A 115,343-nucleotide genomic window follows, 5' to 3' on the forward strand; every position below is an offset into this window, starting at 1 on the left:
GCCACCAATGCCTCGATAGGCGTACATACCGCGTATCAGGATTCGACCCCGATGATCCTGTTCATCGGCCAGGTCGGCAATGATTTTGTGGAGCGCGAAGCCTTTCAGGAAATCGATTACCGCCGCATGTTTGGTCCTATGGCGAAATGGGTGGCACAGATAGACCGCGCCGACCGCGTCCCCGAATACATCGCGCGCGCCTTCCAGGTCGCCACCAGCGGCCGCCCTGGCCCGGTGGTGCTGGCACTGCCGGAAGACATGCTGGCCCAGACCGTGGAAGTAGCAGATACCCGGCATTACACGCCGGTACAGGCTTACCCTTCGCCAGCACAATTGAGCCAGCTGCGCAGCATGCTGGAAGCGGCTGAGCGTCCTGTGCTGATCCTGGGCGGCAGCGGCTGGGATCAAACCGCCTGCACCCAGCTGCGTGAATTCGCAGAACTGAATCATTTGCCGGTCGCCTGCGCTTTCCGTTTTCAGGACTTGCTGGACAATGCGCATCCTAACTACATCGGTGATGTCGGCATCGGCATTAATCCTCAGCTGGCAAAACGCATACAGCAAGCCGATCTGGTGATTGCGATTGGCCCGCGCCTGGGTGAAATGACGACAGGTGGCTACACTCTGCTGGAAGCCCCGCTGCCAAAACAAACGCTGGTACACGTACACAGCGATGCGCTGGAACTGGGGCGCGTCTATCAGGCGCCACTCATGATCAATAGCGGCATGAAGGAATTCGCACATGCGCTGTCGGAACTCGGCAAGCAAGGCAAGTTAGCAAGCGCCACCCGCTGGCAGCACAGCGTGGCTGAAGCCAAAGCAGAGCTGCACGCCTGGCAGCAGGAACCCGCCATTTTTGCCAAAGAAAATGCGCCGCTCAATCTGTGGCAAGTGGTGCAGAACATCATGCACCTGGCTCCGGCTGACAGCATCATCACCAATGGCGCTGGCAATTACGCGACCTGGGCCCATCGTTACTTCCGTTATGCCGGACTGCGCACCCAGCTGGCACCGACTTCAGGTGCGATGGGTTACAGCGTGCCATCTGGCGTGGCCGCCAAGCTCACTGCACCTGAGCGTTGCGTGATCACATTTGCGGGTGATGGGGAATACATGATGAATGGTCAGGAGCTGGCCACCGCGGTGCAATACCGTGCTGGCATCGTCATCATCGTGTTTAACAATGGCATGTACGGCACCATACGCATGCATCAGGAAAGAGAATTCCCTGAACGTGTGTCCGGCACCGAATTACATAATCCTGATTTTGCCGCACTGGCCCGTGCTTATGGTGCGAGTGGTGAAACCGTATTGAGCACGGAAGAATTCGGACCGGCATTGGAGCGCGCGCTGCAGCATACCCGAGATCACCAGTTGCCAGCCCTGATCGAATTGCGCTACGACGGCAATCTGATCACACCAGGCGCGAGTCTGATGCAATTGCGGGCGCAGGCCAAAGCTAGCGGGAAATAACCTACAAAACATCGTGCAATGATCGCGCAAAGACAAACGCCGCACCAGCTCAGCCAGTGCGGCGTTTTCTTTTGCGGCAAAATCAGGAAGCACGAAAAGTCTTCAGCGCTGAATTCCAGGCAAACTGATTTGCATACGGTGCTTTTTTTCTGAGCACAGCCAGGCAGTCCTGGGTCTCCATCACCTTATCTTCTATCGTATCCAATTCTTCAAACTGACTCAGCAACTCCTGATGCACGTTGGCATAATACACATCGTCCAGAATCAGGCGCAGTGTCATTTGACGTGTTAATTGCAGTTTTCTGTGCAAATACAAGACACTGATCGCCAGAATCAGAATGACTGCTCCAGTTAAGAGATGTAACTGCATGCTGTTCTCCTGTGTGTTCGGTCAAAATAAGTTCAAATTGCGATCAATATCAGTTCACAATAAAGGCATGCAAATTGCATGTTCATGACGACGACTGTGAAAGTGCTGATCAAGCTGTCGGTTCTGACAGCAAGACTAATGCCAGCATGGAAGACAGGCCAATGGATACGCTTCACACTGCGCAACGCTGCCATCACAAGGACGCAAATAGCCAGAATAGCGCCATCAGAGAGCCGGACTAAGCCAGTTCATGGTCTGCTATTTTTATATGTAAATTGACATGACGCACAATGAAATTTACATTCACTGCTTTACATGCAATTCACGATAAGGTCACTATGAGTTTCAGCGATCACACCATGACCTCTCCTTCTCTGCTGGTGGCAGGCAATAGCTGCCCGATGCTGGGTTTGACTATCGCCTGGCATCCGGACAGTAATCGCGTCGGCGAGCAGTTTATCGTTGCTGATCCGCAGGCAGAACTGGAGCTGAGCCGCTTCAGTCCCGCCTTCCGGCTGGCTGGCAAAGAAGCGCTGCCACTCGGTCATGGCGGTATATCGCGCGAGGCACTGCGCATACAACGCAATGGCGATCAGGGCGTGCTGATTACACCACCTGCCAGCCGTATGGTGGTCGAGGTCAATGGTGTGCCTGTCCATGCTGCGGTTCACATCACGCGGGAGCAACTGAGCAAGGGGCTGATACTCGGACTCGGGCGCGCCGTGCTGATTTGCCTGCACTGGATGCAATGCCTGCCGAAAATGAATGAGATGGAAGGCGTCATCGGTGTCGGCAGCAGCGCGATACTGTTGCGCGATCAGATCCGTCAGGTGGCCAATACCGATTTTCCTGTGCTGCTGCTGGGCGAAACCGGTACCGGTAAAGAAATTGCGGCGCGTGGCATACACCAGCACAGCCAGCGTCGTCACAGCCAGATGGTGACCGTCAATATGGCGGCCTTGAACGAATCACTGGCCGCCGCCGATTTGTTTGGCGCAGCCCGTGGTGCTTACACCGGCGCGCAACAGGCACGTAAGGGCTTATTTGCGGAAGCGGAAAACGCCACCCTGTTTTTAGATGAAATCGGCAATACCCCGGCCAGCATACAACCCATGCTGCTGCGGGTATTGGAAACCGGCGATTACCGGCCACTCGGCGCGCCCCAGGATTTGCATGCCAGTGCACGCCTGATCGCAGCAACCGATCAGGATTTATACGGTGAGAATTTCAATCAGGCCTTGTTACGCCGCCTGGAAAGTTTTGTGATTCACTTGCCGCCACTACGTGAACGCCGCGAAGACATCGGTATCCTGATCCAACATCTGCTCAGGCAAAGTAAACTCGAGTATCCGGTGACCTTACCCACTTCACTGATCAGCGACTTATTGATTTACGACTGGCCAGGCAATATCCGTCAGCTCAGTCATGTGCTGCGCCGCATACTGCTTGCGCTGCAAGCCGGACAGCCAGCCGACTTCCATCAGCTGGTCGGCGCCAGCAAAGAGCGCAGCAGCGTCGCGTCAGCCACGCCCTCGACGAGCCTTGCAACGAAAAGCAGCGAGACAGCACCTGCAGTACGCAAGAAATTGACCGACCTGAGTGAAGACGATGTACTGCAGGCGATGATACAACATGACTGGTATATCCAGGGGGCAGCGCAGGAGCTGGGCATATCACGGCCCTCCATGTATAAATTGCTGGAGCAGCATAGCCAGATACGCAAGGCAGAGCAGATACCGGTCGCAGAATTACGCGCTGTGCTGGATGCGACCCAGGGCGTGATCGAGCAAGCCGCCCACAAACTCAAAACCCCAGCCGAAAGCCTGCGCCGTTACGCACGCATCATCGCCATTAGCGCACTCAGCGGATAAGCTGCTGCTGGCCTGATCGCCTTGTTCGTCGCAGTAAGGATGAAAACAAAAAAACCGGCCTCGGCCGGTTTTTTTATCCATACAGCGCAGATCTGTATTACTCCTGACCTACGCCACCTGTACCCACATCTGCTTCAGGATCAATCAGGAAAGGAATGCTGATCGCTTCATGGCCAAAAGTCAGGGTCGCCTGATAGGTACCTGTGATCACAAAGCTCCAGTTACCAGACTTTTTATCGACGGTAAATACATCGCCTTCTTTAACCGGAAATTTAAATCCCTCTTGCCCGGCAAATGGATTCAGTGGCAAATCATTTGCCAATGGGCGCCAGTACATCACGCCATCCAGGACTTCACGTCCTTTAAACGAAAACCTCAGAGTGTCGCCATAAGCCAGCGGGGGCATGGTATTCAAAGGCAGGATATCCTTGTCATCCAAGAAGATCAGAAAGGATGGTGTGGTACCGCCGTATCTCAAATCCACTGTAAACACATAGTTCTTTGCCATTCAGACTCCGCAATATTAAGTTCTACTTCAGATAAGCCGGATCACGGCGCAAGGCCATTAAATCCGGTTCCGCTTCTATTGACTTGACCGGAAAGCCAAGTTGTACAGCTTTTGCAATTTCTGCTAAAGCCAACTGCCTGTCACCAAGCAATTCATATGCCATACCAGCACGGAAATGTACATTCGCATTCGCCGGTGCCAGTTCCAGTGCATGCCTGATATGGCGTACAGCTTCTTCTTTTTCACCCAGCCTGGCGCTATATAAGCCCATACGGTACACCAGCACCACATCGTCGGGTGCTCGTAACAAATGTGGTGCCAATAATTCCTTGGCTTTCAGATAGGCGGCGCGCGCTTCCGGCTTGCGACCAGGTATCCACAGCAGAGTATCCGCCAGATTGGCCCAATAGCTATAATTGGCAGGATTCCCCTTATCAGGTGCCACAGCCTGCTCAAACGCACTGGCAGCCCCCAGATAATCGGCCTTTTGAAATAAAGCCACGCCCAATGCGGTATTGAGCCTGCCGCTGGAGCGTATCTGTAAGCCTTGTTGCAAGACATGCAGCGCGTCTTCCGTGCGTCCCTGACGGCTCATCGTCGCACTCAGATTGGCATAGGCATTCACCGCATCCGGTTGCAATTGAATACTGTCGCGAAAAGCTTGTTCAGCGGATGCCAGGTCTCCGGCAATGTAATGCGCGGTGCCCAGACCATCGGCAAAATATCGGTCATCTGGAAAGCGCTTGCGTGCATCCAGCGCGAAATCGCGCGCCTCATCCAATCGCCCCAGCTTCACGAGGGTTTCGAATTTTCCATACCATGCGAAGCGATTCAATGCATCCAAAGCGAGCGCTCTATTGAAAATCTCCAGCGCCTCTTTTCTGTTCCCTTTATTCAATTGCAGAAGGCCATTCGCCGCATGTGCAATAGCCAACTGTGCATTCAATTTCAACGCATGCTGGACACTGGCATCGGCCTTACTTAACCAGAGCTCATCTCTCTCATCACTTGCATAACGATAACAGTACACCAGCGCCATGCCCGCCACGGCAGCTGCATTTTCGGGATTATGTCTAAGTATGGTCTCAAAGCTCTTAGTTGCTTTATCCAGGCTGCCCGGGCGATCAAATAACTGCAAAGCCTGTATGCCCTGCTGCATGCTCAGTGCTTCTGAATAGGGTTTGAGCAGGCTGAGCTTGTCCTCCAGATAGGGATAGGTCTTCCATGCGCCTAAGCCCAGCACAACTACGGCAGCGAAGATACTGGCGTAACGTCGCCAGGTGGTAGTGGGTATCTGGCTTTGTCCGGCCATCAGCTGGGCGGGCGCGGCGACTGGCAGCGTATCGGATACCGTCGTGCCGGAAAGCATGCCGCTGGCATCTGCATGCGCCAGCAAATCCTGCATGCGTTCCGCCACTGCCGCCATGCCGGGAATACGGCGCTCAGGCTGGCGCGCAGTCATGCTAAGTATCAGTTGCACCACCGTGGTTTCTAACTGCGGCGGGAAACTCCAGGTTTCTGAATTGGATTGCATATGTGCTGCTGCCAGTGCCAGACCCTGTAATTCCGGAAAGGGCCGGTGGCCGGCTACAGCTTCATACAACATCACGCCCAATGCATACACATCAGCCTGTGCATCGGCAGCGCGTCCTAATAAACGCTCTGGCGCCATGTAAGCAATCGTTCCTTGCGGATCCGCATAACTGACCGAACCGGTGGCCTGGGCGTCGTCTTGCGAAGCCAGACCAAAGTCCAGAATACGTACACGGCCTGAGGCTTCCACCATCAAGTTCGAAGGTTTGAGATCGCCATGCACCAGGCCAGCCTGATGCGCGACCTGCATCGCCGCAGCCACTTGTACCAGCCATTCGATTGCGCGTGAAGCAGACACCGGACCTTGCTGCATGAGTTGCTTCAGGGTTTTTCCCTGTATCAGCTCCATCACAATGGCGGCTGGGGACACATCATCTTCGATCGCAAATATCTGCACAAAGGCAGCATGTTTGAGCGAGGCGGCCAGGCGCGCTTCCTTCAGTAACTTAGCCGTCGCCGGTGCGGATTCCTGACTGTCTATTTTCAGCTGTTTGATCGCGACATGGCGGCACAGCTTAGGATCCCAGGCCTGAAAGACATGACCGAAGCCTCCTTCACCCAGCTGTCCCTCGATCTGATAGTGCTTGTAATAGCTCCCTGACGGTAACTCCACCGCGTCTGCGGCATCGTCCCCATTGCTGTTCGTAACTGTAGGCTGGTTTTGCATGTGGTTTCAGATTTAGTCCGTTGTCTGCCTGATCGCTGCCTGCGTCAGCGGCACGCAAACTATGTCAACAATTGCCATATGATAAGCATTTTATATGTAAATAACATGTCAATGAGCAATATGACGTGAAGTCGCTCCGGTTTTGCTCCGTTTTATTCAGCTTTACTGCGTTTTGCTCAGGTTTTCCCGGATTTATTCAGAAGTTGCGCGACATCCCCGTGCTTACTCCTCGCCCAGACCATTACGCGACCTCGCCAGCGCAGAGCGCAATTGCTGTTTTTGCTTACGCCTGTCCTCGCGCAAAGGATGTGGCCCGCTATGCGCACCGGCATTGCGTAAGCGTGCCGCCAGCGCATGCGGATTGCGCGGTTTGGCTAAGGCCGGCTGTAATTTTTTACGTTTCATGCGGACAAATTCCCTCTTTCAATTTCTTCAGTTACGGCAGCGACAGGGATTTCTTTTGGCTGTTCCGAGATATTGAAGCATCAACAGATGATCAATATTTAATGTAATTAACATTCTCTTTCACGAAATTCAATTTTTCTCTTCTTGCATTGCTGAATTTCAATAAATTTCTCTGTAGAATCTTTCATTGACGCCATCATGGTGTCTCGCATCCAACCCCGTCTGCTGTTTTCAATTTGCTGCCGGGAAGCGTATGCAGCTAACCAATTTTTCCTCTGAATTGCTCCGATATGCTCAAGAAGTTTGCTTTAGGACTGGTCCTGGCTGCCGCAGCCAGTATGACCAGCATTGCCAATGCCACTACCCCGTTTTCAGATTGCCCTCAGTTTTTTGCCAAAGAAACCGCGCCAGTGATTCCGAATGAGCGTCAGCTCAATACCCGGCCTTTGTGCTTTTCCGCATTTGCCGTCATGCATTCCGGTAAAAGCCGTACCCCGCTGTATGTCGCAGAAAAGCTGAACCGGCGCAGTGTGCTGGATGCACAGGATAAAGAAAGAACCAATCGCTTCTTTGCCGATGCGCGTTTACCGCGCGCAGAACGGGCCGAGCTGGAGGATTACAAGGGTTCCGGTTATGACCGTGGCCACATGGCACCGGCGGGTGATATGGCGAGTGACGAAGGCATGGCACAGAGCTTTTCGCTGGCAAATATGGTGCCGCAAGCACCGGAAAATAATCGCAAGACCTGGGCCAATATCGAAAAAGCCGCACGCAAATATGCGATGCGCGCCACCGGCGATGTCTATATCGTGACTGGTCCGGTATTCGACACCCAGCCACCAACCATAGGCAGGAACCAGGTCTGGGTGCCTAAGTATCTGTTTAAACTGATGTACGACCCGGCTGAAAAACGGGCCTGGGCGTATTGGGTGGAAAACGCTGACGATGCCAAACCGGGCAAGCCTATCAGCTATGAAGAGCTGGTAAAACGCACCGGCATCCAGTTCCTGCCTGGCATACTGTAAATTGTATAGTCAGGTGCAGATATGCATCAGGCCAGCATGATGCGGGCCTGATGTATTGATTCACAGATGCTGCGACTGCAAGCCCGCGTTGCGGGCTGCTGGCAACTTAGTTGAACTGACTGAAATCCGGTTTGCGTTTTTGAAAGAATGCCATGAAGGCTTCACGCGCTTCCGGTGCTGCCAGCATCGCAGCAAAATGCTGGTTTTCTTCCACCATCTTGGCTTGAATCGCGGCTGGCTGATTCGCCTTCATCAGACGTTTAGTGACGCGGATGGAAGCAGCTGGCAGCGCGACCAGTTTCGCCGCGACCTGCTGCGCGTAAGGCAGTAATTCGGCCAAAGGCAATACCTTGTTCACGAAGCCCATCTCCATCGCTTCCTGCGCGCTGAAGGCCTCGCCCAGCATCAGTTTTTCTGCTGCACGCTGATAGCCGACAATTTGCTGGAACACCATGCTGGACGCGAATTCCGGGCACAGACCCAGTTGCGTGAAAGGCATGGACAGCTTCGCATTCTCAGCCAGATAAATCAGGTCGCAATGCATGAGTAAGGTGGTACCGATCCCCACTGCCGCACCGGACACGGCTGCGATCACTGGCTTGCTGGATTCATTCAGCGCCTGCATGAACTGATACACCGGCGGTACTGCAGTGCTGGTGGCAAAGCTGCTGGCGTTTTTCATGAAGTCTTCCAGATCATTCCCTGCCGTGAAAATCTCTGGCTGGCCGGTGATCAGGATGGCGCGCACTGCGCTATCGGTTTCCGCTGCACGCAAGGCATCGGCCATGGTCTGGTACATGCTTTGTGTGATCGCGTTCTTTTTTTCCGGACGATTGAACTGTATGGTCAATACGCCTTGTTCGGTCTGAGTCTGGATATCCATATTGTGTCCCGTTAGTTGTTGTGTATTCTGTCATGTAAGGTGTTGACATGCCTGGCATTGTAGCGTCAGCAGCCAGCGGCTGCCGGGCTTCCGGTTTGAAAAAAAACCGCACAAATCGCTCTGTGCGGTTTTTCTCAGAACCCAATGCGGACTATCAGCAACGTTCGAAAATACCTGCTGCACCCATACCGGTACCGACGCACATCGTGACCATGCCGTATTTGAGCTTGTTACGATGCAGCGCATGGATAGTGGTTGCGGAACGGATTGCACCGGTTGCGCCGAGTGGGTGACCCAGAGCGATCGCGCCACCCATAGGATTGACCTTGGCTGGATCCAGACCCAGATCCTGCACCACGGCCAGCGATTGTGCGGCAAACGCTTCATTCAGTTCAAACCAGTCGATCTGATCCTGCGTAATGCCAGCAGCACGGCAAGCAGCCGGGATCGCTTCTTTCGGACCGATACCCATAATTTCCGGTGGTACGCCACGTACTGCGAAAGACGCGAAACGTGCCAGCGGTGTCAGATTGAACTGCTTGAGGATTTTTTCGCTGACGATCAGCAAAGCACCTGCACCGTCGGAAGTCTGGGAGCTGTTACCGGCAGTGACAGAACCTTTAGCAGCGAAGACTGGCTTCAGACGTGCCAGACCTTCGATGGTGGTGTCAGGACGTGCGCCTTCATCACGGCTCACAGTGCGGGTTTTCAGTTCGATTTCGCCAGTCACCAGATTCGGTACGCGGTCGATGATGTCCACGGAAGTGGTTTCTGCATCGAAGTAACCCGCATTCTGTGCCGCGATGGCGCGCTGGTGCGATTGCAGCGCAAATGCATCCTGCGCTTCACGCGAGATTTTCCATTGCTGCGCTACTTTTTCAGCAGTCAGACCCATGCCGTAAGCCATGCCGACGTTTTCGTCGTTCAGGATCGCCATGTTCATGGATGGATTGCTACCCATCATAGGCACCATAGACATCGATTCCACGCCAGCTGCGATCATCACATCAGCCTGACCAACACGGATGCGGTCAGCTGCCATCGCCACGGCAGTGATACCGGATGCGCAGTAACGGTTGATAGTGACACCACCGATAGTGTTCGGCAAGCCAGCCAGCAATACGCCCATACGTGCCAGATTCAGACCCTGTGCGCCTTCCGGGAAGGAGCAGCCAACAATCGCGTCTTCAACCAGCTTAGGATCCAGATTCGGGACCTGTGCCATAGCCGATTGCAATACGCGCACCAGCAGGTCATCCGGACGGGTGTTACGGAACATACCGCGACCGGATTTACCGATAGGGGTACGGGTAGCAGAGACGATATACGCGTCTTGGAGTTGTTTAGTCATTTTTGATTACCTCAATTCGTTAAGGTCAGCTCAGGCTTAATCTTCAAAAACCCCTCACCACAGAGGCACAGAGACACAGAGGAAAAACAGAGCAAGTCAACAGGACAGGGTGCTCTCTGTGCCATCTCTGTGTCTCCTTGTCTCTGTGTCCAAGGGTTTTTGGTCTTTAAGCTTTTAATTAGTTACGTACTGGTTTGCCGGTTTGCATCATGCCCATGATGCGCTCTTGCGTTTTCGGATGATTCAGCAATTCCATAAACGCTTTACGCTCCATATCGAGCAACCATTGTTCGCTGACCAGACTGCCATTGTCGATATCGCCACCGCAAACTACTTCTGCAATCATCTTGCCGAGTTTGAAGTCATGCGCAGAGATGAAGCCACCGTCACGCATATTGATCAACTGTGCGCCTATGGTCGCGATGCCATGACGGCCAGTCACAGGCACCAGTTTTTTCATCGGTGCGCGGTAGCCCGCATCGAACATCGCACGTGCTTCTACTTTCGCTACATGCAGCAATTCATACGGGTTGAACACGATGACGTCGCTGTCGGACAGGTAACCCATTTTCTTCGCTTCCAGCGCAGATTTGGAGACCGCTGCAGTCGCTGCATTGGTGAAGTAGTTCTTCAGGAATTGCAGCAAGTCTGTGCCTTTGGCATCCGCTGCAGCACGTACTGCGGCTTCTTTCAGACCACCACCGCCTGGAACCAGACCAACGCCGACTTCGACCAGACCGATGTAGGATTCGATCGATGCCACACGCTTCGCAGCGTGCATCATCAATTCACAGCCGCCACCCAGTGCCAGACCGGACACAGCAGCCACGACCGGGATGTTCGCGTATTTCAGCGCCTGGTGGGCATTTTGCAGACGGGAGATCGCAGGCTCAATCGCCTTGATACCACCGGACATGAACAGCGGCAGCATCGCTTGCAGGTCGGCACCAGCAGAGAACGCGCCACCATCAGCTGCATCCGCACTCCAGATCACCAGGCCTTTGAAATTCTTCTCGGCTTCAGCGATCGCTTTTTCCATACCTTCGATCACGCCTGGGCCTATCACGTGCATCTTGGTTTTCATGGACAGAATCAGCACGTCATCGTTCTGATGCCAGATGCGGACCGATTCATCTTCGAAGAAAGTCGTGCCGGCATTGGCACCGCTTTCTGCGCCTGCACCCAGTACCGGTGCACGGAATACCTGACGGTCATACACTTTGAGTGCAGAGCGTGGTACGTAGCTGCTGCTGACTGGCGACCAGGAACCTTCGGCGCTGTGTACACCGGTGCGGCCATCAAATACCCAGGCTGGCAATGGTGTATTGCACAGAGCCTTACCTGCTTCGATATCTTCTTTGACCCAGCCTGCCACTTCCTGCCAGCCCGATGCCTGCCAGGTTTCAAACGGACCTACGTTCCAGCCAAAGCCCCAGCGCATTGCGAAGTCGATATCGCGTACATTGTCAGCGATCGTCGCGCCATGCACGGCGATATAGTGGAAAGCATCGCGGAAAATCGCCCACAGGAACTGTGCCTGTACATGGCTGGATTCACGCAAGGTTTTCATTTTCTTGACCGGATCTTTTTCCTTGAGCATACGCGCAACTACGTCGTCTGCCTTGGCGCCACCCACTACATATTCGCCGGATGCGAAATCCAGACGCAAGATGTCTTTACCGACTTTTTTGTAGAAACCGGCACCGGTCTTGGAACCCAACGCACCTGCCGCTACCAGCTTAGCCAATACGTCCGGTGTTTTGTAGACAGCGAAGAAAGGATCATCCGCCAGGTTGTCCTGCATGGTTTTGATTACATGACCCATGGTGTCCAGACCAACAACGTCCGCAGTACGGAAGGTACCGGAAGAAGCACGGCCCAGTTTTTTACCGGTCAGGTCATCCACCACGTCTACGGTCAGACCAAATTTTTCTGCTTCATAGATGGTGGCCAGCATACCGAAAATACCAACGCGGTTAGCGATGAAGTTCGGTGTATCTTTAGCGCGTACCACGCCTTTGCCCAGCGTGGTGGTCAGGAAGCCTTCGAGCTGGTCGATGATTTCAGCACGGGTAGAGACGGTAGGGATCAGTTCCACCAGGTGCATATAACGTGGTGGGTTGAAGAAGTGCACGCCGCAGAAGCGGGCTTTCAGTTCTGCTTCAAAGCCTTCAGACAAGGCGGTGATGGACAGACCGGAAGTATTCGAGGCGAAGATCGCATTTGGTGCAATATGTGGAGCAACCTTTTTGTACAGGTCATGTTTCCAGTCCATGCGCTCAGCAATGGCTTCGATGATCAGATCGCAGCCAGCCAGCACGTCGAGGTTATCTTCGTAATTGGCGACTTCGATCAGGGCTGCATCATCTTTGTTACCCAAAGGAGCAGGATTGAGTTTTTTCAGGTTTTCTATCGCGCGCAGAACGATGCCGTTTTTTGGACCTTCTTTAGCTGGCAGATCGAACAGGACTACAGGTACTTTTGCATTGACGCAGTGAGCGGCGATTTGCGCACCCATCACGCCAGCGCCCAGAACAGCGACTTTTTTAACGATGAAATTGGTCATTTTTAACCTCGGTTGAAATTCGTAAAACAACGAAAAGCAAATTATCTGCAAATGATCTTTACCCTCAACAGCGGGCTGAACCGACAGGCCGCGCATTGCGCAGCCTGCTTATTCCAAAGATCACGTGGTGTATCAATACACCCGACTACAAACACAGGGAGTACATCGCACTCCCCGTGAGTCATACCATCAGAACAAATCTGCTTCGAGCGACAACAGGTTCGCGGAACCGGAACGTGCCTGACGGATCAGCATCGCTGTTTCAGGATACAGGCGGGCGAAGTAGAAACGTACGGTAGCCAGTTTCGCTTTGTAGAATGTATCGCCGGAATCCTGTTTTTCCAGAGCGATTTTCGCCATTTGTGCAAAGAAATAGCTGTATACCAGGTGACCGACTACGCGCAGGTAAGGCACGGCAGCAGCACCGACTTCATCTGGATTCTGGAAGGCTTTCATGCCGATTTCCATGGTCAGCTTAGTGACTTTGTCACCCAGCTCAGCCAGCGGTGTCACGAATTCAGCCAGTGCTTCATTGGTACCGTTCGCTTCAACGAAAGCTTGTACTTTTGCGCCGAATTTACGCAGTTTTGCGCCGTTATCCATCAGAATTTTACGACCCAGCAAATCGAGCGACTGGACAGTATTGGTGCCTTCGTAAATCATGTTGATACGCGCGTCACGGACATACTGTTCCATGCCCCATTCTGCGATGAAGCCGTGACCACCGTACACTTGCAGACATTCAGAGGTCGACGTCCATGCATTGTCGGTGATGAAGGCTTTCACAACAGGTGTCAGCAACGCGACTTCATCAGCGCAATCTTTACGGACTGCTTCGTCTGGATGGTTCAGTTCTTTGTCGAGTTGCAGTGCGACGTAAGAGCAGAACGCGCGTGCGCCTTCTGCATAGGCTTTAGCGGTCAGCAGCATGCGGCGTACGTCTGCATGCACGATGATAGGATCGGCAGGCTTGTCCAGTGCTTTCGGGCCAGACAGGCTACGCATCTGGATACGGTCTTTTGCGTAGACCAATGCATTTTGATACGCGACTTCAGTCAGACCCAGACCTTGCATACCAACGCCAAGACGCGCTGCGTTCATGAACACGAACATCGCGTTCAGACCTTTGTGCGGGCCGCCGATCAGCCAGCCAGTTGCACCGTCCAGATTCATCTGGCAGGTAGAGTTACCGTGGATACCCATTTTTTCTTCGATCGCGCCGCAGAAAATCGGGTTACGTGCACCGTTAGAACCATCTGCATTCGGCAGGAACTTAGGCACGATGAACAGGGAAATACCTTTCGAACCTTCCGGTGCGCCTGGCAGACGTGCCAGCACCAGATGGACGATGTTGTGTGACATGTCGTGTTCACCAGCCGAGATAAAAATCTTAGCGCCGGTGATTTTGTAAGTGCCGTCTTCCTGTGGCTCTGCTTTAGAACGCAGCAGTCCCAGATCGGTACCGCAGTGTGGCTCGGTCAGACACATGGTGCCTGTCCATTCGCCAGAAATCAGTTTAGGCAGGTACAACGCTTTTTGCTCTTCTGTACCATGCTCATGAATGCACTCGTAAGCGCCGTGGGACAGGCCTGGATACATAGTCCATGCCTGGTTGGCCGAGTTCAGCATTTCATAGAATGAATTGTTGACCACCAGCGGCAAACCCTGACCACCAAATTCAGGATCGCAGGACAATGCAGGCCAGCCTGCAGCGATGTACTGTTCGTAAGCTTCTTTAAAGCCTTTTGGTGTCGTCACCGTTTTTGTTTCTTTATCGTGGTGGCAGCCTTCGCGATCACCGGAATGGTTCAGCGGGAACAACACTTCAGACGTGAATTTGCCGCCTTCTTCCAGAATCTGGTTGATGATATCGGCATCGACTTCCGCGTGCGCTGGCAATTGCTTGAGCTCGGATTCGACATTCAGTAATTCATGCAACACAAACTGCATATCACGCAATGGAGCGATATATTGACCCATGATTATCTCCTGACGGCAAAATTAAATAGTTGAGTTTAGAAACTGCAGAAACCAGTGACAGGCAGGTGTGACATACGGCTACCGTCTCTGTCTCTTCTGAAAAAAACCAGTACGCTTATCCGCTTAAGCAGCTTCAACGACTGGTGCATAGCATTCGATCATACGTTCAAAACCTGCCTGAGCCCGGTCGACACTGCCAGGTTTGCGCAAGAAGCGCGCATCATGGTGTAACGCCAGTATCAGGCCATACATTTCATACACGATCTGTTCCGGATCCACCCCGGCGCGTAAATGCCCAAGCTGAATCGCCTGGGTAGCTGCACGGTGTAAAGCACCTTGCCAGGCTCTGACCATGCCGACCAGTTCATCCCTGATCGGACCAGGCCGGTCATCGTATTCCGCCGCACCACTGATATAGATGCAACCGGAGGCGATTTCCACCGTCACGCGTTTAATCCACAATGCAAACATCGACTGCAGACGCGGTAAGCCGCGCTCTTCTTTCATACTCGGGTAGAACACTTCCTGCTCAAAGTGATGGTGATACAGCTTCAGCACTTCGATTTGTAAATCCTCGCGTGAGCCAAAATGCGCAAATACGCCAGACTTACTCATGTTCATTTTGTCAGCCAGCAAACCGATAGTCAGACCTTCTATACCGTCACGACTGGCTGCATCCAGGGCTACATCCAGGATAGCCGCGCGGGTCAGTTCCCCTTTGCGCATGAATTTCGATGTCATATTCATATTACATTGCTTATTTTGAAATGCTTTACGTTTAGCAAAAATATGCAAACGAGTGAATTAATCGAACGCTCGTACTATTAGTCAGAGCGCATGAAAAGTCAAACTGCTTTCCGCCTTTAGAGGAGAGTATCTATTTGTTTTGCGACAGCGGTATTTCATCTCGATGTCCTCAGACTGTTTTTATGAATTGGCCTGCTGTTACCTGCGACTCAACCGCCTAGTGACGATCGAAATCGAGCTGACGTCGATCCCGTTTGGTCGGTCTTCCCTGTATGGCAGCGGCCGGTTCGCGATAATACTTGCGGTTCTCAGCCTGCGTGAGGCGGCGTGCCTGGCTGTCCGGCGTTTCCTGATACATGGTTTGCGCCACCGCAGCAGAACCGCGCATTTCGAGGATGCGCACTACCTGGACTTCCCAGGTTTGTTCACCATGCGTGACCTGGATCAGATCACCGGGTTTTACGCTGTGCGCGGGTTTAACTCTCTGTTCATTCTGTAACACGCGGCCCAACTCGACGGCGTGAGTGGCCAGGCTGCGGGTTTTAAAAAAACGCGCAGCCCACAGCCATTTATCAATACGTGTAGTGTCTGTCATGGGATAGGTTAAGCGAAGGTGTTGCCGTCCGCGCTGACTGACAGCCAGACGCAAAATTTCGTACGTTCATTCTATTTTGAAGCAATGTATTGCAGCCTCAGTTGAATTACAAGCCATTTCTGTGCTGCAGCAGCACGACTCATTTGCAGTTCATGATCGCGTGACTCAGCGGCTGGCCAACTCGCAAGCGACGATCCAGCCTTCTAATGCATCAAAGGCGGGCAAGCCAAACTGCTGTTCGCGGCGCTGCCAGGCCCAGCCTGCCAGCAGCAGGCACAGCACCGCATCGAGCAAATCGGCACTGCTATCGGCCAGAATCGCATCGCGCCACGGCCCTAATTGCAACGGAGTTTGCCAGGGCGTTGCCCCGGCTTCGATGGCCGCGATAATACGGCCACGCTGCTCAGTACGGGATGCATCCTGCTTCGCTTTATCATCGCTTTTATACGACAATCGCGTCACACTGCGCGCAACCATGCCGGGATAAGCTTCCAGCGCAATTTTGCGCGGCTGCGCCAGATGCATGCCAGGTACAGAAAATCCGGCCTGTAGTATCAGCTGCATGCCGGCATGCAGCATGTAAGCGACCGGCGGATTCACCCATTTCATCGAAGGAGACGACCCAGCGGGCAGGTCGGTGGCGCGGTGGGCAAATTTATTACCGACCGGTCTGGCATCGCAAAAGGCTTTGCAGACTTCGCGCAAACCGGCACGGCTGAGTGTGCTCAGCTCAGCGATCAGCGCAGGCCAGTGCTGCGGCCAGCCCTGCTGCCCGATCAATTCACGTGGCAGTGAAAAAGGCAGGTCAAACGCAGCCACACAGTCTTCCTGTTGCTGTAACCACGCAGAGAATTCAGTCAGGCTATGCAGTGTCGTGAGCCCGCTCAATGTCAGCCCACCGTCTTGTGCGAGCGCAGTCGCAATCGTAATACCCTTACGACGACTGGGTGCGGAGGTGAAGTCGATGCCGTGTAACAGCGTCATCAGCCGTAATGCCCGGAGGTCATGATGCGCATCAGATTGCGGTACACCAGAAAAGCGAAGCCATTCCACAGTTTGCGCGTCCATGGCAGGCTGGAAAAATCCGCTTCCTGCACTACGCTACCGTCTTCTATTCCCTGACTGAGCTCGGCTTCTAATTCAGCGGTAAATTCAGCATCCTGAATCACGATATTGGCTTCATGATTCAGAAACAAACTGAGTGCATCGAAATTACTCGAACCCACTGTCGCCCAGTCATCATCGACAATCGCGACTTTCGCATGCAATTGGGTTTTGTGATATTCGACAATCCGCACGCCCTGCCGTAACAGGCGCGGGTAATACGACTGCGCGACCGCATCCTGCAAGGCAAATTGTCCAACCCCAACCAGCAGCGTTACCTGTACACCCCGGCTAGCTGCAGCAGTCAGTGCGCGCCGAAATTTGCGGCCCGGTGCGAAATACGGTGTGACCAGAATCGCACGCCGCTTTGCCTGACCCAGCGCCTGCAGATAGGCTTTCTGGATCGTACTGCGGTTGCGCAGATTATCCCGGACCAGCAAGGCGGCCAGACTCAAACGTGTGCGTGCGACTTTCGCTTCCTGATGCAAATCGCGCATCAATGCAAAGCGCGCACGTAAATTGAGCTTACCGGTTCGCCGCCATTGCGCATCCACTTCGTGAAACACATGATGCACCAAGGGTCCACGCAGGCTGACAGCAAAATCCCAGCGTGGAAAAGGGAGAGGCAAATCCCAGCCATCATCCGACACCAGATCATCGATAATATTGAGGCCGCCAAGCAGCGCGACGGCACGGTCGGCCACCAGAATTTTGCGGTGGGTACGCGCCAGGCCACGGCGGAACCAGGGATTGAAACAACGTGCAGCCACACCGGCCGCGCATAAGTCAGCCACCAGGGTTTCTGCTGCTGCCCTGCCACTGCCCAGCCAGTCAATCACGACCCGGACGGTGACGCCACGACAGGCTGCGGCCTTCAGCGCATCCCTGACCTGATTGGCGGTCGGATCGGCAGTGAAGATATAGGTTTCAAGATAAATTTCCTGCTGCGCGCTGTGTATCGCAGCCAGCAGTTCCGGAAAAAATTCCTTGCCCGAACGTAGCAGGCGCACATCGTTGCCATCGATGAACGTGAGCTTACTCATCGCTCAGACTGCCCTGGCTGCAGTAACTGCAATTCAGCGCTGATCGGTACATGATCCGATAAACTGGTCCAGGGCTTACCGCTGAGTACCTGCGCCTGACTGACCTCAAAGCCGCGCAGATACACACGGTCCAGGCAGAGCCAGGGTAAGCCAGCCGGAAAAGTTCTGGCATGACTGGGGCGCGATGGCTTCCACAAACGATGCAGACTGGCCGGCAAAAAAGCCGGATGCCGGTGCGTGGCATCCATATCAAAGGCTTCACGTACGCCCAGCGCATGATATAAATCCTGACTCAGACGCTGATTCCAGTCATTGAAATCGCCTGCAATGATCAGTGGTGCATCACTCGGCGTATCGCGTTCTATGGTTGCAATCAGCGCCGCAATCTGACGCTTTCTGCTGGCAGCAAACAAACCCAGATGAATTACAAAGCAATGGATGGGCGCAGCCGGATGATCGACCACAGCATGCAAAATGCCACGCTGTTCATACGCATGATCAGACACATCATGGTTAGCCTGAGAGTGAATCGGGAAGCGGCTCAGCAGCGCATTGCCATGATGCCCGTGATCATAAACGGCATTCATGCCATAAGCAGCGTGATGTGAGTCCCCGGCCAGGAATTCATGCTGGGCTTGCTGTGGCCAATGTGGGTGACGGCGTGCATGCAAATCATGCTGTCCCTGAACTTCCTGTAAAAACACCAGATCCGCATCCAGCGTAACAATCGCATCTTTTAAATGATGAATACGGGCCTGACGGCCAAATGCGCTGACGCCTTTATGAATATTGTAGCTGGCGATTTTCAGTGTCATACGCTGGCGACCTGCTCAACAGCACCAGGATGAAACTTCGCATGCAGGTGCGGCAGCTGCAAAATCGCTTCCGCGTTCGATGGCGAAAAACAGGCATCGGCGGCCGCATGCCAGGGCAGCCAGCGATACTGCAAGTGTTCTCGTGGCGCCAGCGTAACCGCCTGAATCGCATCCACACACAGTCCAAATACATGTTCGGTATTCTGTGTCACACCCGGCGCATAGCGGTGGCGCCAGACCGGGTAAATGTCGTAGATATTGCTTAGTTCCCAGTCATTCAGTTGGTGCAGCGTCGCGTCTATCCCGGTTTCTTCTGCCACTTCACGGACGGCGGTGTACGCCAGCGGCTCATCGGGCGTGTCTTTGGAGCCGGTCACCGATTGCCAGAAGCCTGGCTTGTCAGCGCGCTCCAGCAAGAGCACATCCAGTGCAGGGGTATAAATCACGACCAGTACAGACTCAGGAATCTTATAGGGCATAGCAACAAGTCAGAAGAAAAACCGTCATCAACACTGACCGGAAGTCAAAACCGACACAGCCTTCGTAACAAAGGCAGAGGCATCGTGGATCTTCGTTCCCTAGTCAGCAACAGCGCTATTCTAACTGGTTTCGCTCACAGTGCTGTGAGCGGTGCTGAGTAGCAACCTTACTATGATTGCTGCAGGTAGCTGAGCACAGCAAATCGACAAAAAAAGCATGGCGCTGATGAGACGCCATGCCAACTCTCATTTTGATTGCTATTGAGGAATTACGAAAAATTGTCCCGGCAAGGCTTGGCGACGCAGGCAGTACGCTAAGTACGACAAGGAGCCAAAACGCAGCTGGAGCAGATTTACGTCAGTCCTTTTATTTAGATGCGTAGACGCCCACGCATAGCATGCTGTCTCCTGCACCACGCTCACAATAGGATTTTTTCAGCTCATAAGACTGGGTGGCCGGGTTATTGAATTTATAGGGCCCATACCAGCCTTTACCCGAAGCTTTAACCATGTCTATCATGCCCTTGATGAAGGCATTGCCATCCACATCTCTCATGCCTAATAAATTCTTCCCGACCATCTTCGCATTCGCTCCCTGGGCCAGACAATTACCCTCAAAATCATAGGCAAACACATACAGGTCATGGTCTTTAAAAGCCCCGTCAGGATGTTCGGTAAAGGTTTTATAGGCTTTGTCAGCACCGGCAGATTTCACCAGTGCGACGCCGTCTTTGACCATTTTCTGCGCGTCGGCTTCACTGCCATGTTCGGCTGCGCAGGCCAATCCGGAAAAGAAAACAGCGATAAAAGTACTGGCGACGAGAGAGGCGGAACGTAATTTCATAGGGGCTCCTAACAGTGCGAAACAATCAATTGGCTTGATGTGTGTGTTATAGCACTTTCCATCAGGAAAATAAGGGGAGTATGGAGAATTGACAATACTTAACTTAATGCAGCGCAATATTTTTTTAAAAAATGATCACCTCATTTTTTCGCACAAATTCAACAGCCAGCAGATTTCAGTCCATCGCCTGCACTACTGTGCAATGCAAAAATATTCTCCCCTTATTACAGACTGGAACTGACTCAAGTACAACATAACTAAAAGGCTGACCGCACAAACTGTCAGCCTTTTAGTGGCTATATGTTTCGCTTATTTTTTCGGTACTGCAGGCGGTAATTCCTTGCTCTGTAAATGCTGCACCTGGCTCACCAGCTTATTGTGCGCATCCAGAAAAGCGGCCACGATGACTTTGGCTTCGTTGGTATTACTCCAGCCTGCGCCCAGACCGCCACCGCCCGCACCGAAGCTCAGGCCACCCATGCCGAGATCGGTGGATTTGGCGGCCCCGGTCGCCGCTGCAATTTGCTCTGTGGTTTCGTTATCAGTTAGCAGCAAGGCAACTTGCGCCTCTTTGAAAGTGACTTTTTCGGCATAACCTGTGAAATTTTTAAGGAAAGGGATCATGCCCATAATGGCACCGATACCACCACCGGCGCGGCTTTCGGAAAACGTCAGGCTAGGGATCATGGTGTATTGCGCTTCATAGCCTTTGCCCTTATGCACCGTGGTGTTCTTGCGTATGATGCCTTGCGCCTGCAAATCCTGTTCCTGTATTACAGACTTTAAACCGGAAGCGCGGTCCACTACCCTGAAGCAGCCGCTTTGCTGTGCCAGCAAACGGATCAGCGGCACCGGCGAAGTTGGCAGGTTATAGGAGCTCTGTAAGGTGTAACCATTGGGATTTTCGACCAGTGCCAGCGTAGCGACTGGCGCTGTACATTGTGTCAGGGATTTGCTGGCTCCCTTGGCTCCCGCCGGACCGGCTGAGCCTGTGACCTCAGACGAGCCTTGTCCTAGCTCGGTTTTTTTCTCACCGCAGGCACTCAATGCGAGCACGGCAGTCAGGCATAAGCCAATATGATACGGGGTAGTGGTGCGCAGCGTCATGTATCCGATCCTGAGTAGCATTAGAAAACGGGAAATTTACACTAAGCAAAGCAAAAAGTGATCTTTTCTATATGTAAAAATTGTAACTTTCATCTTACATCCGATTTCATCCCCTGCGCCGTTTGCTATTGCCCCATCAGGTAATTCAGATAACGCCCCTCGCCAAGCTCAAAATACCAGTCACCTAAGCGCTGATAAGCATGTTGTTCATAAAAACGGATCGCCCGGTCATTCTGCGCGTTGACCTTGAGCCATAGCCGCGCTTGTTGGCTCGCTGCCAACTGCTCTGCATGATGTAACAAGGTGCTGCCTATGCCCTGCCCGGCCGCATGTGCCTGCACATACAGGGTTGCCAATTCCACGCCATAAGTAGGCTGCGCACGCTCAGCATCGCTGAGACTGGCACAACTCTCGGTATCAATCAAAGCATAAGCCAGCAAAAATCCATCCTGCTCCGCCACAGTCAGGCGCAGTTGCGGTTGCTGCAGCATCACCAGAAAAGCAGCAGGCGTCAGGCTGTTCAACACATATGCAGCGATGTCCTGATTAATGCCCTGCTTGCAGTAAGTATGCGTCCAGACCTGCGCTGCGAGCACGGCCAGCCGGTTTGCATCACCAGGGACTGCGCTGCGTAATGTCCATGTGGTCGCCATTCTGATTTCCTTGTTCTTTACATGTGAATCACTCTCTCAGCCTGAAAAAAAAGCGCGGACATCATCCGCGCTTTTTTATTGGAGCTATCCTGCTTCAGATCAGCAGGAGAAGCTGCATCAGGCCTTGATGGCTGGTTCAGCAGCGCGCAAACGGATGTGCAGTTCACGCAGTTGTTTTTCATCGACCGGAGACGGTGCATGGGTCAGCAAGTCTTGTGCACGTTGTGTTTTCGGGAAAGCGATCACGTCACGGATAGACTCAGCACCTGCCATCATGGTCACGATACGGTCCAGACCGAAAGCCAGACCACCGTGTGGAGGCGCGCCGTATTGCAGAGCGTCCAGCAGGAAGCCGAATTTCAGTTTTGCATCGTCATCGCTGATCTTCAGAGCGCGGAATACCTTGCTTTGTACGTCAGCACGGTGAATACGCACAGAACCGCCACCCAGTTCCCAACCGTTCAGAACCATGTCATAGGCTTTAGCGATACATTTGCCCGGATCAGTTTCCATCAAATCTTCGTGACCATCTTTCGGTGCAGTGAAAGGATGATGCACAGCGGCCCAGCGGTCGTTTTCTTCATCATGTTCAAACATAGGGAAGTCGATCACCCACAGTGGCTTCCAGACGTCGTCGAACAAGCCATTGGATTTACCGAATTCACTGTGACCGATTTTCACGCGCAGTGCGCCGATCGCATCGTTGACGACCTTGGCTTTGTCGGCACCGAAGAAAATCAGATCGCCATCTTTCGCGCCGGTGCGTTCCAGAATCTGGGTCAGCGCAGCGTCGTGGATGTTTTTAACGATAGGCGATTGCAGACCATCACGGCCTTTTGCCAGTTCATTGACCTTGATGTAGGCCAGACCTTTAGCGCCGTAAATCGCGACAAACTGGGTGTAAGCGTCGATCTCGGAACGTGGCATGTTAGCGCCGCCCGGTACCAGCATACCAACCACGCGGCCATTGTGCATATTGGCTGCACCGGAGAAGACTTTGAAGTCGACATCTTTCATCACGTCGGTCAGTTCTGTGAACTTCAGTTTGACGCGCATATCCGGTTTATCGGAACCATACAGGCCCATGGCTTCTGCATATTCCATGACCGGGAATGGGTCAGGCAGATCGATGTTCAGCGTGTTTTTGAACACCAGACGGATCATGCCTTCGAACATGTCACGGATTTCCTGCTCAGACATGAAGGATGTTTCGCAGTCGATCTGGGTGAATTCAGGCTGACGGTCTGCACGCAGATCTTCGTCACGGAAGCACTTGGTGATCTGATAGTAGCGGTCAAAGTTAGCGACCATCAGCAATTGCTTAAACAATTGCGGGGATTGTGGCAAAGCGAAGAATTCACCGGCGTTCACACGCGATGGCACCAGGTAATCACGGGCGCCTTCCGGTGTCGATTTGGTCAGCATCGGTGTTTCAATGTCGATGAAGCCGTTCGCATCCAGGAACTTACGTACTTCCATCGCCACTTTGTAGCGCAGACGCAGATTGTTTTGCATCTGTGGACGACGCAAATCCAGTACGCGGTGGGTCAGACGGGTGGTTTCAGACAGGTTGTCATCATCCAGCTGGAATGGTGGCGTAACGGACGCATTCAGGATTTCAACCTGATGCGCCAGCACTTCGATCTTGCCGGATTTCAGATTTGCATTGCCAGTGCCTTCAGGGCGTGCACGCACCAGACCGGTGATGCGCAGGCAGTATTCATTACGTACAGTTTCAGCAGCGGCAAACACATCCGCGCGATCCGGATCGCAAACCACCTGCACCAGACCTTCACGGTCGCGCAGATCGATGAAAATCACACCGCCGTGATCACGACGACGATGCACCCAGCCGCACAGGCTGACGGTTTGGCCGAGTAATTCCTCAGTAGTGAGGCCACAGTAATGGGTACGCATGGACATATTTCTTACCTGTCTGTTTTCAAAATTAATAATGTGTAGGAAGCGCGAAATTCCGCGCTATCTTATTTTGGTGGTTGATGCTCGGGAGCCACCACGCCCATGGAAACGATGTATTTGAGTGCTTCATCCACACTCATATTGAGTTCTATAGCATCTGCCTTAGGCACCATCAGGAAAAAGCCCGAAGTCGGATTCGGTGTAGTTGGTACATACACGCTGACATAATCGCCTTTGAGATGATTGACCACATCGCCACCTGGTACACCGGTCAGAAAACCGATGCTCCAGGAACCCTGACGCGGATACTCAATCAGCACAGCTTTGCGAAAGGCATTGCCGGACGAAGAAAACAGCGTGTCTGATACCTGTTTCACGCTGGAGTAAATCGAATTCACGATAGGGATGCGGTTGAGCAAGCCTTCCCAAACCCGCACGACGTAATTACCGATGAAGTTCTGCGCCAGCAAACCGGTCAGGAAAATGATCAGCACCGTCAGTACCGCACCGAAGCCCAATACCTGAAAACCGAATAACTCTTGCGGACGCCATTGTGGTGGCAATAACAACAACGACTGATCCATGGTGCTGATAATGGCATGCAGCACCCACAGCGTTATCGCCAGTGGAACCAAAATCAGTAAGCCCGTCAGGAAATATTTACGCATGGTGAACATTCTATGTTGATCAAAAAATTCAGTCGCTGCAGCCTGTGCTTAAGCAGTTTCGGCAGAGCCGGAGCTGGTGCTGGCCGCGGCTGTTGTCGCTGAGGTCGCGGTTGCAGCAGGCGCTGTGGTAGACGCGGCAGCCGGTGCCGCAGTTTTCACTTCACCGGAAACGGCAGGTGCAGACGTACCAGGCACACTGGCAGACTCACCTGATGTGCCTGAAGCACCCGATCCACCCGAGCCACCCCGGAAATCGGTCACATACCAGCCATTACCTTTGAGCTGAAAACCAGCCGCAGTCACCTGCTTCTTAAATGCAGACTTGCCACACTCAGGACAGTCAGTCAGCGGCGCATCAGAAATCTTTTGCAATACATCTTTGGCAAAACCACACTGTTCGCAACGATAAGCGTAAATCGGCATACTCTCGCCCTAAAAAACTGATAAAACCCTGAATTATAAAGGTTTTACCGGAAAATTTGCGCATTGCATCAAGCCTGGCTCAGACTTCCGCCGCTTGCCGTGTATATTGTGGCAAGATCGAACCCAGTAGCATACCCGCCATACTCATCACTACCCCCACCAGCTGTGGCGGCCAAAAGCCTTCCGGCGCAGTAATTTCAAGCACAATCCAGCTGCTCAGACCAAGCAGGATAGAAACCAGGCCGCCCTGCGCGGTAGCGCGTTTCCAGTACAAGCCAAAAGCCAGCGGTACGAAGGCCGCCACCAGCGTGACTTTATACGCGTTCTCCACCATCTTATAAATACTGGATTCCGTATTCATCGCAAACAAGGTCACCACCGCCGTGAACAGCAAGACCACAATACGCATCATGCGCAGAAATTGCTTATCACTTTGCTGCGGAAAAAACGGCTTCAGGATATTTTCTGAAAACGTAACCGATGGTGCGAGTAAGGTCGCACTGGCACAGCTTTTAATCGCGGACAACAACGCACCGAAGAACATCACCTGCGCCAGCATAGGCACCTTGGTCATGATCAGGGTAGGTAAAATCAGCTGGGAATCCTTGTCGATCAGGCTGGCCACCATGGAGGGATCGATCAGCGTGGCCGAGTAGGCCAGGAACATAGGGATAAACGCAAAACCGAAATACAATAAGCCGCCCAGTACCGAAGCACGTCCGGCGATAGTTTCATTTTTTGATGAGGCCACACGCTGGAATACGTCCTGCTGCGGTACAGAGCCCAGCATCATCGTTATCCAGGCGGCGAAGAACCACAGCATTTCGCGCGCGCCCGGGGCGGGCCAGAACTCAAATTTACCGGCATTCGCCGCATGTTCTATCACAACACCGGCACCACCGACCATGCCCGATACCTCCCAGCCTATATAGACCATGCCGACCACGATGATAATCATTTGCAAAAAATCGGTGATCGCGACCGACCACATCCCGCCCATCAGGGTATAGATCAACACACTGGCAGCGCCGATGATCATGCCCACATCCATAGGAATGTAGCCGCCGGACACCACGTTGAACACCAGCCCCAGCGCCTTGATCTGTGCGGCGACCCAGCCCAGGTAAGATACCACGATACACAGGGTGACCAATATTTCAACCGCGCGTCCGAACTTATTGCGGTAATAATCACCGATGGTCAGCAAGTTCATGCGATACAGTGGTTTGGCAAAGAATAAACCAACCAGTATCAGACACATGGATGAGCCAAACGGATCTGCCACCACGCCCTTAAGCCCTTCTTTGACGAAGGTAGACGAAATCCCCAGTACCGCCTCGGAGCCGAACCAGGTCGCAAACACGGTGGCAGTCACCACATACATAGGCAGCGAGCGGCCAGCGACAGCGAAGTCTTTGGAGTTATTGACATAGCGCGCAGCATATAAGCCGATACCGACCGAAATCACCCAATATAGGATGACAAACCAGATAAGTGTGTTCATGTAGGCGTGAGTACCAATAGTTCAATAAAAAAACCCGCTTTTTTTTGCAGCGCGCATTATAGACCTAAGTAAGCGGGGCTTTAGAAAGCAGTTAAAGGATTTTGTCGCTAAAACCACGAATTAGTTTTCTAAATACCCAGATACCACCAATCCGGCCTCAGCCGGGTGTGCCCTTCACTTCAAGTGATGCGGCATCCTTTTTCTGAACCTGTCAACGACCTTGCAACCCACCGTGTAATATCCGCTGATCCGCCGCCCTGAGCGCCTGGGCGATCAGATTGACCGCAGCCTGATAAAAGGCGGGCTGGATTTTGTCCGGCGTATCACCCGGCTGGTGGTAATCCGCATGGTCTTCAACGCCAAAGTACAAAAACGGTATCCCGGCCCGGAATAAGGGATAGTGGTCGGACTGCGTGGTCCAGTCATCCTGGCCCTGCTCAGGCCTGTCGTGCCCCAGCTTCAGGCGCAAATCCGGCGAGGCGGGCAAAGACAGCATCAATTCACGCAGGGCTGGCGTGTGGTAACTGCCACTCGCATACAATTCCCCACGATCGCCGCGCCCGACCATGTCCAGATTGATATTCAGCGCCACCCGCTGCAAATCCAGCACGGGCCGGGCGACCAGCGCCTTTGCGCCCTGCAGCCCCAGCTCTTCTGCATCGAAGAATGCCAACACAACGTCATGCTGTAAGGGCTGAGTCTGTAATCCGGCTGCAATCGCGAGTAAGGCTGCCACACCGGAAGCATTGTCATCTGCGCCAGGATGGACTTTCCCATTGTGTACGCCCAGATGATCATAATGAGCAGACAATAACAGCATCGGCCGGCTGGCATGATCCGGCGCACTGCCTGCATGACAAGCCAGAATGTTTCTGCCCTGCTTATCCTGCCCACGCAAAGTGAAACGGAAATCCTGAATAAAATCCGCGCCACAAGGACGCAGCCTCAGTTGCTCCAGCCGCCGAATAATCCAGGCCGCTGCCTGCCGGCTGCCTGCCGTGTCGGTCGCACGCCCTGCCATCTCCGGCGCGGCCAGTGTGTACAGATCCTGCATTAATTGCGTCTGCACGGATGGCGTGTTGTCTGGCACCTCAGCCTGCTGCGCCTGTACCTGCCCGGCCAAACCTGCCAGCCCCAAGCAGATCAGCGCTGCACAATGACGCCCTATGCTGCGCAAGCCATGCTCTACAAAATGATAGGAACACATCTTAGCTATCCTGATTATCGTAAGAAAAAATTAGTGCGTCGTACCGGCACTCATGCGCACATCCTGCCTGACCGCGACCGCTGTTTCAGCGATCAGGCGCAGTCCCAGCATGACCTGCGACAAACTCATACTGGGCTGCCCGGGATGACGCACGGCCTGCTCAGGCATAAACGGGATATGCACAAAGCCCGCGCTACGCAACGCCGGATGCTGACTCGCGAAATGCATCAGCGCGTAAAACACATGGTTACACACGTAGGTACCCGCCGTATTCGACACCGAAGCGGGCAAGCCCTGCAACTGCAGCGCCTGCACAATGGCTTTGAGCGGCAGGCTGGAAAAATAAGCGGCGGGTCCACCCGGCACCACCGGAATATCAATCGGCTGTGCACCCGCATTGTCTGCAATTCTGGCATCGATCAGATTAATAGCCACCCGCTCCACACTCAGATCACAGCGTCCACCCGCCTGTCCGACGGCGATTACGATCTCAGGCTGCAGCGCATGCAGTGCTGCATTGAGTACGCTGAGCGAAGCCTCAAATTCACACGGCAATTGCAACCCTACGATGCAATGGCTGCCCGCAATCAGGCTTTGGTCCAGTTGCGAGACGGCTTCCCACGAAGGATTGCTGGTCTCCCCCCCGAAGGGATCAAAGCCTGTCATCAGTATTTTTTTCATCCTGGACTATCCTGTCAATTGTTAACGTGAATTGGAGAGTGGCTTCACACCAACGTAGTGTGATCGAAGTCTGCCCTAAAAAGCCAGACCATACATCAGCATCACATTGCAAGCCAACACGGCCAATGCAGTCGGTATCTGGATTTTGATGACCTGATACTGATCACGCAGTTCCAGCAGCGCGGCCGGTACGATATTAAAATTCGCCGCCATCGGCGTCATCAATGTGCCGCAGTAGCCGGAAAACATCCCTATCGCCACGACTGCTGCCGGATTCGCATGTTGACCCTGTATTAGGAAAGGCAGTGCTATGCCCGCTGTCATCACCGGAAACGCAGCGAAGGCATTCCCCATAATCATGGTGAACAAGGCCATCCCGCCGCAATACATCAGGATCAGACCGAGGCGGCTGTCTGGCTGTATCAACAGACTGACCAGCTGTTGTATCGCCTGACCGGTATGCGCGGCCACAAACACGCCGCCCAGCATGGCCAGCAATTGCGGCAGGATCAGCGCCCAGCCCATCGCATCGACCAAGCGGTGCGCTTCACGTACCGCCTGCAAAGGCGTATCGCGACTCAGCCAACAGGCCGCAGCCAAGGCGCACAAACTGGCCAGCACCAATGACGCCAGCGTCAGATTCCCCTGATCCAGCAGCGGCCAGCCCGCCAGTTGCCATTGTTTTCCCGCGAGGGTCAGGATCACAGTGATGAGCGGTATCGCCAGCGCAGGCAAGAATATTTTTTTGCCTATGGTTTCAATGCGGCTGCGCAACCGCACCGTCATATTTTGTGTATGCTGACCGGCGCCTAATCCTTTGCAACCGGCGATCAGCGCCAGTATCAGTACGATGCCACCGACGATGCGGTAAGTCAGTGGTTTACCCAGGTTGGCCTGCATCGCATCGCCCGCAATGAAGACACTGCCAAATAAAAACCAGAATAAACCTGTGCTCCAGCGACGCGGATTACTCGCATCGCGCCAACTCATGAATGCGATCAGCATCACCACCAGGCCGATCAGATAAAACACCACTTGCAGACTGATCCAGGCCTTCATTGGGCGCCTCCCGATGCAGCAGCCACACCCTGCTGTTGCTGCCAGGCGTAGACTTCACGCGCAATCGAAGCGTCCAGCCGTGACAGGCGGAACAGGTGAATCAGCAGCGCGCATAAGGCGGTTGGTACACCCCACAAACCTATCGCTAAGGGCTCTACCGTATGGATACCGTTTTCTTTCAAAAAAGCGGTCATCAGCAAGACCGCGCCGAATGCAATAAACAGGTCTTCACCAAAAAACAGCGCCACGTTATCGCAAGCTGCCGCATGCGCTGCGATACGTTCACGCAGTGCCATCGGCAATTCACCATGCTGATGGCGGGCCGCACCTTCGGCCATCGGGGCCAGTAAAGGGCGTACCGTTTGTGGATGCCCGCCCAAGCTTAACAGACCAAGCGCAGCACTCGCTTCGCGCACGACAAAATACAGCATCAAAATACGTCCCGTGGTAGCGCTGCGTATGCCCGCCACCCAGGCCTGGGCACGTTCGCGCAAGCCATAACGTTCCAGCAAACCGATCACCGGTAAGATCAGCAAAGCACTTGCCAACTGACGGCTATTCAGGAATTTTTCACCAAAGGTTTCCAGCAAGAGCCAGAAATCCATGCCGACTGCGAGGCCAGTCACCAGACCTGCCAGCGTGACCACCAATACCGGATTGAAACGCAGGGCAAATCCGATCACCACAATCGGAATACCAATCAGCGCCAGCCATTGCTGCATCTCCATACTTTGTCTCCTGTTTTTTGAGTTCTATCTTTTTTTAAGTTCAGTGTCAGCCAGCGTCCAGCCAGGCCCGCAACTGCCTTGCCAGCGCCAGCGCATGCGCACCGTCACCATGCAGACACAGGGTGTCGACTTCCAGTGTTAAACGGCTGCCATCCTGCGCGGTAACGCTGTGATGGGCTACCATTTGCTTCGCCTGTGCCAGCGCTTCAGCATTGTCCGTGATCACGGCAGCAGCCAGTTGACGCGACATCAGGCTGCCATCCGGGTTATAGCGGCGATCGGCAAACGCTTCCTGCGCAAACGGCATACCCGCTTCACGCGCAGCGGTGATCAGCGCGCTGCCAGCCAAGCCGACCACGCACAAATGTGCGCCAGCGTCACGAATCGCACTCACCACCACCCGCGCCAGCGCCAGATCGCGCGCAGCCTGATTGTATAAGGCACCATGCGGTTTCACATGCACACACTCGGCGCCTTGTTCAGCACAGATCGCCTGCAAAGCGCGGATTTGTGCATAAACCTGTGCATAGACTATTTCTGCCGGCAACTGCATTTCCGAACGCCCAAAATTCTGCCTGTCTTCAAACGAGGGATGTGCGCCGATTTTCACCCCCAGCTTAAGCGCAGCCCGGACTGCGGTGCGCATACTGTCCGCATCACCTGCATGTCCACCGCAAGCGATATTGGCGGAACTGACACAGGCCAGTATCGCCTCATCATCGCCACAGCCCTCACCCAGATCTGCATTCAGGTCTATGTCCCAATCCTTTGCCATATAAACTCCACTCCATTCGATATAACTCCTGTTCCCATTGTTTTCTGGCCAGTGCCGCGCCGTCCCTGTCGGTCTGCACAAAACAAAAGCGTGCACCGCTCTGCGCCTGCGCCAGTTTCCACATATCAGCGGCGATCACCGTCGCGATGCGCGGATAACCACCCGTCGCCTGTGCATCAGCCATCAGTACGATGGGCTGACCGGAAGGCGGCACCTGCACCACACCGGGAAACACCGCATGTGAAGGCAAATCCCGTTGTACGCTGCGCTGCAAGGGCGTACCCTGCAAACGGAAACCCATGCGGTTACTTTGCGGACTGACTTGCCAGGCGCCCCTGAAAAACGCTTCCTGCGCAGCAGCATCAAATTGCTCAAACTCCGGACCGCGCAAGACACGGATTTCCGGCGTCCAGCACCGCTGTAAAACACCGACCCGTGGTCCACCCGTATAGGCCGGGCCAGTCGAGAGCCAGTCGCCATTCCTGAGCGCCCGGCCATCCAGGCCACCCAATTTAGCGGCAAAATCGGTAGCGCGTGATCCCATCACTGGCGCAACATCAATTCCCCCATCAACCGCCAGATAAGCACAGCGCCCGCTGACTGGCCCCTGCAAACGCAGAACCTGGCCAGCACGTATTGGAGAACGCCAGCCATTGGCGATGGGCTGGCTATGATGACTGCCCTCGATACTGGCCTGAAACACAGCACCGGTCAGCGCAATCCAGCTGTCGCGATGAAAGCGTATCACCACCGGGCCAGTCAGTATTTCCAGACCCGCAGCACCACCCGCATTCTGAACCAGCCGGTTAGCCTGCCACAAAGCAGCCGCATCTAATGCGCCAGCCTGCGCCACACCCAGATGACGAAAACCTTCACGCCCCTGATCCTGCACACTGTTGTGCAATCCTGCCCTGATTAATTCAAGCATCCGCCGCTCCTCGCGTGACGGGTACAAAGCGCACCAGATCTCCACTTTGCAACAGGCTGGGTTCTGCGCGTGCCGGATCAAATAAGGTAGTAGCAGTGCGTCCTATCAATTGCCAGCCCCCCGGGCTGGCAGCCGGATAAATGCCGGTCTGGGCACCGCCGATACCGACCGAGCCAGCTGGTACGCTGAGTCTGGGTTCGGCGCGGCGCGGCGTGGCCAGACCTGCAGGCAAACCACCGAGATACGCAAAGCCCGGCTGGAATCCCAGAAAATACACCCGGTATTCTGCCTCGCTATGAGCAGCAATCACCTGCGCTGGCGACATACCGCAATGCGCGGCAACCAGCTCCAGATCAGGCCCATCGTTACCGCCATATTGCACCGGTATCTGCACCAGCCTGGCAGCAGAGGCTGTGTACGAAACAGTTTCTGCAGCGGCACTCTGCGTTTTCCATTGTTGCTGCAAGGCGGACAGCATTTGCGCAGGGTCATAACGCCTGATGTCGAAGCGTACGCTCAGGTTATTCATACCGGGTACCACCTCGATGATGCCTGGCTGTTCGCGCAAGCTGGCCGCCAGCACCCAGCAGATTTGCTGTATCGCCAGCGTGGCGGCAGGCTGAGCTGCCGCCTGCAGGACAGCGACATCCTCTCCCAGCAAATAAGCCCGTACCGGCGGATAGCCGCTACGCGCTGCCACAGTCTGTTTTTTGGGTGCCATATTGTGCTTTCAGGTCGATCCGCTATCAGCCAAGATGCTAACAGAGCCCCTGTGCTTTTGGCGCAGCTTTAGTCTTATTTGACTGACGCATGCGAAAATAGCCGTTTTGGCTGGCTCCGTCTTCACAGGAAATCCCTTTGCGACTTTTACATACTTCTGACTGGCATCTGGGCCAGACTCTGCAGCAATTTGACCGCAGCGCAGAGCATCAGCATTTTCTGGACTGGTTGTGCCAGCAAATACAGGCACAGGACGCTGATGGTCTGTTGATTGCGGGCGACGTGTTTGATACCGCCAACCCATCAGCTGCAGCACAGAAAATGTTTTACCGATTTCTGCAGCAGGCCAGAGCGATACAGCCACATTTACAAATTGTCGTCATTGCGGGTAATCATGATTCGCCGGGACGGCTGGAATCGGCCCTGCCTTTGCTGGAGCAATTCAATACCCATGTAATCGGCTTTGTGCCACGCCTGCAGGATGGCAGCATCGATCTGGACAAGCTGATCCTGCCGCTGCGCGACCGCCACGGCGTCACGCGTGCTTTTGCACTGGCGCTGCCGTTTTTGCGTCAGTCCGACGTGCCAAGAGTCGAGGACGCAGCTGATCCGTATATGGCAGGCATAGGTCTGCTGTATCAGCAAGTACAGCGGCGTGCGCTGGAGTTACGTACAGAAGATCAGGTGATTGTGGCTCTGGGCCATTGTCATCTGATCGGCGGTCAGGTTTCTGCCGCCTCTGAGCGCAGTATCGTGATCGGTGGCAGCGAGGCTTTATCGGCCAGCATTTTCGATAGCCGCGTCGCCTATGTCGCACTCGGCCATCTGCATCTGGCACAACAAGTCAGCCAGCAACAGCACATACGCTATTGCGGCAGTCCACTGGCTTTATCGTTTGCTGAAACGGAATATCTGCATCAGATACTCCGCGTCGATCTGGACTGCGCGCAGCTTGCCAGCGTCACGCCGCTGCCGGTGCCGCGTACAGTCCCCATGTTGCGCGTGATGCCGCAACCAGCGCCGCTGGCACAGGTACTCGAAGCGCTGCGGCAGCTCGATTTGCCCGCGACAGACTATCCGCCTTATCTGCAGGTAAGGGTGCGCTTACAAGAACCGGAACCTGCGATCCGCAGTCTGGTCGAGCAGGCACTGGAGGGCAAGACGGTACGCTTAGTCCGCATAGAAGTGTCGTATGCAACAGCTACACGAGCACAAGATGAACTCAGCGCGACGCAGGAACTGGCACAGCTGAGCCCGCAGGAGATGTTTGAACGCCTGTATCACAGTCAGTATCAGGAAGCGCCGCCGCTGGCATTACGACAGGCTTTGAATGAATTGATACATGGAGCCGCACAATGAAAATACTGGCGATCCGTGGCAAAAATCTGGCTTCGCTGGCTGGAGAATTTGCACTTGATTTTCAACAGGAGCCGCTGGCCTCGGCCGGTTTATTTGCGATCAGCGGTGCAACCGGTGCTGGTAAAAGCACCTTGCTCGATGCGCTGTGTATGGCTTTGTATGAAAACACGCCACGCCTGTTGCGTGCGGCTGCTGGCAAGGTTTTACCGGACGGGGCAGACCTGATTTCCCAGCAGGATGGCGGCAATCTGTTACGCCGGGGCTGCAGTGAAGGCTATGCCGAAGTCGATTTCGCTGGCATCGATGCGCTGCACTACCGCGCGCGCTGGAGCATTAAGCGCGCTTACAACAAAGCCAGTGGTAAATTGCAGGCGGCCAGTATGAGCCTGCACCGCTTGCCGGAGCTGACGCCGATAGGTGGTAAAAAAACCGAAGTCAAAGAAGAAATCCGCTTGCGGATAGGCCTGGAATTTGAGCAATTCACACGCGCCGTGCTGCTTGCACAAAACGAGTTTTCCGGCTTCTTAAAAGCCGAAGACGATGAACGTGGCGCGCTGCTGGAAATGCTGACAGGCAGCCAGATCTACCGCGATATTTCACGCCGCGCCTATGAACGCGCCAAGACCGAACGCGAAGCACTGGATCGTCTGACCCAACGCCTGAGCGACAATGCCGGACTCAGCGATGAACAGCGCGCAGTACTCGATCAGCAACTCACAGACAGCCAGCACACAGTACAGCAACTGAATAGCCGCAAAGAACAGGCAGACGCTGCCTTGCGTTGGCTGGACAGCGCACAAACACTGGCTGCGCAGGCAGCGCAGGCGGACAGCCAGGCGCAGCAAGCTTTGCAAGCCTGGCAGGCTGCACGGCCGCGCCAGCACACACTGAGCCGGGTGGAGCACATGCAGGCGGCGCGTCCGTTGCGACAGCAGGCAAAACGCGGACAACAGCAATACCAAACCAGCAGCCAACAGTTGCAAGAAGTTTTGCAACAACACGAAGCCACGGCCATACGCAACAAAGACGCGCAGCAACTGCTGGAGCAGGCACAACAAGGTGCGCTGCAAGCCATGACCGCATGGGAACAAAACCAACCGGAATTGCAGCAGGCGCGCCAGCTCGATAGCGAGATCGCACAGCAGGCAGCGCAGTTACAGCCGTTACAGGAACGTCAGCAGCAGCACAGCTTGACGCTGCAGCAGGCCACACTCAGCCTGCAACAACAGACTGCACGCCGGCAGCAATTGCAGCAGCAATTGCAAGACAATACGCAATGGTTGCAGCAGCACGCTCACTGGCAGGCATTGGTCACAGTCTGGCCACTGGCAGACCGCGTATTGCAGCAGGCGGCAGACCAGCACAAGCGCTTACTGGCGGATCAGCAAACGCTGCAGACACTGGAGCAGCAACTCAGCGAACAGCAACAACATTACGCCCATGCGGCAGAACAGGCGCAGCAAGCCGGACAGGCGCTGCAACTGGCACAAGCAGCACGCGCGGCGAGCCAGCAGGCATTGGAAGCGCTGGATCAGCAGGCATTACAGCAAAGAGCACAACAACTGTCGCAGGAAAAACAGCAACTGCAGGAGCTCAGCCTGTGCGGGTCACAAGCGCAGCAAAGTACGCAGCAGTTGCAGCAACTGGAACAGCAACTGCGCCAGACTCAACACACGCAGCAGCATACCAGCACACAACTGCAGCAAGCGCAAAGCGAACTGCCCGCGCTGCAAGCCGCCACGTTACAGGCACAGCAGGCCTTGAACATCGTGGAAACCGCATGCGCTCAGGATGTGGAAAGTTTGCGCGCTGGCCTCCATGATGGCGAGGCTTGTCCGGTATGCGGCAGCGCCAGCCATCCCTATGCAGCGGAGGGTCAACAAACCCGGCTGCATCATGCCCTGACAGGCTTACAGTCAGCGCTGGAGGCCTGTCGCCAGCGCGAAGCCGTTAGCCGCGATCAGATCACCACCCTGAATGCGCAACAGAAACACGGTGCACAGCGACTGCAGGAATTACAGCAGAATGAAACAGATGCCAGACTGATCCACAGCAAATTACAAAGCCAGTGGCAGCAAATGCAGCACCTGGACTGGGTGTTGTGCCAGCCGCAGCCAGATACCCGACTGCCCGGACTGGAACACAGTGCACAGTTGCAGCACTGGCTGGAGCAAGCACACACGCAATGGCGCCAGCATCAGCAGGATGTGCAGCAACAAGAGCAGCAATGGCAGCAGGCCAGTCAGCTTCACGCTCAACAACAGGCCGCATGGGAAAACCAGCAACAACTGCAGATACAGTGCCGCGAACAACTGAGCCTGAGCAGTCAGGCGCGCGAGCGCTTGATCCAGCAACTGCACGGTTTGCGACAACAGTGTGAACAGGATGCGGCACATATACAGCAGGACTTACAGCAAATTGACGCTGCCATGCAGAGTGCACTGCATACGGCGGAAGCGAGCCAGCAACGCACTACGCCGACATGGCAAATACAGTGGCAAGTGCAATGGCAACAGGCAGCAGCTGCGATCCATGCGCACTGCCGCGCCCAGGTCGCGCAGTGGCAGCAATCACAGCGGCAGCAACAAGAGTTGGAACGCAGTCTGCAGGATGCCAGCCATGCATGCGATCTGGCACAACAACAGCAAGAAGCGGCACAACATGCGTCAGAACTCAGCACGCACCAAGCGCGGGAAGCACAGGCCCTGCTGCGGCAAAAACAGCAGCAACGTCAGCATTGTCTGGCTGGTCAAGCGACTGACGTCGTCGCACAGGCACTGCAACAACAAGTACAACGGAGTCGTGAACAAGTCGAACAGCAGCAACAACAGGTACAACGTCAACAGCAGGAATTCATCCGTTTGCAGCAGGCCACTGAATTGCTGCAGCAACAGCAGCAAGATACGCAACTAGCCTGGCGCAGCGCCGCTGAAGCGCTGGATAGCTGGCTGCTGCAACACGCGGATTTACTCCACACTCAGCCTGCTGCGGAAGAGAACCCAAGCAGCGCTACACCAGTCAGCAACGATGCAGCGCCGTCCACCCCGCCTACACTAGCTGACTTACATGCACAGTGTGAACACTTGCTGCGCTTTGACGGCGACTGGATAAAAGCAGAAAGAGATGCGCTGCTAGCGCTAGACAGCGCATGTTTACAGGCTAATACCATTGTGGCGGAGCGACGCCAGCAAATCGCTCACCATCAACAGTCACGCCCCGGCTCTCCAGCGCCAATTGAGACCAATGGCGTGCAACAGCCAGTGCACACGGTGGAGCACAAGGTGGAGCACACAGCGGAGCCTCCCTTTGAACAAACCTTGGAGCAGGTATGGCAAGCGCATGCGCACAGTCTGCAACAGCAGTGGCAGCAGGCGCAGCAAAGCTACAGCGAACTCCTGGCGCAACGGCGTCAGGACGATGCACGTCGCGCACATAACGACGACCTGCGGCGGGAGTGGCAACAGCAGACAAACCAAACCCGTTTGTGGGAACAGATGCGTGAACTGATCGGCTCTGCCGACGGAAAAAAATTCCGCAATTATGCACAGCAAATCACGCTGGATGTCTTGCTGGCCTATGCTAATCGCCATTTGCAACAACTGGCGCGACGCTACCGCTTACAACGTATTCCAGATACGCTGGCGATGATGGTGATCGATCAGGACATGGCGGATGAACAGCGTTCGGTACACTCGCTATCAGGCGGTGAATCCTTCCTGGCTTCGCTCGCGCTGGCACTGGGTCTGGCATCCTTATCGAGCCAGCGCGTCAAGGTCGAATCGCTGTTTATCGATGAAGGTTTCGGCAGTCTGGATGCCGACACCTTGCAAATCGCGATGGATGCACTCGACTCACTGCAGGCACAAGGGCGACAAGTCGGTGTAATTTCTCATGTACAGGAAATGACCGAACGCATTGCTACCCGCATACTGGTGCAACGCGCGTCCGGTGGCAAAAGCGCCATCACGGTCAGTTGAGGCTGGCTGGCCAGTCATTGCAGCTGGCCAGCGTAGTCATCGGGATCAGCGTCCCATTTCTTTCAGATAGTCAGCGCGGCTGCTGAGTGCGGTGTCCGCAAAATCAGAGAACATGCCATCTACGCCCAGACGCAGGAATTGCAGATACTCGGCCTTAGGATCACCTTTGTAATTCGCAGCTAAACGGCGCTGTTCATTACGGAAGGTATAAGGATGTACCAGCAAGCCAGCTTTATGGGCATCAGCGATCAAACTGCCTGGTGCCAGTGTGGTCGTGTCAGCATCATTGATTTTGCCGTCGCCATTGATGTCCTGCAGTTTGCCATCGGCGCCGACTGTGCCTTTAACGCTCACAATATAACGCTTCCAGGGACCGATACCATCGGCATAGGTTTTGATCTCAGCCAGACCGGCTGGTGTGACCATATCGGAGAACATGCGCTTATCTCCGGCCAGCGCCCAGTCATAGGGTTTATCATAGGGTGCGGCATACGTCAGGGCGCCGGTTTTGAGATCCACATCATCGGCATCAATCAACTGTATCAGGCGTACATTCAAGCCTTTTTTACGCATTTCCTTCAAGCTGCCTGGCTCAAATGACTGCACCAGTATTGGCGCTGTTTTACTATTCCATCCTGCTTTATTAATCAGGTCTATCAGCTTATCTTCCAACGGCAATCCTAATGCACGATGGTAGCTCGGGTTCTTGGTTTCCGGATAAACCTGGATGCTACGGCCAGTCTCTTTCGACTTGGCTTTTACCAGATCAATGATCTCTTGAAAACTCACGATTTTATACAAGCCATTGTATTGCTGAGGACGTTCCGCATCAGTGGAAATACCACCCAGCGTTTTTATTTCTGCGAAAGTAAAATCGCTGGCGAACCAGCCCGTCTGCACCTCGCCATCGACACTCACCGTCTTTTTACGTGACGCAAATTCCGGATGTTTATCTACGTCCGTGCTATAAGCCAGATTCGGATCATGGCGCGCAATGAGTACCCCATCTTTCGTCGAAATCAGGTCCGGCTCTATCGCATCGGCACCCAGCTCTATCGCTTTCACGTAGGCTTCATAGGTTTCTTCCGGCAGATAGCCGGATGCACCGCGATGCGCGATCACCATTGGTTTTTCGCCATCCAGCGTCAACAATGGCGGAGGCGCAGAATTGCCACCACAGGCGCTCAGTGACAAGGCCGTGATAGCCAGAATTTTTCGTTTAGCTGTAAAACGCATAGTCTGTTCCAGATGAGTTAAAACCCAGCAAGATATAGAACAGATATGACCTGCGCATGACTTTATCAATCAACAATTAAAAACTGAGTTTCCACAAATAACAGAGTATGTTTGATCAATAACAGAACAGATTACAGCGACGCAATCACTGCTTACGCGCGCGCCCGGGACAGGCATCAATGATCAGATTGTCGCTTACTGCTTGTGAAAAAAAATGATTTAACCGACAATACTATGTAGCACGATACAACATTGTCACGTTAAAAAATATGTACCTGAATTGATCGTACTGGATCTTGCTTTACTGAGCGCTGCACCCGATTCAACCCTCACTTTTCTGAATGCTATGCCGCTGATCTCAATGTCGACAAACGCTTACCACCGCCTGCCTGCGATCCTGACGGCGAGCTTGTTGACCGCCTGTGTCACGACCCAGGATTTTTCCCATTTACCACCGTCTGAAAGGATACAAAAAGCGTTTGCCGGATACCAAAATTTGGGCGGCAACAAGGCGTTTGCCGCTGCCGCAGACGGTAGCTGGGCTGCCGCTTCCGGTAAGACAGATCAGAGTCAGGCCATCGTCTCAGCACTGAGTGACTGTGAGAAGAAAGCCAGCACTCCCTGCACGCTGATCGCGGTCAACCAGGAAAGTACGCTCAAACAGATCACCGGGTTCAGGCAGAATTCTGATCTGGCACTGACTAAGCTGCAGATAGCAAGCGGCAAACCTGAATATACAGAACCACAATGGTTCCTGGCGCAGGCGGTCAATCCGCGTCAACCTGGTGAGCCTATGCATTACGCCACGCCGACATCGATCAAAGGTGTGCACACCATTTCCACGCGAGATCTGATAGAAAAAATGAAAAGCCGCTCGCTGGTCTTGTTTGATGCACTGGGGCTCAACAATCAGATAGGCACTTTGCCGCATGCGTATTCACTACATGGAGCTGAGCTTGCCTTCAATGGGCCTGAGAAAAATAAAAACTTTGAATCTTATATGGAGAAAGTGATCGCGCTGTATGTACCGGATAAAACTCAGGCGATCGCGGTCTACTGTGCATCCGCCGAATGCTGGCTCAGTGTGAATGCGCTGATTCATCTGCGTAATATCGGCTATAGCAACCTGTACTGGTATCGCGGCGGGCTGGCGACCTGGAAGCACTATGAGCTGCCGACCGTCATGCCGGAAGCGAATCTGATCGTCCTGCAACCCTGAGTAGCCGTGAGTGCGGTTCTGCCGGGTCTGGCCTTAGACCGGGTCAGGGTAAGGTTGAATTTTTCAGCCACAGCTGCAAAGGCAAATCTGCAATGCGTTTCATGTTTTCACCAACATACATTTGTGGATTAGACGGCTGTAATTGTTGACTTTCTTCTTTTTGAATGACAGCTTGCTTGGTTTTTTCAAATATCTGCGTCAGCGACAATGCAGGATCAAATGCGGTATTGAATAAAGCATCGATGAAAAACGTATTTTCTGCGAGCGGCTGGCAACCCCAGGATACTTTGTCTGCGGCCGAGGCCGTGAGTATGATGCGGTTAGGACTCTTCAATTGCGGAATCATGGAACCTGAAAAACAGGAAGACAAAATAATCAGCGTCGGGGTTTTATCAAAACGGTCAAAGTTCGTCTTTAAATAATGGACTAACACTGGCCCATAATCCTGATTGGCGATATTGACGCTCAATAAGTTGGGCAAACCATGACTGCTCAATACGAGGATGATCACATCTTCCGGCTTACTCAGCGTGGCCAGATCAGAGGATACACGCTCCATATGTGGCAGCACTGCCAGCGGCACCGACATTGTCGCTCCGGGTACACCGTTCGACAGCCGGAAACTCAGTAAATCCGGTCTGATTTGTTGTAAATCCCGTTTGACTAACTCTATATCTCCGCGAAATGCGCTGGATCTGCTATCCATGGCAAAGCCTGCATACCATACCCGTTTGCCAGATACCGCCTTGCTCAAGATCTGAATTTCGTTTCTTTGTGCCTCCAGTATTTTCCTGCTGAATTGCAGCAGCTCATTGTTGACCGGATTCACAAGGCTGGCATTGTCGGCACTGGCATGCAGGGTGCCCAGACTCAAGATGGCACTCAGGATGGCAATTCGCACAAAGCGGGAAAAAGTAAACGCAGGCATAAAGAGTCAGGAAGCAGTGAATAGGCCAAATAATAACATTATTGCATTTTCAAAAAACTGTATGCGAACGCTTTTTTTCTGTCATTTGCGAGACATACGGCATGTACAGCAAGGAAGCATCCAGGCTGCAAATCCCGGAGCCTGCACGTACAATGTGCAGCTTCTCTCATCAACATACCTGGAATCCGCCATGCAATTCTCAGAAATTTTATCCACCTTACCCAGCATTGAGCACCTGGCTACTATCGTGCTCTATCAAGACGGCAATGTGCTGGCACGTATAGAAAACCAACCTGGCTCGGCGGGCAGTGTGCGCGTTTATCATGCGCTGATCAATGCCGCATCGCAGATCGATCAGGCTGCAGCACAGCAAGGGCTGGCATGGTATGCAGAGCATACTGACGATGCCCGCCTGCATCCGGGCAAACATCCCAACATAGACCGACTACTGCAATTGCTACAGGCCGCTCCAGGAAGTTTTTATACCGCAGAGCTGATACGTAAGTAAGCTGGATTTGCGCCACATACAGTCGCTTCATTGGCTATTTAACATAGTCTGACTTGCTTAGTCGCTCAGCTTCCCCTAGAGTCAGGTTAAATATCGGAAAGGGGCTTATGAAGTTGTCTTCCTATGTGGCATGCGCATTACTGGTGTCAGCAACTGCGCATGCTCAAACCCGTGCCTGTGGCGGCGACAGTCAGTGGCCGCCATTTTCGTATCAGGCGGCCGGAGGCAATGAAGTACAGGGTATCTCTGCAGACTTATTACGTCAGATTTTCCCCAATCCCGTCATCAAACTGCTGCCCTGGCTACGCTGCCTGACGGATATGCAGGCCGCAAAGATCGATATCGCCATGTCGACCTTGAAGAGTCCTGAGCGCGAGAGGATTTATCTGTTTTCACGCCCCTATTCCTTACTGACACCCTCATATTTGTATGCAAGTCAGCGTTTTCCATCAGTGCCAGTGACCCGGCTCAGTGATCTGACCAAGTTCAAAGTCTGCGCCTTGCGTGGCAGCTTTACCTCATACAGCAAACTACCAGCTTCCAGCATAGACAGCGGTGCTTCGAATTATGCGAGTCTGTTGAAAAAACTCGATATCGGCCGCTGCGATATTCTGATCGATATGCAGGAAATTTTCGCCGGCTTTGCGCAATTAGAAATTCTGCCGTTTGACAGTGGGCGTTATCGCATTCTGCCTTTGCCTGAAACCAGCCGCATTGCTTTGCACTATGCAGTCAGCAAAATCCATCCTGACGGCCTTAAACTCATTCACCAGATCGATAAACGTCTGGAGGAGATGCAGCAATCCGGGCAGTTAAATCGCATCGTCCACAAGCATATGGCTGTGCGCCAGAATTGATAGCTTCATCTCAATGCGACGCGCCCAAAGCCTGGCGTGGCGGGAAGCGCAAACTGTATTGGAAGTCACCATCCGGCTTCATCGCCGAGCGCAACGCATCTAATTCATTGAGCAAAGCAAGAAATTGCTCCGGCCTGATCTGCGGGCCCAGCGTCACTTGTATTTCATAGGTATGCTGCGTATTTGCCGCCTCTTTCCAGCTCTCTTTTTGTATATCGTTTTGTGTTACGTCTATCTGCAATTTCACTTGCCGGAACTGTGTGACATCAAACGGACTGATTGCGGTATGCCGAAAGATCACCGCTGCCAGCGCCTGCATCAGCGCGGGCTGAGTATCGCGGATCAGGATAGTCTGAGACAACACAGGCTGCTGTTGCGAATAATTCTGTCCATACAACTCTGCCAGTTGAAAACGGCCAGGTAACGCCGAGGCTGCGGCATCTGACTTTGATGCGCTGGTCGCAGCTGGTTTGCGCTCACAGGCAGTGGATGCCAACACGGTCAGCAGCACCAGCAGCGTCGCAAAACAACGGGAAGCAAACATGATCTCAACACGCAAACGGCGCGAAAATTAAAAAACGCAACATACCATTTTCGCGCCAGCTGCGCCAGCACCTGGTGCTGGCTGATCACGACATCAGCTTCGCAATAAAGCCACTTTCGAACTTGCCTGCGTCCGTCCCTGGGCAGCTGCGGGAAACTGGGTCTGTAACTTGAACACGCTCACCACTTTCACCAGTTCTTCAGCCTGATCCTGTAATGAACTGGCAGCAGCTGCAGCCTGCTCTACCAGCGCCGCATTTTGCTGCGTGACACTATCCATGGTGATGATCGCCTGATTAATTTGCTCTATGCCGATTTCCTGCTCACGGCTGGCAGCTGTGATTTCACTCATGATATCTGTCACGCGTTTGACGCTGTTGACTACCTCTTGCATGGTACTTCCCGCCTCGCTGACCAGACGGTTACCCTGCTCTACATTTTCGACAGAATCTGTAATCAATACTTTGATTTCTTTGGCAGCAGCTGCAGAACGCTGAGCCAGATTACGCACCTCCGACGCGACCACAGCAAAGCCCCGGCCCTGTTCACCGGCACGTGCAGCTTCAACTGCTGCATTCAGTGCCAGAATATTGGTTTGAAATGCGATGCCATCAATCACACTAATGATGTCGACAATTTTTTGTGAAGAACTGTTGATCGAACCCATAGTATCGACCACGCGCGAGACGACTTCCCCACCTCTGACAGCGATCTCTGAAGCAGAGACTGCCAGTGTATTTGCCTGACGCGCATTGTCACCATTTTGACGCGTGGTGGAGGTCAGCTCTTCCATTGATGACGATGTTTCCTCCAGCGAGCCGGCTTGTGCTTCCGTACGCGCAGACAAATCCATATTGCCATTGGCAATTTCTGTGGAAGCGGTCGTCATGGTTTCTGTTCCCATCCTGACCTGATGCACGATTTGCTGCAGATTGCCACTCATCGTTTGCAAAGCCTGTAACAGCTCACCGATTTCATCGTGTGCATCGATACGGATCTGGCGGGTTAAGTCACCATGTGCAATCGCATCGGCAAAATTGACGGCCCGGTTCAAGGGTGCAGAAATCGAGTTAATCAGCCAATAGCGCATACCCAGCGCGAGACTCAGCCCCACCAGCACGACAATAAGCGCGATCCAGCTAAAACGGATAAAACTGGTCTGACTCAGCTGAAATTCCTGCTTACCAACATTGAGTTGCAATTCAAGTAAGCCATCCATGTATTTTTTGACAGCTTCAAATTCAGTGCGCATGGGTCCCTTGAACAGGTCGCTTGCGGTTTTTTGGTCTTTTTGCTGCAGGGCGGCTAAGGCAGGGAGTAAGCCGCGCTCCAGAAACTGCTTACGGCTTTGCATAAACTGATCAGCCAGTATTTTTTCTTCCGGAGTCAGATAGGTCGCCATGTAATCGCCCCACTCCTTGTCGGCGATTTCTTTATTTTTTTTGACGGCGTCGAGATGGGATTGGATTGCGTCCGGGTCAGCTATGATTGCAGACGCAACTTCAATCTGATTGCGCGAAATGGCACGTATTACTGAATCAAGCTGTCCCATTGCCACCAGCCTGTCGTCATAAATCGTTTGTATAGACTGATTCGACTGCCGCAACCCCAAGAAGCCACAGACAGCGATCAGAATTAGCAGTGCAGCCAGACTCAGCATCGCAAAATTCAATCTGGCACGTATGGATATATTCCACATCATTCTTCTCCGTATAGCAATGATAAAAATGGTACCCGCTTACGAAACGTAAAGACCATCTGCTCCAGTCAGACTCACGACTGAATATCTGAGACAGTCTGCAGCAGGATCCGGGCGGCTGCATCAACGTAAGCCCGGGACTGGCGACGCACTCATTGGCAATGAAGGACGTGGAATTCAATGTAGCAGAAATTTCTGCTGACAAACATTTACTTAGATCAAATTAACAGAAAGAAATGTTATTTAACATTTACAAAAGTGTCATGGGTGGCGATTTACCCACATGCAATATTTTGGTGCAGTCTATGACTATTTAGCCCGAACCTTACTACTACGTTTTGCTGGCACATGAGGACGTGATGCATGGCGCTGGTCATAGATGGTCTGGGCGTCCTGTACCGCGCGCTCAAGCGTGCGCATCGCAGGGATGTCATCATGCAAAGTGAAAAAGTCATTTGCCTGGGCGCGCATCACGTATTTGATCGCAGCCTCGTCGGACAAATCAAAATTTTCTGTCATTAGGGTGGTGACCTCATCCAGATATTCCTCGTAACTCATGCTCATTTTCGTTGCTCCTTTGTATGCTGAGGGGACCCGCATTGTACCCGTATGTGAGATTTTTCCTCTATTTTCTGCTGTTAGTACGGTACATAGATAAGCAGCGCCATTCAAGGGTGCCTGCTTTGCCCATCTCTGGCCCGTCAATAGAGACAGAAACAATACACTCATGATCTTGCAATAAAACTATTGCTATCGCGATCAACTGACAGATTGATCGCTCAATGAGCCTGGCTCAGACATGCTTTCCTGAATGACAGTCAGCTTCACAGATCAGCAAGATGCGCAGAAGCTAAAAACCAGTTCAATAAATTCATATTAACGACATTCCAATAAAACAACTCCCCATAAACCGCATGAACATTCCTAACAATATTTGACAGGGTTTTATGCAGCGATTGCCTGCGTGTTGAGCAATTTCCTGGAAAGTAAAACCTATAATGATGAGCCTACTCATTACTGCGAACCGGTATCAGGATGCCAGCCTGAGCATAGCTGCGAAGCATCTATCTTTTTTCTTCAATATGAGCTTACTTCTGAAACTACTCCTCGCCAGCGGCTTAAGCTTGCTGTCGACTGCTGCGTCCGCCGCTGAATTGAAAGCCGGGCTAGGTTATATTCCGTCGTTGGCAGAGAAAAATGGCAGTGGTCCGTTCGTTGATCTGTTTAAGGCGATTGCAAAAGTGTATCCGGAAGCCAGAATCCAGATTCAGGTTTTGCCCTTCGCGCGCTCTATACGCAATATAGAGCTGGGCTTACAAGACTTTCATGCCCCTATGATGGTCAGTCCTTATGTGGATCAGGAAAAGCTACCCTATCGCTTTGTTAAAAAACCCATGGGTCAGGTTTGCCACGTACTGTACTCGCGAAAGAATGCCGAATTAAACAGAGAGCAAGTATTTAGCGCAGCATCCCATACCGCCTACCCTTACCGGATTGAAGTCATACGCGGTACAAAAGAATTCTTCAATTTCCCCTTCCCAATTGCTGAGGCAACCTACTTTGAAGAAGGAATGAACAGCGTGATAAAAGGACAAACTGATGCGTTTATCGCCGCGCAGGAGGAAGGTGATGCGATACTGCGCAGGCTACCCGGTAAGGAACAGATACACCGTTCCTTACTGGCCTGCTGGGATGACCAGATTGTGATTCCCAAAGGTCCTCATGGGGATGAAATTGACCGCATTCTGACTGCGGCACTGAATCGTCTGGAGAGCTCAGGGCAACTCAAAAAACTGCGAAAAAAAATACATGGTTCTTATTCTGACTGGCAAACCGGCGTAACTGCAACGACCTTGCCAGCGCCCAAAAAAAATAATCAGGCTGACCACCATCCATGAAGAGATTTGCAAATTAGTGCTATCCATCGTCTAATGCGCGTTATTTGAAAATTTCCAGGAAGAATTCCATGATAGATGGCATAGTCGCAGGGCGTATGTATGGCGTTGCAGAAACGCGGTCTGGACAATCAGGCTCCGTGTATGTGACCTGCAAGCTGAAAGTCGCCACGGATGAAGGCGATACGATCATGTGCAATGTCATTACTTTTCAACAGAGCGTGCGTAGCGCACTCATGGCACTGGGTGATGGTGAAAGCGTATGCCTGTCTGGCGCGCTCACGCCCAAGGTCTGGACCGACAAGCAAGGTAACACCCGCCCTGCGATCGACCTGATCGCCCACGCCATTCTGAATGTGCAACGCGGACAATAACGCCGTCCTGACAGCGCAGGTGGAGGCGAGCCCACACCAGGTCAATGCATCATGGATGCGCTGACTGGGTTGCGCAATAATTCAGTAAACACTTGCCAACGCAGCGCTGCATCAGTTTTGCCAGCCCTCTTTTCGACGAAGGCCTGCACCGTATCCTGACCCAGGTTGTAGTTAATTACATAGGAACGGTTATGCTCGATGAAACGCAGGCGCTGCGCAGAGCGCTCTGCATCTGACAGACTGTACTTCATCAGCATCGCTATTGCTGCGTCACGATCAATCTCACCATCCAGGTAACGTTTTGCGACCATATTGCCTGAGTAGGATAATTGCTGCAGCACCGCCTGTATCTGGTAATACAGCTCAGCCTTAGCCGGATCGATACCCGCCAGCGGAAATAAGACTGACTTCTCAAACTGCATACGTTCAGCATGCGGAAACGCGATTTCTATACCGTAGTTGGCACTGCCTTCTGCCAAAAAAGACATGGGTGAATACAGAGGATAGACCGCATATTCCACCCAGTTTTTTTGCTGCACCATGTCTTGCTCCAGCAGCAAATTGAATACATGGTGGCCAGGGTAAGCTTCATGACTGGCCAGGTCGATGGCACGACTGATAAACATGGGGAAGTCGGTATTGACTTCAATCAGGCTGCGATTATTTCCCTTGTACCAGTTATACGCGCTCCAGACCTGATTATTGACGTAGGCAATTTCAAAACTTTCGTTGTCCGGTAAAGCGATATACCGCAGCGTCCTGGCACGTGCTTCATTGACAGCTGCAGTAAACACCGCGTCGAGTTTGTCACGCGGAATTTCGAATTGACGGTTGTAGGCAGACAGACGTGCATTGAGCTCACCCTGCCCCGGTACCAGCGCATCCAGTTCCGCCAGTGTCGCATCCAGATCGGCTGGCGTCAGTGGCGGAGAAACCGCATCATACAAGGCCAGCGATTCCTGATCAAAGGGCAGCAACTGCCCCATCAATTGCTCAATATACGTCTTCACCGAAGCAATCTGTAAGCGCAGAAAAGCCTGCCGCGCTTTTTGCTCTACATCGCTGTCAGACAGCGCAGCGATGCGCCCCAATAAGTCAGCGGCCTGCTGCTGCAACTGCGCCAGCGGCAAGTGCTGTGCCTCATCGCGCCAGGCCTGCGGCCCGATGTAGGCATCGACGTAGCCGGGATCATGCAAACCGACGGCAAGGACTAGCCGGACATAGGCTTCAGCAATGGTAGAAAGTTCTGACATGGGTGACCCTTAGCAAAAACCGCTGAGAAAAAACACTGACTAAGAAATACTGAATAAGGAAATAATTTCCGTTTAGCATTGTGTATAAATTTGCAAAAATTAACAAGTTTTATTCCAAGGCCAGTATAAGAAAAAGCCCCGTCTGATCAACAAACGGGGCTGTATTTTCATTGCAAACTAGCGGCTATTACTTATGGCAACACCACACGGAACAAGGCTGCATCAGTCGTAACCAGCAAGGAACGACTATTTTTATCATAGGCCAAGCCAGATAACGAACTCAGATTGGCGGGCAATTTACCGACCGAGCTTAAATAGCTGCCAGTTCCAACGACCGTCGTCACGTCGCCTTGCGGGGTGATTTTACGAATGAGGCGGTTGCTGTAATCCAGTACGTAGAGATTATCAGACTCATCCGCAACTACCGCTTTGGGGCAAGCGAACCTCGCATTGATACCATTACCATCCGTTTTACCCCGCTCGCTGTTGACCGAGCCAGCGACAGTCATAATTTCACCGTTTGGTGTGAGTTTTCTGATCCGATGTGAATAACAATCTGCAAATAGCAAATTATCTTTACTGTCTATCGTCATCCCATAAACGTATCCCAAGCCAGCACTCAAAGCTGGTCCGTCCGGATAAATAAAAGTCGTTACTCCACCAATGGTAGCACGCTGATATTTACCACCTGCAATGGTCGTCACCTGACCGCGCCTTGTATCAGGCGAAAAAGAAAGGCAGAAACCAAGTATGTATTGAAGCGCAAACAGTATGCGATATAGCATGACGCGCGAAGCAATCCAGGTTAACTGCATCACCACCGGACTATCGCACGAGGCTTAATCCCCGAGACCGTATACTGATCCGAAAAAAAAGGAGGCGTTTGCGCCTCCTCTCTTGTTGTTAGCTGCAAGGTCGCGCTGCTTACTTTTTGGCACGCATTTCTTCTTGCACATGTTTCTTAAACATATTGAAGAAAAATACTCCCATGAATAGTACAAAAAGTATCACGCCCAGGCTCATCAGACCATAATCAGTAGAAAACAAATCTAACATCAGTTTCATCGCTCACCTCGGTAAGTAGTGGAGTAAACAATCCTGGCAATCTGGGCCTGTTAAATCACCTTTTTGCGTAGGCGCGGATCAAGCTTGCGTGCCGGATAACTATGAGTATGCGGTTTCAGTCCAGACCAGACTTGATACGGCTCAACACAGCATGAACTAGTGCACATTCTGCAACCCGTGCTTAGCAAGTGTCCGGCATTGGTCCAACAAGCTTAGTCGGCATATCGACGGAGCACTCACCTTTGTTCCTACAATACATACCAGTCCGTCGTCAGCCACTCCAAAAAACATCCTTACCTTCCTGACTGATCTAGCTGGCACGATAGCGTCCATATCAAATCAAACAGACCAGTTCAGTCCATCCAGCACTGAATTGATTTGAAATTAGTTGCCTGAAATAAAAAATCATGGCATAAGCTAAGTCCTTGTAACGCAGTGTAGCAAGTAAGTTTCCAAATAAACATACACCACTTCCGTTGTTTGCCTGAATGAATCCGTCCGCATGAGCTATTTAGAGAGAAAGATAATCCGAACCGAAGCAGACTTCGACGCGCTGGCAGGTGCATGGCGCAGGCTGGAAGCGCAGGTAGCGGATCTGCTTCCATTTCAGACCTATGACTGGAACCGGGTCTGGTGGACAACTTTTTCTCAGCGCACCGGCCTGCGTAAAGATGAATTGCTGATTTGCGCGCTGTTTTCCGGCCAGGATCTGGTTGCGGTACTGCCGCTTTCTAATACTCATATCGGCACCCATTATTTTTATCTTTACCGTTACGTGCGTCCCTTTGGCGCAGATCCGAATCTGACCGAGCTAAGACTGCCACTATGCCTGCCAGCTTACCGCGAACGGGTGTTGCAGTGCTGGGAAGAGATTTCCAGAGAAGAGCTATTCGGACTGACAGAATTTCAATTAGTGCAGGATGCACATAGCGCACGGCACTTTCTGCAAACCCATCATGCCTTGCATGCGCTGACCAGCCGCGAGATTCCTAACTTTGTACTGCGTCTGGGCACGGACTGGGATAGTTTTAAATCTCAGTTAAAGCGTAATATCAAGGAATCGCTGCGGCGCTGCTATAACTCGCTGAAACGTGATCAGCTGGAACCGGAATTTTGTGTGCTGCAAGGGCGCGAGCAAATCCTGCCGCTGTTGCCGCTGTTTTACCAATTGCATGGCATGCGCGCAGCCGCCAGTGACACGGTGCAGCATCCCGACTATTTCGCTGCACCGCGCCATCGCGCGCTGCTGGAAGCCTTACTCAACAGTCCGTTTTCGGAACGCTGCCTGCTGCTGACACTTAAGCTCAACGGTAAGATAGTCGCACTCAGACTGGCCTTCCGCATGGAGCAGCAAGTCTATCTGTACTATTCCGGTTATGACCTGAACTACGGCCAGTACAGTGTGATGACCACCCTGGTCGCCGAGACCATACAATGGGCAATACGTTGCGGCATCCCCAGCATCAATTTATCGGTCGGCGAGGATGTGTCGAAAACCCGCTGGGGACCGGAACAGGTCGACTATCTGGAATTTCATTGCGTGAAGAACAGCGGTTGGCGCCGTCTGCTAGCAGAACATATCTTCAGGCTGAAACAATGGCGCAAGGCACGGCAAAACAAACTGGTACTACATACCTGATCATAAGGCGTTAGGGGCTGTTTGCATTTTAAATTCCATGTGCTCGTTTAAATGCAAACAGGCCCTAGTCCGGCAGATAGCACCAGTCCTGTAACGCCAGATAGCCATCCGCACAAGCCAGCACCAGCGTATTCCCGGCATTGTGCACCAGGCTGCCAGCGGGCAGATTGTGGTCGCCGGGCCAGGCACTGGCTTGTTGTACCTGAATTTTCTGTCCCTGAAAGCGGGTATAGCAACCGAGCCTGCCAAACGCGCGTAACTGGCGCCGTATCAACGCGACACTGCCGCTACAATCCAGCGTCTGCTCTTCCGCACTGAACATGGGCCAGTATTCACCCTCATCCTGAATATGCGCCTCACGCCATAACTGCCTGAAGCCAGCTGCTATCCTTTTCGCCAGCACCTGGCTGGCAATCTGTATTTTCAGATGCAGGGTCTCATGGGTGTCATACTCATCGAGGGCAAATTTCTCAGCGTCCAGCACCGCGCCGGTGTCATAGCTCGCGTCGATGCGATGGCAACTCACCGCCCACGCACTATGTCCACGCAGGATGGCCTGAATCAGCGGATAAGGTCCGCGTCCAACTGGCAGCGGCGAAGGATGAAAATTCAGCGCATATGGCAGATAAGTGCGCCAGTCGGGAATTTTATAGTTGTAACTGGCAACGATTAATACCTCACAAGCTGCTTCAGCCAGGCTCTGCAAATCAGCAGGCTGTATGCGACTCAATTGCAGCGGGATACCCTGCAAGGCGGCCAGCGCACTCAATTGCTGATTGCTGCCAGAAACCTCCGTCGCTAACTGGCTGAATACCTTCAACAAAGTCCAGCCAGCGGCCTGCAGGCTTTCCAGCACACCGATATTTCTGTCACAGCCTACAAATGCAAAACGCATCGCTTACTCCCGATCAGCGCACATCCTGCTATGCGCAAGCCTATAACACCCGGTAAGCCAGTCTATCCAGCCTTACTGTACTCAGACGGCCGAGTAATTTACTCACATTCGCCGGATAATCACGGATTTTTTCCAATTGCTGATAATCGTGGATCTGGCTCGTGTGCTGCAGTATGCTGGCCAGTTCCTGTTGCAGTTGTGGTTGCAATTCATGTTGAGGATCGTGGATCAGCAAGGCATTTTCCAGATCCAGCCGGAAGGCGCGCGGATTCAAATTATTGCCGGTCATCAGTGCATAATCCTCGTCTATCCACATGCCCTTGAGATGATAGCTATTCCCCCCTTCCCGCCACAGATGCAGCCGCAGTCGTCCGGTATAGATATCTTTCTGATGCGATTTAGCAAAGCGCCGCAAATTGGCTTCGTACAGATACGGTAACGCAGAAATCACTTTGAACGGTTCTTGCGGCGGGATGTAAAAATCATTGGCAGTTTTATCGCCAACGATCACATCCACCTTGACACCACGTTTTAAGGCACGGTTAATTTCACGGGTAATCGCAAGTGGGAAATTGAAGTACGGAGTACAGATACAAATGCGTTGCTGACTATTCGCGATTAACTGGCAGATGACGCGGTTTAAGGGATTGTTTTTCCCTACACCGACTAAGGGTGTCACTGACAATTGCTGCGCATGTCGCTCTAATCCGGACGGAAAATGATAGCGTGCCTTTTTGAGACTGGCGCGGAAGCTGCGGATTTCCGGGCGTAGCTGTTTAGTCGCCGGATAGCCTGGCTTATCCAGTCTGTGTACTGCCGACGCAGAGAGCAAATGTTGGCGGATAAAATCCACCATGGAATTCGCAAGCACGGCATTCTGTATCAGCAAATAGCGGTCATGCCGGTATTTATCAAACTGATGCAGATACACATTGTTCAGGCTGGCACCGCTGTAGATGACCAGATCATCAATCACAAAGCCTTTGAGGTGCAGTACGCCAAACAATTCGCTGGTCTGCACCGGTATGCCGTATACAGGTACCTGGGTCGCACTGTTACTGCTGACGCGCTGATACCAGGCAGCGTTGCCAGCACTGACACCGGCTTGTTTTTTTTCACCAATCAGACCGCGCTGCGCCCGGTGCCAGTCCACCAGGACGGCGATATCCAGCGCCGGACGTGCTGCTTTGGCGGCATGCAGCGCCGCCAGTATTTCTGCGCCGGCCTCATCATTTTGCAGGTAGAGGCTGCACAGATAAATCCGGTTCTTCGCATGCGCAATCTGCTGTAGCAACTCCTGCTTATAGGCGGCAGCACTCAGCAAAGTCCGGACTTTTCCCGCATCCAGTGCTATTGCTGGCAACTGATCTAAGTTTGAACGTGGTCGTAGAAATCGCATCGGGAAGTATGGCTGACAAAAACAGGAAGATAGTAGCACTACCAGCGCTGGCTTCCTAGCAAGCTCTGCCCGCCAAGCATCAACAAAAACTGACTTATTTCCAGCTTATTCCCGACTTATTTCCTGCGCCAGACTTGCCAGCGCTCTTTGCCAGCAAATACCTCCAGTGCATCCAGCGAAGGCTGTTCCTGCTCCAACTGAAAATAGAGGGACATCATTTGCATCAGGCTGTCGGTATGTGTCAAAAATGGCGGACCTTTGGGAGAGTGCAGTGGATTCTCATCGAGGTAAAAATAGCCCGCCAGCGTAGCGCCGACCGGCAACAATGCTGCCCAGCGCTGTACTATGCGTGGACGGAATTCAGGCGGCAGTGCGCAGAAAAATGCGCGCTCGTAGATCAATGCCAGCGGCTGAGCAGGCGTAAATTCAAAAAAATCTGCCTGCGTCACCAGCTTTGCCCACGGGCCCAGCACGTGTTGCGCACTGTGTACCGCCGCCGCAGAAAAATCAATTGCCTCGACCTGCCAGCCTTGCTGCGCCAAAAAGCCCGCTTCATACGCATTGCCACAGCCGGGGATCAGCACGCTGCCCGCCTCACTGTGCGCGATGAATTGCCGAAATTGCTGAGGAACCGCCCCTTTGTCCCAGGGCGTAAACTGCTGCTCAAAGCGCTCATCCCAGAAGGCTGGCTGGCGCGCATCACGTTGCTGAAAGTTTGACATAGTCGCAGCATCCCTGACCAGGCTTCAGGTCAAAAAGTACCAGTGGTATAGCAATTGCGCGGCAATCACACCCGCGAGCAAGCCACCGGCAAAGTAGATGATGGTACGCAGCAGGGTATTGGTTGCCCTTTGCTCTGCCAGTAAAGCAGCCAGCATCTGGTGGTCCTGATTGCCCTCTGCCATGCGGCTCAGGGCCTGATGTGCCAGACGTGGCAATTGCGGGAAGATATGGCTGTAGCGTGGCGCCTCGTCTTTGAGTTTATCGAGCAGCCCACGCCAACCCACCTGCTCGCTCATCCAGCGTTCCAGATACGGCTTGGCAGTTTTCCATAAATCCAGATCCGGATCGAGCTGACGTCCTAAGCCTTCAATGTTCAGCAGCGTCTTTTGCAGCAGTACCAGTTGCGGCTGTACTTCTACGTTGAAACGGCGCGAAGTCTGGAACAGGCGCAGCAGCACCTGACCAAATGAAATATCCTTCAGCGGACGGTCAAAGATAGGTTCGCAACAGGCGCGCACCGCAGCTTCCAGCTCATCAACACGGGTCTCTTTCGGCGCCCAGCCAGATTCGATATGGGCTTGCGCCACGCGCTTGTAATCGCGCTGGAAAAAAGCCAGAAAATTCTGTGACAGATAATCTTTATCGAAATCATTGAGCGTACCAACGATGCCGAAATCCAGTGCGATATAACGTCCAAAAGTCGCCGGATCGGTCGATACCAGGATATTCCCGGGATGCATATCCGCATGAAAAAAACCATCACGGAAAATCTGGGTGAAAAAGATGGTCACGCCATCTCTGGACAATTTACTGAGATCGACACCGGCTTCGCGCAGACGCTCAATCTGGGAAATCGGTATGCCCTTCATGCGCTCCATCACAATCACTGATGAAGAACAATAATCCCAATGCATTTCCGGCACCAGCAGCAGATCGGAATCCATGAAATTACGGCGCAACTGGCTGCCGTTTGCCGCCTCACGCATCAAATCCAGTTCGTCGTGCAGATATTTATCAAACTCTGCGACCACCTCTTTGGGCTTGAGGCGTTTGCCATCGGCCCACAAGGCTTCCAGCCAGCTGGCGGCAACCTGCATCAAGGCCACATCTTTATCGATCGTGTCTTTCATTCCCGGACGCAGCACTTTGACCGCAACCTCACGTCCATCTTTGAGCGTAGCGAAATGCACCTGAGCGATAGAAGCAGACGCGACCGGTATGCGTTCAAAACTGCCGAACAAGGTATCTGGATGGGCGCCCAGCGATTTCTGTATTTGCGCGATCGCCAGATCAGGATCGAAGGAAGGCACGCGATCCTGCAACTTTGCAAGCTCTTCAGCGATATCCGGTGGCATCAGATCCCGACGGGTGGATAAGACCTGACCAAACTTGACAAAAATTGGGCCCAGGTCTTCCAAGGCTTTGCGCAGACGCTCACCGCGCGGTGCAGATAAGTCTCGCCAGAACAAAGCAGTCTTCAGCAGCTTCAGCAAGCCAGGCACCTGCAAGCCGCTGAGCGCGATCTCATCGATGCCATAGCGTAGCGTGACACGGATAATTTTCAACAGACGGATAAACTTCAAAATCATGAACGCAACCTTTCCAGTCTTTCGATGCGCTTCATGAGACGCTCGACATCATCGCGGGTTTGTTGAACTTGCTGATTTAGCTGGCGGGTCAGCTGCGGACGCACCAGTACCGGTTTTTCTTCAGTGAGATATTCCGCCAGATTGTGTTGCAGCCGCTGATGTGCCTGCTGCACGTTTGCGATCAAGGCTTTACTGCCCGCGACCAGATGGACAGCAGGGATATCGCCGATCACACGGCTCAGATCAGCCTCTGCATCCCAGCGTAAGTGTTCACTGAGCCTGGATAGCGTATTCGCCAGATCAGCATCCCCTTCAATTTTCACATAAGAGAAAGCACGTTCGCGGTTTTGCAGTATCAGTGGCACATCGCTGGCCTGTATCCGTATCGTGACATCGGCCAGCGCATCCGGTGCTACCGCTTCCAGATAGCCATCGACCGCTATCCTCAGGCGGATTTGCAGCATTTGGGTATCAATACAGGCGACCTTACCGGCATGCGGCAATAACTGCTGTAAAGCCCAGTCTTCGCGTGCTAACAAGTGATTAATAAAGGGAGCAACAGAGATCATAACAGTCCCGGTGGCAGGCTTAGTATCCAACACGTCCGGATATGCCCTGCCAGGTATCAATAAAAAAACCGCCCGAAAAATGACGGGCGGTCTCCAGTTTAACAGTTTCCGTGCAGGCAGGTCTTGGATCTACATCAGCTGATAGACACAAATTAGCTGCGACCTGTCCGCACTGTTGTTAAGTAGCAGATCAGACTTGCTGTATCCCTGCCAGTACCCAGCCGCCTTGACCATTGGCAGGTTTAGACAGGTTCCAGACTTCGGCGAAAGGCTCGGTCGGCGCATTCGCCGCTTCTTTGATCATACCGGTGAATTTCACGCTGGCCAGGTAATCATTGCCCACCTGTTCAATACCCAGCAAATCGGCGTCGATGCTGACCACGTCGGTCACATTCGCACTGGCACCACGTTCTTGCAATTGCAATTTCAATTCAGCGAACATTTCACCGGTGGTAAATTCACGCAGATCATTGATATCCGCCTTATCCCAGGCCGCTTGCAAGCGGATGAAATACGACTTGGAACTGCGCAGGAAGCCAGGCACATCGAAATCGGCAGGAATCGTCCAGGAACCCGCATTCGGATCAACTACGGTCTGGGTCTGCGCGGACTGATAAGCCTGAGGTTCGGACTGAGGCTGACTGAAGCTCTGCGCCTGTGGCACGCCGGCATACGCTGGCTGACTGAAGGCATTCGCCGGTGCTGCTTTATTGCCACGGAACAGACGGAACAGGAAGAAAATCAGGAAACCGATGGCCGCGAACGTCAGCAGCGAACCCAGCATACTGGCGACTGCACCACCCAGACCAAAGTGGGACAAGACACCCGCCAGCAAGGCGCCACCGATCAGACCGCCGACGATACCTTTCCATGGTGTCGCCGGTTTAGGTGGTACAGCAGATGCCGGTGCAGCAGCAGGCGCACCTGGCTTGGCCTGATTGGCCGCATTGCCCGGATTCGCAGGTGCAGCTGGCGTCGCCTGACGCGATACATTTTGTGACTGGCGTCCGGAAGACCCACCGCCACCAAGGCGTTTCGCATCAGCATCCGTCACCGTCATTGCCAGGGTGCTGGCGACCATGAGCATGGCGAGTAAAAATTTCTTCATTGCTGTGACTCCTTCACTTCTTAAAGTTTGATACCGGTGTGTAATGCGGCCACACCTGCCGTCAAATTGAAATACTGTACTTTTTCCAGACCGACCGCTTCCATCATGCCTTTCAGCGTTTCCTGATCCGGATGCATACGGATAGATTCGGCCAAATAACGGTAACTATCTGCATCACCCGCGATTTTCTGCCCCATCCACGGCAGTATCTTGAATGAATACAAGTCATACGGCTTTTGCAATACTTCAGGCACCTTAGAGAATTCCAACACCAGCAATTTACCGCCCGGTTTTAACACCCTGCGCATTTCTGCCAGCGCCTGCTCTTTGTGCGTCATATTACGCAAACCAAAAGCGACCGTGACGCGATCAAAGTAATTATCCTGAAAAGGCAATTTCTCTGCATCGCACAGTAAAGTGGGGGTGATCAGACCTTTATTCAAGAGGCGATCGCGGCCCACGCGTAACATCGACTCATTAATATCGGTATGCCAGACCTCGCCTGTCTTGCCAGCCTGCTTCACAAATTCCTTGGTCAGATCACCGGTACCACCGGCGATATCGAGCACTTTAAAGCCGGGACGCACGCCAGCCTGGGCAATAGTGAAGATTTTCCAGATGCGGTGCAGGCCACCTGACATCACGTCATTCATGATGTCGTATTTGGCCGCCACAGAATGGAAAACTTCCGCAACCTTGTGTACTTTTTGATTTTCTTCGACTGTGGTGTAACCGAAATGGGTGGTATTGCTCATAATTTCTGACTCCTTTGCGATGCCGCATTATAGGGGAAGTGCCCGCAAACGGCATGGATTTTGGTCAATACTGGCCAGCGTGCCAGCCCGGTCGCCCGCTGTACAGCGCAAGTGCCGCCTACTCTGCGCGCTGAGGTAAGGCGATACTGCGCACCTGGAAACGGCCATCGTCGTTGAACAGCCATGTTTCAGACAGCTCCAGTCTTGCGCCACGGACTAACTTTGCTGGTGGTTTGCCAAACGGCGCTGCCTGACGCAGACTTTGCATGGCGCGCTGTTCTGCAAAACGGTCACCGTTACCACGCAACAGTTCCACCCGGCTCAGACTGCCATCGGCATTCACCACATAACGCAACACGATCACTGCACGCAGCAAAGGCTGAGGCTGTTCCTGATACACATAAGACGGGAAACTGGCATAAACGCGCTGCGCCACCTCGCGCTTATACATTTCTATGCTGCCCGCCTGCGATGGTGCCGGTGGTGGTAGCGAACGTGCTTGTATCTCAGCTGGAGCAGCATTCGTATTGCCAGAACTGATGGCAGGGTTGGCAGCGCCAGGCGCAGACCCGCTACGGTCAGAGGGCGCATCGGAAATGCTGCTGCAGGCACTCATCAGCAGCACCCCGGCCACGCTGACGCTGGCTGTGCGGCCGTGACGCTGCACTTGCCGCTGTCCAGCCTGTAACAAGCGCTTAGTGAGCGCTGCCACAGGCACGTCCTGCACTAATCATCGGTGCATCACGGCCAGTCTCGCCCGGATGCCCTGCGGCCTGTAACTTTTGCAGATAGTCTTGCCACAGCTGGGTTTGATTTTCGCCCAACCAGTATAAGTACTCCCAGGTGAAAATCCCTGAACTGTGTTCGTCAGAAAACAAGGGGCGCACCGCATAATTTCCGACCGGCTCTATGCCCACCAGGCCCACTTCGCGCTTACCGGTCTGCAGGGTTTCCTGTCCAACGCCGTGACCACGTACTTCCGCTGAGGGCGAATACACGCGTATCAGTTCAAATGGCAACACAAAGCTACGACCATCGTCGAAGCTGATTTCCAGGACGCGCGACTGGGTACGCGCATTGAGTGAAGTCGGTTGTGGTTTAGCTATATTCATTGGCGTTATTTGCTGGATAAGCGCTGTTGTATGGCCTGTATCAATTGCGGCAGGCGTTCACGTCTGGCAGACAGAATTGCTTCTGCAGGGCCGCTGGTCTGTGCTGCAGCCCAGACCGGATTCGGAAAATGAGCATCATCCAGATAGCGCGGAATCACGTGCCAGTGCAAATGCGGCACCATATTACCAAAACTGGCCAGATTGATCTTATGCGGCAGCAGCACTTCACGCTGTGCAGCTTCCACCTGCCACACCACCTGCATGAATTCCTGCCGCTCTGCCTCTGACAAATCGGTCATTTCTTTAACGTGCTGATGCCAGATTACGCGGCAAAAGCCAGGATAATTCGCATCATCCACCAAAATCACGCGCCAGTTAGCGCTGCTCGCAATAAGCTGCGCCTGCGCGGCGGTACATAATTCACAGCCGGGCACGGTTTCAAGCTGAACAGGCTGCATCACACTAATACCCTTTCAATTCCACCGCTATTCGCTCTTTCCACATACTCTGGCAACCAGTTCTCGCCCAGTATATGTTTCGCCATTTCGACCACGATGTAATCGGCCTCGGTGCCACTGTCATCGTTATAGCGCGACAGGCCTTGCATACAGGACGGGCAGGAGGTGAGGATTTTCACATCGCCGCTAAAGCCATCCGCACGCAGCTTATCGGCACCACGCTGCATTTCACCTTCTTTGCGGAAGCGTATCTGCGTAGAGATGTCAGGACGGCTGACTGCCAGCGTGCCGGACTCACCGCAGCAGCGTTCATTTTTCTCTATCTTCTGCATACCATTGGCGGCTGGAATCAGCGCGTTCACGGTTTTCAGCGGGTCCTGCAATTTCATCGGCGTATGGCAGGGATCGTGATACATGTAGCGGGTACCGGTCACACCTTCCAGACGTACATTTTTTTCCATCAGATATTCGTGGATATCGACAATGCGGCAGCCCGGGAAAATTTTATCAAACTCGTAGGTCGCCAGCTGGTCATAGCAAGTACCGCAAGACACCACTACCGTTTTGATATCCAGATAATTGAGTGTATTCGCCATGCGGTGAAACAGCACGCGGTTATCTGTCATCATTTTTTCAGCCTTATCAAACTGGCCGTTACCACGTTGCGGATAACCGCAGCACAGATAACCAGGTGGCAGCACCGTCTGCACACCGACATTCCACAACATCGCCTGCGTCGCCAGACCTACCTGTGAGAACAGTCTTTCCGAGCCACAGCCGGGGAAGTAAAACACGGCTTCGGTATCGGCATTGGTGGTGTGCGGATTACGGATAATCGGCACCACTTTATCATCTTCAATATCGAGCAAGGCACGCGCAGTTTTCTTAGGCAGATTGCCCGGCATTTTCTTATTGATGAAGTGGATGACCTGCTCTTTGACCGGAGCGCGGCCTACCGTTGCCGGTGGTGCCTTAGTCTGCTTCTTCACCAGTTTCTTCAGTAAATCATGACCGAAGCGCTGTGCTTTATAGCCAAGCCCGACCATGACCTGACGGGTCGCATTAATCGTGGCCGGGTCAGTTGCATTCAGGAAGAACATCGCAGCCGAGGTACCCGGATTGAATTTCTTCTGTCCCATTTTGCGCAGCAGATTGCGCATATTCATCGAGACATCCCCAAAGTCGATATCCACCGGGCAGGGGTTCACGCATTTGTGGCAGACCGTGCAGTGATCGGCCACATCCGAGAACTCATCCCAGTGTTTGATCGAAATTCCACGCCGGGTCTGCTCTTCATACAGGAAGGCTTCGACCAGCAAGGAAGTCGCGAGAATTTTATTACGCGGCGAATACAGCAGATTCGCGCGCGGCACATGGGTGGCACACACCGGTTTGCACTTACCGCAACGCAGACAATCCTTGACGCTGTTGGCAATCGCGCCAATATCGCTTTGCTGCATGATCAGCGATTCATGCCCCATCAGACCAAACGAAGGCGTATAGGCATTGCGTAAATCTGCGGCAAACTCAGGCAGATTCAGCAGCTTGCCTTTATTGAAGCGGCCTTCAGGATCGATTCTTTGCTTATAGCTGCGGAAGTCGCGGATTTCCTCTTCAGTCAGGAATTCCAGCTTGGTGATACCGATGCCATGCTCGCCCGAAATCACGCCATTGAGCGAACGTGCCAGTACCATAATGCGCGCCACCGCATGATGCGCCACCTGCAGCATTGCATAATCATCCGAATTCACCGGCAAATTGGTATGCACATTGCCGTCACCCGCATGCATGTGTAAGGCGACAAACACACGGCTGCGCAGCACTTTTTTATGCAAAGCGACGCACTCATCCAGTATCAGGCGGAATGCGGCACCGTTAAAAATCTGACGTAAAGGGCTGCGTAATTCGTTTTTCCAGGACACACGTATGGTTCTGTCCTGTACCAGCGAGAACACAGTCGCGTCGTGTTGGCGTTGCAGCCTTTCTTCGAAATTCGCTGCCAGTTTTTCCAGGCCCAGCTGCATTAATTCGGACTGTGCTTCACGCAAAGGCTTATCCAGTTGCTGCAGTAAATAAGTCCAGCGCGCCTGAGTCGCATCAAGTAATGCCTGGGTTTGCAATACCCGGTCTTCCAGCAATTCAGCCGCCGGAATATCATCACCATCGGCATCCTCGCTCTTACCCAGCGGCAGATTGCCTTTACTGAAAAATGCTTTCAGTTCAGCCAGCATGGCGAGTTTATTTTGTATCGACAATTCGATATTGATACGTTCTATACCATCGGTATATTCGCCCATACGATTGAGCGGTATCACCACGTCTTCGTTAATTTTGAAGGCATTGGTGTGCTTGGAAATGGCGGCTGTTTTAGCGCGGTCCAGCCAGAATTTTTTACGTGCTTCCGGACTCACCGCGACAAAGCCTTCACCCACGCGGGTATTCGCCATGCGTATGACTTCTGAAGCTGCCTTGGCTACCGCATCTTCATCATCGCCGACGATATCGCCGAACAAAGCCATTTTCGGTAACACGCCACGTTTCGATTTGGTGGTGTAACCCACAGCCTTCAAATAACGTTCGTCCAAATGCTCCAGACCGGCCAGTATGGCGCCGCCCTGTTTGCTTTCGCCATCCAGATAGTCTTTGATTTCGACGATGCTAGGGATCGCATCTCTGGCCTGTCCAAAAAATTCCAAACAAACAGTGCGCGCAAATTTCGGCATTTTGTGCAGAATCCAGCGCGCAGAAGTAATCAGGCCGTCACAGCCTTCTTTTTGCACACCCGGCAAACCCGCCAGGAATTTGTCAGTCACGTCCTTGCCCAGGCCTTCTTTGCGGAATACCCGGCCTTTGATTTCTAACTGCTCGGTTTTGAACGGCTGCTTGTCGCCGGGATGGGTCCACTCCAGCCGGAATTTTGCCAGCTCCACATCATGGATCTTGCCCAGGTTATGTTCCAGACGCGTGACTTCCAGCCAGTCGCCATTCGGATCGACCATTTTCCAGGAAGCCAGATTATCCAGCGCAGTGCCCCATAACACGGCTTTCTTACCACCGGCATTCATCGCCACATTGCCGCCTACGCAGGACGCCTCAGCCGACGTTGGGTCGACTGCGAATACAAAACCAGCTTTTTCTGCCGCATCCGACACCCGCTTGGTCACTACCCCTGCGCCGGAATAGATGGTCGCATAGTCGCGATCCACACCTGGCAAGCGCGTCATTTCTACCGCTCCCAGCGTTTCCAGTTTTTCCGTGTTAATCACGGCTGACATCGGTGTGAGCGGAATCGCACCGCCGGTATAACCAGTGCCACCGCCGCGTGGAATAATGGTCAGCCCAAGTTCGATACAAGTCTTGACTAAGCCTGCCATCTCATCTTCGGTGTCCGGCGTCAGTACCACAAACGGATATTCGACGCGCCAGTCCGTCGCGTCCGTCACATGTGAGACGCGGCTCAGACCATCAAATTTGATATTGTCTTTGGCGGTATAGCGTGCCAGCAAACGGCAGGCTTTTTTACGCAAATCATAAGTATCGCGGAATTCACGCGCAAAATCCGCCACTGCTTTGCGCGCAGCCAGCACCAGCGTTTCCACGCTATTGCTGCGTTCAGCATCATCATTCTGGGTATTCAGGCGACGTTTTTCGACTTCAGCCAAACGGTGATTCAACGCATCGATCAATGCCTGACGCCGTCCGGGGTTATCCAGCATATCGTCCTGCAAATACGGGTTACGGCGCACGACCCAGATATCGCCTAACACCTCATACAGCATGCGTGCAGAACGTCCGGTCTGACGTTTACCACGCAACTGATCCAGCAAAGACCAGGCATCTTCGCCGAGTAAGCGGATCACAATTTCACGATCTGAAAATGAGGTGTAGTTATACGGAATTTCCCGGACACGGGTAGGTAAAGCGCCCTGCGGCGTCTCGGCATGCAGGGTGGGTATCTGGACTGGAGCGTTCATGTGCGGCGGCTTAGACGATGGCAGACAGCGCAGACAGGCTGCCGGCAAACCAACACCAGCGTACAGTCTTGCTTCCGTCTGAGGTTTCTCAAAGGCTCATTCTAACTTATTGCGATGCACCATGCGGCAACAGCCTTGAAGTTTGTACGGCTATGCCCCCATTTTGTGGCATTTGACCAAAGTTTATTCCGCCATCCCGCCTTATTTTGACAAATTAAATGAAAATTTATCCATCACACAAAATCTAATGATGGAAAAAATCGATCATTTCTACACATGACAGCCGTAGCGAAACGACGGTGTGCATACGCTATGCACACCATCCATACTGCATGCACATTCAGCTAAGCAAGCAATAAAAACCCCCAGCTACAGTTGTGTGCTGAGGGTTTTCTACTAACCAGCATGAATGCGCTGGCAGCCCGTTAAATTAGCCCAGCAAAGCTGCTGCGGTCTTACCTAACTTCAGGGTCGTTTCTACAGGCAACCAGTTGCCGGTCGATTCCTGGCGGCCTTGCAGCAGGAAGCGTGGATGCGCTTCTTTGAGTGCGTCAGCGGCAGCTTTGGACAATTCGCCGATTTTGCCTTTTTTCAGGCGATTCACGATCAGGCCGACTTCTGTTTCCGGGAAGTCGCGCAGCATGTCGTAGTCGCCATCGCTGTCGCCAGCAACAAATACCGGGCCGTAGCCTTTCTTTGCAACCAGCTCTTGTTTAATCACGATCGTTTTGCCCGGGCCCCAGTTCAGTGTCCAGTTTTTGCGGTAAGCGTTTTTATACACTTCACCATCTTGCTCCAGACGCAGGCCGAGTACGTTTTCACGCTTGACGTGGTAACCGTATTTAGGATTGGTTGCGAACTCTGCGACCACATCTTCCAGCGAAGCGGTGCTTACATAAACATCAAAACCATGGTGACGGAAAGTATCCATCAGTGTCGCCACTTCGGTGCACAGGCGTATCCCCTGGGAATGTGAGGTTGTGATGACACCGGCTTTGCCTGGCAAGGAAGCCGGGCTGGTGAATTTAGCCTTGACCAGACCCATGCCCAGATTGGTGTCGTGCGAGGCTTCCGCCAGCTTGCGCACTTCGCTGACTGTCATATTGGCGAAGAAATAAATCACCCATGGATAGCCGACATTGACGCCGTGAGTATCATTCACCGCTTCATACAGGAAGTAGAGCTTGGCGCGGAAATCGAGGAATTGCTCAGTCGTCACGATGTCTTCCAGCGTACGGCTACCCGCCATGCCCTTGTAATTCGCGTGCAGGAAAGCGTAATCGCTGTCGAGGTCAGTACAAATGCTTTCCAGATCAACGACTTTACCGGCCGCATTTTTGAAGTCAGGCGCAAAATTACCAGCCGGAACATTCTGACGCACGATCGCAGAGAATTCAGCCGGGCTCAGTTTGAAAGCGAGCTGGTTGATCTGATACATCAGCAGCGCTTCTTCGCAGTCATTCATGATACTGGTGTTATCCCAGTCAAACACGGCGTAAGGCTTACGTTGCGGATTGTAGCTCTTGCTGGTAATGCCATGTTTGGCGATCAATGCAGCGATCAGTTCACGATTGCGCGGTGCCCATTTCGCACTGTCCAGGATGACGGCCGGTGCAGCTGCAACTGGGCGAGCCAGCGCAGGTGCAGCCAACGCGGCACCAGCTGCCGTTGCCATCAATCCCTGAATAAAGCCACGACGTGGTTTGTCTGTGTGTTGCATCGTTATGATCCTTTAAAAGATAGTGAAACGAAATACTGACCAGCGCGTCCACGCTGACCTGCTGTATGCGTAACCCGCGAGTATGTCAGTGATTCATGACATTGTTACGACAAAAAAAACATACTACACGGAAACAAATAGCAAAATACTACCTGAATCCTGACTCAAGGTCAGCCTGTTTTCAGGAAAACAGTTCCAATAAATGGCGCCAAAAGCCATCTGGCACCTTGAGCAATAAAAACGTGATCGTGACGTATCGTAAAAATTTCCCTATGGCCATATACATCACGCTGGGCCAGAATGGCAGCCTGAGCCAGCCCGCCAGGGTACAAATCGGATCACCGATAATGGGTAGCCAGGCCAGCAGCATGGTTTGGGGGCCAAACCTTTCCAGCCAGCCAAACCAGAAACTGCTACGCTCTTTGTGAAAAGCCTTTTCTGCCGCGTACCCCATCGCGTAGTCCACCGCTCCGCCCAGCGTATTACCAACGGTAGCAACCGCGATCACCAGCCAGAATAGTTCAGGATTGGCTTTAATGACCGCGAACACGGCGGGTTCCGAACCCATGGGCAACAATGTTGCCGAAATAAAACTAACAATGAAGACTGATAGCAGCCCCACCTCGGGCACAGCCAGAACCTCAAAAATCCAGTGTATCAGTGCATCCATTCAGCATCCATTCAGCTTTCATTCTGTTTCAATTCCGTTTTAATTCCGTTTTAATTCCGTTTTAATTCCAGCCTGACCAAGCGATTTACATTCAGCCTGCTAGTCTCAAAACCGCATCCATTATAATAGACGCTTCACTACCGCTATTATCAACCCAACTGAGCCTGTTACTAAGCTTGGATTCAACCTGAACGCATATGAGCACTGATTATCTGAAAAAGATCCTGACTGCACGCGTCTATGACGTGGCTTTTGAAACTCCGCTGGAATTCGCACCCAGCCTGTCAGCCCGGATGGATAATCGAATTATGTTCAAACGCGAAGACATGCAAAGTGTGTTTAGCTTCAAGATTCGCGGTGCCTATAACAAGATCGCCCATTTGAATGCTGCCCAGCTCAAGCGGGGCGTGATCTGCGCTTCTGCCGGCAATCATGCGCAGGGCGTGGCACTCAGCGCCCAACGACGTGGTTGCAAAGCAGTGATCGTGATGCCAACCACCACCCCGCCAGTCAAAATCGACGCGGTACGTGCGCATGGTGGCGAACTGGTGGAAATCGTGCTGCATGGTGACTCGTATTCCGATGCCTACACCCATGCGCTGGAACTGGAAAAAAAACGCAAACTCACCTTTGTCCATCCTTTCGATGATCCGGATGTGATCGCCGGTCAGGGTACGGTGGGCATGGAAATTTTGCGCCAGCATGCTGGCCCGATTCACGCTATTTTTGTTGCGATTGGTGGTGGTGGTCTGATCGCCGGCGTATCTGCTTATGTCAAAGCGATTCGCCCCGACATCAAAATCATCGGTGTGCAAACCACCGATTCTGATGGCATGGCCCGCAGTCTGGCTGCCGGAAAACGGGTAACGCTGAACGATGTCGGCCTGTTCTCAGATGGTACGGCAGTGAAACTGGTGGGCGAAGAAACCTTCCGCCTGGCGAAACTGTATGTCGATGAAGTCATCACTGTTGATACCGATGCGGTATGTGCGGCGATTAAAGACGTCTTCCAGGATACCCGTAGCATACTGGAGCCAGCCGGTGCGCTGGCGGTGGCAGGCTGCAAGGCCTATATCGAGCGCGCTAAAGCGCAAAAGAAACCACTCAAAAACGAAACCCTGGTCACCATCGCCTGCGGTGCGAATATGAATTTTGACCGACTGCGCTTTGTCGCTGAGCGCGCCGAAGTCGGTGAAGCACGTGAAGCCGTATTTGCGGTAACCATACCCGAAGAGCGCGGCAGTTTCCGTCGTTTCTGCGAACTGGTGGGCGCACGTAATGTGACCGAATTCAACTATCGCATCAGCGACGATAAAGCGGCGCATATTTTTGTCGGCATTCAGGTCAATGACAAGCTGGAATCCAGCAAGATCGCCAAAAATTTTGAGAAACATGGTTTCCCAACTTTAGATTTAACCCATGATGAACTGGCTAAACTGCACATCCGCCATCTGGTCGGCGGAAAGAGTGGATTGGCCCAGAATGAGCTGCTGTATCGCTTTGAATTCCCTGAGCGTCCCGGTGCACTGATGCGTTTCTTAAACAGCATGGCACCGAACTGGAATATCAGCCTCTTCCACTACCGTAATCATGGAGCTGACTATGGCCGCACCCTGGTCGGCTTGCAGGTACCAAAAAAAGAAATGAAGGATTTCCGCTCTTTCCTGTCCACGCTGGGCTATCGCTACTGGGATGAAAGTCAGAATCCGGTATACAAATTATTTTTAGGCTAAGTTCTCAACGGCGTTAAGAACAGTCAGCGCTTTAAAACTTTAAGATCATGACACAAGACCACACACCGAATTCACCGGAACAATCCCAGCTGGGCAAAGTCGCCACCTACAAGGCGGAGTATGACGCATCCCTGCTGTTTCCGATTCCGCGCAGCGCTAAACGCGAGGAAATCGGCATCAGTGGCACCCTGCCTTTCTTTGGGGTGGATATCTGGAATGGCTATGAACTGTCCTGGCTCAATCAACGCGGTAAGCCACAAGTTGCAATTGCTCGTTTCCACGTGCCGGCAGATTCGCCAAACATCATTGAATCGAAGTCCTTTAAGTTGTATCTGAATTCCTTTAACCAGACTAAGGTGGCGGATACGGATACACTGATCCATACTTTACAACGCGATCTGACTGCCGCAGCCGGTGCTTATGTCTCGGTCAGCCTGACCTTGCCGGAACAGTTTTCCCAGTTACAGATGCAGGAACTCAGTGGCACTGTACTTGACCGGCTGGATATCGAAGTCGATAGCTATCATCCGGCACCGGATTTATTACGTGCTAACCACGATGAAGCGATCGTCGAAGAAACACTGGTGTCGCACCTGCTTAAGTCTAACTGCCTGGTCACTGGCCAGCCAGACTGGGGCAGTGTGCAAATTCATTATGTCGGTCCGCAAATCGATCAGGAGAGCCTGTTACGTTACCTGATCGGCTTCCGCAATCACAATGAGTTTCACGAACAATGCGTGGAGCGCATCTTTGTCGATATCCTGCGCCAGTGTCAGCCGCAGAAACTGTCCGTCTATGCACGTTACACACGACGTGGTGGCCTGGACATCAATCCGTGGCGCAGCAATTTCTCCACTGCTCAGGCACCGGGAAATGCACGCAATGCGCGTCAATAAGCATGCTGACCTGCATACAACCCATCCTCATCCTTTAACTACTTACGACACAGGACCCATGAAGTCTTATTTCACAAAAACCCTGCTACGCGTCAGCCTGGTGCTGGCCGCCGCCTTACCACTGGCTGCAATGGCAGAAGAAAATACCGATACCAGCTGGTGGGAAAAATATAAAAACAAGGCCGTAGGCTTATATGACAATGGACAGCTGTCCCTGATGTTATCGGGTTACGCACACCATGGACGCAACACCTATACCGCAGAACGTATCGCTGAGTTGAATGAACGCGCCTGGGGACTGGGTTTTAGCAAAGTCATGCGCGATGAAAAGGATAATGAAGAATCCATCTATGGCATGGTGATTTCAGACTCTCATTTCAAACCTCAGCCTATGCTTGGTTATGCCTATCAATGGACTAAACCTTTGTCAGAAAAACTGGAAGTCGGAGTAGGTGCGACTGGCTTACTCATCAGTCGTACAGACTATTTCGGCGGCTTTCCTTTCCCCGCCGTATTGCCAGTCGCCTCGGTCGGCACCCGTCACAGCAAGCTGATGGCGGCGTATGTGCCACGTTTCTCTAAAAACAAAGGCAATGGTGACGTTTTATTGCTATTCGTGCGCATCGATCTGAACTAAACGATTGACGAACGCCATCCGTATTTGCGATGATCATTGCCTTGTGTCAATTCAATGACGTAAGACAATGATCAGGCATGCGTGCTTACCGTTCTTGCCATGCATACGGACACACAGCAGCCAGAACATCAGTAAGCGAAGTAAGCAATGTAACCGCTGTAACAGACTGACACCAGTTTGCATTTCCACACAGGTCCTAAGAAGCATATTATGTGAGTCGCTAATTCCGATCAGGATGCAGCTGACTTTTTTTGTTGATCTTGTTGCTGCCTTGTTTTTTACGTTGTCGTGATACCGTCCAAACCTCATTTTGAACCTGCACCCGTTGTGCTCACTGTCAACCCAGAATGGCACAGCGCCATGCTGGACATGCAACCGGATGCGATCTTTGTTTTGCTGGGTCAGAAAATTGCCTATGTCAATCAGGCAGGCCTGGAGTTGCTGAAGGCCAGCGATAGCAGCCAGATACTGGGCATGCGCCCGGAAAATTTTTTGACAGGTAAATATCATCTGGCGGTGCGCCAGCTTTTCGAGCTTGGCAAGAATGAACGTATTCCCGGCCCGCAGTATTATCAATGCGTGGCACTGGATGGACAGATGGCAGACGTGGAGGTATATAGCAAGGGCCTGCTGATAGGCGAACAAAGTGCCATATTACTCAGCGCACGGCAATACAAAAGTCCCTCGCCTGCACAACAAACGATTGAACAATTAATCAACGAAGTCAAACACCAGAACAACCGGGTGCACGAAGCGCTGCACCACGAAAAAGAAATCCTGGAAATGATCGCACTGGATAAGCCTTTGGCTGACATCCTGGAAGATGTGTGCGATCGCATGGAACGCCTGTTGGATAACGGTGCCTTATGCGCTATCAGCCTGTACGATGCGGAACAACAGGTGCTGAATCTGGGTGCGGCGCCTTCGCTGCCGGAAGCATTTGTTCAGCAAATACTGAAATTGAAGGTGCGGGAAAATAATGGTTGCAGCGCAGCGACGATATTAAAAAACAGCGTCACTATCGTGCATGACATACAGCGCAATCCGGTCTGGGGAGACATGAAGCCGCTGGCTGCCGAAAATGGCCTGTGTGCGAGCTGGTCTACCCCCATCAGCACTGCGTTCAGCTCACTATTGGGTACGGTAGACGTGTACTATCGTCATCCGCATATGCCGGATGACGATGAACAAGCCATGATTATGGATGCCTGCGATCTGATCGCACTGGCTATCGATAAAAAGAACATGGAACAAAGTCTGGAAGAGAGCGAGGAACGTTACCGTTCCGTCGTGACCAACCTGACTGAAGGGATCATGGTGATAGGACCAGGTGGTCAGATCCTGACGTCCAATCCTTCCGCCCTGCGCATCCTGAAAATTGCAGATATCAGGTCGGTAGGACGCCGCCATCGCTATTTCAAACGTATTTTTACAGAAAATGGCGACACCTTAAAATTGGGTGAAGATCCCGCCTCTCAAGTCTTCCGCAACGGACGCGCTATCCTTGATTTGTCGATAGGCATGGAATTACAAGATGGTTCTGTGGTCTGGCTGCTAGTGAATTGCTTACCGATCTCAGGAAAAAACAGTCCATATGCGTCGGCCGTACTCATTTCGTTTACCGATACCACAGAAGTCAGGGAAACCCAGCGTCAGCTCAATCTGATGGCCAGTTTTGATGCGCTGACTGGCCTGCCTAACCGGCATCAGCTCAATCAGCGCCTGGATAAAGCCATCAGTGACGCTAAGCAGCACCGCCAACATGTTGCCTTACTTTTTCTCGATCTGGATCGCTTCAAAAATGTAAATGACACGGCCGGCCATGCAGCAGGGGACAGCCTGCTGCGCAATGTCGCTGAACGTCTGCTTTCCTGCATACGTGAAACCGATATGCTGGCACGCCTGGGCGGTGATGAGTTCGTGATCATCGCTGAAGAAGTCAGGGATGCATTCTATCTGCGCGAGCTGGGTGAACGGGTGCTGGTGCGGATGCGCGAACCATTCATCATAGACGGCAATGAATATCATTTGGGCACCTCGATCGGCATCAGCGTATTTCCGCATGATGGTCAGGATGCGGCGACGCTGATGCGTTGTGCCGATTCGGCGATGTATCACGCCAAAGAATGTGGCCGCAATAATTACCAGTTCTTTACCACCGAGCTCAATGTCCGGGCTCAGCATCGCTATTCACTGGAAACCAATCTGCGCCGCGCATTGGCAGAGCAGGAATTCCGCGTGTATTACCAGCCCAAGCTATGCCTGAATCATTCCAGCATCGTTGGTGCCGAAGCATTGCTGCGCTGGCAGATGCCCGGACTGGGATTGATTTCTCCGGCCGAATTTATCCCAATTGCCGAAGAAATCGGCCTGATCCTGCCGCTGGGACGCTGGGTACTGGAACAGGCTTGCCAGCAAACTCAGCGCTGGCGTGAACAACATCATGCAGACCTGGTCATCAGTGTCAATATCTCTCCCAAACAGTTTCAGGATACCGGTTTATGTAAGTTCATCCAGCGCACTTTACAGCAAACCGGCTTACCCGCTCATGCACTGCAACTGGAAATCACAGAGGGGCTGCTGATGACCGATCTGGATACGTTGCTGCCTATGTTTGAGAGTCTGCGTCAGCTTGGTGTCAGTATTTCACTGGATGATTTCGGCACTGGCTTTTCCTCGCTATCCTATTTGCAGCGTTTCCCGATTGATAACCTGAAAATTGATCGCTCTTTCATCCATGATATACCGCATAACCCGGATTCGGTTGCGCTGGCCCGTGCGATTATCGCGATGGGCCAGGCCTTGCAAATGAGTGTCACTGCGGAAGGCGTGGAAAACCGTGAGCAGGTACAATTCCTGGCGGAGTCAGGCTGCCAGGAATTACAAGGCTATTACTTCAGCCCTCCGGTACCCGCGTCTGAATTTGAAACACTGTTTCAGCGTAACTGGCACAATGATTGAGCTCAGGGAGCACGTAAAACCGCCTCAGCGGTGTTATAGCTCCTGGTCATACAATTCGTATTGACTATCTGCCTGAACTTGCCGGAACAATTTTGCCTGAGTCCAGACTTAAGTTAATTACACTGAGCATTCAATTCCAGCCTATAATTTGTATGTCTAGCTCCTATCGCAGCTGTACTTTCTTCGCACCATGACAAATATTGCAAAAATTCTGCCCCTTTCCAATGTGCTGCTGGATCTGGAGATTTCCAGCAAAAAAAGAGCATTTGAACAGGCAGGCTTGTTATTTGAAAATAACTGCAGCATCGCCCGTTCCACCGTGTCGGATAATCTGTTCGCGCGGGAGCGTCTGGGCTCTACCGGTCTGGGGCATGGCGTCGCTGTTCCCCATGGTCGTATCAAAGGTCTCAAAGCGCCGATTGCCGCCTTTGTACGCCTGAAAGATCCGATTCCGTTTGAATCGCCCGATGGACAGCCGGTCAGCTTGCTGATTTTCTTACTGATGCCTGACAATGTGCAGCAACAGCATTTGGCCATACTCTCTGAAATCGCTGAAATGCTGTCCAATGAAGCATTCCGTGATGAATTACAGACTGAGGCAGATGCCAGTGTCGTCTACGATAAAATTCTGGCCTGGCGCCCGAATTTACCTCCAGCTGTTTAACGCCTGATCGTCTTCGCAGATTGTTGATTTTCCCGCCATGCCAATATTTACAGAATTAACGATACAAAAAATCTACGATGACAACCGCGATATCATGCAGCTGGGCTGGTTTGCCGGCTTTGCCGGAGCGGATAAACAAATCACTGGCGACGCCGCATCTTCGGCCGATCAGGTCGGCCACTTAAATCTGATCCATCCTGGCCGTATTCAGGTACTCGGGCATCAGGAACTCGCCTATTACAACCGTCTGTCCAATGCTTCCCGCGCAAATCTGATCCGTGAACTGGTGGCCGGTGGCCCACCTGCACTGATCGTAGCGCAAGGTCTGGATTCTCCACCGGCGTTTCTGACTACCTGTGACGACAATCATATTCCCTTATTTTCGACGCCTTATCCATCGGCACAGGTGATCGATTATCTGCGCGTTTATTTGTCAAAAAAACTCGCGCAACGCATCACCATGCACGGCGTATTTATGGACGTGCTGGGCGTAGGTGTGCTGATTACCGGTGAATCCGGTTTGGGTAAAAGCGAGCTGGGGCTGGAACTGATTTCACGCAGCCATGGCCTGGTCGCGGATGATGCTGTGGAATTCTCACGTATCGCACCGAATATGATAGAGGGCCGCTGCCCGGAATTGCTGCAGAATTTGCTGGAAGTACGCGGTCTGGGCTTACTCGATATTAAAACGATATTTGGCGAAACAGCCGTCAGACGCAAAATGCGTTTGAAGCTGATCGTACATCTGGTCAGGCGCAGTACGCTGGAAGAAAATTATGAGCGCCTGCCTATCGATTCTCAAACAGAAGAAGTGCTGGGTCTGCCGATACGTAAAGTCGTGATCCCGGTCGCGGCTGGCCGCAATATCGCCGTTTTGCTGGAGGCTGCGGTACGTAACACTATTCTGCAACTACGCGGTATCAATACACTGGAAGACTTTATGGAACGCCAGCGTCGTGCTATGGAAGCGGGAGACTGAACATGGATGTGATACTGATTTCAGGCATTTCCGGCTCAGGAAAATCGGTGACGCTGAATGTACTGGAAGACGCCGGTTATTTCTGTGTCGACAATCTGCCGCCTTCATTACTGCCCGAGCTAATCGCAACACTGGAACATGAAGCGCAAATGAAAACTGCCATTGCGATGGATTCGCGCAGTGCGCATTTACTGACCACAGTCCCGGCCACAGTAGAAAAACTACGCCAGGCTGGTCATACCGTCAGAATTTTATTTCTGACTGCCAGTACCGAATCACTGGTTGCACGCTTCTCAGAAACTCGCCGCAGTCATCCTTTATCGCATCGCATGGGTATTGATGCCCACGCCTCTATTCATCTGACCTTAACCGAATGCATAGAAGAGGAAAGAGAAATTCTGGCCTCTATCCAGGCCAGCGCACATGTGATCGATACGACCGATCTGAGCGCCAATCAGTTACGTAAATGGGTCAAAGAATTTATCCGGATTGAGCACGTACCGCTGACGCTGATGTTTGAGTCTTTCGCATTCAAACGTGGGGTGCCGCTGGATGCCGATCTGGTGTTTGATGTGCGTATGATACCGAACCCTCACTATGATCTGGCACTGCGACCACTGACAGGACGCGATGAGCCAGTGATAGAGTTTCTGGACAATCAGCCCATGGCACAGGAGATGTATCAGGATATCCTGGCATTTCTGCGCAAATGGATACCCGCGTTTAAGGCCGATAACCGCAGTTATCTGACGGTAGCGATAGGATGTACCGGGGGCCAGCACCGCTCTGTCTATATGGTGGAAAAACTGACTCAACAATTCCTCACGACGGAACAAGTGTTGATACGCCACCGCCGCCTGCACTAAGTACAGCAATCCTGATATCGTGACATAAAAAAAAACCGGGAATTTTCCCGGTTTTTTTATGCACATATACTTTTCCTTACCTCAGGCCATCACCACTTTGCGCATTTTTTGCGCAATATATAGCAAGGCGGTCAACGTGATTCCGCTGCAGACTATCAGTGCGGCACCGGCCGCCGGAAAATTCAGCGCTTCCCCCTTGAGTACCTGATTCATCATCTGGTTCTGCGCCAGTACCGGCACCCATTGGAACCAGGCTGGCTCACGTCCCGGAAACAGGATAGGTGCGAGCGACACAAACGGAATAAACATGGTAACGATCTGGTTCCTGACCTGTGCTTCCTTATAGCTCTTGCAGTCCAGCGCGATCGCAATCTGTAGCGCTGCGATACTGGCCGCCAACGGCAATAAGATGAACAGAAAACCGAAGGCATCTTTCAGATTAAACTGAAATGCAGCACGCAAGGTCTCATTCTTGATCAGCCACTGGGTAGGAAAGAAGCTGAATATCGTCAATACCACCACGCCCATCCCCACCAGCGCCACAGCACCCCATTTACCAACAGCCAGTTGCCAGCCACTCACAGGATTCATCATCAGTGGCTCTAATGAACCACGCTCACGTTCACCGGCCGTGGTGTCGATCGCTGCATACATACAGCCAACCACGATCGCCATCAATACCATCATGGGCAGCATTTCCGTGAGCGTGGTTTTACGCTCTTCCGGTTTTTGCAAATGACGTTCGCGGATATCAATCGTCTGCAACAAGTCGGGAGAAATGCCACGCATGGTCAGATTCATTACCATGCTCTCCTGCACAAAGGCATCAAGCAGGCGGCGTAAAGGCCGCAAACCGAATTCAGCCTGACGATTCGAGGTGTCGTAAGCCAGTTCCAGCCGGACTGGCTCGGCGCTCAGCAATTTGCTTTCAAAGTCTGCCGGGATCAGCAATACCGGCTGGGTCAGTTCCTTATTGCGGGATTTGGCTTCGTAATCGGCTGGTGCTGCCTGAATCTGATAACCCTGACGCAGAATGAAGTTCTCGAGTTGCGGCGCATGCTCCATGCCTACCGCGATCACGATACGCTTTTCTTCCTGGGTTTCGACCTGAGACAAGATGGCGGAAAACACCAGCAGCATTAAAGGGACGCCCAACAAAGAACTGATCAGCGCAGTCATCAGAGTGCGGCGATCACGCAAAGCATCGCGCAATTCTTTTTTCAGAATTTCTATAGTGGCCATCATGCTGGCACTCCTTTCACAGCGTCGGCATCATTTAAAAATGCGAGTTTCACGAAGGCGTCCTCAAAGTCCGGCTTACCCGCTAAATCCAGCAATTGCGGTACCGTGCCACGCGCCACATTTCTTCCTTGCGCCACGATCACCACATCATCACAAAGGCGTTCGACCTCCTGCATGATATGAGTAGAAAAAATGATGCATTTGGCGCCGCCTTCTGCTGAGCGTAACCAACGCAGAAATTCACGCAGTGCGCGTGTGGCGACGACATCAAGTCCATTAGTTGGTTCATCCAGAATGATGTTTTTAGGATCGTGGACCAAAGAACGCGCCAGTGCGGTTTTCATTTTCTCGCCCTGACTGAAACCATCAGTACGGCGGTCCAATAGTTTTTCCATTTCCAGCCAGTGCGCGAGCTGGGCGATTCTGGCATCTACCGCATCTGCCGGCAAACCATGCAGCAAGCCGTAATAGCGTATGTTTTCCCGTGCCGTCAGGCGAGGATACAGGCCGCGCGCATCGGATAACACACCCATTTGTGACTGCGTGGATTGCGCACCTGGCTGCACTGTAATGCCATCGACCTGTATCGAGCCGGAGTCCGGTTTCAATAAAGCAGCAATCATTCTCAGGGTGGTGGTTTTACCCGCACCATTCGCACCGAGTAAGCCGGTAATCGCACCATCCGCCGCGCTGAAACTGACACCATTGACGGCCTTCACCAGCTCAGGCTGCTTTTTCATCAAACCCAATGAACGGGCTAGGCCTTGCACGGTCAATGCTTCTGCTTTGCCCAGACGTACAAATTCTTTATGCAAATTGTCGACAGTAATCATGGCTGAGCTCCCTTCTTTTCCTGTACCGGCATCCATGCCAGCGGCCTGGGTATCTGACGTACACAGCTGCTGTCCGTCGCTAAGGCTTCTTTATCTTCTTTTGCGCTGAGAAAGCGAACCACCACATCGCGCACGCATGAGTGAGCAAGCAATCCGTGACCTGCATTATCAACCGTGATATGCCGCGCATAGTCACCCAATGCCTGCGCCACCGCAGCACCATTACGTATCGGCGTGACCGGATCAATACCACCACTCAGCAACATAACCGGTGCGGTAGCCACAGGGATATGATAAAAAGCCTCAGGCACTTTGCCGCGCGGCCAGTTCTTACAGGCTTTTTCGTACATACCATTCATCGTTTTTTCGAACTCGTTACGTGCAGCTGGCAAAGGCTTGGCCATGGCTTCGCTACACCAGACCGAGTAATGCATACCGTAATTGATCGCAGCCGGTCCGGGTAAATTGGTCGAACCGCTGAGACCGACCAAAGGCTGGAAATTGCCTTGATCTGCCTGCGATATGGCATAAGGCAGCCCGGCGATCAAGGCTGGTGTGTAGAGTGTACGGTGCACCATACCTAACACCTGATCGCGACGCAGATCCAGTTTCATCGTCGCTGCAGTGCGTGGGTGTGTCAGTGTCACTGGCTTAGGCAGACTGCTCAATAAATGCTGCCAGCGTTGTGCCAGTTGCGGATAAGCCTGATTGCAGCGTTCCTGCTTTGCACAATCAGCAAACAGTCCATCCAAGGCAGTCTGTGCGTCGACACTTTGTATGCCCATATCAGGCGGCACAACCCCATCCAACACCAGCCGTCTGACTGAACCGGGGAATTGGCGCAGGAATTCGAGACCGACACGGGTACCATAAGACGCCCCAACCAGATTGATTTTGTCATAGCCCTGCGCCAGCCTGACCGCGTCCAGATCCTGCACTGCGATGCTGGTGGTATACATCCCGAGTTCGCCATGCGGCAAACTTTGCAGGCGTTTCAGACAAGCTTCCGTACGGTGTTCTGTCTGCGCCTCATCCAACACCTCGTCGCGCGCTTCCAGCTCGGGACAACTGAGCGAAGCACTGCGGCCAGTGCCACGCTGATCCACGAACACCAGATCGCGCCGCTTATTCAGGCGCCCCAATACACCCTGACCAAAACCTGCTACCTGTATCGCGCTCTGACCTGGCCCGCCTGCCAGCAAGAACACTGCGTCCTGTAATTTGTTTTTATCCTGGGATGGCAACACCACATAATGAATGTCGATTTTTTTCCCGGCGGGTTGATCCGGATTGAGCGGGCGTGACACCACACCACATTGCACTTCCTGAGGAAAATCGGGCACGCGACAAGCACTGGTCGCGGCTTGCGCTCCGCCTGCGGCCAGTATGGCGGTCAGGCTCAGTAGTTGAGAAAAAACATGACGGGGCAAGGCAGTCTCCTGAGTAATTTTACTTTGGGGACGCTTAGTGTATCGCTAACACTTAAAAAAGTGGCAGCGTGTGACGAAACAGGGATTTACAGTGACTAAATACTGCAACACGATGCTGAACTAAGCAGCGCTATGCGAGATTGCACAGCATTCAACGTGCAGTGCACTGTACATCCCTGGCCAGGCTCAGCAATAAATTTTTGACTGGTGCCGGTAAGGCTGCGTCCTGCACCTGATTCAATGGCAGCCATTGGTATTTATCTTCAGCTACGGCTAACTGCGCGTTTGCGGCAGCGGGCGCCAGTTCCATCAGTAAGGGATGTATCCATAAGCGGAAGTGGGTAAAGACGTGCTCCATCACCGGTAATAAGCGGCCAGTTCCAGCCTGGCCAAATGGCCGTATCACTGCGTCAAAGGCATCAGCCGGTAGCTGTGGCAAGGCGGGGCTGCGACCTGATTCACAGGCTTGCATGCCATCCAGTTCTGGCAGCGATAATAGCCCCCCCCAGATACCAAGATCAGCACGACGTTCGACTAGCACCGCGCCCTGATGCATCAACACCAGCATCACCGCCTGCTTTTGTTTGGGCGCTGCCTTAGGTTTTTTAAAGGGTAGCAGCTCCGTCAGCCCGTCAGCCTTTGCCACACAACGTTGCTGCAAAGGACACAGCAAACAGGTTGGACTGCTGCGGGTACAAACGGTCGCGCCCAAATCCATCAGGCCCTGGGTGTAGGCTTCAATGCCGTTATCTGGCAATAAGGCATCGGCCAATCGCCACATACTATCCTCAACCGGCTTACTGCCTGGATAGCCGTGAATGCCAAACGCCCGCGCCAACACCCGCTTGACATTGCCATCCAAAATAGCCGCCTTAGTACCATAAGAAAAAGCCGTGATCGCCGCCGCCGTGGATCGCCCTATCCCGGGCAACTCCCGCAGCAAGGCAGGATCAGCCGGGAATTCCCCGCCATACTCAGCCACAACACGTTTGGCGCACTGATGTAAATTGCGCGCACGGGTGTAATAACCGAGACCGGCCCAGTGTGCCATCACCTGTTCCGATGGTGCCTGTGCCAATGCATGCACATCGGGGAAGCTGCTTAAAAATTTCTGATAATACGGAATGACTGCGCTGACCTGAGTTTGCTGCAGCATGATTTCTGACAGCCAGACGCGATAAGCCGCACGGCTTTGCTGCCAGGGCAAACCATGGCGGCCATGCAGCTTTTGCCATTCAATCACAGCTGAAGAGAAGCCGGCATCAGGTGCATCTGCAGAAAAAAAACTGGCGGCCACAGCCGCCGGTGTCACATAAGTCATGGATAAATTCAGGCGGCTACTTTTAATTTGGATAAATTGGCGGCCAACGCTTCTTTGAGTTCGGTTTCCAGATCAGTCAGCGCTTTTTTCTGTGCGTCGACCTCAGCCTGCATCGTTTCAAATGAAGTGATTTTATCTTCCAGACTATCGGTCGCGACATGGATACGCTGTATCGATTGCATGCGGTTTTTCAACTGAGATTTATGTTCGCGAATCTGTGCTTCCAACGGTGCCATCACGACTTTTTGCCAGGCTTCCACATCTTTATTTGCCTGTAAAAAGTTTTGCTTGACGCGTGCTGCAACTGAATCAAAGAACTTATGAATCAGCTTAACGCGGGTATTGGTCATCATCATGGTGACACTGAATTGCTTCTGATAGACCGCTTCAATGGCCTCTAACTCTTTGATGTACTTATCGAGAGAAAACGGCATAGGAGCAGACAAAGCCAGGCCATGCTCTGTCGAGAATTTACGATACATCACCGCCATCATCTCAGAAATTTCATCGGTCTTTTTGTTCGAGATGATGAGGTTCAGTTTAACCTGTGCAAAAAACTGGCGTATCGAATCACGCAAACCCACGGACAAATGACTGGCTTCCATCGCTTCCCGGGTTTTGCGAATTTCTTCACGCAGGATATCCATACCCAGGCTAGTAAATACCTCTGTCGATAGCTTGGTAAAGACGGCACGGGTCCCCTGCATACGGATCAGGCTCGCATCGAATTCTTTTTTCTCGGCATCAACGCGCTTCATCATGTGCTCGATCACATTCATGTTCTTACCGCGTAAGCTCTTCAGCTCCAGCATCTGTTCCACCACACTGCGGCTGCGTGACGTGATCACGGCCTGTTGCGCATGCGTGATTTCGCTAATTTCTGCAATCAGTTGCGAACGGATGATGTCCTGTTTGCCAGGTATCAGCTCTTTCGATAAGGCATATTCCAGAGTAGGCAGACGGCTGCGTGCCAGCAAAGGTGCATCCTTATTGATTTTCGCAACCAGGCCTTTTTGTGCAGAGACTGGGAAAATCTGTTTCTCTTCTAATGCCAGCGTCTGTGCGACGGTAGTGACCTGACGCGCGATCTGCTGTTCGGTTTCTTCATTCGTGCGTAATTCATCCCACATGCTGTCGATCTTATTGAGCACCACCATACGGCCCATACCTGAGCCTATATGATTACGCCAGACATCGATATCGCTCTTGGTTACACCGGTATCGGCGGCCAGAATGAACAGGACCGCATGTGCATTCGGGATCAGGTTCAGCGTCAGTTCCGGCTCAGTACCGATCGCATTCAGGCCCGGTGTATCGACGATGATCAGACCTTCTTTGAGCAACGGATGCGGGAAATTGACGATGGCATGGCGCCATTGAGAAATTTCGACCAGACCGTTTTCATCGACTTCCAGCGCCGCGTCGGGATCATCTTCATCGAACAGACCGTATTGCTTGGCCATCTCAACGCTGACTTTCTTGGTCAGACTGACTTGCTTAAAGGCTTCCAGCATGCCATCGCCCGAACTGATATTCAGTGGCAGCACTTTCCAGACATGATTCTGTCCCTTGTATTCGCTGGTCGACTGCGCTTCAGCACGGGTTTCAATCGGCAGCAGGCGTATGCAAGGCGGTATCGTATCGTCATACAGCAATTCTGTTGGACACATGGTGGTGCGTCCGGCGGATGAAGGCAGGATGCGCTGACCATAATCAGCAAAGAAAATAGCGTTAATTAACTCAGACTTGCCACGGGAAAATTCAGCAACAAAAGCAATAGATAACTTATCGTCAACAAGGCGCTCCTGCAAACGGGCCAGACGCTGATCAGTTGCCGCATCAGCCATGTCTGATCCACTAATCCAGCCGCGATACTGTTCCAGCGCCCGGGCGACACCCTTGCGCCATTCGCTATATTCTTGGAATTTTTGAACCAGATTGCTCATGTTCCCCTCAGTAAATTTTTTATTCGTTCAAGTATATATGTAAGCGCCGCAAAAAAACGCAAAACACGGTGTTACCAACAAGCATTGCCCGAAAGGACGGGCATTTTGCCTGTTTTTTGACTCATTTCTGACAATGCGCACAATAAAAGGTGCTGCGCTGTCCCTGCCGGATTTGCTGCACTGGCCGCTCACACAAACGGCATGGCTGGCCCGCGCGGTCATAAACAAAATAAGACTGTTGAAAATATCCGCTTTGACCGTCTACACCAACAAAGTCTTTCAAGCTGCTGCCGCCCTGAGTAATCGCTCTTTCCAAGGTTTCCTTAATAGCATGGGCCAGCAACTGATAACGCTGCTGACTGATGCGCTGTGCTGCGGTTTGCGGCCGTATGCGTGCCTTAAACAGGCTCTCAGACGCATAAATATTGCCTACCCCGACCACGACATCACCAGCCAGCAGCACCTGTTTAATCGCTGCGCTGCGGCTTCGGGTTTGCTGATATAAAAACTGCCCGTTGAAATCAGCCTGCAAAGGCTCTACGCCCAGACCGCGCAACAGCACATGCTGTTCCAGCGCTCCTTCACTATTGTCATGCCATAGCACAGCACCAAAGCGGCGCGGATCTGTCATACGTAAAGCCTGGGTACCGACCACAATATCAAGATGATCATGTTTGGCAGCAGGCTGCTCTGCGGGCAAGATGCGCAAATGGCCAGACATACCCAAATGTATCAACAGACTGCCATGCTCAAAATGCAAGAGTAAGTATTTTCCACGTCGTCCTGTGCTCAGTATCTTGCGTCCTGTAAGCAGGCCGGGCAATTGCTCGGGGAACGGCCAGCGCAAACCCGCCCTACGCATCACGACGCCGGTGACATGTTGTCCATGCAGATGTGGATCAAGTCCTTGACGGGTTACTTCGACTTCTGGCAATTCAGGCATAACGGGAACTTTTCTGAGCAGATAAATCTAAAAAGCAGGATGCGCCATCGTGCCGCTTCCGTTTATGACAGGTATGCATGTTTACCGTCATCATGGTGGAAGCGATCAAGCCAGACAAACGCATTTACAATTTGACACAGAGCAACAATTTGCGGATAAAGATACAGTCAGGTGCACCGTGAAACTGCTTATGTTTTGTATAAAATTCTAAGAAACCCACGCTGAGAGCACTTCAGCGTAAAATCGCTCATCCTCTTCTCTATTCGGATCCGACTTGAAAACTCTGAACAATTTTGTTTCGACCGCTATTGTAGCCGCTCTCAGGCCGGCTGCTTACCTGGCATGTACCGCGGTGCTGACCGCCTGTGCCGGATTGGGAACACAGGCCAGCCTTCAGCCTGAAGATGCGCATCATGCGCGCGATGCCGCCCATGCTGCACTGTCCGCCGAAAAAGAAGTGGGTACTGCACCGGTAGCGCAGTTGCCGCAACAGGATAAGCTGCCTGAGCTCAGCCTGAGTCCCGAATTACTGTACAAAGTGATGATGGCGGAAATCGCCTACCAGCGCGGCAGCTGGCAAGCCGCTTATGTCACGCTGATGTCGACCGCTCAGGAGACGCGTGATCCGCGCTTTGCCAGCCGTTCGGCTGAAATCGCACTGAGTGCCAAGCAACCAAGCGAGGCATTGTCAGCCATCCGCCTGTGGCGCGAACTGGCGCCGGAATCGAATGAAGCCATGCAGTATTACCTGGGCTTCATGCTGATGAATAATAACCTGAACGAAATCCGCCAGGTCTATACCGACAGGCTCAAAGCAGCCAGCCCTGAGCAATATCAGGTCATCATGCTGCAGGCGCAGCGTCTCTTATCGCGTGCACGTGATAAACAGGCTGCCATGAGTATGTTGGAAGAGTTGCTGAACCCGTATCAGAATTTCCCGGAAGCGCATCTGGCTCTGGCGCAAGGTGCAATGGTAGCCGGTAACAAAGCACGTGCGCTGACCGAGGCACAACAGGTGCTGAGCAAAAAAACCGACTCGCAGATCGCCGCACTGACCATAGCACAGGCATCCACACAAGCCGATGCGGTTAAGTTTCTGAATAGCTTTTTGAAAAAAAATCCTCAGGCCCGTGATGCCAGGCTGGCATTGGCCAGTCTGCTGATCGACCTGAAAGACTATGACAAAGCCTATGGTGAATTCGAACACCTGCTGCGTGATAAACCGGATGACACAAATACCCTCTACACACTGGGGGTGCTGTCTATGGAGCGTAACCAGCCCGGGCAGGCTGAAAGTTATCTGAAGCAGTATCTGAAGCTGGCTGAAGATAAGCCGGAAGATCGAGACCTGAGCCCTGCGCTGCTGAATCTGTCTCGTATCGCCATCGAAAAAAAGGATTACCAACAAGCGCTGGACTGGTTATCGCAAATTGAATCCTACGAAGGCAAAAATCCGGTGTGGTTCAATGTGCAGATACGGCGCGCCCACCTGTTGGCACGCACTGGCAACGCGGACGCTGCAATGCAATTACTCAAAACCACGTCTGCTGCAAATGATGCAGAACAGGTGCAATTGATACAAACCGAAGCGCAGTTACTGCGTGACCGCGGTTCTGTGCTGGAAGCGGGTCAGTTGCTCAGAGAAGGCAGTAAAAAATTCCCGGACAATGCTGATCTGCTATACGACTATGCGATGCTGCTGGAATCCCAGCAAAGTCTGGAAGAAATGGAAACCAGTCTGCGTAAAGTGATCGCGCTGGCCCCGGAGAATCAGCATGCCTACAATGCGCTGGGTTACTCATTCGCTGACCGGAATATCAAGCTCGATGAAGCACTGAATCTGGTGCAGAAGGCGAATCAATTGGCCCCGGACGATCCGTATATCCTGGACAGTCTGGGCTGGGTATACTTCCGCCTCGGTAAAATCAGCGAGGCAGAAAAAAACCTGCGTCGTGCATATGAAATTCGCAATGATGCCGATATTGCCGCGCATTTAGGTGAGCTGCTGTGGAGTAAAGGCGATCAGGATGCCGCGAAAAAAATCTGGCGTGAAGCGCACCGTAAGGATGCTGACAACAGCACACTGAAAGGCACGCTGCAGCGCTTTCAGTTTAAGCCCTGAAGCTGAATGACGATCGGACACAGGCACTGCCGTTACAAGCGAGCCTGTGCCGGGCTCACCCTGCTCTCTGACATCCAGGTTTCCCCCCCCTATGTATTTAATCAAACCTCTGCTGTTGAGCACGCTGCTACTCATCAGCGCCTGCTCCCTCGTGCCGGTCTCACCATCTGCCAGCGGCACACTCGCGACTCAGCCAGCCAGTAGTTATCAGCAGCAAATCAGCCTGAGCGGCAAATTGTTTATACGCTATGAACAGAATGGCAAAGCACAGCAATTACCCGGCAACTTTGACTGGAAACAGAACGCACAAAATCTGGTCATCGATCTCTACAATCCCTTGGGTCAAACCATCGCCAGAATTACCCAGACAGCACAATCTGCCGTGCTAGAGCAGCAGGATAAACTGCCGCTACAAGCCGATAATCTGGAGCAGTTACTGCAGGATAGCCTGCACTTCCCGCTGCCGGTATCCGGTTTGCGTTACTGGCTACAAGGGCAAATACGCGCGGCTAATGGTCAGCTAAGCGCCTTAAGCGCGCATGATCAGGTGATAGAAACCGATGGCTGGAAAATCCGTTACGCCAGCTGGCATCAGCCGGGCGTCCCCAGGCGCATGGAATTATCCCGTTACACCACTGAGGCTGGCCAGGTCAGCCTGCAGATTATTTTAGAAGCCCCGTCCTCACCATGAAGTTTTTACATCAATGTCCGGCACCAGCCAAACTGAATTTATTCCTGCATGTGACAGGTCGCCGCGATGATGGCTATCACCTGCTGCAAACCGCATTCCAATTGATCGATCACTGCGACCTGCTAGATTTCGATGTGCGTCAGGATGGACAAGTCCTGCGTACCAATGATGTGCCGGGGGTGCCGGCAGACAGCGATCTGATCGTACGTGCTGCCCGCCTTCTGCAACAAAAAACCGGCACCACGCTGGGTGCAGACCTGACTTTGCATAAAACCCTGCCTATGGGCGGTGGTGTCGGTGGTGGCTCCTCGGATGCGGCGACTACGCTGATGGCGCTGAATCACTTATGGCAAACCGGACTGAGCCGCGCTGAGCTGATGCTACTGGGTTTGCAGCTGGGTGCAGATGTGCCGTTTTTTATCTTCGGCGAAAATGCATTTGCCGAAGGCGTAGGTGAGGAATTGCAGGCGATTAGTACACCGGAACGCTGGTTTGTCGTGATAGAACCAGGCGTACACGTACCGACTCCAGCAATTTTTTCGTCCAGGGAGTTGACAAGAGACAGTAAGCCCGTCAGAATAGCGGACTTTTCCAGCAATGCAGAAAATTACTGGAGAAATGATCTGCAAACAGTTGCCTGCGCAATGTTTCCGCAAGTCGATGAAGCCATACAGTGGCTCTCGCAATTCGGAAATGCGAAGATGACAGGATCAGGAGCTTGTGTTTTTTGTGCTTTTGCTGACGAATCAGCAGCAGACAAAGTGATAACGCAAATGCCCGGTCGCTGGAAATCATGGAAGGCAAAATCGCTGAATCAACATCCTTTAGTTGATTTGCTGCAGAGATAAAAATTTGGTCTGTTGCGAGTTTTACGCTAGAATAGCGGAAGATTCTGACAACAGATAAACGGTTGTGTAGGGGAATCGCCAAGCTGGTTAAGGCACCGGATTTTGATTCCGGCATGCGAAGGTTCGAATCCTTCTTCCCCTGCCATTAAATTAAAGCCGCCGCATACAATGTGCGGCGGCTTTTTCAGTTTATACCTCTGATTATTTTCTAAAGCTTCACCAATTAGACAAATAGTCTGGCCCTCAAAAAATTCAGCCGATAGGTCCCGCCATGGCAAACGCGCGCGCACACGACAACATGATGGTCTTCACTGGTAACGCCAATCCTGCATTGGCTGCCGGCGTTGCAAAACAACTGGGTATTCCGCTTGGTAAAGCAGATGTCTCCAAATTCTCTGATGGCGAAGTTGCTGTCGAAATCAATGAAAACGTGCGTGGTAAAGATGTTTTCGTTCTGCAATCCACTTGCGCGCCAACCAATGACAACCTGATGGAAATCATGTTGATGGTCGATGCACTCAAACGTGCATCTGCTGGCCGTATCACGGCAGCAATCCCGTATTTTGGTTATGCACGCCAGGATCGCCGTCCACGTTCCGCACGCGTGGCTATTTCTGCCAAAGTGGTTGCCAACATGCTGGAAGAAGCGGGTGTCGACCGCGTTCTGATTATGGATCTGCATGCAGATCAGATTCAGGGCTTCTTCGATATCCCGGTTGATAATATTTACGCATCCCCGATTTTGCTGGGTGATCTGGTTTCTAAAAACTATGATGACCTGTTAGTGGTATCGCCTGACGTCGGTGGTGTGGTTCGTGCACGTGCGCTGGCAAAACGCCTGGGCTGCGATCTGGCGATTATCGACAAGCGCCGTCCTAAAGCCAATGTATCCGAAGTCATGAACATCATTGGTGAAGTTGAAGGCCGTAACTGCGTGATCATGGATGACATGGTGGATACCGCAGGCACACTGACCAAGGCCGCAGAAGTTCTGAAAGAACGCGGCGCGAAAAAAGTGCTGGCTTACTGTACTCACCCAGTCTTGTCCGGCCCGGCAATTCAGCGTATTTCCCAGTCCCCGCTCGATGAGCTGGTTGTGACTGACACCATTCCACTGTCTGACGCAGCACGCGCCTGCAGTAAAATCCGTCAACTGTCCTGTGACAGCCTTCTGGCAGAAACCTTCCGCCGAATTACTAAAGGCGAATCGGTCATCTCCCTGTTCACAGACTAATCGACGTATCCGTTTCCGGCGCTGCCATGTACATGGTGGCGCTTTTTACTGTATCCCTGGTCGCGGGGATACAAAACCGCAAGTTAGCTCTTGCATTTTTTGGAGTAACACCATGAAAGTTATCGCATTTGCACGCAAAGAACAGGGGACCGGAGCGAGCCGCCGCCTGCGCAATGCTGGCCAAACACCTGGCATCATCTACGGCGGCACAGAAGCCCCAGTAGCAATCAGCCTGGACCACAATGCGCTGTACCACGCATTGAAAAAAGAAGTATTCCACTCTTCCATTCTGGATCTGGAAGTTGACGGTAAAGTAGAAAAAGTTCTGTTGCGCGACTTCCAAGTCCACGCATACAAACAACTGGTATTGCACGCAGACTTCCAACGCGTTGATCCTAACCAAAAGATCCACGTTAAAGTGCCTCTGCACTTCGTTAACGCTGACGTATCTCCAGCAGTAAAACTGTCTGCAGCAGTAATCAGCCACATCGCTGTTGAGCTGGACGTTTCCTGCCTGCCAGCTGATCTGCCAGAATTCGTCGAAGTTGACCTGTCCAAACTGGAAGCTGGTCAATCCGTACACGTTTCTCAACTGGTTCTGCCAGCTGGCGTAACAGCAGTTGTACACGGTGAAGACGCAACTGTAGCGATCGCTACCGTACCAGCAGGTGCTGTTTCTGCTGATGCTGAAGCAAAATAATTCTGCGAATTGATTTCGTTAGAATGATCTGAAAAAACCAGCCCGCGGGCTGGTTTTTTTACGCCTGCAGTTTTTCGCTTACACTATGCATTTCGTTTTACGCAAAATCCTGCCAGCCCATGGCTGACGCCCTCCTTGTGGCGTGATGGTTTTGCCTAAGTCCTCACATCTGACCTGCACGGAGTAGACCATTGCTGAACCGTTCTCCCTTATTGCCCGCCTTATTGCCTGCATTCTGCGCAACGCTGCTGCTGGCCCTGACTGCACTGAGTAATGCACCTGTGGCTCAGGCGCAAATTGCGGCCAACATCAAATATGACACCAGCTATCCCATCATCAGTCCGGTGGAAGGCAAAAAAGGCCTGGTCGCCAGTGAACATCAGCTGGCCTCACAGGCGGGCATCGATATCCTCAAACGCGGTGGCAATGCGGTTGATGCAGCGATCGCAACCGGCTTTGCGCTGGCGGTGGTATTACCGAATGCCGGCAATATCGGTGGTGGCGGTTTCATGATGATACATCACGCAAAAAGCGGCAAAGATGTAGCGATTGATTTCCGCGAACTGGCTCCGCAACTGGCCAGCCGCGATATGTATCTGGATACCAATGGCAATGTAATTCGTGGCAAATCCCTGTACAGCCATCAGGCCGTTGGCGTGCCGGGCACCGTAGCAGGTTTCGAGATGGCGCTGCGTGACTACGGCAGTCTGCCGCTCAAAGACTTGCTGGCACCAGCGATCCGCTATGCCGAACAAGGCTTTGTGGTCAGCCCGCATCTGGCTGCCATGCTGGAAGCGAGCAAAGAACAACTGGCCGCCTTCCCTGCCGCTAAAGCGATTTTCTTTCAGGATGGTCATCCGCTGCGCGCCGGCGAGCGCCTGATACAAAAAGATCTGGCCAATTCATTGCGCCAGATTGCAGCACAAGGCGCGAAAGCATTTTATGAAGGCGAGATCGCCAAGAAAATCGTAGCCGAAATGCGTCAACATCAGGGCCTGTTATCTGAAGCCGATCTGAAAGCCTACCGCGCCGTACAGCGCCAGCCAGTGCGTGGCCAGTATCGTGGCTTTGACATCGTCTCCATGCCGCCGCCAAGCTCGGGCGGCGTACATATTATCCAGATGCTCAATATGCTGGAGCGTTTTCCCTTGCGCGAGCAAGGCCATAACAGCGCACAGACGCTGCATCAGCTCAGCGAAGTCATGAAGCTTGCCTATGCGGACCGCTCAGAATTCCTGGGTGATCCGGATCACATCAAAGTGCCGGTCACTGGCCTGACCTCACGCCGCTACGCAGACACGTTAGCGCAGAAAATCAATCTGGAAAAAGCAACGCCTTCGGCCGAGATTAAGCCAGGTCAGCCGCAGGCTTATGAAAGCGATCAGACTACGCACTACAGTGTGGCAGACCAATACGGCAATGTGGTAGCGACCACTTACACGCTGAATCTGAATTTTGGCAGTTGCATCGTGGCTGCCGGTACCGGCATCCTGCTGAACAATGAGATGGACGATTTTTCGATTAAAGCCGGGGTACCAAATGCCTTTGGTTTAGTCGGCGGTGAGGCCAACGCCGTGCAGGCCTGGAAACGTCCGCTGAGTTCCATGACGCCGACCATCGTACTCAAAGACGGCAAACCCTACCTGGTAACGGGCAGCCCGGGCGGCAGCCGGATTATCACCACCACTTTGCAGACTATCCTGAATGTGATCGACTTTGACATGAATCCGGCGGAAGCTGCCGTCGCCCCTCGCATCCACCAGCAATGGATGCCGGATCAGCTACGCTTCGAAAAAGGGTTCAGCTTCGATACCTTGCGCCTGCTGGAACAAAAAGGCCAGCAATTAAAGGCCGGCGCCACCATGGGCAAAACCCAGACTATCCTGATCAAAGCCGATGGGATTAGTGGGTATTCGGATCCACGCAATCCTGATGGTGCAGCCATCGCTTATTAAAAAAGCAGGGGTGCTGTCATACACCCCTGCTTTTTTTACACTGGATTTACCGATCGAGATCAGAACTGATGCTGCACTTTGAGCGACACAAAGCGGCCACGCGGATCAGCCTGGGTGATGTCGAAGAAGCTGGTCGATGAATCCCAGGATGGGCGACGATTCGTCAAATTCTGTACCAGCAAACTCAGCGTGGTCGCCGGGCTCAGCTTGTAAGAAGTCGTCAGATCCAGACTGCTGAAAGCAGACACCGTTTCATTGCTCGCAGATTTTTGCTCATAGCCTCCGACATAATTCCAGATCAGGGTAGTTGACCACGCAGCTTTAGTCCAGTTGACGGAGCTGACGCCGCGCCACTTAGGAATAGAGCCGAAGTAATTGGTGCCCGCACCTTCCGTCAGCTCAGCACCAGCAGATAAAGGTTCAGCAAAGCGCAGCACATAACTAAGCTGGCCATTCAAAGTCAGCTGACCCCAGTCACTGCTTTGAAAGCGTTGGCGTATATCGAGATCCAGTCCGGATACTTCACGATTACCCTGATTACGGTACTGACGATACAGCGTCGTGATGCGGCCCTGCTCGTCGCGGGTCACTTTTTCCGGATGTGCTTTTTCTGAAGCCAGGATAGTGTCAGCGGACTCCGTACCGATCACGCCTTTCTGGGTGATGCGGTAGTAATCAATGCCAAGGCTGGTATTGGCGGACGGTGCAATCACGATACCGAAGTTCAGATTATCGGAACGCTCAGGCTGCAAAGTAGCATTGGCGATCGTGATATTGGTCACACCACGTGGCTGATTCGGCGTCAGCGGATCGCGCGGATCGATCACGCTGCCGTAACTGACCGAGGTACTCTTGGTAATTTCCGGGAAAGACGGCGCACGGAAACCACGCGAGGCAGTACCACGCAACAACAACCAGTCGGCAGCTTGATAACGCAGGCTGGCCTTAGGCGAAAACGCATTGCCGAAATCGGAATAATGATCATAGCGACCAGCCAGATTCAGATTCAGATCTTTAACCAGCGGCACGCTGAGTTCACCAAACAGTGCAGACACATCACGCTGACCATTGATGATATTGATCGCCGGACGCAATTCGGTACCACTTAACACTGCAGTAGAGGTCTGTGAGTCCATTGCTTCCCTGCGCCATTGCGCACCGCCGGCAAAACCCACTTTACCGGCAGGCAGCGTCCACAACTCAGAAGAAGCACTCAGATCCACCGTAGTCAGTTCCGATTGCGCAGGACGACGGGTAGACAGACGCAGACGATTTCTGAGTTCTTCCGAATTTTTCGACTGATCGGCAAAGTTATAGCTGCCATCCGCCAGCACTTGCTGAAATACATAACGGTTCACAAAATTCGCGACCGTTTCCACCATCACACTGCTGGATTTCCCGGCGGATAAATCCCAGTCCCAGCCTGCGGTATAACCTTTAACACCTGCCAGTGCACGATAAAACGTGACGCGGTCAGTTTTCAAACGCGGCCCCAGATCAAATAAAGTCGCACTGAACGCCAGCGGTGTGGTGCCCGGATTATTCGGATGACCAACCGGCAGCACGACCGGAATCGTGGTCAGGGATTGATTTGCATTATTCCAGGCACGCAGACTACTCGATACGCTGAGCGGTGCACTGAAAGTCTGGTCAGCACGCGAATAGCTGTGTAGCCATTCTGCATAAGCCTGGGTATCCGGATTAATCTGATATGTGCCGGACAAGGCGGTATGCACACGCTCTATACCTGGAATCAGGGTACGGTAAGGCGCTGGATTATAGGCCAGCACCTGTCCCGTCTTACCCGGGGTCAGCGCAGAGTAAGGCAGTAACTGCAACGGTCCCTGCACACCGCCTAAAGTGCGGGTAGGATCAGAGCCGAAGTAATTCGTCGCAACCCAACCCAGGCTGCCATTTTGCTGATCGCGAAAATCCGCATCGCGTAACCAGCTCACATCACTCTGCTGCAATTTGCTGCGCTTTTGCGCATCCACCGACAGCGAAATACTATAGCCATCTTTGTTCAGCTGACCCCAGCCTGTTTGCAGCAGTGCGCTTTGCTCAGACTGGCCGGTGCCGGTAGCAGACTGACCTCCCTGCACCGTCAGCTCGGTTCCGGTGAATTCACGGTAGAGAATAATATTCACCACACCGGCCACCGCATCGGAACCATAGATAGAAGACGCGCCGTCTTTCAGCACTTCTATACGCTGTACTGCAGCCATAGGCAGGCTGTTCAGATCAACGAACACATCCTGAATATTCTGCGCAGTCGCATAGCTGCTCACGCGTTTGCCATTGACCAGGATCAGGGTATTTTTCTGACCGATGCCGCGTAAGGAAAGGCCTGAAGTACCCGCTGAAAAACTGCCGGTATATTGTTCGTTATAGCTGTTACCGCTGTTCGCAGAAATCGAACGCAACACATCTGCGATGCTGGTTTTACCACTGTCACGCAACTCTTTGGCGCTGATCACCTGCACCGCTGCAGCACCTTCTTTTTGCGTTACACGCAGGTTAGAACCAGTAATCACCACACGCTCTGCCTCTTGAGCAAAACTGTGGGAAGGGTAAATGGCGGCCAGCGCCAGCACCAGACTTAAGGGTCGTATCATAATTTCCTCTGTAATAGGACTTTCGCAAAACCACCCCAGCTGCGTTATGGCGCCTTGTCGTAGCAGGCGTACTGCCTGCGTCGCCATGCCTAGCCGGGGCAATGTTGTGTCAGTCCTCTTTAGTTATAAGCGTTTGCGATCACAAACGATGAAGTTCACCACACCAGCCTGATGGGTCAGGTGATGAAAAAAATCGAAGGGGGTACTACAGATACTGAGCGACAAAGCGGCTCAGCGTGGGGGCACAGTCACATGCACTGCGCCATGCACAGTGCATAGAGTGTGTTCAGAACGGGGATGCAACAAAAGCGGGATACAACTAAGTAAGACATGAAACACTTTACATAATCAACAATGTGACCAGTGTAATCAGCACGCTTCAGATTGAGAACGAATTAAAAGTGAGTTACATATATGAAATAACACATAAAGACAGTCATGAAGCGCAAGCACCTCTGCACTGGTATTGCGTCAAACCCGACAACACCTCAACGTGCGACCAGCATCTCATGCATGGGCAAGTCAAAGTGGTCCGGCTCGAACTCACAGGCCGCAACTGGATACGCAATACCCAGCGCCAATGCTTGCGGTAACTGCGCCAGTGTTCTGTCATAGAAGCCACCGCCGTAGCCCAGCCGGTAAGCAGTAGTATTGAAGCCGACGCAGGGAATCAGAATCACCGCCGGATCCAGCAAATGACTGCGCTGGGCAGGCAAAGGAATGCCGTAACTGTCCGCTTCCATCGCGTCCCCCGGCTGCCAGGCCAGAAAACGCAGCGGCGCCTGGGCCTGCACCACCCAGGGCAAGGCCAGCTGTATACCCAAGGCCTGCAGTTCTGCATACACTGCACGCAAATCCGGCTCGGCGCGAATAGGCCAGTACAAGGCCAGACTGGCAGGTCGCAGCGTCTGCATTTTTTCCAGCAATTGTTGTTGCAGGTTGCGATCCCAGGCAGCGCGCTGCGCAGCAGGCACGGCACGTCGCTGCGCTAATAAGTCGCGGCGCAGAGTCTGTCTTGGAGTGGAAAGAAACTGTTCTGGCGCATGTGCGCCGTTGTCTGGCTGTGTCATACTGTCAGCAATCATGCTCAAAAGATAAACGAATGATGTCTTTCAAAAGAAAATTTGCCGGGCTCAGCCTGACGATCTTAGCAGGTTTGCTGTGTCCGCTGTCGCATGCGGCGAATACGCCGAAAAAAAACCTGGTCACCGATGATGACCGCTTCATGGCACTGCGTGATGCGGCCTTTCATGATGATGCCAGTGGCGCCGACCAGCATGCCGCGCTGCTTAGCAATTACGATATCCCCTCTTACGTTGATTACTACCGCTTACGTGCACATCTGAGCAAAGCCAGTAATACCGAATTCCGCGAATTTCTGCAGCAGTATGAAGGCAGTGCAATTGCCGACCGGCTGCGTAATGACTGGCTGCTGGTTCTGGGACGACGTGGCGAATGGGAACTGTTCGATCAGCAATATCCGCAATTTGTGGTAGCGGATGATAACCAATTGCGCTGCTACGCCCTGCTGTCACGCGCCAGTCGCCAGCAAAAAGTCGCGACTGAAGCCAAGGCCTTATTGAACTCACCCAAAGACTATGGCGAAGGCTGCTACAGCCTGGTCAATGCGCTGGCTGCCAATGGCCAGTTCAGCCAGACCGATTTGTGGGATCAGTTAAGAATGGCCGGTGAATATGGCGCCATGCCACTGGCCCAGCGCCTGGGTAAATTGCTGGAACTGCAGGAAAAGAAAATCAGCGAAGTACTGGAAAAACCCGCTGCGCTGCTCAAAAAGGGCCCCGATGGGACAAAAGCCGGTAAGGAATTATTCATCATCGCACTCGGGCGCGCAGCCAAATCCGATCCCGAAGATGCAGCTGAAAAATTATCCCGCTACAGTGCCAAACTGAATGAGACAGAACGCGCAAATGGCTGGGCGCAAATCGCTTTGCAATCGGCGTTGAAACTGGAACCGGAAGCACTCGGTTATTGGGTACGCGCTGAAGCCGCACGCTTTAGCCAGGAAGCCTATCAGTGGCGGGCGCGCACCGCGCTGCGTGAAGGTGACTGGAAACTGGTGAAGAATGCGATCCTGGCGATGCCCGCCAATCTGCGCAATGAACCAGCCTGGATCTATTGGCTGGGCCGTGCACTGAAAGCAGAAGGCAAGCAGGACGAGGCGCGCCAGCTATTCAATGGCATCGCCGATCAGATACATTTTTACGGCCAGTTAGCGAGTGAAGAAAATGGCCGTAAAATCGGTATCCCGCCTGGCAATAAACCTGTCAGCGCCGAGGAAGTCGCGGCCATGGAAAAAAATCCTAACCTGCAAAGAGCGCTACGCTTTTATGCGATGAATCTGCGGTTAGAAGGCACGCGTGAATGGAATTGGGAATTGCGCAAAATGAATGAGCGCCAAACCCTGGCTGCGGCGGAACTGGCGCGCAAAAACAATCTGCTCGACCGCATGGTCAATACCTCAGACCGTACCCGTGGTGAGCTCGATTTCAGCCAGCGCTACCCGACGCCATTTAATGACAGCATGTACAAAATGACGCAGGCACTGGGACTGGACATGGCCTGGGTATATGGCCTGATACGTCAGGAATCGCGCTTTGTGATGCAGGCAAAATCGCATGTAGGTGCCTCCGGTTTGATGCAGGTAATGCCCTCCACCGCACGCTATGTGGCAAAGAAAATAGGATTAGGCAATTTCGTGCCTGAGCAGGTCAATGATATCGAGACCAATATCGCGCTCGGCACCAATTATCTGAACATGGTACTGACTGATCTGGGCGGTTCGCAGGCACTGGCTTCTGCGGCTTATAACGCCGGCCCTGGCCGTCCGCGTGCCTGGCGCGCCAAGCTCAGTCATCCGGTCGAAGGGGCGATTTTTACCGAGACCATCCCGTTCAATGAAACCCGCGGCTATGTCAAAAACGTATTGTCGAATGCGACCTATTACGCTGCCTTGTTCGAGAAAAAAACGCAATCGCTGAAAGCCCGTCTGGGTGTAGTCGTACCCAAAGGTATGTCCGCCAGCGATGCCGAATTACCTGATGAAAGCCAACGCAATGCAAGAGACTGAAATCCACCCTGCCCTCGCAGCGATCATGCACGATCAGCGCTCTCCGCTGTCACTGGTGATAGGGAATAAAAATTATTCTTCCTGGTCTATGCGCCCCTGGCTGGTGTTAAAAGCCTTTGGCATTCCTTTTGAGGAAATCCGGGTTCTGCTCGGGCGTCCGGATACCACGGCGCGTATCAGTGAATACTCGCTGGCAGGCAAAGTACCGGTGTTGATCAGCAAGGACCTGACCGTTTGGGATTCGCTGGCTATTTGTGAATTCCTGGCTGATCAGTATCGCAGTTTGCCCCTGTGGCCGCAGGATGTGGCCGCGCGTGCGCATGCGCGCAGCATCTGCGCTGAAATGCATTCCGGTTTTTCCTCCTTGCGTTTCGATATGCCGATGAATATCCGCGCTGTATTGCCGGGCAAAGGCCGTACCATGGGTGCACAGGCTGACATAGGCCGTATCTGCGAAATTTGGGAAGACTGTCTGGCGCGCTATGGCGCGCATGGCTATCTGTTCGGCGGATTTTCGATTGCCGATGCCTATTTCGCGCCAGTCGTGATGCGCTTCCGTAGCTATGAGGTGTCGCTGGCTCCGGCCTTGCAAGCCTATGTAGAACGGGTGATACAGCATCCGGCGGTAGCGCTGTGGATACGTGAAGCCGAAGCCGAGCCCGAAGTCTTTCCTGCCCATGATGCACGTTTAGAGAAGTCGCCCTGATGAAGATTTATGAAGTGGGTGGTGCAGTGCGTGACCGTTTGCTTGGTCTGGCTGTGCAAGACCATGATTATGTGGTGGTAGGCAGCACGCCGGAACAAATGCTGGCGGCAGGTTTTCAGCCGGTAGGCAAGGATTTTCCGGTATTTTTGCATCCGAAAACCCATGAAGAATATGCGCTGGCCCGCACGGAAAGAAAAACCGCTGCAGGCTACAAAGGCTTTGTATTTCATACCGATGCCGAGGTCACGCTGGAACAGGATCTGATACGGCGCGACCTGACTGTCAATGCGATGGCGCGCGACAGCGATGGTCACATCATCGATCCGTTTGGCGGTCAGCAGGATTTACAGGCTGGCGTCTTCCGCCATGTCTCAGCAGCGTTTTCTGAAGACCCGGTACGCATACTGCGGGTAGCACGTTTTGCGGCGCGTTTTTCGCAGCCACCACGGGTATTTCAGGTCGCAGCAGAAACGAATGCGCTGATGCGCACTATGGTGGATGCGGGTGAAGTCGATGCCTTGGTGCCGGAACGGGTGTGGCAGGAAATTGCACGCGGCCTCATGGAGGCTGTTCCTTCGCGCATGTTTGCTGTGTTACGTGAATGCGGTGCCTTGCAGCGCCTGCTACCGGAACTCGATGTGCTGTGGGGCGTGCCGCAACCGCCACAACATCATCCGGAAATCGACACTGGCGTCCATGTGATGCTGGTGGTCGATTACGCCGCTCAGCAAGGCTATACACTGCCGGTCAGACTGGCGGCTTTACTGCATGATCTGGGCAAAGGCCAGACTGATCCTGCACTGTGGCCACGTCATCATGGGCACGAAGCACGCAGTGTGGAACTGGTCCAGGCAATTTGTCAGCGCCTGCGGGTTCCGGGCGATTGCCGTGATCTGGCTGTGATGACGGCACGCGACCACGGCAATGTGGGCAGAGCACTGGAAATGCGCAGTGCCAGCCTGGTCGATCTGCTAATGCGCAATGATGCTTTCCGTAAGCCGGAACGTTTTCTGGAATTTCTGCTGGCCGCGGAATGCGACCATTTTGGCCGCACAGGCTTTGAGCAAGTTCCTTTCCCGCAAACCGACTTCCTGCGCGCAGTGCTGCAGGCAGCGCGCCAGGTCAATGCCGGGGCCATTGCCGCACAGTGTGCTGAGCATCCGGCGCAGATACCGGAAGCGGTACGCAGCGCGCGCATCGCCGCCGTACGTGCCTTGCGTGCTGAGCTTGCTGACGGTGCTGAATCTGCTGAAGCTACTGAGAAAAAATAAGCAAAAACCAAAGTCCGCATGAAATAAGGCACGCAGCCGTTTTTCGAGCCAGCGGCCGCAGCGGATATAGGTCTTCCGTTTTTCACTGGTCTACCGATAGACAGGGAACAGCGTGTTTGCCCCACAGCAAAAAACAGCCAGCGGCACGCTGACTCCAGCTATCATGCAGAATAGCTGGAGTTCAGCCGGTTATTGCTCTACAATGGATTGTGCACCGCACCATTTATGCAGTAAGGAGTAGTCATGCAAGCCTCCGACCTCTATCCCGATCCCTCGTCCGGCCAGCCGGAGTCTAAGTCGCGTCCCGTCATTCATGTCAAGGAATTATCGGAACGCGACCGGCACCGCATCTTGCGTCATTTCCTGGCTCTGGAAGAAAGCGACCGCCTGCTGCGCTTCGGCACTTATCTGCCAGATGCGATGATAGAAAAATATGTCGACGGTATTCATTTCGAACAGGACAAAGTATTCGGCGTGATGAGCCACAGCTTCCGCCTGATCGGTGTCGGTCATCTGGCATTTGCACCACGTACCGAGAAAGATGAAGCGACCGACAAAGCCAGGGTCGCCGAATTCGGCGCATCGGTGTCGCAAAACGCGCGTGGCAAAGGCGTAGGCGCCAGATTGTTTGAACGTGGCGCCATCCATTGCCGCAATGCCGATGTCGATACCCTGTACATGCATTGCCTGTCGTCGAATGCGACCATGATCCATATCGCTAAAAAAGCCGGCATGGAAATCCATCGTGAATACGGCGAAGCCGACGCCTATCTGAAGCTGTTGCCCGCCAGCCCGGCGAGCGTCTTGATGGAAGCGATGCAAGAACAGGTGGCAGCCCTCGATTACACGTTCAAGGCCAATGCAAGGGCTGCGGCCAAATGGCTGCGTCATTTACCTGGCTGGAAATAAGGCACTGCGAAAGCACGACGACTGCACGACGCGTCGTTTAGCCAGCCCCATTCACGGTTTTCAATACCAGACTGGCGCAGAGTAAATCGGCCAGCGCAGTGCCAACAGATTTGAACACGGTAATTTCTTCTGCGTTGTTCCTTCGTCCCTGTCCGCGACATAATTGCGCTAAATCTGCGGCGATGGCCGATGCCTGAAACTGGCCCTCTGCCATCGGGATTAATAACTCCCCGGCTTCCCTGAGTACATTTTCCCGCGAATCGACACAGACGCGCGCACGGGTAATCAATGCAGTATCACATTCACGCCGGTCCGGACTGTGATTGCCCAGCATATCCACATGACAGCCAGGCGCAATCTGCGCACCCGCCAGCAAAGGTGTGGCAGAACCGGTAGCCGCCACAATGATGTCGGCCTCCGCCGTCACTTGCGGCAGCTCGCTGACGGCCTGTATCTGCAATGCAGGATAGGCGCTGGCGGTTTCCGCCCGACACTGATCGGCTACCGCCTGCGCCTTAGCGATATCCCTTCCCCACACCGATATGCGGCGCAACGCGTGCTGACTCAGATGCGCGTGCAGCAGCGGTAAAGCGAGACGACCCGTTCCCAGCAATAGCAAATGCTGTGCGTCAGGCCGAGCCAAATAGCGTGCCGCCAGCGCTGATACCGCAGCGGTGCGCCAGTAAGTCACGCTGGTACCATCGACCATCGCCAGCGGAACACCATCTGCACGCCGGAACAACAGTATTTTGGCAAACACGGTGGGCAACTGATTTTCTGCATTATCCGGAAAATAAGTGAAGGCCTTCATCCCGATCAAGTCTTCATTCCATGCGGGCAGCAGCGCAAAACCCTCATGCCTGTGCGCTTGCTCAGACAGGCGATAGACCTGACGCGGCGGCATATTGAAATCCCGACTGAAGCCCTGCTCCAGCGCATCTATCAGACGTGGGAAATCCAGCGCCTGGCTGACTTGTGCTGCATCGATAATCTGCATAGTGGCTCTGTGCTCCATGTTGAGTGATCAGTAGTAAGAATGAGACCGGCCGCTTATCCTGCCACCGGCAAGGCCGTGGTTTCTTTAATCTGTTGCAGCGCGAAGCTGGACTTCACATCCAGCACCGCCGGATGGCGCAGCAAGGTCTCCATCATAAAGCGGGAAAAGTGATCCATGTCCTCGACATGCACCCGTAACAAATAGTCCATTTCACCGGTCATCGCATAACATGCGACCACTTCTGGCCATTGCGCGACCGATGCCGAAAAATCCTCGCGCGGCGAACGCGAAGCCCCCTTGCCCGGCTGATCGCTATGCTTTTCCAGCCTCACGTTCACATAGGCGAGCAAGCCGAGACCGATCTTGGCCGGTTCCAGCAACGCCACGTATTTGCGTATCACACCACTGTCTTCCAGCCGCTTAATACGGCGCAGACATGGGGACGGCGATAAGTTAATCCGCTCTGCCACTTCCTGATTGGTCAGCCGTCCATCCGCCTGCAGTATCGCCAGAATTTTTCTGTCGATTTTATCCAGCACTAACTCTGTCATGATTTGCCAAGGATTAATTGATATGAGCAATATTATTGCGCAATTTCAGCTAGCTTTGGATAAATTTGGAATTTTATGGCGCGTTTTGCAGACTATACTGTGAGTTTGATCTGCATCAAAAAGCATCCGGAAACGGACATTGATACAGCCATAAAGACTGATGCAAGCCTGCAATTATCTGGCTCACTGGCCGCAGGCGACATCGGTTCTACATTCGATGATTTGACACAGGAGACAAGCATGACCTTCCAGACTTGGGATAACCCGATGGGTACCGATGGGTTTGAATTCGTAGAATACGCCGCACCGGATCCAAAAGCCATGGGCGAGCTGTTTATCAGCATGGGCTTTACCGCTATCGCCAAACACCGCACTAAGGATGTCACGCTGTATCGTCAAGGCGATGTGAACTTCATCATCAATGCAGAACCTGACTCTTTTGCACAAAAATTTGCGCGCAAACATGGTCCTTGCGTATGCGCCTTCGCGTTCCGCGTGAAAGACGCGAATGCGGCTTACAAACGTGCACTCGATCTGGGCGCATGGGGCTTTGATAACAAAACCGGCCCGATGGAACTGAATATTCCTGCCATCAAAGGTATCGGTGATTCCCTGATTTATTTCGTTGACCGCTGGCATGGTAAAGATGGCGCTGAGCCTGGTTCTATCGGTAACATCAGCATTTATGATGCGGACTTCGTCGCTATTCCTGGCGTCGCGCCAAATCCAGTCGGCAATGGCCTGACCTATATCGACCATCTGACCCACAATGTGTATCGTGGCCGTATGAAGGAATGGGCGGACTTCTATGAAACCCTGTTTAACTTCCGTGAAATCCGTTACTTCGATATCGCTGGCAAGCATACTGGTCTGAAGTCTAAAGCCATGACTTCTCCTTGCGGCAAAATCCGCATCCCTATCAATGAATCATCCGATGACAAATCCCAGATCGCAGAATATCTGGACCTGTATCACGGCGAAGGCGTGCAGCATATCGCGATGGGCACCGACAATGTCTACAAAACCGTGGCCGATATGAAAGCAGCCGGTGTCTCTTTCCAGGATACGATAGAAACGTATTATGATCTGGTCGACCGCCGCTTGCCTGGCCATGGCGAAAACCTGGAAGAATTGCGCAAACTGCGCGTCCTGATCGACGGTAAGAGCACAGAAACGTCACGTGAATTGCTGCTGCAAATTTTCACAACTACCGTCATCGGCCCGATCTTCTTTGAAATCATCCAGCGCAAAGGCGACCAGGGCTTTGGCGAAGGTAACTTCCGCGCCCTGTTTGAATCCATAGAACTGGATCAGATACGCCGTGGTGTACTGAAAGATGAGAAAGCAAGCGTATAAGCTTGCTAGACGAATGTGAGACTCCAACAAAAGGCCGACACGTTGTATGTCGGCCTTTTGTCTAAAAAAGATCAACAGGACTGACGCAAAACCGCCCCAGCGGCGTTATAGCTCCTTGTCGTACTATGCGTACTGCCTGCGTCGCTATGCCTTGCTGGGACAATTTTGCGTAAGTCCTAATAAAAATATTGGATATGAATACAACTACTACCGTCAGCAATGCGGATTTTCTCGCCACCGTTGCTGAAAAATCAGATGGTGCCGCGCTGCGCGGCGACTATAGCAAGGCGGATGCACACTATGTAGTCAGCCAGGATTGGGCTGCCTATACCGAAGAAGAACATGCAATGTGGCGACGTCTGTATCAGCGTCAAATGGCCTTGTTGCCAGGACGTGCATGTGATGAATTCATCGACGCACTGCAGGCGATGAATGCTGCCGATGGCATCCCGGAATTTGAAAAAGCCTCGCAACAATTATTTGCAGCGACTGGCTGGACCATCGTTGCGGTACCGGGTCTGATTCCTGAGCTGACTTTCTTTGAACACCTGGCCAACCGCCGCTTCCCGGTCACAGTCTGGCTGCGCACACCGGAAGAATTCAATTACATCGTCGAACCCGATGTATTCCACGATTTCTTCGGACATGTACCGATGCTGTTCAATCCTGTGTTTGCCGACTTCATTCAGTTGTACGGCAAAGGCGGACTAAAGGCAATGCAGCTGGGCGGACTCGATCAGCTGGCACGCCTGTACTGGTACACCGTGGAATTCGGCCTGATCAATACGCCGCAAGGATTGCGTATTTACGGCGCGGGCATCCTGTCTTCCGGCGGTGAAGTCGAATACTGTCTGACTCCGGGCACCAGCTCACGTCACATCCATCTGGAGATAGAACGCTGCCTGAACACCTTGTACAAGATAGACAGCTATCAGGAAACCTATTTTGTAATCGACAGCTTCCAGGAATTGTTTGACGGAACCGCGCCTGACTTTACGCCTTACTACGACAAACTCAAATCAGTTAGTCCGTTGTCGGCCAATACCCTGCTGCCGCATGAAGTGGAACTGCTGCCTGCGCAGTAATGCATCCACCAGTGACGACTGCTGCGGTCAACATCAACGCAGCAGTCGCCTGAACCACCTCAGCGGATTCTGCTGACTTAGCTTTCCTTGTTCGCAGCCGTCACACACCAATACACTGCATTCTCACGTTGCATCAAACCATGCATGATCATTTCTCTACGCAACGTCGCGCAATCTTCGTGAAACTGTAGCAGGAATTGATTCAGCTCGGCTTCCGGGTACGGCCTGTGCTGATCCAGCTGCGCGAGCAGCCAGTGCAAAATCACCAGCCGCTTTTTTCTTTGCTGAGGTATGCTCAGTAAACGGCCATCACGTACAAAGCTGGCCATGACACGCGCCGCTTCCTGCGCATTGCTATGCAAATCCAGATTCGCCTGCTGCACATTCCAGCGCTGATGCAGGCGTTCGGTTCTGGTGTAGCGCAAACGCTGCAACACCAGTTGTTGCCAGGCTGGCGTCGCATAGGCCTGTACCAGATCGCGCTGTATGCCATCCCAGACACCAGCATCCGCAGTGAGTCCCAGTGCTTGCAGATACTCGCTTCTAACCAGCATAAACTGCTTGCGGTAAGGCAGCAGGAACAGACTCGCATCCCGCTCAGCGCACTGACGCGCTTCTGCATACTCACTGAACCACAGATTGGTCAGGCCTGCGACTTCATTACCATGCCATAAAGTTGCCATATCGCTGCCTGGCGCCGCTTTACCGGATAAGACCTGCAAGGCATGCTCCCAATGTTGAAAACCCAGCTCAGCCGCGCACAGGTTCAGACTATGGCGTAATTGCCAGCACTCAGGCAAAGTCCAGTGCTGCTGACGACTGAGCACCAGCGCATGTTTGCATGCAGGTGCGTGCCCCTGCTGCAACAGCTTCAGCAACAAACGCGCGCGCGTTTTCATTTCCTGTATCAGCGAATTCATACTTGCACCCCGCTGCAACTGAAGACAGGCCGTGCATGCACAGAACAGGAAACCGGACAGGGGTAAAACTGAAATACAACTAAAGACAACATGATCGCTCCAATTCGTTATCTGACGACCCGCTACGTCAAACGAATAATCGCTGATCACATCTGATGGTGGCCAAACCGGCTGGCCGGTAAGGATGCGATAACACAGGGTGAGAGCCTCTTTTGCGGGCAGGCGCCCCTGAGCACCTGAGCCGCGATTGTAAAGTCAGGCTGAAGGCGCTGTCAATCAGGATTCTATCGCGCGATCGTCTGCGCACTGCCCATTAGCCTACGCTGAGATTTGTATCAGTTAGATGGTCAGCACAACACAAGTGTGCGCCGACCACTCCTGAATCGATCAGGGATACTGAGCAGTTGCGTCGTGTTTAATACACGCCAGGCTCACCCTCAGGGCGGGTCTTGAAACGTTTGTGCGCCCAGAAGTATTCGGAGGGGGCTTTCAAGACTTCCTGTTCGATAAACGCATTCATTTCGCGGGTAGCGGATGTCAGATCGCCGGCGGGATAATTGTCCCAGGGAGGATGGAAAGTGACTTTCCAGCCCTGACAATCCGGCAGCATGGTGGCGATCACAGGCACAACTTTGGCGTTGGTGGACGCAGCCAGACGCGGCAGTGCAGTCAGGGTTGCAGCGGGGATGCCGAAGAAGGGAATGAATTCGGCATTCTTCACACCGAAATCCATATCCGGCAGCATGAAGTAAGGCAGTCCCTCGTTGCTCATGGCACGGATAATCGGCTTGACGCCTTCAGCACGCGAAAACAACTTGACCGGACGGAAGCGCGAACGGCCTTTGCGTAAGGCCTGATCGAATACTTTATTGCGCTGCTCGGTATAAATCGAACACAGTGAAGACTCCAGCATCACGGCGACACCGGCCACATCCAGACACACAAAATGCGGACACATCAGTATGGTCGGACCGGACTGTATGACGTCCAGCGGTACTGCGGGCTCAACCTGAATCAGGCGCTTCAGACGGGCTTCAGAAGCCCACCACAAAATACCGCGCTCGAACACACTGCGTGCATACATTTGAAAATGCTGCTTCGCGATCTGATGGCGTTCCTGCTCACTCAAATGCGGTAAACATAAGCGTAAATTGGTCAGCGCGATATGGCGCCGTTTGCGCAGCAGTCCAAACAGCAAACTGCCGACAGCTTCCCCGAATCTTCCTAAAACCGGCAGCGGCAACCAGTGCAACAACCACATCAGCACCAGCACGGCTCTCATGCAGACTCCTTGATCTCTGCATCCGGCGCCGCCACGCCATCGGGCTGTTTGTAGCGGTTGTAACTCCAGAAGTACTGCGCCGGTGAACGTGCGATCAGTTTTTCCATCGCGTGGTTAATCGCTGCTGCCTGCGCTGCGGTATCGCCGTCCAGATTTTCTTCAAACGGAACAAAGCGCACAATATAGCCCTTACCGGCTGGCAGCCGTTCTGCATAGGTCAGGATAATCGGCGCGCCATTCATGCTATGCAATTTGGCCGACAAGGTCATGGTGTAAGCGGGTTTGCCAAAAAAGCGTGCCCACACACCCTCCCCTTCCTGCGGCACCTGATCCGGCAGCAAGCCTATCGCTTCGCCTTTTTTGAGCGCCTTGGCCATGATGCGCACGCCGGACAAATTGGCCGGAGCGAGCAGCAGGTTGTCACGCGCCCGCGCATCCTCGATCAGCGGCTTCAGCGCTGCTTTGCGTGGCGGCCGGTACATTACGGTCAGACGGGTACGCTCTGCGATCGTTTGCGCCACGATTTCAAAGCAGCCCAGATGTGGCGTTAAAAAAATCACGCCTTTTTTTGCATCCAGCGCCTGCTGTACCAGTTCCCAGTTTTCCAGTGTGGCAGTTTTCAACACCCGCTCAGGACGCGCGCACCAGATAAACGGCAGTTCGGCGATATTCTTACCTGCTTCGCGCACGGCATGCCAGCGTTGATCAGAAAAACCGGCCCGCTGCAGGTTTTCCTGCAGGCGGCGGCGATAAGAACCAGACAGCAGATACACCAGACAGCCAAGCAAGGCACCGCCTGCATGCAGTACAGGTAAAGGGAAACGGGATAGAAATCGGAATAAATGGACAAGCATGACGCCGCGCAAGAATCAATGAAAAATGGAGGGGTATTCGACATAGATGCGCCGAAAGGCGTAAAATATCATACATTGGCTGGCTGATGGACTATCCTCAGCAAGCCGACCGCCGAGTTAACAGACAACTTGCGAGGCGGTATACAAGTTCCGCTAAAGCGTCGCAGGTTCTAATTTTCGACTGCGGCACATTTTTTCGGTCAATTTTTATAGGAGCCTGCGATGGCGAATGACTTCCTTTTTACCTCTGAATCCGTGTCCGAAGGACATCCGGATAAGGTTGCAGACCAGATTTCCGATGCAATTCTGGATGCGATCCTCGAACAAGATCCTTACTCCCGCGTTGCTGCTGAAACCCTGACCAACACCGGTCTGGTGGTGCTGGCCGGCGAGATCACGACGCAAGCCAATGTGGATTACATCCAGGTGGCACGCGACACCATCAAGCGCATCGGCTACGACAATACAGAATACGGTATTGATCATAAAGGCTGTGCGGTCTTGGTCGCGTATGACAAACAATCGAATGACATCGCCCAGGGCGTGGATCGCGCCAGCGATGACTACCTGAACATCGGCGCCGGCGATCAGGGTCTGATGTTTGGTTACGCGTGCGATGAAACACCGGAACTGATGCCTGCGCCGATTTACTATGCGCACCGTCTGGTTGAGCGTCAGGCGCAATTGCGTAAAGACGGCCGTCTGCCTTTCCTGCGTCCGGACGCCAAATCCCAGGTGACCATGCGCTATGTCGATGGAAAACCACACAGTATCGATACCGTCGTGCTGTCGACACAGCATAGCCCGGACCAAAGCGAAACTTCCACCAAGATGAAGCAATCCTTCATCGATGCGGTGATCGAGGAAATCATTAAACCTGTGCTGCCTAAAGAATGGCTGCAGGATACCAAGTATCTGATCAATCCTACCGGTCGCTTTGTCATCGGCGGCCCGCAAGGTGATTGCGGCCTGACTGGCCGTAAAATCATCGTCGATACCTATGGTGGTGCCTGCCCGCATGGCGGCGGCGCATTCTCCGGTAAAGATCCGACAAAAGTGGACCGTTCTGCTGCCTATGCTGCGCGTTATGTGGCGAAAAATATTGTGGCAGCGGGTCTGGCACGTCAATGCCAGATTCAGGTGGCATATGCGATTGGCGTGGCACGTCCTATGAATGTCACGGTCTATACCGAAGGGACCGGCGTGATCCCGGATGATCAGATCGCTGCACTGGTCAATGAACATTTTGACCTGCGCCCGAAAGGCATTATCCAGATGCTGGATCTGTTACGTCCGATTTACTCCAAGACTGCGGCCTATGGCCATTTCGGTCGCGAAGAACCGGAATTCAGCTGGGAACGTACCGACAAAGCCGCCATCCTGCGCGCTGCCGCCGGTCTGTAATGAGCTCATGAAGGAGTCCGCGTCACAATGCTTGTGCAGTATCGATTCAACACAGTATCGCTGACGCGCTCCGCTTTTTGCCTACGCCTGCTGGCTGCAGCTGCCATCTGTGCGGTTCAGCCCGCCAGTGATGTCTATGCCGCGGCGCCAGCAGCGAATACCACTCCCACTGTCAGCAAAACAGCCAAACCAGTGAATGACTGGTGCCCGGCTTTAACGGCCAGACTCCCCAAAGTATCCGTCGCTGATTGCCGCAATGCGCAGCTCAAGCCGACCGGAGTGAATTCGCTCAATGGTTTCCCGGTGTTGTTCCGCGATATGCCGGCAGATACACGCCATCCGGGCGCGATCCGCGTGCTGTTATTAGGCGGCATACATGGTGATGAACAAACCGCATCATCTATCGTTTTCAAATGGATGGAATTGCTACGGCGCCCTGGTGCGGCAGAATTCAACTGGCGCATTGCACCGGTCGTGAATCCGGATGGTTTACTCGCGACCAAACCCAAACGTGTCAATGCGCGTGGTATTGATCTGAACCGCAACTTCCCGACACCGGACTGGGAAAAAGAAGCACCCGCTTACTGGGCACGCGTGACGCGCAAAGATCCGCGCCGCTTCCCCGGCAAAAAACCGGTCTCTGAGCCGGAAAGCCGATGGGTGTATGACACCATAGAACGCTACAAGCCCGATGTGATTATCTCAGTGCATGCACCTTTCGGTGTGCTCGATTTTGACGGACCTACCGATCCGCCTACCCGTTTTGGCAGGCTGGTGTATAACCGCGTCGGCATTTACCCCGGTTCACTCGGTAATTACAGTGGCATACACAAAGATATCCCGGTGGTGACCATAGAGCTGCCGCATGCGCTGACCATGCCGCCCGATGCGGAGGTTCAGCGTATCTGGACCGATATGCAGAAATGGATACGTCAGCATATCGCGGCCCCACTTAAAACAGCCGGCAAATCCTGAAGCCAGAACCGCCCCTTTTTTGGGCAAAGTCAGATCGAATTTGCACAAAATTCCAACATGCTTACGATTTGCAATTCTTTTTACATGATAAGAAATTTTCAGAAAACCGGTACGCATAGGAACTTTCTACGATTCTGCGTCTCAAATTCACCAATTTAGCTAATTCAGTTAAGTTCCCGCCCTGAAAAAAATACTCAATTTTCAGAAAATTCCCGCCAAGTCAAGCTGTTTTTTTTGGTGCACTGCCACTTTTATGGTTATTTTAGTAAAAACAGTTTTGTTTTTTATCAAAAAATAATTCATCTTTACGTAGTTTCCACAATAAATAGATGAAGCAAGTTTGCTCAAAGCGGCCTGCAATGAAATTTTCTTTTGAAAATATATTTTTACACTTTTCCTCTAGAAACAATAAACAACAAACCCTGTTCTCGTTTTTTCCATTGTCTGATTTACTAATACTTAGCTAAACAGGCATAGCACTGAAATCAACTTTGTGTATGCAGCGTAGTGCTGAGAGCTGGACTCCCGCCTGAGGTCTGCTCTGTTTCGGTCTAAGTGTATCAATTCAACTCTGGCTGCACCGGTCTATCGGTCAGCTGAAAATATCTACAACAATCATTGGAGAAAAAATGACACGAGCTTTGAAAATGAAACAGGTCTTCCGTCCAACCGCGATTGCCCTGATGCTGGCATGTGCATGGGATGCGCAGGCAGCAGAAAGAGTGAATCTGAATCAAGCTGGAGCTGAGCAGGCAGTTGCTGCTTCGCTGGCAAAAACAGGCGCAACACGCGCCCATGAATTGCTGGGTCTGGCCAGCGATGAACTGCAGGCAGTGCGCAGCCACACTTATGCCAATGGCAGAGTTGTGACCCGTCACCAGCAACTGTACAAAGGCATTCCAGTCTGGGGTGAAGCTGTGGTCGAGCATACCGGCTCTGGCCAGCCGTCTCTGGCCGGTGGTTTTGTGCGTGGTCTGGATAAAGATCTGCCAAATACCAAACCTACTTATTCCGCATCCCAGGCGCTGACTCTGGCTAAAACCCAGGCACGTACCCAACAAACAGAAAACGAACAGTCCAAACTGTACGTTAAACTCGACAGCAATAATATCGGCCGTCTGGTATATGCCGTGTCCTTCGTAGATACCCGCAATCCGGCTAAACCTAGCCGTCCACATTTCATCCTCGATGCCAATACAGGTAAAGTGCTGGAACAATGGGAAGGCATTACCCACACACTGTCCGGCACAGGTCCTGGCGGTAATGCAAAAACCGGCCAATACGAATATGGCACGACAGCAGGTTATGGCTTCCTCGATGTCTTAGTAAGTGGCTCCACCTGTAAGCTGAGCAGCACCAATGTCGATACATACAATATGAACGGTGCGACTTCCGGTTCCGGTACTCTGCATTCCTTCACCTGCCCACGCAATACCGTCAAAGCCATCAACGGTGCTTATTCCCCAATGAATGATGCGCATTACTTCGGCAATCAGGTATTCAATATGTACCAGGCTTATGTCGGCGTACGTCCTATCAGCCAGAAACTGGTCATGAAAGTGCATTACGGCAGCAACTACGAAAATGCATTCTGGGATGGCTCCGCTATGAACTATGGTGATGGCGCAACCACCTTCTATCCACTGGTATCGCTGGACGTGACCAGCCATGAAGTTTCCCACGGCTATACTGAACAAAACTCTGGTCTGGTGTATTCCGGTATGTCCGGCGGTATGAATGAGGCTTTCTCTGACATGGCCGGTGAGGCAGCCAAATTCTATGTGCGCGGCACCAATGACTTTAAAGTCGGCACAGACATTTTCAAAGGCTCAGGCGCACTGCGTTATATGTACAACCCGCCACTGGACGGCAGTTCGATTGATAATGCGTCCAAATACACCAGCAGCTTAGACGTGCATTACACCAGCGGCGTGTACAACAAAGCCTTCTACCTGCTGGCAACGACTGCAGGCTGGGATACTAAAAAAGCATTCCAGGTGATGGCCGATGCAAACCGCCTGTACTGGACTTCCGGCAGCACATTCAATGACGGTGCCTGCGGCGTAGAAAAAGCAGCGGCTAACCGCGGCTACGTGGTAGCTGACGTGACTAACGCATTTAAAGGCGTCGGTGTGAGCTGCTCTACAACACCGGTTCCAGCAACCGCGTTGACTAAAGGTGTACCGGTATCCGGCATCAGCCTGGCAACTGGCGCCAGCAAGCTGTTCAGTATCGTCGTTCCTAGCGGCGCGAAAAACCTGAGCATCAAGCTGTCCGGTGGTACAGGCGATGGTGATATCTACGTGAAAGCCGGTTCCGCACCGACTACCACGTCTTACACCTACAAATCGGATGGCTCCACCAATGCAGAATCCGTTTCAGTCGCTACACCTACTGCAACGACTTACTACATTCTGGTGAATGGCTACGCCACAGTCAGCGGCGCTTCTCTGGTCGCGACTTATCAGTAATTCCTGACGCAAGTCACACTTACAATTTTCCCGCTCCCACCGGAGCGGGATTTTTTTCGCCCGTGTTTCAGCTGCGCTTACTTTTTTAAGGAGTTGATCATGCAAAAACGAATTTCATCCCTGTTGATTTCCAGCCTGTTCGCCATACTCAGTAATCAGGCTCACGCTGCCGACGATAAAGTCTGGATTTCTATCGGCGATAAGGCTTTACAGCAATTACAAAAACTGGCGCCAGCCACCGTGATTCAGCAATCCAGTATGGTGTTGGCCACGCCGGCCAATCGTCTGAATAAGCAAGCGGCACAAGAAGAACAGGTGCACCTGGTACAAGTCAGTCAGGATCAGATGCTGCGCTTGTCCGATGCGATACATCATGAACTGAAGCGCTGTGGCGGTTTTATGTTTCATAGTGATTTGAACAGTGCCAAAGTCAGTCTCAGCAAACTCTCGGTTCAGAATAAAGCAGGACTGGCTGCACTCGTCGCGCCTTCGTACACCATCGATAATCAGTCCGTCGTGACACCGATGCTGACGCAAATGCAGGCTAGCAATATCGCACAGACTATTGTCGACTTTTCCGCCTTTGCTAACCGCTATTACACCACCAATAATGGCGTGAATGCCTCTAACTGGCTGAAGCAAAAATGGAGCAGTATGGCCAGCGGTCGCAGCGATATCACAGTCGAACAATTCACCCACGCAGGCTGGGCACAGAAGTCGGTCATTCTGACGATTAAAGGCAGCGACAATAGCACGGAGGTCGTGGTTCTGGGGGCGCATCTGGACTCCATCAATACCAAGGGTACGACAGAAACCACCAAGGCCCCGGGCGCAGATGATGATGCATCCGGCATCGCCAGCCTGACGGAAATCCTGCGTGTGATGGTGGCCAATAATTACAAGCCACGCCGCACGATTAAACTCATGGGCTATTCAGCGGAAGAAGTTGGATTACGCGGTTCGCAGGAGATTGCCAAGAGCTACAAAGCGGCCAATACCAATGTGGTCGGGGTAATGCAGCTGGATATGACGAATTACAAGGGCTCGCCACAAGACATCTATCTGTACACTGATTATACCAATGCAGCGCAAAATCAGTTTGTCGCCAATCTGATCAGCACTTATCAGCCCAGCCTCAGCATAGGCTACGACAAATGCGGTTATGGCTGTTCAGATCACGCTTCCTGGAACGCGCAGGGCTATGCGACATCCATGCCTTTTGAAACCGCATTCACCCAGGATAATCCCTATATTCATACCGAGAACGATACCTTCGCCAACAGCGGCGGGCAGGCAGATCACTCACTGAAATTTGCGCGTCTGGGTTTATCGTTTGCCGTAGAACTGGGTAGCGACGGTCCTGGCACACCGGGTAAACCACCCGTCACGGATAGCTATAGTGGCAGCCTGACGCAAAACCAGACCAAGAGCTTTGGTCCCTTCAAAGCGGCCTCTGGCAGTGTGACAGTAGCGACCACAGGCACCGGCGACGTGGATCTGTATGCACGTAAATCCAACCTGCCAACCACCACCACGTATGACTGCAAATCCGATGGTTCCACTGCGACCGAAAGCTGCAGCCTGAATCAGAGTGCCAACGGGGATGTCTATGTGTTACTCAAGGGTTATACGGCATCGACCTATAGCCTGAAAGTCACTTACACACCGCAATAAGCCTGTTAGGCCTGACGTTGAATGCAGCGTCAGGTGCTGCTGGATTAAAGATAAAAAGCAGACCGGGTCCTACCCTGGTCTGCTTTTTATTCGCAGCAAACACCGTCATCTAGACGGTAGAAATAAGGCGTTGTCAGTACTTGTATCCAAAGCCCACGGTCAGCAGGCTGGATGTGGTTTTAAACCCAGCGCCAGGTTTGCTGTTGTAATTGATGTTCGCTCCCAGATTCAGCGTCCATGCGTTGGCAACCACAGTTGCCAGCGACATATCCAGCGTACTGCGCAAGCCCATATCTGACTGCCCCGGATAAATCACCAGTCTTTGCTTAAAAGCGGATGTGCTACTCAACTGGTGGCTGTATTCTTCACCCAGCAATAATTCTGCACCATTCACGCTGGATGGCGCCGGAGCTACCGTTTCAGCAAAACGCTTACCGGAATAGCCAATACCAGCGAACACATCAAATGCCGTGTCTTTACTGCGAATCACGTGATAACCGGCACCCGCATTCAATGCATAACGGGAGTTGATATTTTGCGGCTTATTGGTTTCCAGTTCCGCACCACCAAATGCAAACGCGTCTGGCGACAAGTTGTAATCATAACGTCCGCCTGCACGCAGTAATTGCGCGGTGCGGGTTTTGACATCATTCACAGTGCTGCTGCCATAGTTTGCCAGACTGTACAAAGACACTTTATCTTGCAGCGTCGCCTTGCTGCCATCTGCACTGAAATTTAAATTCTGTGTCGTTGAATTGTTATTAGCAAAAGAACCGCCAGCAGAGAGCGCACCATGCCACTGACCATCGGTCACGGTTTGCGCTTGCGTTGCACCAGCCGCAAAAACACTGATTATGAATACGGACTTCAGCATGTCCTTACCAGAAAATTGCATTGTATGACCTCATCAATAAGATTACACGGCCACACGCAAAGTGCGGCCACGGAAAAATAGCCAGGCCGGATTATAAAGAGAGGCTGTCGGTCAAAATGATAAATACCGTCAAAATGCACGAGGTCTAATGTAAAGCAATGTTAAGCAAAAAGAATTCATTAACGACAGGAAATTTGAACTATTCATACAGGTTTGCAGTCGAAAAAACGGCTTGTCTGCATGAAACTTTCGTGTCACGCTGGCAACTCAGGCAATGCAATACAGAGATCAGTGATATCTGGTTTCCGGATTCAGCACAATGATTTTTCCCATGTTCTATTTAATGACCACAAATTACAACGAGACTGAGAACACATGAAACCACAACGTCAATTCCTGGCGGCGCTGACACTGCTGGCGGCGGCCAGCGTCAGCTACGCGCAAACGCAAGATCCACATCAATGGCTGGAAGATGTCAGCGGCGATAAGGCGCTGAACTGGGTTAAGGCACGCAATGCAGAAACCCGCAGCAAACTCGATAAGGACGCCGGCTTTATCAAACTGCGCGACGATCTGGGTGTGATCCTGAATTCCAAAGACCGGATTCCCGGCATCTATAAAATGGGCGATGCGGTCTATAACTTCTGGACCGATGCCGAACATCCACGCGGTCTGTGGCGCAAAACCACACTGGACGAATATCGTAAAGCACAACCAGCCTGGGAAATAGTGCTGGACGTGGATGCACTGGCTAAGCAGGAAAATGAAAACTGGGTCTATAAACGCGCGAATTGCCGTGAACCGGAATATGACCGCTGCCTGATCGAATTATCGCGTGGCGGTGCCGATGCAGTCACACTGCGTGAGTTTGATCTGAAGTCCAAAAGTTTCGTCAAAGGCGGTTTTACCCTGCCAGAAGCCAAGATGAATGTAGATTGGCGTGATAAAGATACACTCTATGTCGCGACGGATTTCGGCAAAGGCTCGCTGACTGACTCTGGCTATGCACGCATCGTCAAAGAATGGAAGCGTGGCACGCCGCTGAGCAAGGCACACACCTTGTTGGAAGCACAGAAAACCGATATGAGCGTCGCGGCACAAAACAGCGAGCACGGTGGTGTACGGCATGAACTGGTACACCGACAAATCACGTTTTACACCTCGGAACAATTCCTGCGCAATGGCGACCAACTGACGCGCCTGGATGTGCCGGCCCAGTCCGACGTGTCCTTCTTCAGTTCACAAATCATTGTCACACCGCGAGAAAACTGGACCACGGGTGGTCAGACTTTTGCCGCAGGCAGTGTGCTGGCGATGGATTTTGACGCTTTCATGAAAGGCGAACGTCAATTCACTGCGCTGTTCACGCCAGGCAGCAGCACCTCATTCACCGGCATGGCGGCGACGCGCAATACCTTGCTGCTGCAATCCCTGAACGACGTAAAAAGCAAGCTGGTGGAATGGCGCTTCAACGACGGTCGCTGGACACAACGCGAAGTCAGCCTGCCTACTCTGGGTAGCGTAGGCGTCATGGCCTGGGACCCGGATCACAGCGACGAATACCTGCTCAGCTATTCTGACTATCTGACCCCCAGCGTCTACCTGATGGCCAAGGCCGGCAGCGATGAACGCGAAAAGCTGAAGTCAGCACCAGCCTTCTTTGATGCAAGTCCATACGAAACAGTGCAGCAATTTGCCACCTCCAAAGATGGCACCAAAGTGCCTTACTTTATGGTGAAACGCAAAGACCTGAAACTGGACAGTAATAATCCTACCCTGCTGTATGGCTACGGCGGCTTCCAGGTATCGCTGACGCCTTCCTACTCCGGTGCTTTAGGCAAGAACTGGCTGGAAAAAGGCGGCGTCTATGTGGTCGCCAATATCCGTGGTGGCGGTGAATATGGCCCGAGCTGGCACCAGGCTGCGCTCAAAGGCAATCGCCAGCGTGCCTATGATGATTTTGCAGCTGTCGCTGAACATCTGATCAGCAGCAAAATCACCAGCCCGCAACATCTGGGGGCGATGGGTGGCAGCAATGGCGGTCTGCTGGCCGGGGTGGCACTGACCCAGCGTCCTGACTTGTTCAATGCGGTC

At 52.8% G+C, this 115,343-nt stretch carries 98 protein-coding genes and 1 tRNA gene (2 of these 99 running past the window's edge); 36 read left to right on the forward strand and 63 right to left on the reverse strand.

Translation table 11 applies throughout. The annotated features are described in order from the left end of the window. On the forward strand, nt 1–1,473 hold the 3' portion of the coding sequence (locus tag H8K47_RS05200) for a thiamine pyrophosphate-binding protein (protein ID WP_186880365.1). Its footprint begins 234 nt before the window's first position; the window shows 1,473 of its 1,707 coding nt (coding positions 235–1,707); its start codon lies beyond the left edge, outside the window; the stop codon is at nt 1,471–1,473. An 82-nt stretch (nt 1,474–1,555) separates the two neighbouring features. Here H8K47_RS05200 and H8K47_RS05205 read toward each other — a convergent pair whose 3' ends face one another. Further along, nucleotides 1,556–1,843, reverse strand: a complete 288-nt coding sequence (locus tag H8K47_RS05205) for a hypothetical protein (RefSeq protein ID WP_186880366.1) — start codon at nt 1,841–1,843, stop codon at nt 1,556–1,558. A 290-nt stretch (nt 1,844–2,133) separates the two neighbouring features. Here H8K47_RS05205 and H8K47_RS05210 point away from each other — a divergent pair, with 290 nt between their 5' ends. Next, the gene (locus H8K47_RS05210; RefSeq protein WP_186880367.1) at nt 2,134–3,714 is read left to right on the forward strand and encodes a sigma 54-interacting transcriptional regulator; all 1,581 of its coding nucleotides are present in this window, start codon (nt 2,134–2,136) and stop codon (nt 3,712–3,714) included. 97 nt (nt 3,715–3,811) lie between these two features. On the opposite strand, the gene H8K47_RS05215 is transcribed toward H8K47_RS05210, so the two are convergent. The 3 genes from H8K47_RS05215 to H8K47_RS05225 form a co-directional block, all read right to left on the reverse strand. Further along, entirely contained in the window at nt 3,812–4,222 is a 411-nt protein-coding gene (locus H8K47_RS05215; RefSeq protein WP_186880368.1) for a hypothetical protein, read from the reverse strand. 22 nt (nt 4,223–4,244) lie between these two features. Then, complete coding sequence (locus H8K47_RS05220; RefSeq protein ID WP_186880369.1) at nt 4,245–6,482, reverse strand: serine/threonine-protein kinase; 2,238 nt, start codon at nt 6,480–6,482, stop codon at nt 4,245–4,247. A 222-nt stretch (nt 6,483–6,704) separates the two neighbouring features. Beyond that, the gene (locus H8K47_RS05225) at nt 6,705–6,887 is read right to left on the reverse strand and encodes a hypothetical protein (protein ID WP_186880370.1); all 183 of its coding nucleotides are present in this window, start codon (nt 6,885–6,887) and stop codon (nt 6,705–6,707) included. Between the two features lie 290 nt (nt 6,888–7,177). Between H8K47_RS05225 and H8K47_RS05230 the strand changes: the two genes are divergently transcribed. After that, nucleotides 7,178–7,912, forward strand: coding sequence for a DNA/RNA non-specific endonuclease (locus tag H8K47_RS05230; RefSeq protein WP_186880371.1), 735 nt, complete (start codon nt 7,178–7,180; stop codon nt 7,910–7,912). A 106-nt stretch (nt 7,913–8,018) separates the two neighbouring features. Here H8K47_RS05230 and H8K47_RS05235 read toward each other — a convergent pair whose 3' ends face one another. The 24 genes from H8K47_RS05235 to pxpB all read right to left on the reverse strand — a co-directional run bounded on the left by H8K47_RS05235 (nt 8,019) and on the right by pxpB (nt 32,693). Further along, a complete protein-coding gene (locus tag H8K47_RS05235; RefSeq protein ID WP_186880372.1) occupies nt 8,019–8,795 on the reverse strand; it encodes an enoyl-CoA hydratase in 777 nt (258 codons plus the stop codon). Nucleotides 8,796–8,949: 154 nt separating this feature from the next. Next, nucleotides 8,950–10,146, reverse strand: coding sequence for an acetyl-CoA C-acyltransferase (locus tag H8K47_RS05240; RefSeq protein ID WP_186880373.1), 1,197 nt, complete (start codon nt 10,144–10,146; stop codon nt 8,950–8,952). 178 nt (nt 10,147–10,324) lie between these two features. After that, the gene (locus H8K47_RS05245; protein ID WP_186880374.1) at nt 10,325–12,712 is read right to left on the reverse strand and encodes a 3-hydroxyacyl-CoA dehydrogenase/enoyl-CoA hydratase family protein; all 2,388 of its coding nucleotides are present in this window, start codon (nt 12,710–12,712) and stop codon (nt 10,325–10,327) included. Between the two features lie 189 nt (nt 12,713–12,901). Beyond that, complete coding sequence (locus H8K47_RS05250; protein WP_186880375.1) at nt 12,902–14,692, reverse strand: acyl-CoA dehydrogenase C-terminal domain-containing protein; 1,791 nt, start codon at nt 14,690–14,692, stop codon at nt 12,902–12,904. A gap of 123 nt (nt 14,693–14,815) precedes the next feature. Next, the gene (locus H8K47_RS05255; RefSeq protein ID WP_186880469.1) at nt 14,816–15,418 is read right to left on the reverse strand and encodes a TetR/AcrR family transcriptional regulator; all 603 of its coding nucleotides are present in this window, start codon (nt 15,416–15,418) and stop codon (nt 14,816–14,818) included. A 238-nt stretch (nt 15,419–15,656) separates the two neighbouring features. Beyond that, nucleotides 15,657–16,034, reverse strand: coding sequence for an RNA-binding S4 domain-containing protein (locus H8K47_RS05260; protein WP_186880376.1), 378 nt, complete (start codon nt 16,032–16,034; stop codon nt 15,657–15,659). A 165-nt stretch (nt 16,035–16,199) separates the two neighbouring features. After that, nucleotides 16,200–17,018, reverse strand: a complete 819-nt coding sequence (locus H8K47_RS05265) for a DUF429 domain-containing protein (RefSeq protein WP_186880377.1) — start codon at nt 17,016–17,018, stop codon at nt 16,200–16,202. Then, nucleotides 17,018–18,181 (reverse strand): phospholipase D-like domain-containing protein, encoded by a 1,164-nt coding sequence (locus tag H8K47_RS05270; RefSeq protein ID WP_186880378.1) that lies wholly within the window; start codon nt 18,179–18,181, stop codon nt 17,018–17,020. The genes H8K47_RS05265 and H8K47_RS05270 overlap by 1 nt, the downstream gene beginning before the upstream one ends. After that, nucleotides 18,178–18,996: an endonuclease/exonuclease/phosphatase family protein gene (locus H8K47_RS05275; protein ID WP_186880379.1), complete on the reverse strand. Its 819-nt coding sequence runs from the start codon at nt 18,994–18,996 to the stop codon at nt 18,178–18,180. The genes H8K47_RS05270 and H8K47_RS05275 overlap by 4 nt, the downstream gene beginning before the upstream one ends. After that, nucleotides 18,993–19,475 carry a dihydroneopterin triphosphate diphosphatase gene (gene nudB, locus H8K47_RS05280; protein WP_186880380.1) on the reverse strand — a complete coding sequence of 161 codons (483 nt, stop codon included), beginning with the start codon at nt 19,473–19,475 and terminating at the stop codon, nt 18,993–18,995. Before nudB ends, H8K47_RS05275 begins: the two co-directional genes overlap by 4 nt. A 367-nt stretch (nt 19,476–19,842) precedes the next feature. Then, nucleotides 19,843–20,319 carry a cache domain-containing protein gene (locus H8K47_RS05285; protein WP_186880381.1) on the reverse strand — a complete coding sequence of 159 codons (477 nt, stop codon included), beginning with the start codon at nt 20,317–20,319 and terminating at the stop codon, nt 19,843–19,845. A 309-nt stretch (nt 20,320–20,628) separates the two neighbouring features. Continuing rightward, nucleotides 20,629–21,426, reverse strand: a complete 798-nt coding sequence (locus tag H8K47_RS05290; RefSeq protein WP_186880382.1) for a CsgG/HfaB family protein — start codon at nt 21,424–21,426, stop codon at nt 20,629–20,631. 125 nt (nt 21,427–21,551) lie between these two features. Further along, nucleotides 21,552–22,079, reverse strand: coding sequence for a GNAT family N-acetyltransferase (locus H8K47_RS05295; RefSeq protein WP_186880383.1), 528 nt, complete (start codon nt 22,077–22,079; stop codon nt 21,552–21,554). Nucleotides 22,080–22,196: 117 nt separating this feature from the next. Beyond that, nucleotides 22,197–24,002, reverse strand: a complete 1,806-nt coding sequence (aspS, locus tag H8K47_RS05300) for an aspartate--tRNA ligase (RefSeq protein ID WP_186880384.1) — start codon at nt 24,000–24,002, stop codon at nt 22,197–22,199. A gap of 62 nt (nt 24,003–24,064) precedes the next feature. Further along, nucleotides 24,065–24,667, reverse strand: coding sequence for a DUF502 domain-containing protein (locus H8K47_RS05305; RefSeq protein ID WP_186880385.1), 603 nt, complete (start codon nt 24,665–24,667; stop codon nt 24,065–24,067). A gap of 48 nt (nt 24,668–24,715) precedes the next feature. Continuing rightward, on the reverse strand, nt 24,716–25,090 hold the full coding sequence (locus tag H8K47_RS05310) for an FmdB family zinc ribbon protein (RefSeq protein ID WP_186880386.1): 375 nt from the start codon (nt 25,088–25,090) through the stop codon (nt 24,716–24,718). Between the two features lie 79 nt (nt 25,091–25,169). Next, entirely contained in the window at nt 25,170–26,594 is a 1,425-nt protein-coding gene (locus H8K47_RS05315; RefSeq protein ID WP_186880387.1) for a high affinity choline transporter 1, read from the reverse strand. A 211-nt stretch (nt 26,595–26,805) separates the two neighbouring features. Beyond that, the gene (locus H8K47_RS05320) at nt 26,806–27,801 is read right to left on the reverse strand and encodes a M20/M25/M40 family metallo-hydrolase (RefSeq protein WP_186880388.1); all 996 of its coding nucleotides are present in this window, start codon (nt 27,799–27,801) and stop codon (nt 26,806–26,808) included. 30 nt (nt 27,802–27,831) lie between these two features. Then, complete coding sequence (gene pcp, locus H8K47_RS05325) at nt 27,832–28,482, reverse strand: pyroglutamyl-peptidase I (RefSeq protein WP_186880389.1); 651 nt, start codon at nt 28,480–28,482, stop codon at nt 27,832–27,834. 75 nt (nt 28,483–28,557) lie between these two features. Further along, the gene (locus tag H8K47_RS05330) at nt 28,558–29,541 is read right to left on the reverse strand and encodes a DUF979 domain-containing protein (RefSeq protein ID WP_186880390.1); all 984 of its coding nucleotides are present in this window, start codon (nt 29,539–29,541) and stop codon (nt 28,558–28,560) included. Then, nucleotides 29,538–30,269 (reverse strand): DUF969 domain-containing protein, encoded by a 732-nt coding sequence (locus H8K47_RS05335; protein ID WP_186880391.1) that lies wholly within the window; start codon nt 30,267–30,269, stop codon nt 29,538–29,540. Before H8K47_RS05335 ends, H8K47_RS05330 begins: the two co-directional genes overlap by 4 nt. 46 nt (nt 30,270–30,315) lie before the next feature. Beyond that, a complete protein-coding gene (locus tag H8K47_RS05340) occupies nt 30,316–31,044 on the reverse strand; it encodes a 5-oxoprolinase subunit PxpA (RefSeq protein WP_186880392.1) in 729 nt (242 codons plus the stop codon). Next, nucleotides 31,001–31,972: a 5-oxoprolinase subunit C family protein gene (locus H8K47_RS05345; RefSeq protein ID WP_186880393.1), complete on the reverse strand. Its 972-nt coding sequence runs from the start codon at nt 31,970–31,972 to the stop codon at nt 31,001–31,003. Before H8K47_RS05345 ends, H8K47_RS05340 begins: the two co-directional genes overlap by 44 nt. Beyond that, nucleotides 31,965–32,693, reverse strand: a complete 729-nt coding sequence (gene pxpB / locus H8K47_RS05350; protein ID WP_186880394.1) for a 5-oxoprolinase subunit PxpB — start codon at nt 32,691–32,693, stop codon at nt 31,965–31,967. Before pxpB ends, H8K47_RS05345 begins: the two co-directional genes overlap by 8 nt. A 137-nt stretch (nt 32,694–32,830) precedes the next feature. On the opposite strand from pxpB, the gene H8K47_RS05355 reads away from it, so the two are divergent. Together H8K47_RS05355 and H8K47_RS05360 are read left to right on the forward strand one after the other, a co-directional pair. Then, a complete protein-coding gene (locus H8K47_RS05355) occupies nt 32,831–34,051 on the forward strand; it encodes an exonuclease SbcCD subunit D C-terminal domain-containing protein (protein ID WP_186880395.1) in 1,221 nt (406 codons plus the stop codon). After that, nucleotides 34,048–38,028, forward strand: a complete 3,981-nt coding sequence (locus H8K47_RS05360; protein WP_186880396.1) for an AAA family ATPase — start codon at nt 34,048–34,050, stop codon at nt 38,026–38,028. Before H8K47_RS05355 ends, H8K47_RS05360 begins: the two co-directional genes overlap by 4 nt. Nucleotides 38,029–38,073: 45 nt before the next feature. On the opposite strand, the gene H8K47_RS05365 is transcribed toward H8K47_RS05360, so the two are convergent. Beyond that, nucleotides 38,074–39,264: a glycerophosphodiester phosphodiesterase gene (locus tag H8K47_RS05365; RefSeq protein ID WP_186880397.1), complete on the reverse strand. Its 1,191-nt coding sequence runs from the start codon at nt 39,262–39,264 to the stop codon at nt 38,074–38,076. Between the two features lie 361 nt (nt 39,265–39,625). Here H8K47_RS05365 and H8K47_RS05370 point away from each other — a divergent pair, with 361 nt between their 5' ends. Continuing rightward, nucleotides 39,626–40,483, forward strand: coding sequence for a rhodanese-like domain-containing protein (locus H8K47_RS05370; RefSeq protein ID WP_186880398.1), 858 nt, complete (start codon nt 39,626–39,628; stop codon nt 40,481–40,483). A 43-nt stretch (nt 40,484–40,526) separates the two neighbouring features. Here H8K47_RS05370 and H8K47_RS05375 read toward each other — a convergent pair whose 3' ends face one another. Further along, on the reverse strand, nt 40,527–41,411 hold the full coding sequence (locus H8K47_RS05375; protein WP_186880399.1) for a C13 family peptidase: 885 nt from the start codon (nt 41,409–41,411) through the stop codon (nt 40,527–40,529). A 190-nt stretch (nt 41,412–41,601) separates the two neighbouring features. Between H8K47_RS05375 and H8K47_RS05380 the strand changes: the two genes are divergently transcribed. Both H8K47_RS05380 and H8K47_RS05385 read left to right on the forward strand, forming a co-directional pair. Next, on the forward strand, nt 41,602–41,919 hold the full coding sequence (locus H8K47_RS05380; RefSeq protein ID WP_186880400.1) for a DUF2322 family protein: 318 nt from the start codon (nt 41,602–41,604) through the stop codon (nt 41,917–41,919). Nucleotides 41,920–42,026: 107 nt separating this feature from the next. After that, complete coding sequence (locus H8K47_RS05385) at nt 42,027–42,776, forward strand: substrate-binding periplasmic protein (protein WP_186880401.1); 750 nt, start codon at nt 42,027–42,029, stop codon at nt 42,774–42,776. A 10-nt stretch (nt 42,777–42,786) separates the two neighbouring features. Here H8K47_RS05385 and H8K47_RS05390 read toward each other — a convergent pair whose 3' ends face one another. The 3 genes from H8K47_RS05390 to H8K47_RS05400 all read right to left on the reverse strand — a co-directional run bounded on the left by H8K47_RS05390 (nt 42,787) and on the right by H8K47_RS05400 (nt 45,576). Next, nucleotides 42,787–43,320, reverse strand: coding sequence for a hypothetical protein (locus H8K47_RS05390; protein ID WP_186880402.1), 534 nt, complete (start codon nt 43,318–43,320; stop codon nt 42,787–42,789). Nucleotides 43,321–43,413: 93 nt separating this feature from the next. Next, nucleotides 43,414–45,021: a methyl-accepting chemotaxis protein gene (locus H8K47_RS18595; protein ID WP_186880403.1), complete on the reverse strand. Its 1,608-nt coding sequence runs from the start codon at nt 45,019–45,021 to the stop codon at nt 43,414–43,416. 306 nt (nt 45,022–45,327) lie between these two features. Beyond that, nucleotides 45,328–45,576 carry a hypothetical protein gene (locus tag H8K47_RS05400; RefSeq protein ID WP_186880470.1) on the reverse strand — a complete coding sequence of 83 codons (249 nt, stop codon included), beginning with the start codon at nt 45,574–45,576 and terminating at the stop codon, nt 45,328–45,330. Between the two features lie 440 nt (nt 45,577–46,016). Between H8K47_RS05400 and H8K47_RS05405 the strand changes: the two genes are divergently transcribed. Beyond that, on the forward strand, nt 46,017–46,916 hold the full coding sequence (locus H8K47_RS05405; protein ID WP_186880404.1) for a type 2 periplasmic-binding domain-containing protein: 900 nt from the start codon (nt 46,017–46,019) through the stop codon (nt 46,914–46,916). Between the two features lie 68 nt (nt 46,917–46,984). After that, the gene (locus H8K47_RS05410) at nt 46,985–47,287 is read left to right on the forward strand and encodes a single-stranded DNA-binding protein (protein WP_186880405.1); all 303 of its coding nucleotides are present in this window, start codon (nt 46,985–46,987) and stop codon (nt 47,285–47,287) included. Between the two features lie 41 nt (nt 47,288–47,328). On the opposite strand, the gene H8K47_RS05415 is transcribed toward H8K47_RS05410, so the two are convergent. From H8K47_RS05415 to H8K47_RS05425, 3 genes are all read right to left on the reverse strand, one after another. Continuing rightward, on the reverse strand, nt 47,329–48,540 hold the full coding sequence (locus H8K47_RS05415) for a hypothetical protein (RefSeq protein ID WP_186880406.1): 1,212 nt from the start codon (nt 48,538–48,540) through the stop codon (nt 47,329–47,331). A 191-nt stretch (nt 48,541–48,731) separates the two neighbouring features. Then, the gene (locus tag H8K47_RS05420; protein WP_186880407.1) at nt 48,732–49,355 is read right to left on the reverse strand and encodes an NHL repeat-containing protein; all 624 of its coding nucleotides are present in this window, start codon (nt 49,353–49,355) and stop codon (nt 48,732–48,734) included. Between the two features lie 109 nt (nt 49,356–49,464). After that, nucleotides 49,465–49,605 (reverse strand): DUF3149 domain-containing protein, encoded by a 141-nt coding sequence (locus H8K47_RS05425; protein ID WP_186880408.1) that lies wholly within the window; start codon nt 49,603–49,605, stop codon nt 49,465–49,467. A 502-nt stretch (nt 49,606–50,107) separates the two neighbouring features. On the opposite strand from H8K47_RS05425, the gene H8K47_RS05430 reads away from it, so the two are divergent. Beyond that, nucleotides 50,108–51,244 carry a GNAT family N-acetyltransferase gene (locus H8K47_RS05430; RefSeq protein ID WP_186880409.1) on the forward strand — a complete coding sequence of 379 codons (1,137 nt, stop codon included), beginning with the start codon at nt 50,108–50,110 and terminating at the stop codon, nt 51,242–51,244. Between the two features lie 64 nt (nt 51,245–51,308). On the opposite strand, the gene H8K47_RS05435 is transcribed toward H8K47_RS05430, so the two are convergent. The 13 genes from H8K47_RS05435 to H8K47_RS05495 all read right to left on the reverse strand — a co-directional run bounded on the left by H8K47_RS05435 (nt 51,309) and on the right by H8K47_RS05495 (nt 66,216). Beyond that, nucleotides 51,309–52,139, reverse strand: coding sequence for a methionyl-tRNA formyltransferase (locus tag H8K47_RS05435; protein ID WP_186880410.1), 831 nt, complete (start codon nt 52,137–52,139; stop codon nt 51,309–51,311). Nucleotides 52,140–52,179: 40 nt separating this feature from the next. Beyond that, nucleotides 52,180–53,538, reverse strand: a complete 1,359-nt coding sequence (gene pssA / locus H8K47_RS05440; protein ID WP_186880411.1) for a CDP-diacylglycerol--serine O-phosphatidyltransferase — start codon at nt 53,536–53,538, stop codon at nt 52,180–52,182. Nucleotides 53,539–53,654: 116 nt separating this feature from the next. Continuing rightward, nucleotides 53,655–54,260 carry a class I SAM-dependent methyltransferase gene (locus H8K47_RS05445; RefSeq protein WP_186880412.1) on the reverse strand — a complete coding sequence of 202 codons (606 nt, stop codon included), beginning with the start codon at nt 54,258–54,260 and terminating at the stop codon, nt 53,655–53,657. 24 nt (nt 54,261–54,284) lie between these two features. Then, nucleotides 54,285–55,850: a ubiquinone biosynthesis regulatory protein kinase UbiB gene (gene ubiB, locus H8K47_RS05450; protein WP_186880413.1), complete on the reverse strand. Its 1,566-nt coding sequence runs from the start codon at nt 55,848–55,850 to the stop codon at nt 54,285–54,287. Beyond that, the gene (locus tag H8K47_RS05455) at nt 55,847–56,419 is read right to left on the reverse strand and encodes a ubiquinone biosynthesis accessory factor UbiJ (RefSeq protein ID WP_186880414.1); all 573 of its coding nucleotides are present in this window, start codon (nt 56,417–56,419) and stop codon (nt 55,847–55,849) included. Before H8K47_RS05455 ends, ubiB begins: the two co-directional genes overlap by 4 nt. Nucleotides 56,420–56,609: 190 nt before the next feature. After that, the gene (locus H8K47_RS05460; RefSeq protein WP_186880415.1) at nt 56,610–57,527 is read right to left on the reverse strand and encodes a Tim44 domain-containing protein; all 918 of its coding nucleotides are present in this window, start codon (nt 57,525–57,527) and stop codon (nt 56,610–56,612) included. Between the two features lie 20 nt (nt 57,528–57,547). After that, nucleotides 57,548–58,282, reverse strand: a complete 735-nt coding sequence (gene ubiE, locus H8K47_RS05465) for a bifunctional demethylmenaquinone methyltransferase/2-methoxy-6-polyprenyl-1,4-benzoquinol methylase UbiE (RefSeq protein WP_186880416.1) — start codon at nt 58,280–58,282, stop codon at nt 57,548–57,550. Between the two features lie 118 nt (nt 58,283–58,400). Continuing rightward, nucleotides 58,401–58,994, reverse strand: a complete 594-nt coding sequence (locus H8K47_RS18600) for an energy transducer TonB family protein (protein WP_186880417.1) — start codon at nt 58,992–58,994, stop codon at nt 58,401–58,403. Continuing rightward, the gene (locus tag H8K47_RS05475; protein ID WP_408057829.1) at nt 58,978–59,403 is read right to left on the reverse strand and encodes a gamma-butyrobetaine hydroxylase family protein; all 426 of its coding nucleotides are present in this window, start codon (nt 59,401–59,403) and stop codon (nt 58,978–58,980) included. The genes H8K47_RS18600 and H8K47_RS05475 overlap by 17 nt, the downstream gene beginning before the upstream one ends. Next, nucleotides 59,400–59,852 (reverse strand): HIT family protein, encoded by a 453-nt coding sequence (locus H8K47_RS05480; protein ID WP_186880471.1) that lies wholly within the window; start codon nt 59,850–59,852, stop codon nt 59,400–59,402. The genes H8K47_RS05475 and H8K47_RS05480 overlap by 4 nt, the downstream gene beginning before the upstream one ends. Then, entirely contained in the window at nt 59,852–63,826 is a 3,975-nt protein-coding gene (locus tag H8K47_RS05485) for a DUF3683 domain-containing protein (protein WP_186880419.1), read from the reverse strand. Before H8K47_RS05485 ends, H8K47_RS05480 begins: the two co-directional genes overlap by 1 nt. A gap of 430 nt (nt 63,827–64,256) precedes the next feature. Continuing rightward, nucleotides 64,257–65,546 carry a haloacid dehalogenase-like hydrolase gene (locus H8K47_RS05490; protein ID WP_186880420.1) on the reverse strand — a complete coding sequence of 430 codons (1,290 nt, stop codon included), beginning with the start codon at nt 65,544–65,546 and terminating at the stop codon, nt 64,257–64,259. Nucleotides 65,547–65,727: 181 nt separating this feature from the next. Continuing rightward, complete coding sequence (locus H8K47_RS05495; RefSeq protein WP_186880421.1) at nt 65,728–66,216, reverse strand: YqaA family protein; 489 nt, start codon at nt 66,214–66,216, stop codon at nt 65,728–65,730. 197 nt (nt 66,217–66,413) lie between these two features. On the opposite strand from H8K47_RS05495, the gene ilvA reads away from it, so the two are divergent. From ilvA to rapZ, 7 genes are all read left to right on the forward strand, one after another. Beyond that, complete coding sequence (gene ilvA / locus H8K47_RS05500; protein ID WP_186880422.1) at nt 66,414–67,949, forward strand: threonine ammonia-lyase, biosynthetic; 1,536 nt, start codon at nt 66,414–66,416, stop codon at nt 67,947–67,949. Between the two features lie 47 nt (nt 67,950–67,996). Then, nucleotides 67,997–68,845, forward strand: a complete 849-nt coding sequence (gene queF / locus H8K47_RS05505) for an NADPH-dependent 7-cyano-7-deazaguanine reductase QueF (protein WP_186880423.1) — start codon at nt 67,997–67,999, stop codon at nt 68,843–68,845. Between the two features lie 58 nt (nt 68,846–68,903). Then, nucleotides 68,904–69,482: a hypothetical protein gene (locus tag H8K47_RS05510; RefSeq protein ID WP_222612733.1), complete on the forward strand. Its 579-nt coding sequence runs from the start codon at nt 68,904–68,906 to the stop codon at nt 69,480–69,482. A gap of 360 nt (nt 69,483–69,842) precedes the next feature. Then, complete coding sequence (locus H8K47_RS05515; RefSeq protein ID WP_186880424.1) at nt 69,843–72,443, forward strand: bifunctional diguanylate cyclase/phosphodiesterase; 2,601 nt, start codon at nt 69,843–69,845, stop codon at nt 72,441–72,443. 190 nt (nt 72,444–72,633) lie between these two features. Next, nucleotides 72,634–73,107, forward strand: coding sequence for a PTS sugar transporter subunit IIA (locus tag H8K47_RS05520; protein ID WP_186880425.1), 474 nt, complete (start codon nt 72,634–72,636; stop codon nt 73,105–73,107). Between the two features lie 37 nt (nt 73,108–73,144). Continuing rightward, on the forward strand, nt 73,145–74,086 hold the full coding sequence (hprK, locus tag H8K47_RS05525; protein ID WP_186880426.1) for an HPr(Ser) kinase/phosphatase: 942 nt from the start codon (nt 73,145–73,147) through the stop codon (nt 74,084–74,086). A 2-nt stretch (nt 74,087–74,088) separates the two neighbouring features. After that, nucleotides 74,089–74,952 (forward strand): RNase adapter RapZ, encoded by an 864-nt coding sequence (gene rapZ, locus H8K47_RS05530; RefSeq protein WP_186880427.1) that lies wholly within the window; start codon nt 74,089–74,091, stop codon nt 74,950–74,952. Nucleotides 74,953–75,033: 81 nt separating this feature from the next. On the opposite strand, the gene H8K47_RS05535 is transcribed toward rapZ, so the two are convergent. The 6 genes from H8K47_RS05535 to mutM all read right to left on the reverse strand — a co-directional run bounded on the left by H8K47_RS05535 (nt 75,034) and on the right by mutM (nt 82,667). Continuing rightward, nucleotides 75,034–76,197, reverse strand: a complete 1,164-nt coding sequence (locus tag H8K47_RS05535; protein ID WP_186880428.1) for an ABC transporter permease — start codon at nt 76,195–76,197, stop codon at nt 75,034–75,036. Further along, entirely contained in the window at nt 76,194–77,027 is an 834-nt protein-coding gene (locus H8K47_RS05540; RefSeq protein ID WP_186880429.1) for an ABC transporter ATP-binding protein, read from the reverse strand. The genes H8K47_RS05535 and H8K47_RS05540 overlap by 4 nt, the downstream gene beginning before the upstream one ends. Further along, a complete protein-coding gene (locus H8K47_RS05545) occupies nt 77,024–78,457 on the reverse strand; it encodes an alpha/beta hydrolase (protein WP_186880430.1) in 1,434 nt (477 codons plus the stop codon). Before H8K47_RS05545 ends, H8K47_RS05540 begins: the two co-directional genes overlap by 4 nt. A gap of 151 nt (nt 78,458–78,608) precedes the next feature. Then, nucleotides 78,609–79,778, reverse strand: coding sequence for an A/G-specific adenine glycosylase (gene mutY / locus H8K47_RS05550; protein ID WP_186880431.1), 1,170 nt, complete (start codon nt 79,776–79,778; stop codon nt 78,609–78,611). An 8-nt stretch (nt 79,779–79,786) separates the two neighbouring features. Beyond that, complete coding sequence (locus H8K47_RS05555; RefSeq protein WP_186880432.1) at nt 79,787–81,724, reverse strand: dynamin family protein; 1,938 nt, start codon at nt 81,722–81,724, stop codon at nt 79,787–79,789. A 121-nt stretch (nt 81,725–81,845) separates the two neighbouring features. Continuing rightward, nucleotides 81,846–82,667, reverse strand: a complete 822-nt coding sequence (mutM, locus tag H8K47_RS05560) for a bifunctional DNA-formamidopyrimidine glycosylase/DNA-(apurinic or apyrimidinic site) lyase (protein WP_186880433.1) — start codon at nt 82,665–82,667, stop codon at nt 81,846–81,848. A gap of 274 nt (nt 82,668–82,941) precedes the next feature. Between mutM and H8K47_RS05565 the strand changes: the two genes are divergently transcribed. The 7 genes from H8K47_RS05565 to ggt all read left to right on the forward strand — a co-directional run bounded on the left by H8K47_RS05565 (nt 82,942) and on the right by ggt (nt 90,217). Further along, nucleotides 82,942–84,789, forward strand: coding sequence for a tetratricopeptide repeat protein (locus H8K47_RS05565; protein ID WP_230405126.1), 1,848 nt, complete (start codon nt 82,942–82,944; stop codon nt 84,787–84,789). 91 nt (nt 84,790–84,880) lie between these two features. Then, nucleotides 84,881–85,480 (forward strand): lipoprotein insertase outer membrane protein LolB, encoded by a 600-nt coding sequence (gene lolB / locus H8K47_RS05570; RefSeq protein ID WP_186880434.1) that lies wholly within the window; start codon nt 84,881–84,883, stop codon nt 85,478–85,480. Beyond that, nucleotides 85,477–86,328 carry a 4-(cytidine 5'-diphospho)-2-C-methyl-D-erythritol kinase gene (gene ispE, locus H8K47_RS05575; RefSeq protein WP_186880435.1) on the forward strand — a complete coding sequence of 284 codons (852 nt, stop codon included), beginning with the start codon at nt 85,477–85,479 and terminating at the stop codon, nt 86,326–86,328. Before lolB ends, ispE begins: the two co-directional genes overlap by 4 nt. 68 nt (nt 86,329–86,396) lie before the next feature. Next, nucleotides 86,397–86,473 (forward strand) — tRNA-Gln (locus tag H8K47_RS05580). Between the two features lie 126 nt (nt 86,474–86,599). After that, complete coding sequence (locus H8K47_RS05585; RefSeq protein ID WP_162020661.1) at nt 86,600–87,562, forward strand: ribose-phosphate pyrophosphokinase; 963 nt, start codon at nt 86,600–86,602, stop codon at nt 87,560–87,562. 112 nt (nt 87,563–87,674) lie between these two features. After that, complete coding sequence (locus H8K47_RS05590; RefSeq protein ID WP_186880436.1) at nt 87,675–88,262, forward strand: 50S ribosomal protein L25/general stress protein Ctc; 588 nt, start codon at nt 87,675–87,677, stop codon at nt 88,260–88,262. Nucleotides 88,263–88,453: 191 nt separating this feature from the next. Then, the gene (gene ggt, locus H8K47_RS05595; protein WP_408057826.1) at nt 88,454–90,217 is read left to right on the forward strand and encodes a gamma-glutamyltransferase; all 1,764 of its coding nucleotides are present in this window, start codon (nt 88,454–88,456) and stop codon (nt 90,215–90,217) included. A 59-nt stretch (nt 90,218–90,276) separates the two neighbouring features. On the opposite strand, the gene H8K47_RS05600 is transcribed toward ggt, so the two are convergent. Together H8K47_RS05600 and H8K47_RS05605 are read right to left on the reverse strand one after the other, a co-directional pair. Continuing rightward, nucleotides 90,277–92,832 carry a TonB-dependent receptor gene (locus H8K47_RS05600; protein WP_186880437.1) on the reverse strand — a complete coding sequence of 852 codons (2,556 nt, stop codon included), beginning with the start codon at nt 92,830–92,832 and terminating at the stop codon, nt 90,277–90,279. A 488-nt stretch (nt 92,833–93,320) separates the two neighbouring features. Continuing rightward, nucleotides 93,321–93,902 carry a 5-formyltetrahydrofolate cyclo-ligase gene (locus tag H8K47_RS05605; protein ID WP_186880438.1) on the reverse strand — a complete coding sequence of 194 codons (582 nt, stop codon included), beginning with the start codon at nt 93,900–93,902 and terminating at the stop codon, nt 93,321–93,323. A gap of 32 nt (nt 93,903–93,934) precedes the next feature. Between H8K47_RS05605 and H8K47_RS05610 the strand changes: the two genes are divergently transcribed. The 4 genes from H8K47_RS05610 to H8K47_RS05625 all read left to right on the forward strand — a co-directional run bounded on the left by H8K47_RS05610 (nt 93,935) and on the right by H8K47_RS05625 (nt 98,806). After that, a complete protein-coding gene (locus tag H8K47_RS05610) occupies nt 93,935–95,920 on the forward strand; it encodes a lytic transglycosylase domain-containing protein (RefSeq protein WP_186880439.1) in 1,986 nt (661 codons plus the stop codon). Then, the gene (locus tag H8K47_RS05615) at nt 95,907–96,626 is read left to right on the forward strand and encodes a glutathione S-transferase family protein (RefSeq protein ID WP_186880475.1); all 720 of its coding nucleotides are present in this window, start codon (nt 95,907–95,909) and stop codon (nt 96,624–96,626) included. The genes H8K47_RS05610 and H8K47_RS05615 overlap by 14 nt, the downstream gene beginning before the upstream one ends. Continuing rightward, nucleotides 96,626–97,897, forward strand: coding sequence for a multifunctional CCA addition/repair protein (locus H8K47_RS05620; protein ID WP_186880440.1), 1,272 nt, complete (start codon nt 96,626–96,628; stop codon nt 97,895–97,897). Before H8K47_RS05615 ends, H8K47_RS05620 begins: the two co-directional genes overlap by 1 nt. A gap of 243 nt (nt 97,898–98,140) precedes the next feature. Continuing rightward, the gene (locus H8K47_RS05625; RefSeq protein WP_186880441.1) at nt 98,141–98,806 is read left to right on the forward strand and encodes a GNAT family N-acetyltransferase; all 666 of its coding nucleotides are present in this window, start codon (nt 98,141–98,143) and stop codon (nt 98,804–98,806) included. Between the two features lie 37 nt (nt 98,807–98,843). Here H8K47_RS05625 and lhpI read toward each other — a convergent pair whose 3' ends face one another. Further along, entirely contained in the window at nt 98,844–99,803 is a 960-nt protein-coding gene (gene lhpI / locus H8K47_RS05630; protein WP_186880442.1) for a bifunctional Delta(1)-pyrroline-2-carboxylate/Delta(1)-piperideine-2-carboxylate reductase, read from the reverse strand. 53 nt (nt 99,804–99,856) lie between these two features. Then, complete coding sequence (locus tag H8K47_RS05635; RefSeq protein ID WP_162020653.1) at nt 99,857–100,354, reverse strand: Lrp/AsnC family transcriptional regulator; 498 nt, start codon at nt 100,352–100,354, stop codon at nt 99,857–99,859. Between the two features lie 240 nt (nt 100,355–100,594). On the opposite strand from H8K47_RS05635, the gene hppD reads away from it, so the two are divergent. Both hppD and phhA read left to right on the forward strand, forming a co-directional pair. After that, complete coding sequence (hppD, locus tag H8K47_RS05640) at nt 100,595–101,710, forward strand: 4-hydroxyphenylpyruvate dioxygenase (protein WP_186880443.1); 1,116 nt, start codon at nt 100,595–100,597, stop codon at nt 101,708–101,710. A gap of 194 nt (nt 101,711–101,904) precedes the next feature. Beyond that, nucleotides 101,905–102,795: a phenylalanine 4-monooxygenase gene (gene phhA, locus H8K47_RS05645; RefSeq protein ID WP_186880444.1), complete on the forward strand. Its 891-nt coding sequence runs from the start codon at nt 101,905–101,907 to the stop codon at nt 102,793–102,795. A 77-nt stretch (nt 102,796–102,872) separates the two neighbouring features. On the opposite strand, the gene H8K47_RS05650 is transcribed toward phhA, so the two are convergent. The 3 genes from H8K47_RS05650 to H8K47_RS05660 form a co-directional block, all read right to left on the reverse strand. Next, nucleotides 102,873–103,715, reverse strand: coding sequence for a DUF2087 domain-containing protein (locus H8K47_RS05650; RefSeq protein WP_186880445.1), 843 nt, complete (start codon nt 103,713–103,715; stop codon nt 102,873–102,875). Between the two features lie 415 nt (nt 103,716–104,130). Further along, nucleotides 104,131–104,997, reverse strand: coding sequence for an LpxL/LpxP family acyltransferase (locus H8K47_RS05655; protein WP_186880446.1), 867 nt, complete (start codon nt 104,995–104,997; stop codon nt 104,131–104,133). Continuing rightward, complete coding sequence (locus H8K47_RS05660) at nt 104,994–105,851, reverse strand: lysophospholipid acyltransferase family protein (RefSeq protein WP_186880447.1); 858 nt, start codon at nt 105,849–105,851, stop codon at nt 104,994–104,996. Before H8K47_RS05660 ends, H8K47_RS05655 begins: the two co-directional genes overlap by 4 nt. Before the next feature lie 222 nt (nt 105,852–106,073). Here H8K47_RS05660 and metK point away from each other — a divergent pair, with 222 nt between their 5' ends. The 4 genes from metK to H8K47_RS05680 all read left to right on the forward strand — a co-directional run bounded on the left by metK (nt 106,074) and on the right by H8K47_RS05680 (nt 112,375). Then, a complete protein-coding gene (metK, locus tag H8K47_RS05665; protein WP_162020637.1) occupies nt 106,074–107,255 on the forward strand; it encodes a methionine adenosyltransferase in 1,182 nt (393 codons plus the stop codon). 27 nt (nt 107,256–107,282) lie between these two features. Then, entirely contained in the window at nt 107,283–108,230 is a 948-nt protein-coding gene (locus H8K47_RS05670; protein ID WP_186880448.1) for a M14 family zinc carboxypeptidase, read from the forward strand. Nucleotides 108,231–108,859: 629 nt separating this feature from the next. Further along, nucleotides 108,860–110,701 carry a M4 family metallopeptidase gene (locus H8K47_RS05675; protein ID WP_230405125.1) on the forward strand — a complete coding sequence of 614 codons (1,842 nt, stop codon included), beginning with the start codon at nt 108,860–108,862 and terminating at the stop codon, nt 110,699–110,701. A 99-nt stretch (nt 110,702–110,800) separates the two neighbouring features. Beyond that, nucleotides 110,801–112,375, forward strand: coding sequence for a M20/M25/M40 family metallo-hydrolase (locus H8K47_RS05680; protein ID WP_186880449.1), 1,575 nt, complete (start codon nt 110,801–110,803; stop codon nt 112,373–112,375). Between the two features lie 133 nt (nt 112,376–112,508). On the opposite strand, the gene H8K47_RS05685 is transcribed toward H8K47_RS05680, so the two are convergent. After that, nucleotides 112,509–113,249 carry a DUF481 domain-containing protein gene (locus H8K47_RS05685; protein WP_186880450.1) on the reverse strand — a complete coding sequence of 247 codons (741 nt, stop codon included), beginning with the start codon at nt 113,247–113,249 and terminating at the stop codon, nt 112,509–112,511. Between the two features lie 375 nt (nt 113,250–113,624). On the opposite strand from H8K47_RS05685, the gene H8K47_RS05690 reads away from it, so the two are divergent. Further along, on the forward strand, nt 113,625–115,343 hold the 5' portion of the coding sequence (locus tag H8K47_RS05690) for a prolyl oligopeptidase family serine peptidase (protein WP_186880451.1). Its footprint extends 393 nt past the window's final position; the window shows 1,719 of its 2,112 coding nt (coding positions 1–1,719); its start codon is at nt 113,625–113,627; its stop codon lies off the right edge, out of view.

The sequence above is a fragment of the Cognatundibacterium rugosum genome, from assembly GCF_014284365.1.
Classification (GTDB): Bacteria; Pseudomonadota; Gammaproteobacteria; order Burkholderiales; family Burkholderiaceae_D; genus Undibacterium; species Undibacterium rugosum.

Excerpts from the sequence above, each read along its gene's own strand:
- H8K47_RS05205 (WP_186880366.1), bottom strand. The coding sequence starts at position 1,843 with ATGCAGTTACATCTCTTAACTGGAGCAGTCATTCTGATTCTGGCGATC.
- H8K47_RS05210 (WP_186880367.1), top strand. The coding sequence starts at position 2,134 with ATGAAATTTACATTCACTGCTTTACATGCAATTCACGATAAGGTCACT.
- H8K47_RS05215 (WP_186880368.1), bottom strand. The coding sequence starts at position 4,222 with ATGGCAAAGAACTATGTGTTTACAGTGGATTTGAGATACGGCGGTACC.
- H8K47_RS05220 (WP_186880369.1), bottom strand. The coding sequence starts at position 6,482 with ATGCAAAACCAGCCTACAGTTACGAACAGCAATGGGGACGATGCCGCA.
- H8K47_RS05225 (WP_186880370.1), bottom strand. The coding sequence starts at position 6,887 with ATGAAACGTAAAAAATTACAGCCGGCCTTAGCCAAACCGCGCAATCCG.
- H8K47_RS05230 (WP_186880371.1), top strand. The coding sequence starts at position 7,178 with ATGCTCAAGAAGTTTGCTTTAGGACTGGTCCTGGCTGCCGCAGCCAGT.
- H8K47_RS05235 (WP_186880372.1), bottom strand. The coding sequence starts at position 8,795 with ATGGATATCCAGACTCAGACCGAACAAGGCGTATTGACCATACAGTTC.
- H8K47_RS05240 (WP_186880373.1), bottom strand. The coding sequence starts at position 10,146 with ATGACTAAACAACTCCAAGACGCGTATATCGTCTCTGCTACCCGTACC.
- H8K47_RS05245 (WP_186880374.1), bottom strand. The coding sequence starts at position 12,712 with ATGACCAATTTCATCGTTAAAAAAGTCGCTGTTCTGGGCGCTGGCGTG.
- H8K47_RS05250 (WP_186880375.1), bottom strand. The coding sequence starts at position 14,692 with ATGGGTCAATATATCGCTCCATTGCGTGATATGCAGTTTGTGTTGCAT.
- H8K47_RS05255 (WP_186880469.1), bottom strand. The coding sequence starts at position 15,418 with ATGCGCAAAGGGGAACTGACCCGCGCGGCTATCCTGGATGTAGCCCTG.
- H8K47_RS05260 (WP_186880376.1), bottom strand. The coding sequence starts at position 16,034 with ATGACAGACACTACACGTATTGATAAATGGCTGTGGGCTGCGCGTTTT.
- H8K47_RS05265 (WP_186880377.1), bottom strand. The coding sequence starts at position 17,018 with ATGACGCTGTTACACGGCATCGACTTCACCTCCGCACCCAGTCGTCGT.
- H8K47_RS05270 (WP_186880378.1), bottom strand. The coding sequence starts at position 18,181 with ATGAGTAAGCTCACGTTCATCGATGGCAACGATGTGCGCCTGCTACGT.
- H8K47_RS05275 (WP_186880379.1), bottom strand. The coding sequence starts at position 18,996 with ATGACACTGAAAATCGCCAGCTACAATATTCATAAAGGCGTCAGCGCA.
- nudB (WP_186880380.1), bottom strand. The coding sequence starts at position 19,475 with ATGCCCTATAAGATTCCTGAGTCTGTACTGGTCGTGATTTATACCCCT.
- H8K47_RS05285 (WP_186880381.1), bottom strand. The coding sequence starts at position 20,319 with ATGAAATTACGTTCCGCCTCTCTCGTCGCCAGTACTTTTATCGCTGTT.
- H8K47_RS05290 (WP_186880382.1), bottom strand. The coding sequence starts at position 21,426 with ATGACGCTGCGCACCACTACCCCGTATCATATTGGCTTATGCCTGACT.
- H8K47_RS05295 (WP_186880383.1), bottom strand. The coding sequence starts at position 22,079 with ATGGCGACCACATGGACATTACGCAGCGCAGTCCCTGGTGATGCAAAC.
- aspS (WP_186880384.1), bottom strand. The coding sequence starts at position 24,002 with ATGTCCATGCGTACCCATTACTGTGGCCTCACTACTGAGGAATTACTC.
- H8K47_RS05305 (WP_186880385.1), bottom strand. The coding sequence starts at position 24,667 with ATGCGTAAATATTTCCTGACGGGCTTACTGATTTTGGTTCCACTGGCG.
- H8K47_RS05310 (WP_186880386.1), bottom strand. The coding sequence starts at position 25,090 with ATGCCGATTTACGCTTATCGTTGCGAACAGTGTGGTTTTGCCAAAGAT.
- H8K47_RS05315 (WP_186880387.1), bottom strand. The coding sequence starts at position 26,594 with ATGAACACACTTATCTGGTTTGTCATCCTATATTGGGTGATTTCGGTC.
- H8K47_RS05320 (WP_186880388.1), bottom strand. The coding sequence starts at position 27,801 with ATGTGTTCCTATCATTTTGTAGAGCATGGCTTGCGCAGCATAGGGCGT.
- pcp (WP_186880389.1), bottom strand. The coding sequence starts at position 28,482 with ATGAAAAAAATACTGATGACAGGCTTTGATCCCTTCGGGGGGGAGACC.
- H8K47_RS05330 (WP_186880390.1), bottom strand. The coding sequence starts at position 29,541 with ATGAAGGCCTGGATCAGTCTGCAAGTGGTGTTTTATCTGATCGGCCTG.
- H8K47_RS05335 (WP_186880391.1), bottom strand. The coding sequence starts at position 30,269 with ATGGAGATGCAGCAATGGCTGGCGCTGATTGGTATTCCGATTGTGGTG.
- H8K47_RS05340 (WP_186880392.1), bottom strand. The coding sequence starts at position 31,044 with ATGGCAAAGGATTGGGACATAGACCTGAATGCAGATCTGGGTGAGGGC.
- H8K47_RS05345 (WP_186880393.1), bottom strand. The coding sequence starts at position 31,972 with ATGCTTGAATTAATCAGGGCAGGATTGCACAACAGTGTGCAGGATCAG.
- pxpB (WP_186880394.1), bottom strand. The coding sequence starts at position 32,693 with ATGGCACCCAAAAAACAGACTGTGGCAGCGCGTAGCGGCTATCCGCCG.
- H8K47_RS05360 (WP_186880396.1), top strand. The coding sequence starts at position 34,048 with ATGAAAATACTGGCGATCCGTGGCAAAAATCTGGCTTCGCTGGCTGGA.
- H8K47_RS05365 (WP_186880397.1), bottom strand. The coding sequence starts at position 39,264 with ATGCGTTTTACAGCTAAACGAAAAATTCTGGCTATCACGGCCTTGTCA.
- H8K47_RS05370 (WP_186880398.1), top strand. The coding sequence starts at position 39,626 with ATGTCGACAAACGCTTACCACCGCCTGCCTGCGATCCTGACGGCGAGC.
- H8K47_RS05375 (WP_186880399.1), bottom strand. The coding sequence starts at position 41,411 with ATGCCTGCGTTTACTTTTTCCCGCTTTGTGCGAATTGCCATCCTGAGT.
- H8K47_RS05380 (WP_186880400.1), top strand. The coding sequence starts at position 41,602 with ATGCAATTCTCAGAAATTTTATCCACCTTACCCAGCATTGAGCACCTG.
- H8K47_RS05385 (WP_186880401.1), top strand. The coding sequence starts at position 42,027 with ATGAAGTTGTCTTCCTATGTGGCATGCGCATTACTGGTGTCAGCAACT.
- H8K47_RS05390 (WP_186880402.1), bottom strand. The coding sequence starts at position 43,320 with ATGTTTGCTTCCCGTTGTTTTGCGACGCTGCTGGTGCTGCTGACCGTG.
- H8K47_RS18595 (WP_186880403.1), bottom strand. The coding sequence starts at position 45,021 with ATGATGTGGAATATATCCATACGTGCCAGATTGAATTTTGCGATGCTG.
- H8K47_RS05400 (WP_186880470.1), bottom strand. The coding sequence starts at position 45,576 with ATGAGTTACGAGGAATATCTGGATGAGGTCACCACCCTAATGACAGAA.
- H8K47_RS05405 (WP_186880404.1), top strand. The coding sequence starts at position 46,017 with ATGATGAGCCTACTCATTACTGCGAACCGGTATCAGGATGCCAGCCTG.
- H8K47_RS05410 (WP_186880405.1), top strand. The coding sequence starts at position 46,985 with ATGATAGATGGCATAGTCGCAGGGCGTATGTATGGCGTTGCAGAAACG.
- H8K47_RS05415 (WP_186880406.1), bottom strand. The coding sequence starts at position 48,540 with ATGTCAGAACTTTCTACCATTGCTGAAGCCTATGTCCGGCTAGTCCTT.
- H8K47_RS05420 (WP_186880407.1), bottom strand. The coding sequence starts at position 49,355 with ATGCAGTTAACCTGGATTGCTTCGCGCGTCATGCTATATCGCATACTG.
- H8K47_RS05425 (WP_186880408.1), bottom strand. The coding sequence starts at position 49,605 with ATGAAACTGATGTTAGATTTGTTTTCTACTGATTATGGTCTGATGAGC.
- H8K47_RS05430 (WP_186880409.1), top strand. The coding sequence starts at position 50,108 with ATGAGCTATTTAGAGAGAAAGATAATCCGAACCGAAGCAGACTTCGAC.
- H8K47_RS05435 (WP_186880410.1), bottom strand. The coding sequence starts at position 52,139 with ATGCGTTTTGCATTTGTAGGCTGTGACAGAAATATCGGTGTGCTGGAA.
- pssA (WP_186880411.1), bottom strand. The coding sequence starts at position 53,538 with ATGCGATTTCTACGACCACGTTCAAACTTAGATCAGTTGCCAGCAATA.
- H8K47_RS05445 (WP_186880412.1), bottom strand. The coding sequence starts at position 54,260 with ATGTCAAACTTTCAGCAACGTGATGCGCGCCAGCCAGCCTTCTGGGAT.
- ubiB (WP_186880413.1), bottom strand. The coding sequence starts at position 55,850 with ATGATTTTGAAGTTTATCCGTCTGTTGAAAATTATCCGTGTCACGCTA.
- H8K47_RS05455 (WP_186880414.1), bottom strand. The coding sequence starts at position 56,419 with ATGATCTCTGTTGCTCCCTTTATTAATCACTTGTTAGCACGCGAAGAC.
- H8K47_RS05460 (WP_186880415.1), bottom strand. The coding sequence starts at position 57,527 with ATGAAGAAATTTTTACTCGCCATGCTCATGGTCGCCAGCACCCTGGCA.
- ubiE (WP_186880416.1), bottom strand. The coding sequence starts at position 58,282 with ATGAGCAATACCACCCATTTCGGTTACACCACAGTCGAAGAAAATCAA.
- H8K47_RS05480 (WP_186880471.1), bottom strand. The coding sequence starts at position 59,852 with ATGCAGCCTGTTCAGCTTGAAACCGTGCCCGGCTGTGAATTATGTACC.
- H8K47_RS05485 (WP_186880419.1), bottom strand. The coding sequence starts at position 63,826 with ATGAACGCTCCAGTCCAGATACCCACCCTGCATGCCGAGACGCCGCAG.
- H8K47_RS05490 (WP_186880420.1), bottom strand. The coding sequence starts at position 65,546 with ATGCAACACACAGACAAACCACGTCGTGGCTTTATTCAGGGATTGATG.
- H8K47_RS05495 (WP_186880421.1), bottom strand. The coding sequence starts at position 66,216 with ATGGATGCACTGATACACTGGATTTTTGAGGTTCTGGCTGTGCCCGAG.
- ilvA (WP_186880422.1), top strand. The coding sequence starts at position 66,414 with ATGAGCACTGATTATCTGAAAAAGATCCTGACTGCACGCGTCTATGAC.
- queF (WP_186880423.1), top strand. The coding sequence starts at position 67,997 with ATGACACAAGACCACACACCGAATTCACCGGAACAATCCCAGCTGGGC.
- H8K47_RS05510 (WP_222612733.1), top strand. The coding sequence starts at position 68,904 with ATGAAGTCTTATTTCACAAAAACCCTGCTACGCGTCAGCCTGGTGCTG.
- H8K47_RS05515 (WP_186880424.1), top strand. The coding sequence starts at position 69,843 with ATGCTGGACATGCAACCGGATGCGATCTTTGTTTTGCTGGGTCAGAAA.
- H8K47_RS05520 (WP_186880425.1), top strand. The coding sequence starts at position 72,634 with ATGACAAATATTGCAAAAATTCTGCCCCTTTCCAATGTGCTGCTGGAT.
- hprK (WP_186880426.1), top strand. The coding sequence starts at position 73,145 with ATGCCAATATTTACAGAATTAACGATACAAAAAATCTACGATGACAAC.
- rapZ (WP_186880427.1), top strand. The coding sequence starts at position 74,089 with ATGGATGTGATACTGATTTCAGGCATTTCCGGCTCAGGAAAATCGGTG.
- H8K47_RS05535 (WP_186880428.1), bottom strand. The coding sequence starts at position 76,197 with ATGATGGCCACTATAGAAATTCTGAAAAAAGAATTGCGCGATGCTTTG.
- H8K47_RS05540 (WP_186880429.1), bottom strand. The coding sequence starts at position 77,027 with ATGATTACTGTCGACAATTTGCATAAAGAATTTGTACGTCTGGGCAAA.
- mutY (WP_186880431.1), bottom strand. The coding sequence starts at position 79,778 with ATGACTTATGTGACACCGGCGGCTGTGGCCGCCAGTTTTTTTTCTGCA.
- H8K47_RS05555 (WP_186880432.1), bottom strand. The coding sequence starts at position 81,724 with ATGAGCAATCTGGTTCAAAAATTCCAAGAATATAGCGAATGGCGCAAG.
- mutM (WP_186880433.1), bottom strand. The coding sequence starts at position 82,667 with ATGCCTGAATTGCCAGAAGTCGAAGTAACCCGTCAAGGACTTGATCCA.
- lolB (WP_186880434.1), top strand. The coding sequence starts at position 84,881 with ATGTATTTAATCAAACCTCTGCTGTTGAGCACGCTGCTACTCATCAGC.
- ispE (WP_186880435.1), top strand. The coding sequence starts at position 85,477 with ATGAAGTTTTTACATCAATGTCCGGCACCAGCCAAACTGAATTTATTC.
- H8K47_RS05585 (WP_162020661.1), top strand. The coding sequence starts at position 86,600 with ATGGCAAACGCGCGCGCACACGACAACATGATGGTCTTCACTGGTAAC.
- H8K47_RS05590 (WP_186880436.1), top strand. The coding sequence starts at position 87,675 with ATGAAAGTTATCGCATTTGCACGCAAAGAACAGGGGACCGGAGCGAGC.
- H8K47_RS05600 (WP_186880437.1), bottom strand. The coding sequence starts at position 92,832 with ATGATACGACCCTTAAGTCTGGTGCTGGCGCTGGCCGCCATTTACCCT.
- H8K47_RS05605 (WP_186880438.1), bottom strand. The coding sequence starts at position 93,902 with ATGACACAGCCAGACAACGGCGCACATGCGCCAGAACAGTTTCTTTCC.
- H8K47_RS05610 (WP_186880439.1), top strand. The coding sequence starts at position 93,935 with ATGATGTCTTTCAAAAGAAAATTTGCCGGGCTCAGCCTGACGATCTTA.
- H8K47_RS05615 (WP_186880475.1), top strand. The coding sequence starts at position 95,907 with ATGCAAGAGACTGAAATCCACCCTGCCCTCGCAGCGATCATGCACGAT.
- H8K47_RS05620 (WP_186880440.1), top strand. The coding sequence starts at position 96,626 with ATGAAGATTTATGAAGTGGGTGGTGCAGTGCGTGACCGTTTGCTTGGT.
- H8K47_RS05625 (WP_186880441.1), top strand. The coding sequence starts at position 98,141 with ATGCAAGCCTCCGACCTCTATCCCGATCCCTCGTCCGGCCAGCCGGAG.
- lhpI (WP_186880442.1), bottom strand. The coding sequence starts at position 99,803 with ATGCAGATTATCGATGCAGCACAAGTCAGCCAGGCGCTGGATTTCCCA.
- H8K47_RS05635 (WP_162020653.1), bottom strand. The coding sequence starts at position 100,354 with ATGACAGAGTTAGTGCTGGATAAAATCGACAGAAAAATTCTGGCGATA.
- hppD (WP_186880443.1), top strand. The coding sequence starts at position 100,595 with ATGACCTTCCAGACTTGGGATAACCCGATGGGTACCGATGGGTTTGAA.
- phhA (WP_186880444.1), top strand. The coding sequence starts at position 101,905 with ATGAATACAACTACTACCGTCAGCAATGCGGATTTTCTCGCCACCGTT.
- H8K47_RS05650 (WP_186880445.1), bottom strand. The coding sequence starts at position 103,715 with ATGAATTCGCTGATACAGGAAATGAAAACGCGCGCGCGTTTGTTGCTG.
- H8K47_RS05655 (WP_186880446.1), bottom strand. The coding sequence starts at position 104,997 with ATGAGAGCCGTGCTGGTGCTGATGTGGTTGTTGCACTGGTTGCCGCTG.
- H8K47_RS05660 (WP_186880447.1), bottom strand. The coding sequence starts at position 105,851 with ATGCTTGTCCATTTATTCCGATTTCTATCCCGTTTCCCTTTACCTGTA.
- metK (WP_162020637.1), top strand. The coding sequence starts at position 106,074 with ATGGCGAATGACTTCCTTTTTACCTCTGAATCCGTGTCCGAAGGACAT.
- H8K47_RS05670 (WP_186880448.1), top strand. The coding sequence starts at position 107,283 with ATGCTTGTGCAGTATCGATTCAACACAGTATCGCTGACGCGCTCCGCT.
- H8K47_RS05675 (WP_230405125.1), top strand. The coding sequence starts at position 108,860 with ATGACACGAGCTTTGAAAATGAAACAGGTCTTCCGTCCAACCGCGATT.
- H8K47_RS05680 (WP_186880449.1), top strand. The coding sequence starts at position 110,801 with ATGCAAAAACGAATTTCATCCCTGTTGATTTCCAGCCTGTTCGCCATA.
- H8K47_RS05685 (WP_186880450.1), bottom strand. The coding sequence starts at position 113,249 with ATGCTGAAGTCCGTATTCATAATCAGTGTTTTTGCGGCTGGTGCAACG.